Annotated in this window: 113 protein-coding genes and 5 pseudogenes (1 of these 118 only partly in view); 62 read left to right on the plus strand and 56 right to left on the minus strand. The window is 73.1% G+C overall.

The genetic code is table 11. The features are described 5' to 3' along the window. The 4 genes and pseudogenes from AB0H12_RS22670 to AB0H12_RS22685 form a co-directional block, all read left to right on the plus strand. A pseudogene (locus AB0H12_RS22670) lies at positions 1–147 on the plus strand (IS630 family transposase); the annotation flags it as partial. Positions 148–253: 106 nt separating this feature from the next. Then, the gene (locus tag AB0H12_RS22675) at positions 254–1,357 is read left to right on the plus strand and encodes an FAD-dependent monooxygenase (RefSeq protein ID WP_499624965.1); all 1,104 of its coding nucleotides are present in this window, start codon (positions 254–256) and stop codon (positions 1,355–1,357) included. Then, a complete protein-coding gene (locus tag AB0H12_RS22680) occupies positions 1,357–2,907 on the plus strand; it encodes a hypothetical protein (protein ID WP_499624967.1) in 1,551 nt (516 codons plus the stop codon). Before AB0H12_RS22675 ends, AB0H12_RS22680 begins: the two co-directional genes overlap by 1 nt. 4 nt (positions 2,908–2,911) lie before the next feature. Next, positions 2,912–3,538, plus strand: coding sequence for a TetR/AcrR family transcriptional regulator (locus AB0H12_RS22685; protein WP_499624969.1), 627 nt, complete (start codon positions 2,912–2,914; stop codon positions 3,536–3,538). Positions 3,539–3,541: 3 nt separating this feature from the next. On the opposite strand, the gene AB0H12_RS22690 is transcribed toward AB0H12_RS22685, so the two are convergent. Both AB0H12_RS22690 and AB0H12_RS22695 read right to left on the minus strand, forming a co-directional pair. Then, positions 3,542–4,465 (minus strand): GNAT family N-acetyltransferase, encoded by a 924-nt coding sequence (locus AB0H12_RS22690; protein WP_499624971.1) that lies wholly within the window; start codon positions 4,463–4,465, stop codon positions 3,542–3,544. Next, positions 4,462–5,619: a winged helix DNA-binding domain-containing protein gene (locus AB0H12_RS22695; RefSeq protein ID WP_499624973.1), complete on the minus strand. Its 1,158-nt coding sequence runs from the start codon at positions 5,617–5,619 to the stop codon at positions 4,462–4,464. Before AB0H12_RS22695 ends, AB0H12_RS22690 begins: the two co-directional genes overlap by 4 nt. Before the next feature lie 76 nt (positions 5,620–5,695). Between AB0H12_RS22695 and AB0H12_RS22700 the strand changes: the two genes are divergently transcribed. The 4 genes from AB0H12_RS22700 (at position 5,696) to AB0H12_RS22715 (ending at position 11,014) form a co-directional block, all read left to right on the plus strand. Beyond that, positions 5,696–6,277, plus strand: a complete 582-nt coding sequence (locus tag AB0H12_RS22700) for a PadR family transcriptional regulator (protein ID WP_499624974.1) — start codon at positions 5,696–5,698, stop codon at positions 6,275–6,277. A gap of 24 nt (positions 6,278–6,301) precedes the next feature. Beyond that, positions 6,302–8,989 carry an SCO1167/SCO6262 family helicase gene (locus AB0H12_RS22705; RefSeq protein ID WP_499624976.1) on the plus strand — a complete coding sequence of 896 codons (2,688 nt, stop codon included), beginning with the start codon at positions 6,302–6,304 and terminating at the stop codon, positions 8,987–8,989. Further along, positions 8,986–10,083, plus strand: coding sequence for an SWIM zinc finger family protein (locus tag AB0H12_RS22710; protein ID WP_499624978.1), 1,098 nt, complete (start codon positions 8,986–8,988; stop codon positions 10,081–10,083). The genes AB0H12_RS22705 and AB0H12_RS22710 overlap by 4 nt, the downstream gene beginning before the upstream one ends. Before the next feature lie 85 nt (positions 10,084–10,168). Then, complete coding sequence (locus AB0H12_RS22715) at positions 10,169–11,014, plus strand: class I SAM-dependent methyltransferase (RefSeq protein ID WP_499624980.1); 846 nt, start codon at positions 10,169–10,171, stop codon at positions 11,012–11,014. Between the two features lie 114 nt (positions 11,015–11,128). Here AB0H12_RS22715 and AB0H12_RS22720 read toward each other — a convergent pair whose 3' ends face one another. Continuing rightward, positions 11,129–11,341 (minus strand): DUF5703 family protein, encoded by a 213-nt coding sequence (locus tag AB0H12_RS22720; RefSeq protein WP_499625352.1) that lies wholly within the window; start codon positions 11,339–11,341, stop codon positions 11,129–11,131. Then, the gene (locus AB0H12_RS22725; protein ID WP_499624981.1) at positions 11,341–12,303 is read right to left on the minus strand and encodes a YncE family protein; all 963 of its coding nucleotides are present in this window, start codon (positions 12,301–12,303) and stop codon (positions 11,341–11,343) included. Before AB0H12_RS22725 ends, AB0H12_RS22720 begins: the two co-directional genes overlap by 1 nt. Before the next feature lie 171 nt (positions 12,304–12,474). Between AB0H12_RS22725 and AB0H12_RS22730 the strand changes: the two genes are divergently transcribed. Then, positions 12,475–13,566, plus strand: a complete 1,092-nt coding sequence (locus AB0H12_RS22730) for a M48 family metalloprotease (RefSeq protein WP_499624983.1) — start codon at positions 12,475–12,477, stop codon at positions 13,564–13,566. 93 nt (positions 13,567–13,659) lie between these two features. On the opposite strand, the gene AB0H12_RS22735 is transcribed toward AB0H12_RS22730, so the two are convergent. Then, positions 13,660–14,625: an aldo/keto reductase gene (locus tag AB0H12_RS22735; protein ID WP_499624985.1), complete on the minus strand. Its 966-nt coding sequence runs from the start codon at positions 14,623–14,625 to the stop codon at positions 13,660–13,662. 140 nt (positions 14,626–14,765) lie between these two features. On the opposite strand from AB0H12_RS22735, the gene AB0H12_RS22740 reads away from it, so the two are divergent. Genes AB0H12_RS22740 through AB0H12_RS22750 form a run of 3 tightly spaced genes read left to right on the plus strand, consistent with a single transcriptional unit; the run spans position 14,766 to position 17,341 of the window. Then, positions 14,766–15,815, plus strand: coding sequence for an LLM class F420-dependent oxidoreductase (locus AB0H12_RS22740; RefSeq protein WP_499624986.1), 1,050 nt, complete (start codon positions 14,766–14,768; stop codon positions 15,813–15,815). Beyond that, a complete protein-coding gene (locus tag AB0H12_RS22745; protein ID WP_499624988.1) occupies positions 15,812–16,636 on the plus strand; it encodes an undecaprenyl-diphosphate phosphatase in 825 nt (274 codons plus the stop codon). The genes AB0H12_RS22740 and AB0H12_RS22745 overlap by 4 nt, the downstream gene beginning before the upstream one ends. A 9-nt stretch (positions 16,637–16,645) precedes the next feature. Next, a complete protein-coding gene (locus tag AB0H12_RS22750) occupies positions 16,646–17,341 on the plus strand; it encodes a histidine phosphatase family protein (RefSeq protein WP_499624989.1) in 696 nt (231 codons plus the stop codon). Positions 17,342–17,684: 343 nt separating this feature from the next. On the opposite strand, the gene AB0H12_RS22755 is transcribed toward AB0H12_RS22750, so the two are convergent. After that, the gene (locus AB0H12_RS22755; protein WP_499624991.1) at positions 17,685–18,839 is read right to left on the minus strand and encodes a site-specific integrase; all 1,155 of its coding nucleotides are present in this window, start codon (positions 18,837–18,839) and stop codon (positions 17,685–17,687) included. 86 nt (positions 18,840–18,925) lie between these two features. Between AB0H12_RS22755 and AB0H12_RS22760 the strand changes: the two genes are divergently transcribed. After that, the gene (locus AB0H12_RS22760; RefSeq protein WP_499624993.1) at positions 18,926–19,234 is read left to right on the plus strand and encodes an ArsR/SmtB family transcription factor; all 309 of its coding nucleotides are present in this window, start codon (positions 18,926–18,928) and stop codon (positions 19,232–19,234) included. Between the two features lie 7 nt (positions 19,235–19,241). On the opposite strand, the gene AB0H12_RS22765 is transcribed toward AB0H12_RS22760, so the two are convergent. From AB0H12_RS22765 to AB0H12_RS22775, 3 genes are all read right to left on the minus strand, one after another. Further along, complete coding sequence (locus AB0H12_RS22765; protein WP_499624995.1) at positions 19,242–19,607, minus strand: VOC family protein; 366 nt, start codon at positions 19,605–19,607, stop codon at positions 19,242–19,244. Positions 19,608–19,724: 117 nt separating this feature from the next. Then, a complete protein-coding gene (locus tag AB0H12_RS22770; RefSeq protein ID WP_499624997.1) occupies positions 19,725–21,287 on the minus strand; it encodes a hypothetical protein in 1,563 nt (520 codons plus the stop codon). Positions 21,288–21,404: 117 nt separating this feature from the next. After that, positions 21,405–22,313: a glycosyltransferase family 2 protein gene (locus tag AB0H12_RS22775; RefSeq protein ID WP_499624998.1), complete on the minus strand. Its 909-nt coding sequence runs from the start codon at positions 22,311–22,313 to the stop codon at positions 21,405–21,407. 155 nt (positions 22,314–22,468) lie between these two features. On the opposite strand from AB0H12_RS22775, the gene AB0H12_RS22780 reads away from it, so the two are divergent. Continuing rightward, on the plus strand, positions 22,469–23,755 hold the full coding sequence (locus AB0H12_RS22780; RefSeq protein WP_499625000.1) for a hypothetical protein: 1,287 nt from the start codon (positions 22,469–22,471) through the stop codon (positions 23,753–23,755). A gap of 18 nt (positions 23,756–23,773) precedes the next feature. Here AB0H12_RS22780 and AB0H12_RS22785 read toward each other — a convergent pair whose 3' ends face one another. From AB0H12_RS22785 to pdxR, 3 genes are all read right to left on the minus strand, one after another. After that, complete coding sequence (locus AB0H12_RS22785) at positions 23,774–24,490, minus strand: MBL fold metallo-hydrolase (protein ID WP_499625002.1); 717 nt, start codon at positions 24,488–24,490, stop codon at positions 23,774–23,776. Positions 24,491–24,521: 31 nt separating this feature from the next. Continuing rightward, positions 24,522–25,496, minus strand: coding sequence for a hypothetical protein (locus tag AB0H12_RS22790; protein WP_499625004.1), 975 nt, complete (start codon positions 25,494–25,496; stop codon positions 24,522–24,524). A 172-nt stretch (positions 25,497–25,668) separates the two neighbouring features. After that, positions 25,669–27,027, minus strand: coding sequence for a MocR-like pyridoxine biosynthesis transcription factor PdxR (gene pdxR, locus AB0H12_RS22795; RefSeq protein ID WP_499625006.1), 1,359 nt, complete (start codon positions 27,025–27,027; stop codon positions 25,669–25,671). A 278-nt stretch (positions 27,028–27,305) separates the two neighbouring features. On the opposite strand from pdxR, the gene AB0H12_RS22800 reads away from it, so the two are divergent. Genes AB0H12_RS22800 through hrpA form a run of 3 tightly spaced genes read left to right on the plus strand, consistent with a single transcriptional unit; the run spans position 27,306 to position 32,831 of the window. Beyond that, positions 27,306–28,061: an isocitrate lyase/PEP mutase family protein gene (locus AB0H12_RS22800; RefSeq protein WP_499625008.1), complete on the plus strand. Its 756-nt coding sequence runs from the start codon at positions 27,306–27,308 to the stop codon at positions 28,059–28,061. Between the two features lie 34 nt (positions 28,062–28,095). Then, positions 28,096–28,887, plus strand: coding sequence for a thioesterase family protein (locus AB0H12_RS22805; RefSeq protein WP_499625010.1), 792 nt, complete (start codon positions 28,096–28,098; stop codon positions 28,885–28,887). A 41-nt stretch (positions 28,888–28,928) separates the two neighbouring features. Continuing rightward, entirely contained in the window at positions 28,929–32,831 is a 3,903-nt protein-coding gene (gene hrpA / locus AB0H12_RS22810) for an ATP-dependent RNA helicase HrpA (RefSeq protein WP_499625012.1), read from the plus strand. 52 nt (positions 32,832–32,883) lie between these two features. On the opposite strand, the gene AB0H12_RS22815 is transcribed toward hrpA, so the two are convergent. Continuing rightward, positions 32,884–33,369: a MarR family winged helix-turn-helix transcriptional regulator gene (locus AB0H12_RS22815; protein ID WP_499625013.1), complete on the minus strand. Its 486-nt coding sequence runs from the start codon at positions 33,367–33,369 to the stop codon at positions 32,884–32,886. Between the two features lie 194 nt (positions 33,370–33,563). Further along, the gene (locus AB0H12_RS22820) at positions 33,564–34,052 is read right to left on the minus strand and encodes a MarR family transcriptional regulator (protein WP_499625015.1); all 489 of its coding nucleotides are present in this window, start codon (positions 34,050–34,052) and stop codon (positions 33,564–33,566) included. 58 nt (positions 34,053–34,110) lie between these two features. Between AB0H12_RS22820 and AB0H12_RS22825 the strand changes: the two genes are divergently transcribed. From AB0H12_RS22825 to AB0H12_RS22835, 3 genes and pseudogenes are all read left to right on the plus strand, one after another. Continuing rightward, a complete protein-coding gene (locus AB0H12_RS22825) occupies positions 34,111–34,956 on the plus strand; it encodes an NmrA family NAD(P)-binding protein (RefSeq protein ID WP_499625017.1) in 846 nt (281 codons plus the stop codon). Further along, positions 34,953–35,153 (plus strand): annotated as a pseudogene (locus AB0H12_RS22830) (SDR family oxidoreductase); the annotation flags it as partial. The gene AB0H12_RS22825 and the pseudogene AB0H12_RS22830, both read left to right, overlap by 4 nt. 170 nt (positions 35,154–35,323) lie before the next feature. Then, the gene (locus AB0H12_RS22835) at positions 35,324–35,800 is read left to right on the plus strand and encodes a Rossmann-fold NAD(P)-binding domain-containing protein (RefSeq protein ID WP_499625018.1); all 477 of its coding nucleotides are present in this window, start codon (positions 35,324–35,326) and stop codon (positions 35,798–35,800) included. 73 nt (positions 35,801–35,873) lie between these two features. Here AB0H12_RS22835 and AB0H12_RS22840 read toward each other — a convergent pair whose 3' ends face one another. The 10 genes from AB0H12_RS22840 to AB0H12_RS22885 all read right to left on the minus strand — a co-directional run bounded on the left by AB0H12_RS22840 (position 35,874) and on the right by AB0H12_RS22885 (position 46,319). After that, the gene (locus tag AB0H12_RS22840; RefSeq protein ID WP_499625020.1) at positions 35,874–36,506 is read right to left on the minus strand and encodes an FHA domain-containing protein; all 633 of its coding nucleotides are present in this window, start codon (positions 36,504–36,506) and stop codon (positions 35,874–35,876) included. 4 nt (positions 36,507–36,510) lie between these two features. Beyond that, the gene (locus tag AB0H12_RS22845) at positions 36,511–37,791 is read right to left on the minus strand and encodes a vWA domain-containing protein (RefSeq protein WP_499625022.1); all 1,281 of its coding nucleotides are present in this window, start codon (positions 37,789–37,791) and stop codon (positions 36,511–36,513) included. Further along, on the minus strand, positions 37,781–38,749 hold the full coding sequence (locus AB0H12_RS22850; protein ID WP_499625024.1) for a PP2C family protein-serine/threonine phosphatase: 969 nt from the start codon (positions 38,747–38,749) through the stop codon (positions 37,781–37,783). Before AB0H12_RS22850 ends, AB0H12_RS22845 begins: the two co-directional genes overlap by 11 nt. 2 nt (positions 38,750–38,751) lie before the next feature. Beyond that, positions 38,752–41,205 (minus strand): serine/threonine-protein kinase, encoded by a 2,454-nt coding sequence (locus AB0H12_RS22855; protein WP_499625026.1) that lies wholly within the window; start codon positions 41,203–41,205, stop codon positions 38,752–38,754. Continuing rightward, positions 41,202–42,263 (minus strand): hypothetical protein, encoded by a 1,062-nt coding sequence (locus AB0H12_RS22860; protein ID WP_499625028.1) that lies wholly within the window; start codon positions 42,261–42,263, stop codon positions 41,202–41,204. Before AB0H12_RS22860 ends, AB0H12_RS22855 begins: the two co-directional genes overlap by 4 nt. A 1-nt stretch (position 42,264) precedes the next feature. Next, the gene (locus AB0H12_RS22865; RefSeq protein ID WP_499625030.1) at positions 42,265–43,224 is read right to left on the minus strand and encodes a glutamate ABC transporter substrate-binding protein; all 960 of its coding nucleotides are present in this window, start codon (positions 43,222–43,224) and stop codon (positions 42,265–42,267) included. Next, positions 43,221–44,504, minus strand: a complete 1,284-nt coding sequence (locus tag AB0H12_RS22870) for a GlnX family signal transduction membrane protein (RefSeq protein WP_499625032.1) — start codon at positions 44,502–44,504, stop codon at positions 43,221–43,223. The genes AB0H12_RS22865 and AB0H12_RS22870 overlap by 4 nt, the downstream gene beginning before the upstream one ends. Before the next feature lie 134 nt (positions 44,505–44,638). Beyond that, positions 44,639–45,142, minus strand: coding sequence for a riboflavin biosynthesis intermediates N-glycosidase (gene ybiA, locus AB0H12_RS22875; RefSeq protein ID WP_499625034.1), 504 nt, complete (start codon positions 45,140–45,142; stop codon positions 44,639–44,641). 63 nt (positions 45,143–45,205) lie between these two features. Further along, complete coding sequence (locus AB0H12_RS22880; RefSeq protein ID WP_499625036.1) at positions 45,206–45,781, minus strand: pyridoxamine 5'-phosphate oxidase family protein; 576 nt, start codon at positions 45,779–45,781, stop codon at positions 45,206–45,208. Beyond that, positions 45,765–46,319 carry a hypothetical protein gene (locus AB0H12_RS22885; protein ID WP_499625038.1) on the minus strand — a complete coding sequence of 185 codons (555 nt, stop codon included), beginning with the start codon at positions 46,317–46,319 and terminating at the stop codon, positions 45,765–45,767. The genes AB0H12_RS22880 and AB0H12_RS22885 overlap by 17 nt, the downstream gene beginning before the upstream one ends. 96 nt (positions 46,320–46,415) lie before the next feature. Between AB0H12_RS22885 and AB0H12_RS22890 the strand changes: the two genes are divergently transcribed. Continuing rightward, positions 46,416–47,459, plus strand: coding sequence for a threonine aldolase family protein (locus AB0H12_RS22890; protein ID WP_499625039.1), 1,044 nt, complete (start codon positions 46,416–46,418; stop codon positions 47,457–47,459). Here AB0H12_RS22890 and AB0H12_RS22895 read toward each other — a convergent pair. From AB0H12_RS22895 to AB0H12_RS22910, 4 genes are all read right to left on the minus strand, one after another. Beyond that, positions 47,416–48,663, minus strand: a complete 1,248-nt coding sequence (locus AB0H12_RS22895; RefSeq protein WP_499625041.1) for an RNA polymerase sigma factor — start codon at positions 48,661–48,663, stop codon at positions 47,416–47,418. The genes AB0H12_RS22890 and AB0H12_RS22895 overlap by 44 nt on opposite strands. A gap of 1 nt (position 48,664) precedes the next feature. Beyond that, entirely contained in the window at positions 48,665–49,021 is a 357-nt protein-coding gene (locus tag AB0H12_RS22900) for a YciI family protein (RefSeq protein ID WP_499625043.1), read from the minus strand. Between the two features lie 107 nt (positions 49,022–49,128). Beyond that, positions 49,129–50,091 (minus strand): zinc-binding dehydrogenase, encoded by a 963-nt coding sequence (locus tag AB0H12_RS22905; RefSeq protein WP_499625354.1) that lies wholly within the window; start codon positions 50,089–50,091, stop codon positions 49,129–49,131. 8 nt (positions 50,092–50,099) lie between these two features. Beyond that, positions 50,100–50,540, minus strand: a complete 441-nt coding sequence (locus tag AB0H12_RS22910; RefSeq protein WP_499625045.1) for a MarR family winged helix-turn-helix transcriptional regulator — start codon at positions 50,538–50,540, stop codon at positions 50,100–50,102. A 243-nt stretch (positions 50,541–50,783) separates the two neighbouring features. Between AB0H12_RS22910 and rox the strand changes: the two genes are divergently transcribed. Next, a complete protein-coding gene (gene rox / locus AB0H12_RS22915; RefSeq protein WP_499625047.1) occupies positions 50,784–52,208 on the plus strand; it encodes a rifampin monooxygenase in 1,425 nt (474 codons plus the stop codon). Between the two features lie 51 nt (positions 52,209–52,259). Here rox and AB0H12_RS22920 read toward each other — a convergent pair whose 3' ends face one another. The 3 genes from AB0H12_RS22920 to AB0H12_RS22930 are packed head-to-tail and all read right to left on the minus strand — an operon-like array spanning position 52,260 to position 54,921. Next, positions 52,260–53,348 carry a winged helix DNA-binding domain-containing protein gene (locus AB0H12_RS22920; RefSeq protein WP_499625048.1) on the minus strand — a complete coding sequence of 363 codons (1,089 nt, stop codon included), beginning with the start codon at positions 53,346–53,348 and terminating at the stop codon, positions 52,260–52,262. Then, positions 53,345–54,433 carry an epoxide hydrolase family protein gene (locus AB0H12_RS22925; RefSeq protein WP_499625050.1) on the minus strand — a complete coding sequence of 363 codons (1,089 nt, stop codon included), beginning with the start codon at positions 54,431–54,433 and terminating at the stop codon, positions 53,345–53,347. The genes AB0H12_RS22920 and AB0H12_RS22925 overlap by 4 nt, the downstream gene beginning before the upstream one ends. Positions 54,434–54,471: 38 nt before the next feature. Next, positions 54,472–54,921: a GNAT family N-acetyltransferase gene (locus tag AB0H12_RS22930; RefSeq protein ID WP_499625052.1), complete on the minus strand. Its 450-nt coding sequence runs from the start codon at positions 54,919–54,921 to the stop codon at positions 54,472–54,474. Between the two features lie 162 nt (positions 54,922–55,083). On the opposite strand from AB0H12_RS22930, the gene AB0H12_RS22935 reads away from it, so the two are divergent. From AB0H12_RS22935 to AB0H12_RS22975, 9 genes and pseudogenes are all read left to right on the plus strand, one after another. Then, a complete protein-coding gene (locus AB0H12_RS22935; protein WP_499625054.1) occupies positions 55,084–55,293 on the plus strand; it encodes a hypothetical protein in 210 nt (69 codons plus the stop codon). A 186-nt stretch (positions 55,294–55,479) separates the two neighbouring features. Beyond that, positions 55,480–55,956, plus strand: coding sequence for an SgcJ/EcaC family oxidoreductase (locus tag AB0H12_RS22940; RefSeq protein ID WP_499625055.1), 477 nt, complete (start codon positions 55,480–55,482; stop codon positions 55,954–55,956). A 36-nt stretch (positions 55,957–55,992) separates the two neighbouring features. Continuing rightward, on the plus strand, positions 55,993–56,475 hold the full coding sequence (locus AB0H12_RS22945) for an SgcJ/EcaC family oxidoreductase (RefSeq protein ID WP_499625056.1): 483 nt from the start codon (positions 55,993–55,995) through the stop codon (positions 56,473–56,475). 25 nt (positions 56,476–56,500) lie between these two features. Beyond that, positions 56,501–56,870, plus strand: a pseudogene (locus AB0H12_RS22950) (redoxin domain-containing protein). 373 nt (positions 56,871–57,243) lie between these two features. Next, entirely contained in the window at positions 57,244–58,056 is an 813-nt protein-coding gene (locus tag AB0H12_RS22955; protein WP_499625058.1) for an FAD-dependent monooxygenase family protein, read from the plus strand. Then, on the plus strand, positions 58,056–58,547 hold the full coding sequence (locus AB0H12_RS22960) for a hypothetical protein (RefSeq protein ID WP_499625060.1): 492 nt from the start codon (positions 58,056–58,058) through the stop codon (positions 58,545–58,547). Before AB0H12_RS22955 ends, AB0H12_RS22960 begins: the two co-directional genes overlap by 1 nt. Positions 58,548–58,673: 126 nt before the next feature. After that, positions 58,674–60,251 carry a GMC family oxidoreductase gene (locus AB0H12_RS22965; RefSeq protein WP_499625062.1) on the plus strand — a complete coding sequence of 526 codons (1,578 nt, stop codon included), beginning with the start codon at positions 58,674–58,676 and terminating at the stop codon, positions 60,249–60,251. Between the two features lie 34 nt (positions 60,252–60,285). Continuing rightward, positions 60,286–61,665, plus strand: coding sequence for an aminotransferase family protein (locus tag AB0H12_RS22970; protein WP_499625064.1), 1,380 nt, complete (start codon positions 60,286–60,288; stop codon positions 61,663–61,665). 139 nt (positions 61,666–61,804) lie between these two features. Further along, the gene (locus AB0H12_RS22975; protein WP_499625065.1) at positions 61,805–62,983 is read left to right on the plus strand and encodes a hypothetical protein; all 1,179 of its coding nucleotides are present in this window, start codon (positions 61,805–61,807) and stop codon (positions 62,981–62,983) included. A 6-nt stretch (positions 62,984–62,989) separates the two neighbouring features. Here AB0H12_RS22975 and AB0H12_RS22980 read toward each other — a convergent pair whose 3' ends face one another. The 6 genes and pseudogenes from AB0H12_RS22980 to AB0H12_RS23005 all read right to left on the minus strand — a co-directional run bounded on the left by AB0H12_RS22980 (position 62,990) and on the right by AB0H12_RS23005 (position 68,061). Continuing rightward, positions 62,990–63,460, minus strand: a complete 471-nt coding sequence (locus AB0H12_RS22980; RefSeq protein WP_499625067.1) for a hypothetical protein — start codon at positions 63,458–63,460, stop codon at positions 62,990–62,992. A 46-nt stretch (positions 63,461–63,506) separates the two neighbouring features. Further along, entirely contained in the window at positions 63,507–64,634 is a 1,128-nt protein-coding gene (locus AB0H12_RS22985) for an FAD-dependent monooxygenase (protein WP_499625069.1), read from the minus strand. After that, positions 64,631–65,152 (minus strand): TetR/AcrR family transcriptional regulator, encoded by a 522-nt coding sequence (locus AB0H12_RS22990; protein ID WP_499625070.1) that lies wholly within the window; start codon positions 65,150–65,152, stop codon positions 64,631–64,633. The genes AB0H12_RS22985 and AB0H12_RS22990 overlap by 4 nt, the downstream gene beginning before the upstream one ends. Before the next feature lie 30 nt (positions 65,153–65,182). Then, the gene (locus AB0H12_RS22995; RefSeq protein ID WP_499625071.1) at positions 65,183–66,238 is read right to left on the minus strand and encodes a winged helix DNA-binding domain-containing protein; all 1,056 of its coding nucleotides are present in this window, start codon (positions 66,236–66,238) and stop codon (positions 65,183–65,185) included. A 29-nt stretch (positions 66,239–66,267) separates the two neighbouring features. Beyond that, positions 66,268–66,642 (minus strand): annotated as a pseudogene (locus AB0H12_RS23000) (P-loop nucleotide/nucleoside kinase family protein); the annotation flags it as partial. 102 nt (positions 66,643–66,744) lie between these two features. After that, the gene (locus AB0H12_RS23005; RefSeq protein ID WP_499625073.1) at positions 66,745–68,061 is read right to left on the minus strand and encodes a DegT/DnrJ/EryC1/StrS family aminotransferase; all 1,317 of its coding nucleotides are present in this window, start codon (positions 68,059–68,061) and stop codon (positions 66,745–66,747) included. Positions 68,062–68,136: 75 nt separating this feature from the next. Between AB0H12_RS23005 and AB0H12_RS23010 the strand changes: the two genes are divergently transcribed. The 4 genes from AB0H12_RS23010 to AB0H12_RS23025 all read left to right on the plus strand — a co-directional run bounded on the left by AB0H12_RS23010 (position 68,137) and on the right by AB0H12_RS23025 (position 71,315). Next, positions 68,137–68,979: a helix-turn-helix domain-containing protein gene (locus AB0H12_RS23010; RefSeq protein ID WP_499625075.1), complete on the plus strand. Its 843-nt coding sequence runs from the start codon at positions 68,137–68,139 to the stop codon at positions 68,977–68,979. Positions 68,980–68,989: 10 nt separating this feature from the next. Next, a complete protein-coding gene (locus AB0H12_RS23015; protein ID WP_499625076.1) occupies positions 68,990–69,622 on the plus strand; it encodes an AAA family ATPase in 633 nt (210 codons plus the stop codon). Positions 69,623–69,774: 152 nt separating this feature from the next. Further along, entirely contained in the window at positions 69,775–70,767 is a 993-nt protein-coding gene (locus tag AB0H12_RS23020) for a trypsin-like serine peptidase (protein WP_499625078.1), read from the plus strand. A gap of 122 nt (positions 70,768–70,889) precedes the next feature. After that, positions 70,890–71,315 carry a MarR family winged helix-turn-helix transcriptional regulator gene (locus AB0H12_RS23025; protein ID WP_499625079.1) on the plus strand — a complete coding sequence of 142 codons (426 nt, stop codon included), beginning with the start codon at positions 70,890–70,892 and terminating at the stop codon, positions 71,313–71,315. Here the strand turns inward: AB0H12_RS23025 and AB0H12_RS23030 are convergent. Continuing rightward, complete coding sequence (locus tag AB0H12_RS23030) at positions 71,296–71,604, minus strand: hypothetical protein (RefSeq protein WP_499625081.1); 309 nt, start codon at positions 71,602–71,604, stop codon at positions 71,296–71,298. The genes AB0H12_RS23025 and AB0H12_RS23030 overlap by 20 nt on opposite strands. Before the next feature lie 328 nt (positions 71,605–71,932). On the opposite strand from AB0H12_RS23030, the gene AB0H12_RS23035 reads away from it, so the two are divergent. Then, entirely contained in the window at positions 71,933–72,085 is a 153-nt protein-coding gene (locus AB0H12_RS23035) for a hypothetical protein (RefSeq protein ID WP_499625083.1), read from the plus strand. Positions 72,086–72,092: 7 nt separating this feature from the next. On the opposite strand, the gene AB0H12_RS23040 is transcribed toward AB0H12_RS23035, so the two are convergent. Continuing rightward, positions 72,093–73,379 (minus strand): M20/M25/M40 family metallo-hydrolase, encoded by a 1,287-nt coding sequence (locus AB0H12_RS23040; RefSeq protein WP_499625085.1) that lies wholly within the window; start codon positions 73,377–73,379, stop codon positions 72,093–72,095. After that, the gene (locus AB0H12_RS23045; protein WP_499625087.1) at positions 73,372–74,199 is read right to left on the minus strand and encodes a M55 family metallopeptidase; all 828 of its coding nucleotides are present in this window, start codon (positions 74,197–74,199) and stop codon (positions 73,372–73,374) included. Before AB0H12_RS23045 ends, AB0H12_RS23040 begins: the two co-directional genes overlap by 8 nt. A gap of 136 nt (positions 74,200–74,335) precedes the next feature. Here AB0H12_RS23045 and AB0H12_RS23050 point away from each other — a divergent pair, with 136 nt between their 5' ends. From AB0H12_RS23050 to nikE, 4 genes are read left to right on the plus strand one after another with little or no spacing between them, the layout of a single operon-like run. Next, on the plus strand, positions 74,336–76,075 hold the full coding sequence (locus tag AB0H12_RS23050; protein WP_499625356.1) for an ABC transporter substrate-binding protein: 1,740 nt from the start codon (positions 74,336–74,338) through the stop codon (positions 76,073–76,075). Continuing rightward, a complete protein-coding gene (locus tag AB0H12_RS23055) occupies positions 76,072–77,028 on the plus strand; it encodes an ABC transporter permease (RefSeq protein ID WP_499625088.1) in 957 nt (318 codons plus the stop codon). The genes AB0H12_RS23050 and AB0H12_RS23055 overlap by 4 nt, the downstream gene beginning before the upstream one ends. Beyond that, positions 77,025–77,909 (plus strand): ABC transporter permease, encoded by an 885-nt coding sequence (locus tag AB0H12_RS23060; protein WP_499625090.1) that lies wholly within the window; start codon positions 77,025–77,027, stop codon positions 77,907–77,909. Before AB0H12_RS23055 ends, AB0H12_RS23060 begins: the two co-directional genes overlap by 4 nt. Beyond that, the gene (gene nikE, locus AB0H12_RS23065) at positions 77,906–79,495 is read left to right on the plus strand and encodes a nickel ABC transporter ATP-binding protein NikE (protein ID WP_499625092.1); all 1,590 of its coding nucleotides are present in this window, start codon (positions 77,906–77,908) and stop codon (positions 79,493–79,495) included. The genes AB0H12_RS23060 and nikE overlap by 4 nt, the downstream gene beginning before the upstream one ends. On the opposite strand, the gene AB0H12_RS23070 is transcribed toward nikE, so the two are convergent. The 5 genes from AB0H12_RS23070 to AB0H12_RS23090 all read right to left on the minus strand — a co-directional run bounded on the left by AB0H12_RS23070 (position 79,450) and on the right by AB0H12_RS23090 (position 83,966). Continuing rightward, positions 79,450–80,271 carry an SDR family NAD(P)-dependent oxidoreductase gene (locus tag AB0H12_RS23070; protein WP_499625094.1) on the minus strand — a complete coding sequence of 274 codons (822 nt, stop codon included), beginning with the start codon at positions 80,269–80,271 and terminating at the stop codon, positions 79,450–79,452. The two genes, nikE and AB0H12_RS23070, sit on opposite strands and share 46 nt — an antisense overlap. Before the next feature lie 424 nt (positions 80,272–80,695). Next, complete coding sequence (locus AB0H12_RS23075) at positions 80,696–81,106, minus strand: winged helix-turn-helix transcriptional regulator (RefSeq protein ID WP_499625096.1); 411 nt, start codon at positions 81,104–81,106, stop codon at positions 80,696–80,698. A 3-nt stretch (positions 81,107–81,109) separates the two neighbouring features. After that, a complete protein-coding gene (locus AB0H12_RS23080; RefSeq protein ID WP_499625097.1) occupies positions 81,110–82,321 on the minus strand; it encodes an acyl-CoA dehydrogenase family protein in 1,212 nt (403 codons plus the stop codon). After that, positions 82,321–83,328 (minus strand): phosphotransferase family protein, encoded by a 1,008-nt coding sequence (locus AB0H12_RS23085; protein WP_499625099.1) that lies wholly within the window; start codon positions 83,326–83,328, stop codon positions 82,321–82,323. Before AB0H12_RS23085 ends, AB0H12_RS23080 begins: the two co-directional genes overlap by 1 nt. After that, complete coding sequence (locus tag AB0H12_RS23090) at positions 83,325–83,966, minus strand: HAD family hydrolase (protein ID WP_499625101.1); 642 nt, start codon at positions 83,964–83,966, stop codon at positions 83,325–83,327. The genes AB0H12_RS23085 and AB0H12_RS23090 overlap by 4 nt, the downstream gene beginning before the upstream one ends. A gap of 210 nt (positions 83,967–84,176) precedes the next feature. On the opposite strand from AB0H12_RS23090, the gene AB0H12_RS23095 reads away from it, so the two are divergent. Continuing rightward, on the plus strand, positions 84,177–84,959 hold the full coding sequence (locus AB0H12_RS23095; protein ID WP_499625103.1) for an NmrA family NAD(P)-binding protein: 783 nt from the start codon (positions 84,177–84,179) through the stop codon (positions 84,957–84,959). A 138-nt stretch (positions 84,960–85,097) separates the two neighbouring features. Here the strand turns inward: AB0H12_RS23095 and AB0H12_RS23100 are convergent, their stop codons facing one another. Further along, entirely contained in the window at positions 85,098–85,622 is a 525-nt protein-coding gene (locus AB0H12_RS23100) for a DUF6886 family protein (RefSeq protein WP_499625105.1), read from the minus strand. A 209-nt stretch (positions 85,623–85,831) separates the two neighbouring features. Then, positions 85,832–86,266 carry an Hsp20/alpha crystallin family protein gene (locus AB0H12_RS23105; RefSeq protein ID WP_499625106.1) on the minus strand — a complete coding sequence of 145 codons (435 nt, stop codon included), beginning with the start codon at positions 86,264–86,266 and terminating at the stop codon, positions 85,832–85,834. Positions 86,267–86,378: 112 nt separating this feature from the next. On the opposite strand from AB0H12_RS23105, the gene AB0H12_RS23110 reads away from it, so the two are divergent. From AB0H12_RS23110 to AB0H12_RS23125, 4 genes and pseudogenes are all read left to right on the plus strand, one after another. After that, positions 86,379–86,948, plus strand: a complete 570-nt coding sequence (locus AB0H12_RS23110) for a hypothetical protein (protein ID WP_499625107.1) — start codon at positions 86,379–86,381, stop codon at positions 86,946–86,948. 1,352 nt (positions 86,949–88,300) lie between these two features. After that, the gene (locus tag AB0H12_RS23115; protein WP_499625108.1) at positions 88,301–88,738 is read left to right on the plus strand and encodes a hypothetical protein; all 438 of its coding nucleotides are present in this window, start codon (positions 88,301–88,303) and stop codon (positions 88,736–88,738) included. Between the two features lie 32 nt (positions 88,739–88,770). Then, positions 88,771–88,890: pseudogene (locus AB0H12_RS23120) on the plus strand (hypothetical protein); the annotation flags it as partial. A gap of 293 nt (positions 88,891–89,183) precedes the next feature. Then, positions 89,184–89,729, plus strand: a complete 546-nt coding sequence (locus AB0H12_RS23125) for an outer membrane protein assembly factor BamB family protein (protein WP_499625109.1) — start codon at positions 89,184–89,186, stop codon at positions 89,727–89,729. Positions 89,730–89,825: 96 nt separating this feature from the next. On the opposite strand, the gene AB0H12_RS23130 is transcribed toward AB0H12_RS23125, so the two are convergent. Both AB0H12_RS23130 and AB0H12_RS23135 read right to left on the minus strand, forming a co-directional pair. Next, complete coding sequence (locus AB0H12_RS23130; protein WP_499625110.1) at positions 89,826–90,716, minus strand: S66 peptidase family protein; 891 nt, start codon at positions 90,714–90,716, stop codon at positions 89,826–89,828. After that, positions 90,713–92,626 carry a dipeptidyl-peptidase 5 gene (locus AB0H12_RS23135; RefSeq protein WP_499625111.1) on the minus strand — a complete coding sequence of 638 codons (1,914 nt, stop codon included), beginning with the start codon at positions 92,624–92,626 and terminating at the stop codon, positions 90,713–90,715. The genes AB0H12_RS23130 and AB0H12_RS23135 overlap by 4 nt, the downstream gene beginning before the upstream one ends. Positions 92,627–92,754: 128 nt before the next feature. Here AB0H12_RS23135 and AB0H12_RS23140 point away from each other — a divergent pair, with 128 nt between their 5' ends. From AB0H12_RS23140 to AB0H12_RS23175, 8 genes are all read left to right on the plus strand, one after another. Further along, entirely contained in the window at positions 92,755–93,321 is a 567-nt protein-coding gene (locus AB0H12_RS23140) for a DUF3090 domain-containing protein (protein WP_230567929.1), read from the plus strand. An 8-nt stretch (positions 93,322–93,329) separates the two neighbouring features. Further along, the gene (locus AB0H12_RS23145) at positions 93,330–94,124 is read left to right on the plus strand and encodes an SCO1664 family protein (protein ID WP_230567930.1); all 795 of its coding nucleotides are present in this window, start codon (positions 93,330–93,332) and stop codon (positions 94,122–94,124) included. Positions 94,125–94,197: 73 nt separating this feature from the next. Continuing rightward, positions 94,198–94,671 carry a GNAT family N-acetyltransferase gene (locus AB0H12_RS23150; protein ID WP_499625112.1) on the plus strand — a complete coding sequence of 158 codons (474 nt, stop codon included), beginning with the start codon at positions 94,198–94,200 and terminating at the stop codon, positions 94,669–94,671. Beyond that, on the plus strand, positions 94,672–95,433 hold the full coding sequence (locus AB0H12_RS23155; RefSeq protein ID WP_499625114.1) for an aminoglycoside phosphotransferase family protein: 762 nt from the start codon (positions 94,672–94,674) through the stop codon (positions 95,431–95,433). Between the two features lie 11 nt (positions 95,434–95,444). Further along, the gene (locus AB0H12_RS23160; RefSeq protein WP_499625115.1) at positions 95,445–96,251 is read left to right on the plus strand and encodes a DUF3097 domain-containing protein; all 807 of its coding nucleotides are present in this window, start codon (positions 95,445–95,447) and stop codon (positions 96,249–96,251) included. Between the two features lie 40 nt (positions 96,252–96,291). Next, the gene (locus tag AB0H12_RS23165; protein ID WP_499625116.1) at positions 96,292–96,717 is read left to right on the plus strand and encodes an NfeD family protein; all 426 of its coding nucleotides are present in this window, start codon (positions 96,292–96,294) and stop codon (positions 96,715–96,717) included. 16 nt (positions 96,718–96,733) lie between these two features. Further along, a complete protein-coding gene (locus AB0H12_RS23170) occupies positions 96,734–97,945 on the plus strand; it encodes an SPFH domain-containing protein (RefSeq protein WP_499625118.1) in 1,212 nt (403 codons plus the stop codon). A gap of 145 nt (positions 97,946–98,090) precedes the next feature. Then, positions 98,091–99,056: a hypothetical protein gene (locus tag AB0H12_RS23175; RefSeq protein WP_499625120.1), complete on the plus strand. Its 966-nt coding sequence runs from the start codon at positions 98,091–98,093 to the stop codon at positions 99,054–99,056. 75 nt (positions 99,057–99,131) lie between these two features. Here the strand turns inward: AB0H12_RS23175 and AB0H12_RS23180 are convergent, their stop codons facing one another. Continuing rightward, a complete protein-coding gene (locus AB0H12_RS23180) occupies positions 99,132–100,511 on the minus strand; it encodes an amidase family protein (RefSeq protein ID WP_499625122.1) in 1,380 nt (459 codons plus the stop codon). Positions 100,512–100,547: 36 nt separating this feature from the next. Beyond that, a complete protein-coding gene (locus AB0H12_RS23185; RefSeq protein ID WP_499625123.1) occupies positions 100,548–100,922 on the minus strand; it encodes a DUF1707 SHOCT-like domain-containing protein in 375 nt (124 codons plus the stop codon). A 100-nt stretch (positions 100,923–101,022) separates the two neighbouring features. Here AB0H12_RS23185 and AB0H12_RS23190 point away from each other — a divergent pair, with 100 nt between their 5' ends. Continuing rightward, a complete protein-coding gene (locus AB0H12_RS23190) occupies positions 101,023–101,907 on the plus strand; it encodes a pentapeptide repeat-containing protein (RefSeq protein WP_499625125.1) in 885 nt (294 codons plus the stop codon). 15 nt (positions 101,908–101,922) lie between these two features. Here AB0H12_RS23190 and AB0H12_RS23195 read toward each other — a convergent pair whose 3' ends face one another. Then, a complete protein-coding gene (locus AB0H12_RS23195) occupies positions 101,923–102,435 on the minus strand; it encodes a CGNR zinc finger domain-containing protein (RefSeq protein ID WP_499625127.1) in 513 nt (170 codons plus the stop codon). A 198-nt stretch (positions 102,436–102,633) separates the two neighbouring features. On the opposite strand from AB0H12_RS23195, the gene AB0H12_RS23200 reads away from it, so the two are divergent. After that, positions 102,634–103,308, plus strand: a complete 675-nt coding sequence (locus tag AB0H12_RS23200) for a TetR/AcrR family transcriptional regulator (RefSeq protein WP_499625129.1) — start codon at positions 102,634–102,636, stop codon at positions 103,306–103,308. On the opposite strand, the gene AB0H12_RS23205 is transcribed toward AB0H12_RS23200, so the two are convergent. Then, the gene (locus AB0H12_RS23205) at positions 103,213–104,100 is read right to left on the minus strand and encodes a ferredoxin family protein (protein ID WP_499625131.1); all 888 of its coding nucleotides are present in this window, start codon (positions 104,098–104,100) and stop codon (positions 103,213–103,215) included. The genes AB0H12_RS23200 and AB0H12_RS23205 overlap by 96 nt on opposite strands. Before the next feature lie 143 nt (positions 104,101–104,243). Here AB0H12_RS23205 and AB0H12_RS23210 point away from each other — a divergent pair, with 143 nt between their 5' ends. From AB0H12_RS23210 to AB0H12_RS23225, 4 genes are read left to right on the plus strand one after another with little or no spacing between them, the layout of a single operon-like run. Then, complete coding sequence (locus AB0H12_RS23210) at positions 104,244–104,942, plus strand: alpha/beta fold hydrolase (protein WP_499625132.1); 699 nt, start codon at positions 104,244–104,246, stop codon at positions 104,940–104,942. Next, positions 104,930–105,643 (plus strand): SDR family oxidoreductase, encoded by a 714-nt coding sequence (locus AB0H12_RS23215; protein ID WP_499625134.1) that lies wholly within the window; start codon positions 104,930–104,932, stop codon positions 105,641–105,643. Before AB0H12_RS23210 ends, AB0H12_RS23215 begins: the two co-directional genes overlap by 13 nt. Before the next feature lie 53 nt (positions 105,644–105,696). Next, positions 105,697–105,879: a hypothetical protein gene (locus AB0H12_RS23220; protein WP_499625136.1), complete on the plus strand. Its 183-nt coding sequence runs from the start codon at positions 105,697–105,699 to the stop codon at positions 105,877–105,879. Then, a complete protein-coding gene (locus AB0H12_RS23225) occupies positions 105,876–106,496 on the plus strand; it encodes a class I SAM-dependent methyltransferase (RefSeq protein WP_499625138.1) in 621 nt (206 codons plus the stop codon). The genes AB0H12_RS23220 and AB0H12_RS23225 overlap by 4 nt, the downstream gene beginning before the upstream one ends. A gap of 111 nt (positions 106,497–106,607) precedes the next feature. Here AB0H12_RS23225 and AB0H12_RS23230 read toward each other — a convergent pair whose 3' ends face one another. Together AB0H12_RS23230 and pip are read right to left on the minus strand one after the other, a co-directional pair. Then, the gene (locus tag AB0H12_RS23230) at positions 106,608–107,084 is read right to left on the minus strand and encodes a hypothetical protein (protein ID WP_499625140.1); all 477 of its coding nucleotides are present in this window, start codon (positions 107,082–107,084) and stop codon (positions 106,608–106,610) included. A gap of 191 nt (positions 107,085–107,275) precedes the next feature. After that, positions 107,276–108,220: a prolyl aminopeptidase gene (pip, locus tag AB0H12_RS23235; protein WP_499625142.1), complete on the minus strand. Its 945-nt coding sequence runs from the start codon at positions 108,218–108,220 to the stop codon at positions 107,276–107,278. Positions 108,221–108,263: 43 nt separating this feature from the next. On the opposite strand from pip, the gene AB0H12_RS23240 reads away from it, so the two are divergent. Beyond that, entirely contained in the window at positions 108,264–108,746 is a 483-nt protein-coding gene (locus AB0H12_RS23240) for a MarR family winged helix-turn-helix transcriptional regulator (RefSeq protein ID WP_499625144.1), read from the plus strand. A 79-nt stretch (positions 108,747–108,825) separates the two neighbouring features. Here AB0H12_RS23240 and AB0H12_RS23245 read toward each other — a convergent pair whose 3' ends face one another. Next, positions 108,826–109,770 carry a helix-turn-helix transcriptional regulator gene (locus tag AB0H12_RS23245; RefSeq protein WP_499625147.1) on the minus strand — a complete coding sequence of 315 codons (945 nt, stop codon included), beginning with the start codon at positions 109,768–109,770 and terminating at the stop codon, positions 108,826–108,828. Between the two features lie 92 nt (positions 109,771–109,862). Here AB0H12_RS23245 and AB0H12_RS23250 point away from each other — a divergent pair, with 92 nt between their 5' ends. Together AB0H12_RS23250 and AB0H12_RS23255 are read left to right on the plus strand one after the other, a co-directional pair. Then, positions 109,863–110,276, plus strand: a complete 414-nt coding sequence (locus AB0H12_RS23250) for a VOC family protein (protein WP_499625148.1) — start codon at positions 109,863–109,865, stop codon at positions 110,274–110,276. A gap of 95 nt (positions 110,277–110,371) precedes the next feature. Next, positions 110,372–111,411: the 5' portion of a glycosyltransferase family 2 protein gene (locus AB0H12_RS23255; protein ID WP_499625150.1), read on the plus strand. The gene runs 172 nt beyond the window's last position; 1,040 of the gene's 1,212 nt are visible here — the first part of the coding sequence; it begins with the start codon at positions 110,372–110,374; its stop codon lies off the right edge, out of view.

The raw sequence follows: 111,411 nt of genomic DNA on the forward strand, positions 1-111,411 counted from the left end.
ACCGTTCTGGCCAGACGGCTCCAAGAACACCTGCGCTGGCGCAACGCCAACGCCCGCCACCCCGACATCCTCGACGCCCAACGCCGAGAACGAGCCCGCATCCGCAGCGAACGCCACCAACGCTGGGGCCGACCACGAGCAGCCTGACCAACCCGGCGAACCTATGTGGTCAACGCACTAGCCGACTGTTGAGCGAGTGCTCAAATCTGGCTACCCTCCGTTTTGAGCACTCGCTCAAAACAGGGGGTGGCCGGTGGTCGGGCGGACAGTGGTCGTGGTGGGCGGCGGTATCGGTGGTCTGGCGGCGGGGGTCGCGCTGCGCCGGGCCGGGTGGCGGGTCGTGGTGCTGGAACGCGCGGCCGGGTTCGGCGAGGTCGGCGCGGTCGAGGCGGCGGGCGGTGTCCGTGGTCGCTCCGGTCGGTGGCTGTCGCGGCTGGACAACGCCGAGATCGCGCGGCGCCACGGCGTGCCGCTGGTGGTGGTGCGGCGGGCGGACCTGGTCCGGACGTTGGTGGGGGCGTTGCCGCCGGAGTGCCTGCGGTCGGACAGCGAGGTGTCCGCGGTGCGGTCGGACGGTGACGCGGTGGTGGTCGAGCACCGGGGCGGGGTCGTGCGGGCGGATCTGGTGGTCGGCGCGGACGGTGTGCACAGCGCGGTGCGGCGGCAGTGGTGGCCCGACGCGGAGGCGCCGCGCTACGCGGGGCACACGGCGTGGCGCATGATCACCGAGCCGGTCGCCGACCCGCCGGCGGAGGGCGCGGTGATCTGGGGTCGCGGCGAGCGGTTCGGGTTCACCGCGCTGCCGGGCGGGCGGTTCTACTGCTTCGGGACGGCGACGGCGCCCGCCGGTGGTGTCGCCACCGCCGGTGAGCTCGCCGCCGTGCGCGACCGGTTCGGCGACTGGCCGGACCCGGTGCCCGCGCTGCTGGCAGCCGTGCCGGAGGGCGGTGTGGTCCGGCACGACGTGCACGTCCTGCCGCCGTTGGCGAGTTGTGCGCGGGGTCGGGTGGCGTTGACGGGTGACGCGGCGCATGCGATGGACCCGGCCTTGGGGCAGGGCGCGGGTCAGGCCCTGGAGGACGCGGTCGTGCTGGCCGACTGCCTGGTCTCGGAGGCGAGCGTGGGTTCGGCGCTGGTCCGCTACGACCGGGTGCGCGGGCCGCGGACGCGGACCGTGGTGCGGCGTTCGGCGCGGCTGGGCCGACTGGCGCAGTGGTCGTGGCCGCCCGCGGTCGCGGCACGTGATCTCGCCGCCAGGCTGACGCCGGCGGCCGTGACGCTGCGGGCCATGGCGCCGATCCTCGGCTGGACTCCACCCGACAGCGCGGACCACGTGCCGGCGAGCGTGGGGCGCTGATGCCCGACTGGACCTACCACCCGCTGCGCGGGATCGCCGCCGCGCTGCTGGGGACCGGTCGTTCGCGGCGGGCGGCGTTGCGGACGCTGGCCGCGGTCGGGTCGTGGCCCGGCGGCGGTCGGCTGGTGTCGTGGGGGTTCGGGCACCGTCATCCGCCGTCGCGGCTGGCCGGTGCGGTCGCCGGCGTCCCGGTGCGCACCCGGCTGGGCGCGGTGGTGCCGCCGGGTACGGCGCGGGACGCGGTGCGGGCGTTGCCGCTGCTGGGCGCGGGGGTGGTCGAGGTCGCGCCGGTCGGGCCCGCCGATGTCGACGTCGTGCGTGAGGCCGCCGCGGGCCGACGTGTGCCGGTGGTGGTGCGTGCGACGGAGCAGGCCGTGGTGGACGCGTTGTCGCCGCACGTCGACGCGGTCCGGGTCGGGCCCGATCCCGACGCGGTCCACCTGGCGTCGGCGTCCCCGGCGCGCGCCGTCGACCTCCTCGCCGACCCGGCCAAGGCGGTCCTGGTCACGCCCGAGGTGCTGGTGCGCGCCGGTCCGGGCTTCTTCGCGCGGGTGGCGGAGGCGGCGACGCCCACCGGTCCGGCGCCGTCGCCGCGTGACGTCGGCCGTGATCCCCGCCGGTGGCCGGCGTGGTGGTGGGGTGCGCTGGTCGGGCTGGGCATGGTCGTCGCGGGCCTGGGCGCCGCCGCGATCACGCTCGGTCCGGTGCTGCTGTGGTACGACCGCGGTTTCCTCGGCGCGGACGTGGCCGGGCTGCACGGGATCAACGACCACCTGGTGCACTTCCTCCAGCACGACCGGATCACCATGGCCGGCACGATGGTCGCGATCGGCGTGCTCTACGCGGGCCTGGCGGCGGGCGGCATGCGGACGGGCCGGCCGTGGGCCCGCGAGGCGCTCCTCGTCTCCGGGTGGGTCGGGTTCCCGACGGTGCTCTACTTCCTCGGGATCGGTTTCGTGGAGCCGCTGCACACCGCGGCGGCCGTGGTGCTGTTCCCGATGTTCCTGGCCGCCACCCGGCGTTGTCCGGACGACCCGCGGTGGACCGCGCGCCCGGACGGGCCCGAGCACGAGCGGCGGCGGGCGCTGGTGGGGCAGTTGCTCGTGGTGTGCACGGGGGTCGGCCTGTTCGTGGGTGGCGTGGTGGTGTCGGCGGTCGGCCTGTCGGACGTGTTCGTGCCCAGCGACCTGGAGTTCCTGCGGACCGGGCCGGACGCGTTGCGGGCGGCCAATCCCCGGCTGCCGGGGTTCATCGCGCACGACCGGGCGGGGTTCGGCGGGGCGCTGATGTCCGCCGCCGCAGCGATCACGCTGCTCGCCGCGTGGGGCTGGCGTCGGGGCGAGGCGTGGGTGTGGTGGTCGCTCGCGCTGGCCGCCGCCGCGGGGTTCCTGCCCGCGGTCGTGGTGCACGGCGTCATCGGCTACACCGACGCGGGCCACCTGGCGCCGGTGTTCGTCGGGATCGCCCTCACCGCGACCGCCCTGGTCCTCGCCCGGCCCTACCTGTGCGCACGCCCGGCGGAGGTCCGCACGGCCGCGCCCCTACCGTGATGGCATGGCCGACACCCGACAGCGACTGATCGACGGCGCGATCGAGACCATCCGGCGGCACGGCATCACCGGGACGTCCGCGCGCACGATCGCCGCCACCGCAGGCGTCAACCAGGCCTTGGTGTTCTACCACTTCGGCAGCGTGCACGAGCTGCTGGAAGCGGCGTGCCTGGCCGCGACCGAGGCGCGGGTGGCGCCGTTCGCGGCCCGGCTGGACGAGGTCGCCGACCTGCGGGGGCTGCTGGACCTCGGCCGGCGGCTGCACGCCGAGGAGCGCTCGTTGGGCAACGTCATGGTGCTCGCTCAGATGCTGGCCGGCGCGCAGGCGGACCCGGAGCTGGCCGAGGCGACGTCGGCGGCGCTGGGGTTGTGGATCCGGCCGATCGAGCGGGCGCTGGACCGGCTGCTGGCCGACTCGCCGGTGGCCGACCTGGTCGACACCGCCGGGCTGTCCCGCGCGGTGTGCGCGGGGTTCATCGGCCTGGAGCTGTTCGAGGGCGTCGATCCCGCCGGCGCGCACGCCGCGCTGGACGCCCTGGAGCGCCTCGCTGCCCTCGTCGACGTGGTCCAGGAGCTCGGCCCGGTCGCCCGCCGCGCGCTGCACGCCAAGCTGCGCAGGTCCGCGACGTGACGGTCAGGTCCCGACCACGCCGTCGCTGAGCTCCCGCGCGACGTCGAGGTGCCCGACGTGGCGCGCGTACTCCTGGAGCAGGTGGAACAGGATCCAGGCGAGCGTCGGGGGCGGCGCCTCGGGCCGGTTGCGGCGGACGGCCCGGTCGGTGAGGGCGGCCTCGGCGGCGATGTCGCGTGACCGGGCGCATTGTTCGAGGTAGAACGCCCGGACGCGGTCGGTGGTGTCGTCGTCCTCGATGACCCACTCGGCGCGGTCGACGTCGGGGTTGCCGTAGGGGTGGGCGATCTCCTCGCCGCGGAAGCACCAGCGCAGCCAGCGCAGTTCCACGTGGGCCAGGTGCTTGACCATCGCCAGCGGCGTCCAGCCGGTCGGCAGGCGGCTGGTGCGCAGCTCCTCCTCGGACATGCCGTCGATCTTGCGGAGCACGGCGTCGCGGTGGAAGTCGAGGTGGGCCAGGAGCAGGTCACCGGTGTCGGTGAGGTCGGGCGACGGTTCGGTGGGCACGGCGATGCGCGCGGAGACGCGGGCGCCGTCGATGTCGAGGGTGGCGCCTGCCTTGCGGAGGACGGAAATGGCGGCGATGTTGTCCGTCGTGGTGTCGGCGACGATCGTGGTGACGCCGCGTCGTGGCGCTTCCTCGACCACGCGGCGCAGCGCGGCGAGGCCGATGCCGGTGCCGCGGGCGCAGCGGGCCACCCAGATGCCGGCCTCGCCCTTGGCGCTGAGCCGGACCATGCCGACCGTGCGGTCGTCCTCCACGATCTCGTAGGCGTCGTCCTGGAAGCCGCGGTAGAACTCGCGGAACTCGTCGGGCCGGTCGACCGTCCAGCCGGGTGGCATCACATCGCCGGGATCGGTGTCGGCCACCGCCAGGCCCAGCAGCCGTTCGAGCGCGCAGTCGTCCACCTTCCGCAACAGGATCATGTCGCCAACTCCTTCTCCAACGGTGTCCGGAAGCGGGGGATCACGCGCACCCCGCCGAGCCAGGACGCCAACCGGTCCGCCTCCCGGGCGATCGCTGCCTCCGCGTCCGCGCCGACGTCCTCGAGGAGTTCCCACACCAGTCCGCCGTCGGCGCGTTGGGCCCACCCGCCGACGACCGCGCCGTTCCACCACACGGTCGGACCCACGTTGCCCGCGGTGTCGAACAGGCGTGGCCGGTGCCGGTCGGGGAGGTACCAGCCGCGAGCCTGCCACCCCATCGGCGTCGGATCCAGTGCCGGCAGCAGCGCGGCCCACGGCTCGGGGTCCTCGACCGGGTCGAGGTCGTCGGGCAGGGCGTAGCCGGGACCGGTGGACAGCTCGACCTCGACCGCGCCCGCCGCGGCGAGGGCCTTGCGGGTGTGCCCGAGGTTCCAGCCGGTCCACCACTTGAGGTCGGCCTCGGCGCCGGGCCCGTAGGAGGCGAGCCAGCGGCGGGTCAGTTCGGCGCGGGCGTCGGCGGGGTCGAGCTCGGGCCACGGTGTGGCGGGCTCCCAGCGGAACCGGGTGCTCAGCCACGTGCCGAGGGGACGGCCGCGGCGCATCCGGCCCTCGGCGGCCAGGACGCGGACGACGCGGCTGGACACGTTCTGCCGGGTCTCGTAGGGCTTGCCGGCCGCGACGACGACCTGTTCGAGCAGGTCCGGCACGTCGCGGGTGAGGTCGACGGTGGTCGCCGCGCCCCGCCGCCGCAGCGCCTCCAGCGTGGTCTCCTCGACCGCGGCGAGGCGGTCGGCGTCCCAGCCGACGCCCTCGGCCAGGTAGACGAGCAGCTTCTGCCGTTCCTTCGCGGCGACGGCGGCGCCCGCGGCGGCCTGCACCACGGGCGCGGTCCCCGCCGTGACGGCGAACATGGTGCGACGCATGGCCAGCAGCCGGACCAGCGAGTGCCGCTCGTAGAACGCGGCCTCCACCTCGGCCACCGAGGGCCGCTCCAGGCGGGCGCACGCGGACAGGAACGCGGTCGCCGGGTCGGTGGCGTGCAGGCCGACCACCGCGTCGACCACGTCCTCGACCGCGGCGGCACGGGTGGAGAGCAGGTGCCGGGCGCCGAGGCGGGCCCGCCGCCCGGCGTCGTCGATCTTGGCGAGGGTCACCTGTCCATCCTCGGCGCTCTACCCTGATCGGCGAAACCGGGATCGCGGAACCCGGATACCGCTGGACGAGGACGCGATGTCGGCAACACGGCTGCTGGTGCTCGGGGTGGTGCGCGGCTACGGGCGCGCCCACGGCTACCTGATCGGCAACGACCTGATGTCGTGGGGCGCGGGGGAGTGGGCCAACGTCAAGTGGGGCTCGATCTACCACGCGCTCAAGCAGCTCACCAAGGACGGCTGCCTGGCCGACCACTCCGTGCCGCCGGGCCGCACGGACTACGAGATCACCCCCAAGGGGGAGGCCGAGTACCGCGGGCTGCTGCGGGACGCGCTGCGCCGCCCGGAGACGCGGCCCGACCTGCTGGCCGCCGGCCTGGCGTTGCTGCCGTCGCTGTCGCGGGAGGAGGCCGTGGGTCTGCTCACCGAGCGGTTGGCCGCGTTGGAGGCGCGGCGTGACGCGGCGCGCAAGCAGGCGGGGGAGTGGGACGAGCCGCCGCACGTGAAGGAGCTGTTCGGGCTGTGGGAGCACACCGCGGCCGGCGGGGCGGAGTGGACGCGGGGCCTGGTCGAACGCCTCGAAGCGGGCGCCTACCCCATGGCGGGCGAGCCGGGATCGCCCGGCGCCCCCGGCAGCTGGGGTATACTCAAACTTGAGTAGCGAGGGGGAACGCTGAACACAGGGTTGGAGCGGTACGCGGCCGTCTTCGAGGCAGCCGACCCGCCACGCACGTCCACCGTCGCCTTCTACCCGGCCCAGGACCCCCCAGGGGCGGACGGCGCCCCTGGCTCCGACCTGCTCACCGTCGCCACCCCCGACGGCGCCGCGCGCGCCGTGCCCGCCCTGCGGCTGCCCGTGTCCGAGGCCGTGCCGCTGCTCAGCCGCGCGCGCCGCGCACCGCACGCCCACCCCGCCGCCGCGTTCTGGGGCGCGGCCGTCGTCGTGGCGTTGCAGCTCGTCGCCCGCGGTCGGGTGCGGCCCGCGGTCACCGACGGCGACTTCGACGCCTGGCTGCTCGGTCCGCTCGACGCCGCCGACCACGCCCGTGTGCGCGACCTGGCCGACGCGATGCCCGCGCACGCCCGGGCCGTTCCGCTGCCTGGCCGCGAGCCGCTCGAGCTGCCCGACGCCGAGCCGCTGCTGCGCGCGTTCCTCGACGCGGTTGCCGACACCATGCCGCGTGGCGCGGCGGCCGTGCACGCCGCCGGCGCGCCCGCGTTCGCCGCCACCGCGCCCCAGCGGGTGCCGCACCTGCGCGACTGGGCCGACCAGGGCGTGCGCATCTCGCTGCGGATCGAGGGCTTCGGCCCGTTCCGCGCCGTCGTTCAGGTCCACAGCCTCGCCGACCCCGCCCGCGTGGTCGACGCCGCCGAGCTCTGGGCGTCGGCCAACCAGCGGTCCCGGGCCGACGCCATGGTCGCCCTGCGGCGCGCCGCCCGCGCCTGGGCGCCGTTGGAACGGCTGCTCGACCAGCCCGTGCCCGACGAGGTCACCCTCCTCGACTCCGACGTGGAGCACCTGCTCGCCACCGGCGCAGTCCGGCTCGCCGCCGCGGGCGTGGACGTGCACTGGCCCAAGGACCTCGTGCGGGACCTGTCGGCCAAGGTCGTCATCGGCGAACGCCCCGCCGACCGGCCGGCGTTCTTCGGCCCCGACCAGCTCACCTCCGTGAACTGGCAGCTCGCCCTGGGCGACGACCCGCTCACCCCCGACGAGCTCGACCGGCTCGCCGAGGCCACCCGGCCGGTCGTGCGGCTGCGCGACCGCTGGACCCTGGTCGACCCCGAACTCGCCCGCCGCGCCCGTGAACGCGCCCTCAAACCCGTCACCGCGATCGACGCGCTCGGCGCGGCCCTGACCGGCACCACCCGAGTCGACGGCGTCGAGGTCGAGGTCGCCGCCACCGGCTGGCTGGACGAGCTGAAGTCCCGGCTCGCCGACCTCGACGACGAGCCCCTCGCCGCGCCGCCCGCGCTGCGCGCCACCCTGCGCGACTACCAGCTGCACGGCCTGCGCTGGCTGGACCGCATGACCTCGCTCGGCCTCGGCGCGTGCCTGGCCGACGACATGGGCCTGGGCAAGACGATCACCCTCATCGCGCTGCACCTGCACCGCGACCGGCGCGACCCCGGACCCACCCTCGTGGTCTGCCCCGCGTCGCTGATGGGCAACTGGCAGCGCGAGATCGAGCGCTTCGCGCCCGGCGTGCCCGTCCGCCGCTTCCACGGCCCCCGCCGCGACGTCGCGCACGAGGGCTTCGTGCTCACCACCTACGGCACCATGCGCCTGGACGCCGACCGGCTCGCCGACGTCGACTGGGGCATGGTCGTCGCCGACGAGGCGCAGCACGTGAAGAACCCCGCCTCCGACACCGCCAAGGCCCTGCGCCGCATCCCCGCCCGCGCCCGCGTCGCCCTCACCGGCACCCCCGTGGAGAACACGCTCTCGGAGCTGTGGGCGATCCTCGACTGGACCACCCCCGGCCTGCTCGGCACCATGGCCCAGTTCAAGGCACGCTGGGCCGGTCCCATCGAGGCCGACCACGACCAGGAGGCCGCGCAGCGGTTCGCCCGGCTCGTGCGGCCCTTCCTGCTGCGCCGCCGCAAGACCGACCCCGGCATCGCGCCCGAACTGCCGCCCAAGACCGAGACCGACCAGCCGGTCGCCCTCACCCGCGAGCAGGCCGCCCTCTACGAGGCCGTGGTGCGCGAACTCATGGCCGAGGTCCGCGAAGCCGACGGCATCGCCCGCCGCGGCCGGATCGTCAAGCTCCTCACCGGCCTCAAGCAGGTGTGCAACCACCCCGCCCAGTACCTCAAGGAGACCTCGCCGAAGCTCGCCGGCCGGTCGGGCAAGCTCGAACTGCTCGACGAACTGCTCGACACCATCCTCGCCGAGGGCGGCGCGGCGCTCGTGTTCACCCAGTACGTCGCCATGGCCCGCCTCATCGAACGCCACCTCGCCGGCCGCGGCATCCCCAGCCGGCTCCTGCACGGCGGCACACCCGTCCCCGCCCGCGAGGACATGGTGCGCCGCTTCCAGGACGGCGAGTGCCCGGTGTTCCTGCTCTCGCTCAAAGCCGCGGGCACCGGCCTCAACCTCACCCGCGCCGACCACGTCGTGCACTACGACCGGTGGTGGAACCCCGCCGTGGAGGACCAGGCCACCGACCGCGCGCACCGCATCGGCCAGACCCGGCCCGTGCAGGTGCACCGGCTCATCGCCGAAGGCACCATCGAGGACCGCATCGCCGCGATGCTGCGCGCCAAGCGCGACCTCGCCGACGCCGTCCTGGCCCGCGGCGACGCCGCGTTCACCGAACTGTCCGACGACGAACTGGGCAACCTGGTCGAACTCCGGAGCGGCACATGAGCGATCGCGTCAAAGGCTTCCCCGCGTTCGGCAAGGGCGTGCGCCGCGCCGGCTCCTGGTGGGGCAAGGCGTGGCTGCAGGCCCTGGAGGACACCTCGCTGGACCAGGCGCCGCTGCGCCAGGGCCGCAAGTACGCCCACGCCGGGCTCGTCGGCACCATCACCGTCAGCCCCGGCCGCATCGCCGCCACCGTCTACGACACCGAGGACACCTACCAGACCTCCGTCCACCTCACCCCGCTCACCGACGCCGAGTGGAACCGGTTCCTCGGCCAGATCGCCGCCAAGGCCGGGCACCTCGCCGCGCTGCTCGACCGCGAGATGCCCCGCGAACTCGCCGACGCCGCCGCCGACGCGGGCGTCCCGCTCCTGCCCGGCATCGGCGACCTCGACCCCGAGTGCACCTGCCCCGGCTGGGAACTGCCCTGCCGCCACGCCGCCGCCCTGTGCCACCAGGCGTCGTGGCTGCTCGACGCCGACCCGTGGGTCCTGCTGCTCCTGCGCGGACGAGACCAGGACGAAGTCGTCGCCGGCGCCCGACCCACCGCCGGCGTCCTCGCCACCACCGCCTACGCCCAGCCCGTCCCCGACCTGCCCGACGACCCGCCGCCCGCCGACCTCGGTCCCCTGCCCGAGTTCGAACCCGCGCCCGGCCTCGACGTCGAGGTGCTGCGGCTGCTCGTCGCCGACGCCGCCGCCAAGGCCCGCGAGGTGCTCGCCACCGGCCGGTGGCCCGCGCCCGACGACCGCCGCGACCACATCCGCATGGCCGCCACCCACCCCGCCCTGCGCGACCGCCTCGACGCCGACCCGCGCGCCGTCCGCGCCTGGCAACAAGGTGGCGCCGGCGCCCTCGACGTCCTCGAACAACCCTGGACACCCGGCAGGTCCGACACCGCCCGCGCCCGCGCCGCCTGGGAGAGCGGCGAACTGCCCGAGCCCACCGTGTGGCGCAACCGCTGGACCGTCCACGACCGACAACTCCGCTACGGCCGCGACGGCCGCTGGTACCCCTACCGGGCCACCGACGGCGACTGGTGGCCCACCGGCACACCGCACCGCGACCCCACCGCCGCACTCACCGACACCGACTGACCGGGTTCCGCGAAACGCCTCGTCCACCGGCCGTCACCCGACTAAGGTCCTGCGGCCGGGGAACGACGACGTGGGGGACAGGGTCATGAACGCGGTACCGGCGGTCCATCCGTCCAACGTGGACCAGCTGCGCGCCTGGAACGGCGACGACGGCGACTTCTGGGCGGCCCGCGCCGACCGCATCGACGAGGGCGTCGCCGGCTACCACGACCGGCTGCTGGACGCCGCGCGGATCGAGCCGACCTCGCACGTCCTCGACATCGGCTGCGGCGCCGGGCTCACCACCCGCGACGCCGCCCGCCGCGCCACCGAGGGCGCCGCGCTCGGCGTGGACCTGTCCTCGGCGATGCTCGAACTCGCCCGCCGCACAGCCGACCGCGAACACGTGCCCAACGCGCGGTTCCTGCACGCCGACGCCCAGATCCACCCGTTCCGCGAACGGCACTTCGACGTCGCCCTCAGCCGCCACGGCGCGATGTTCTTCGGCGACCCCCACGCAGCGTTCGCCAACATCGCCCGCGCGCTGCGCCCCGGCGCACGCCTGGCCCTGCTGTCCTGGCAGCCGTTCGAGCGCAACGCCTGGCTCACCGCCTTCCGCACCGCCCTGGCCGCCGGCCGCGACGACCTGCCCGCACCGCGGACCGCACCGGGCTCGCTCCGCGACCCCGACCAGGTGCGGCCCCTGCTGACCTCGGCCGGGTTCACCGACGTGCGCGTCCAGGGCCTCACCGAACCCATGTACTTCGGCCGCGACCCCGACGACGCCTGCCGGTTCGTCACCGGCCAGTTCTCCCGGCTGCTCGCCGGCCTCGACCCCGACGCGCGGAAGGGCGCCGTGGCCGACCTGCGCGCCGACCTGGCCGCCCACCACACCGACCGCGGCGTGCGCTACGACTCGGCGGCCTGGCTCATCGAAGCCCGCCGCCCCTGACCACGCCCACACCGTCCACAGCGGACGGAAGCAGGGGATCCGCAGTTCGAGCCCGCTCCACCACACCTGTGGTACCACAGGTGTGGTGGTCGACCGAACGGACCCGCGCCGGCCCTAGGTGATCACACCCGGCATCACGGCCGCCGACCGCTTGCGGCGCAGCCACACCTTGCGCGAACCGTCACCGAACAACAACGTCCGCGACAGCTCCCACCCGGCGAACTCCGCGTGGATCGCCAGCTGCGTCGTCGCCGTGCGACGGGAGACACCGGCCGGCAGCCGCAGCGGCCGGTACTCCCAGTCCCCGTCGACCACCCCATCGCCCATCATCCGATCACCTGCATCCCTGCGCCGTCCCCGGACGCGACGAACACGCGCCCGCTGCCTGGATCGACCGCCACCGAGTCCGGCTGGCGGACCGTGGCGAACCGGTGCCTCTCCACCGGCTCCGCGCCGGCCACGTCGAACGCCACGACCTCGTTGCGCTCGGTGAGCGTGATCCACACCAGGTCACGCGTCGCGTCGTAAGCCATCCCGTACGGCGCGCCCGGCACGGGGTAGCGCAACCGCATGATCAACGGAGCGGTGGAGAACGCCATCAGCTCGCCGCCGCGCGTGTCCACCACCAGCACCCGGCCGAACCGGTCGGCGACCGCGTTCGTCGCGCCCTCGCCCGCGCGCAACCCCGCGCCCGGGCCGTCGGCACCCGGGTCGAGGTCGAACACCGCGCTGCGCGGCCGGTCCAGCACCACCGCCGCGCCGTCCACCGCGACCAACCGGTCCGGGCTGGAGATGCCGCGCACCACGTGCCCGTCCACCGACACCTGCCGCAGGTCGCGCTGCGCCACCAACGTCCGGTCGCCTACCCGCGCCACGTCCACCGGGGCGCCGTCCACCGCGCGCTGCGACGTCGAGCCGTCGGGCCCGATCGTCACCACGACACCGGCCGGCACCACCGCCTCCACCGCGTCACCGACGGTCACCAGCCGTTCCGCCGGACCGGGCAACGGCACCACCACGGGATCACCGAGCGTGTCGGCGGGGTAGAGGGCCACCGACGGCGGATCGGCCAGCGCCACCGCCACCCGACCACCCGCGACGGCGACCGACGTCGCCCGCCCCAGCGGCACCACCCGGCCCTGCGGGACGCCTGCCTGCGCCGGCGACGCCGCAGGTCGCGCGGGTTCCAACGTCGCCGCGAGCTGCAACGGGTCGGCCGGGTTCTCCTCCGTCGCACAGCCCGAGACCAACGCGACCCCGGTGAGCACTACCGCCGCCAGTCGGCGCAACGTCGGACCTCCCAGTCGACCCCGTTCAGCCCTCCCAGCATCCATCACCGAACCACCATCGTCACGCAGGGGGCGGGTGTTGTCGTTGGTCTGGGTAGGTGATAGTCCCGCCGATCCCGTACCTCCGAGCCCTTCCCGGCGACTATCCCAGGTGAACGGGGAGGCGTCGCGATGACGGTCGAGGAGCTGCGGGATCGGCACGTGCAACTGCTGCGGGACCGGCGGGTGGCCGACCACCTCGACCCGCCGGCACACCCCGGCGGCGACACCGCCGCGCGCTACCACACGTGGACCCAGGTGGCCGCCGAGCCGCCGTCCGCCCTGCTCACGCGGCTGGTCGACGTGCGGGTCCGGCCCGCCGCCTACCGGCCCGCGCACCTGCGCGAACAGCAGCACACCCTCGACGCGCTGCAACCCGAGGTGCTGCACCTGGCCCGCGCCGCGGGCTGGGACACCGCCATCCCGGTGCTGGCGGGCGTGTTCCCCACCGGCACCCTCGACGCGCTCAGCGTCCCCGTGCCCGGCCGCGGCGTGCTCGTGCTGGTCAACACCTCGCTGCTGGACCTGCTCGGCACCGTGCTGAAGATCATGACCGGGGCGCTGCCGAACTACGGCGCCCCGCCCCTGCTGAGCACCGCCCAGGCGACCTACGCCCTGGCCGAGGCCGTCAACGCCCACCTGTACGGCAACGGCGCGGTCCAGGCGCGGCAGCTGCCCGAGCTGTCCGGGCAACGCGCCGCGCTGGTCTCGCTGATGGCGCGCCGCGGCACCCAGTTCACGCTGGCGCACGAGTTCGGGCACGTGCTGTCCGGGCACCTGCTGCACGCCCGCCGCCGCACCGACCCCCACACCCCGGTCGGCGCGCTCGACGCGCAGTCCGTCGGTTGGCCGCGCGAGCACGAGGCCGACCGCGTCGCCGCCACGATCATGCTGCGCACCCTGGACGGCCTCGGGCACCGCGAACTCGAAGCGCACGAGCCGTACGTGGTGGGCGCGGTGCTGCTGGTGCTGTTCCTGCACGAGGTCACCGACCGGCTCGCCGACCAGCTCGGCCTCACCGTCCCGTTCGCGGGCAACCACCCGCCGCCCGTGCGCCGCATCCAGACCCTCGTCGAACACCTCGCCGGGCACGTCCGCACACCCCGGGCCCTGGACCTCGCCGCCGACGTCGCCACCTGGCTCGAAGACCGGCTCGACGGGGTGCGCGAGTGGTTCCGGCTCGTGGACGACACGCTGCTCGGCGGCTCCACCTCAGGCGGGTGACGCACGGCGACGGACAGCCTCATCGGCACCACCGTCGAGCAGCACGACTTCTTCCACCACGGCTCCCCGGGCGTCCGACCGGAGGTCCGGGACTCAGCCGAGCGGTCGCTCGGGGTAGCCGAACTCCACCGCGCTCACGTCGTCCAACGCCGCCCGGATCGCCGGCGGCAACGTCAGCTCCTCCGCCGCCAACGACCCCAGCAACTGGGCCGTGTCCCGCGCGCCCACCACCGGCGCCACCACGCCCGGCCGGTCGCGGACCCACGCCAGCGCCACGCACAACGCGCTCGTGCCCAGCCCGTCCGCCGCCGTCGCCACCGCCTGCACGATCCGCGCCGCCCGCTCCGTGCGGTGCTGCTCCACGTACCCGGCGAAGTGCGCCGACGCGCCCCGCGAGTCCGACGGCGTGCCGTTGCGGTACTTGCCGGTCAGCACGCCCCGCCCCAACGGCGCCCACGGCAGCAGACCGACACCGTGGTGCTGCGCCGCCGGCGCCACCTCCCGCTCCACGCCCCGTTCCAGCAGCGAGTACTCCACCTGCGTCGACACCAGCGGCGTGTGCCCCGGCAGCGCCGCCGCCGTGCCCAGCTGCCAGCCCGAGTAGTTCGACACACCCGCGTAGCGGACCCGGCCCGACGCCACCGCAGCGTCCAGCGCCGAGAGCGTCTCCTCCAGCGGCACGTTCGGGTCCCACGCGTGCAGCTGCCACAGGTCGATGTGCTCCACGCCCAACCGGCGCAGCGACCCGTCCAACGCGTGCAGCAGGGCGCCGCGCGACGCGCCGCCGCCGAACGGGCCGTCGTTGCGCCGCGCCACCGCCTTCGTCGCGATCACCAGCTCGTCACGCGGCACGACCTCGCCCAGCAGGCCGCCCAGGATCCGCTCGCTCTCGCCCTCCACGTACACGTCGGCGGTGTCCACCAGCGTGCCGCCCGCCTCGGTGAAGGCGAGCAGCTGGGTGGCCGCCTCGTCCGCGTCCGTGTCCCGTCCCCAGGTCATCGTGCCCAGGGCCATCCGGGAGACCCGCAGTCCGCTGCGCCCGAGGTATCGCTGTTCCACGCGGGGGAGCCTAAAGGGTGATCGACATTCCGGCGGCCCGTGGCACGCGCCGGTCGAGGACGGGTCCCGTCACGATCGGGGACGCACGGGCCGGGGTGTCGCCTGGCCAACCAGGTTACCGACCGGTAGGGTCACGGTTCGTGCGACTGGGACTGAACCTCGGGTACTGGGGCGCGGGCAACGACGCCGCGAACCTCGAACTGGCCAGGGAAGCCGACCGGCTGGGCTACTCGGTGGTGTGGGCCGCCGAGGCCTACGGCTCCGACGCGCCCACGGTGCTGGCGTGGGTGGCCGCGCAGACCGAGCGCGTCGACGTGGGCAGCGCGATCCTGCAGATCCCCGCGCGGACGCCGGCGATGACCGCGATGACCGCCGCCACCCTGGACTCCCTGTCCGGCGGCCGGTTCCGGCTCGGCCTCGGCGTGTCCGGGCCGCAGGTGTCGGAGGGCTGGCACGGCGTGCGGTTCGACAAGCCCCTGGGCCGCACCCGCGAGTACGTCGACATCGTCAACACCGCCCTGCGCCGCGAGCGGCTCTCCTACGCCGGCGAGCACTACACGCTGCCGCTGCCCGACGGCCCCGGCAAGGCCATCAAGCTGACCGTGCACCCCGTGCGCGAGCACATCCCGGTCTACCTGGCCGCGGTCGGCCCGAAGAACGTCGAGCTGGCCGGCGAGATCGCCGACGGCTGGCTCGCGCTGTTCCTCTCGCCCGAGCACTCCGCCGACGCCCTGGCCTCGCTCAAGGCCGGTCGCGACAAGGCGGGCAAGACCCTCGACGGGTACGACATCGCCGCCACCGTGCCGATGGTCGTCGGCGAGGACTGGCGTGCCTGCGCCGACCGGATCCGGCCCTACGCGGCGCTCTACGTCGGCGGCATGGGCAGCAGGCAGAAGAACTTCTACAACGCCAACGCCGCGCGCATGGGCTTCGCCGCCGAGGCCGCCGAGGTCCAGGACCGCTACCTCGCCCGCGACTACGACGGCGCCATGGCCGCCCTGCCGCTCGGCTTCCTCGACGGCACCTCCCTGCTCGGCACCAAGGAGCGCATCGCCGACAAGATGCGCGCCTACGCCGAAGCGGGGGTCACCACGCTCACCCTTTCGCCCATGCTGCAAGATCTCGAGCAGGGGATCGCCGCGCTCCGCACGGCGACCGAAGCTCTGGATCTGGCAGGAGTGGGTAGTTGAGCTGGTTGCAGGCCCTCGTCCTAGGACTCGTCCAAGGACTCACGGAATTCCTGCCCATTTCCTCGTCGGCGCACGTCAGGATCGTCTCCACGCTGTTCTTCGGCAACGACGCGGGCGCGTCGTTCACCGCCGTGATCCAGCTGGGCACCGAAGTCGCGGTGCTGATCTACTTCGCCAAGGACATCGGCAACTTCATCGCGGCCTGGTTCCGCGGCCTGTTCAGCAAGGCCGCGCGCAAGACCGAGGACTACCGCATGGCCTGGTACGTGATCATCGGGTCCATCCCGATCAGCGTGCTGGGCTACCTGTTCAAGGACGAGATCCGCTCGTCGCTGCGCAACCTGTGGATCACCGCCACCGTGCTGGTGGTGTTCGGCCTGCTGCTCGGCCTCGCCGACCAGTTCGCCCAGCACCTGCGCACCAAGCTCCAGCTCAAGGACGCCGTCGGCATGGGCCTGGCCCAGGCGATGGCGTTGATCCCCGGCGTGTCCCGCTCCGGCGGGACCCTCACCGCGGGTCTGTTCCTCGGCCTGGACCGCGCCTCCGCCGCGCGCTACTCGTTCCTGCTGGCCCTGCCCGCCGTGTTCGGCGCCGGGCTGTTCAGCATCCCCGACGTGCTCGACCGCTCGGAGCCCAACGCCGCGTCCGTGCCGCAGATGATCGCGGCGACGATCGTCGCGTTCGTCGTCGGCTACGCCACGATCGCCTGGCTGCTGCGCTACGTCTCCAAGCACAGCTACTCGGCGTTCGTCTGGTACCGGCTGCTGCTGGGCATCGTCCTGATGGGGCTGCTGTCGATGGGGCTCATCAACCCGACATAGGGTGGCCACGTGGCTACCGTGATCCTGCTGCGACACGCCCGCTCCACCGCCAACGGAGCGGGCGTCCTCGCGGGCCGGCAACCCGGCGTGACGCTCTCGGACCGGGGCGTGGAGCAGGCCTCGGCGCTGGTCGACCGGCTCGCCGGCGTGCCCGTCGCCGCCGTGGTGACCTCGCCGCTGGAACGCTGCCGGCAGACCCTCGCGCCCCTGCTCGACCGGCTCGGCCTCGGCCCCGTCGTCGAACCCGACCTCGCCGAGGTCGACTACGGCCAGTGGACCGGGCGCGAGATCAAGGAGCTGTTCGCCGAACCCCTGTGGTCGGTCGTGCAGCAGCACCCGTCCGCCGCGGTGTTCCCCGACGGCGAAGGGCTCGCGGCCGTGCAGGCCCGGGCCGTGGCCGCGATCAGGGCGCACGACGCCCGCGTCACCGCCGAGCACGGACCCCGCGCGGTGTGGCTCGCGTGCAGCCACGGCGACGTCATCAAAGCCGTCCTCGCCGACGCGCTCGGCGTGCACCTCGACGGGTTCCAGCGCATCGTCGTGGACCCCGCGTCGGTGTCCGTCGTGCAGTACACCGAGACCCGGCCGTTCGTGCTGCGCGTCAACGACAACGGCGGCGACCTGTCCGTCCTGGCGCCACCGCCGGAGAAGACCGAGGAGCCGCCGTCCTCCGACGCCGTGGTGGGCGGCGCGACCGGCGCCTGACGCGGCGGTGCGAGCAGCGCGTGGCCCCCGGACAGTGCAGGGTAGTCCGGGGGCCACGGTGCGCTTGGCCGGGGCGGGCGGCCTCGTGGGGACGATCGTATTGGCGTCACCGGGCGGGTGAACGCCCTCCTGCGGGCTGGACGTCCGGCGGCGCTGCGTCGCCTGCGCTGGTCAGCACGCCCGCCCACGTCGATGAAGTGGCCAAAACCGCAGCTCAACGCACGTGGAAACACCGTGGAAACAAATGGCGCAAGCGGGCCGACGCCCTAACCGGTTAGCCCGTTCGGTTCCGCCCGGAAGAACCGGGCGTGTTAGAAGTTAACAACCCGCGGTGCGCCCTTGATCACAGTCCGAGGCGGGTGACCGCGTTGTCCTCCAACGGATTCGCGGTGCGGATGTAGCGGTGCACCGTGCGGGGGTTCGTCCAGCGGCCCTGCCGCATGATCTCCCGGTCGCTCGCGCCGCCCAGCGCCGCCTGCGTGGCGAACCCCGCCCGCAACGAGTGCCCGCCGAACAACGCCGGGTCCAGCCCGGCCCGCTCGGCGTACCGCTTCACCACGTCCGACACCGCCCGGTCCGACATCGACCGGCCGCCCAGCCGCCCGTGCCGGCTCACCGACGGGAACAACGGGCCCCGCAGCGGACCGGGCCGGTAGGAGTGGCAGCGGTGCGTCGACGACGGCTCACCCTCGTCCTCCAACAACGCCCGCGGTTGCGGCGCCGTCAGCACGTCCACCCAGTCCGCGTACGCGCACACCGGGCACGTCGGCCGGCGGGCGCCGCGGGGGAGCACCACGCGCTGCCGCTGTGCGCCGGTCTGATCGGTCTTCGTCACACCCAGCTCGACCAGCAGCAGCGGCTCGTGCGTGCGCGGGTCCACGTCCACCGTGACGTCCTGCAACGCCAACGCCGCCAGCTCGCTGCGCCGCAACGCGCCCGCGAACCCCACCAGCAGCAGCAGCGCGTCACGCCGCCGCGCCACGCCCGTCGGCCAGCCCGGCGGCGGCAGCTCCGCCAACAACGCCTCCAACGTGCCCAGCAGCACCGGCCGCTTGCGCCGCGGCTGCGCCTGCCGGGTGCGGCGGATGCCGCGCAGCGTCAACCGCACCACGTCCGACCGCGTGGGCGAGGGGAGCCCGCCGGCCGCGTGCACCGCCGCGATCGCCGCCGCCTTGCGCTCCAATGTGGACGGACCGAACGCGGGGGAGCCGTCGGGCTTCGCCGCGTTCGCCGCCACCGCCAGGTACACCGCCACGTCCACCGGGTCCGCGGGCAGCGCCACCCGCCCCTCGGCCTCGCACCACGCCGCCCAGCCCACCCAGTCCGAGCGGTAGGCCCGCAGGGTGTTCGCCGACTGCGCGGCTCGCAGGTAACCCGACAGCGCCTCGGCCTGCTCCTCGTCGAACCGGCGACGGACCTGCTCCAACGCGGCGAAGTCCACCAGCGGCGCGTGCCGCACGCGGTCGAGTTCCGCGCGCACCGGCTCCGGCAAGGTCACTCCGCCACCCTAACACCGTCGATAGCCTTAATATCTTCAGTGTGGATTAATAGACCACTTGACCGTGGTCGCTACTATGCGAAACCGTGCGCGCCCTACAACACCCGGACGTGGAAGACATGCGCCTCGCGACCGTGCTCAGCGCGCTCGCGGACCCGGTCCGACTGCGGATCGTGGCCGAGCTGGCCCGATCGGGCGGGATCGTGTGCGGCCAGTTCGACGTGCCCGTCAGCATGTCGACGCTGTCGCACCACCTGAAGGTGCTCCGCGAAGCCGGGGTGCTGCGCGTGACGCCCCAGGGCAGCTACCGCACCCACGAGCTGCGGCGAGCGGAGATGGAACACCGGTTCCCCGGCGTCCTGGACTCCATCACCCGGGCGATCGGACCGCCGTGATCCCGGCTCAGGCGTCCACGTACAGGCAGAACGGGTGGCCCACCGGGTCGAGGTAGACGCGCACGTTCTCCTGCGGTTGGTGCTCGGCGAGCGTGGCTCCCGTCGCGACCGCGTGCGCGCCGGCGGTTTCCAGGTCGTCCACCTCGATGTCCAGGTGCGCCATCATCCGCTGGTCGCCGTCGGCCGCGGGCCATGTGGGGCGGCGGTAGCGCGTTTCGGTCTGGAACGACAGCCCGGCGCCGCCGTCGGGCGGGCGGAGGGTGGCCCAGCCGGGTTCGTCGGCGTCGAGGGGCCAGCCGAGCAGGTCGCGGTAGAAGCGGGCGAGGGCTTGGGCGTCGGGTGCGTCGAGCACCGTCGCGGTCAGCTTCAGCACGGTCTTGATTTTCACCCCGCCGGGTGGCGTCCGCACGTCCGGCGGGCGCTCTTCGGCCAAGACAGCGGTGGGGGCGGCGGGATCACTCCCGACCGCCCCCACCGTCACGTGCGGTGATCAGCCGCCCGGGGGCGGGTGTGGCAGCTCGCCGCGCTTGGGTCCGAGTTCGGCCAGTTCGAGCAGCGTCTCGCCGAACCGGGGGTCGGTCGACTCGAAGCAGCCCCTGCCCAGGGTGTGCGCGTAGGCCGAGCAGCCGCCGTCGGGCTGCTTGATCAGGTGGGCGCTGGTGGCGAGGTAGCCGAGCGAGTTGTCCGTGCGCGGCATGTACCGGTCGCCGGTGGAGGAGCCCGCGGAGGCGATGAGCAGGAACAGCGCGGCGAGCACGCCGATGCCGGTCGACGGCGAGGTGATCGCGTCGCGGACGCGGGCGACGCCGTCGAAGCGGCGCACGGCGTAGTAGCCGGCGAAGCCGGTGAGCAGGAGCAGGCAGTAGAGCAGTTCGGCGGTGCTGCGCGGCCACAGCTGCACGGCGTCGGCGGCGTACATCTGGGAGCCGAAGTAGAAGCGCAGCAGCCAGGCGCCGGCGAACACCGAGGTGAGGACGATGACGACGGTGCGGCTGCGTGCCACGGCGATGGCGGCGGCGAGGCCGACGAGGGCGAGGATGGTGAACAGGCCGACGCCGCCGAGTTCGCCCGGTGGTGGCCAGGGTCCGGTGTTGCCGGGCAGGTCGCTGCGCCACATGGCGAGGTAGGTGGGTTCGGTCCAGGTGTCCCAGTAGAAGTAGCGGTCCTTGACCGAGCCGGAGGCCGTGAGCAGGCCGAAGAGGTGGCGGAAGGAGACGGCGACGAAGACGGCGCCGGTGATCGCGATCAGGGCGAGGCCCTTGAGCGGGCCGGTGCGCCAGGGGAACAGCAGGAGGGCCGAGATCAGCACGCCGGGCGCGGACCAGACGAACCAGCCGGAGTAGATGAGGAAGACCAGGCCGAGGGCGATGCCGACGCCGATGCCGTGGAGCACGATCCCGCGCCAGGGTGTGTCGCCGGCGCGGCGGAGCCTGCGCAGCAGGACGAGCAGGAGCGGGACCATCGCGACGAGCATGAGGTTGGTGTAGGGCTTGTACGGGTCGATGAGCACCATGGCGGGGACGACGCCGATGCCGAGTGCCCACACGGGTGGGAGCAGCAGTCGCCAGGACAGGTAGGCGACGGGTCCGAAGAGGGCGGTGCCGGCGATCTGCAGGACTTTGAGGCTGTACCCGGGTGGGGTGTCGGTGAGCTGGGAGTACCAGGCGAGGGCGTGTACCCAGCCGGGTGGGTAGTCGGCTTGCATGGTGCCGGTGTCGATGAGGGTCTGGGCCCAGCGGGTGAGGGCGCCGGAGTCGCCGCCGTTGGCGTTGAGGCCCCAGGAGGCGCCGCGGAGGGCGACGAGGACGGCGCCGGCGACGAGTCCGCCGTAGAGGCCGGCTGCGGCGGCGGCGGCGATCCTGCGGGCGAGTGGCGCGTGGGCGACCCAGCGGACGCGTGCGGTGACGACGGTGAGGGCCAGCAGCACGACGGCGATGAGGGCGAACCGGAGTTGGAGTGCGGCGAGGCCGCTGATCTGGCCGATCCGGTCGAGGGGGTTGACCTCGATGCCGCGGGCGAGGAGCACCATCAGCGCGGCGGCGGCCACGGACACGACGGCTTCGGTGGCGAAGAGCCATCCTCGGCGGGGTTGTGCGGTGTGGGGCGGCGGCGGGGTGTGCTCGGGGCTGGGCCGCGGCGGTTGTTCTGGCGCGGTCGACAGCACCGTCGATCACTTCCTCACGGGTTTGGTGGTTCCGAATGCGTGGCGGACGAGGAGCTTGGCGCTGGCGGTCTGCCTGGAGCTGACGGCTCCGGGGAGCATGAGCAGCGCGTGGAGGCGGGAGGAGAGGTGCAGGCGGGCGGCTTTGGCGGCGCGGTGCCAGCCGATGTCGTCCATGTGCTCGGCGACGTCGAGGAAGAAGTCGTGTTCTTCGGTGAAGCGCCCGCCGAGGGAGGCCAGGGAGGAGGACACGCTGGCGTCGTGGCGGCGGTACTGGAAGCAGAGGTCGGGTACGACGACGAGTTGTCCGCCGCGTTCGAGGAGGTCGAGCATGAGGGCGAGGTCGAGCACGACGCTGAGGCCGGGGCGGAAGCTGAGGTCTTTGAGGGCTTCGCGGCGCCAGCACAGGGAGGGGAAGTAGGTCCAGTTGCCGCGCAGGAGGCTGACGACGAGGTCTTCGCCGCCCATGACTTTGGGGGTGGTGGTGTCGGGGGCGTAGAGGTTGCGCTTGACGCGGTCGGTGAGGGGTCGGACGACCTGGCCGGCGCTGTCGATGACTTCGACGCCGGCTTGGACGACGTCGGCGTCGGGGTAGCGCTGGGTGGTGCGGCGGACGGTGCTGACGTAGTTGGGCAGCATGGCGTCGTCGGAGCCCATGACCACGAGGAAGTCGCGTTCGGCGAGGTCGAGGCACTTCTGGAAGTTGGCGTTGATGCCGATGTTGTGGTCGTTGCGCTGGTAGCGGACGCGGTCGTCGCGCAGCGAGTCGAACCACTCGGGGAGGTCGTTGTCGGTGACGCTGTCGTCGACGACGGTGAGGCGCCAGTTGCCGTCGTCCTGGGCGATGACGCTGCGCACGGCGGTCTTCAGGTACGAGATGTCCCCGTAGTGGGGGAGCATGATGTCGATGCCGTTCATGGTCACCTCGCACGACCGACGATCAGGCTGCGGTGCGGAACGCCCATCCCCTTGCCACGACCCTTCCCCTTGCGCGCTGCCCCTCGTGGTTCCACCCGAGCACCGGGGATACCGGCTGTCAGGAGGTGGCGACGAGGCAGCCTACTGTGTTGGCGGTGAGCGCAGACATCATGCCCCCGCGTCGGTTGAGCCCTGCTGTCGTCGTGGGGTTGGGCACGTTGGTTCTCGGTGCGTCGGGTTACGCGTTCGTGGCGATCGGGGGTCATTCGTTGTCGGCGTCGGACGCGGCGGCGGTGGCGGCGTTCTACCTGTTGGCGAACATCGTGGGTCCGGGGATCTTTTCGGCGTTGGAGCAGCAGGCGAGTCATGCGACGTCGCGGGCGTTGGCGAGGGGTGAACGGCCTGGTGGGGCGGTGCGTCGGGTGGGTCGTGAGGGTGTGGTGCTGACGTTGGGTGTGGTGGCGGTGCTGGTGGTGGTGTCGCCGGTGTTGGTGGAGCGGTCGTTGAAAGGGTCGTGGCCGCTGTTCGTGGCGGTGGTGGTGGCGGTGGTGACTTCGGCGGCTATTTACCTGGTGCGTGGTGTGTTGGGTGGAATGCAGCGGTTCTCGGGTTATGCGGCGACTTTGGCGGGTGAGGGATTCGCTCGGTTGTTCGGTGCGGTCGTGGTGGTGGCGGTGGGTGTGGCGGGTGCCGGTGTGTTCGGGTTGACGTTCGCGTTGGGGACGGTCGTGGGTGTGGTGGCGGGGTTGGTGTGGTTGCGGTCGCGGTCGGCGGTGGTGGTGGGTGGGGTGGTGGCTTCGGAGGGGCCGCGGGAGCGGGTGGAGGGTTTGGCGTTGTTGGTGTTGGCGGGGTTGTTGGTGCAGGCGGTGGCGAACGTGGCGCCGATCGTGGTGACGGCGCGGTTGCCGCAGGACGCGGCGTTGGCGTTGGCGTTCTCGTCGGCGTTCATCCTGGTGAGGGTGCCGTTGTTCGTGTTCTCGCCGGTGCAGGCGTTGTTGTTGCCGGGGTTGACGGAGGCGGCGACGCGCGGTGATCTGGGTGCGGTGCGGGCGGTGTTGCGGCGGATCACGGTGTGGGTGTTGGTGGTGGGTGTGGCGGGTGCGGTGGGGTCGGCGGTGTTGGGTCCGTGGGCGGTGCGGGTGTTCTTCGGGGCGGAGGCGGGGTTGTCGTGGGTGTTGATGGGTGCGTTGGGGGTGGGGACGATCTTGTTGATGGTGGCTCAGGTGTTGCAGCCGGCGTTGATCGCGTTGGGTGCGCGGTCGGCGATCACCGGGTCGTGGGTGGTTGGCACGGTGGTGTTGTTGGTGGTGTTGGTGTTGCCGGGGTCGCCGGTGGTGGTGGCGACGGTGGCGCAGTTGGTGGGTCCGTTGCTGGTGGCGGCGGGTATGGGGGTGGCGTTGGCGCGTCGGTTGGCGAGGGTGGGTGTGGTTCGGGAGGCGTGAGACTTCACTCGGCTGGGATCACCTGATCGTGAATGTTTCACCTGGTCGTGCGACGGCGGCGTGGGCGCGTTCGGCGGCTTGGACGGCGCCGACGGTGTGGCCGACGTGGGTGAGCAGGAGGCGTCGGGCTCGGCGGCCCGCCGCGGCGGCGTCCTCGGGGGAGCAGTGGTGCGGTCCGGCGCCGTCGGCTTCGCACAGGAACAGGCCGGCGCCGTCGGCGAGGTCGTCGAGGGCTTGGCAGGGGCCGGTGTCGCCGGAGTAGGCGAACACGGCGTCGCCGTGGGTGGCGCGCAGGCCGAAGGCGGGCAGGCCGTGGTCGACGGCGCGGCTGGCGAGGGTGAGGTCGCCGATCTCGGCGTGGTGGCCGTCGTGGAGTTCGTGCACGTCGAACGCGGCGGAGGCCGGGTTGGGCGACGCGCCGGCGAGGAAGGTCTCGAGCCGGTCGGCGAGTCCGGGTGGGCCGTAGAGGGGGATGGGCGCGTGTGGTTGTCGGTCGGCGAACAGCAGCGCGTAGTAGTAGGGGAGCAGGTCGGCGGCGTGGTCGGCGTGGGTGTGGGAGATCCAGACCGCGTCGAGGAGGTCGGGGCGGTGGTGGCGTTGCAGCTCGGCGAGGGTGCCGGGGCCGGCGTCGACCCACACGGCGGTGTGCTCGGTGCGCAGCAGGTAGCCGGAGCAGGGGTTGCCGGGGCGGGGGTAGGGCGTGGCGGTGCCCAGGACGGTGAGGCGGAAGGTCACGCGACAGTGTGACCCAAGGTGTGGTGGGTGGTCACGGGACCGTGTGGCGCAGCACGTGCACGCCGGCCGCCGTTTTGAGGTAGGCCCAGGTGGTGGCGCCGGCGGTGGCGAGGCCGACGTGGGAGGCGGAGGCGCGGGCGAGGTCGTCGGGCAGGGCCACGGCGGTCCAGCCGTCGCCGGTCCAGCGGTGGAAGGCGGGTCTGGTCTCGAAGGTGCCGCGGGTGGCGCGCACGCCCCAGGTCCAGCCGGCGGCGACGCCGTGGACGCTGAGCCGGCCGGTGTCCTCGGGTGCGGGGACGGTGTTCCACTGCTCGCCGTCCCACCGGTGCACGCGCAGTCCTTCGGTGTCGCGGACGTGGCCGAGCCACACGTCGTCGGGCGCGGTGGCGGCGAGGCGGGCGACGTGGCCGCGTTCGGTGCGCGGTCCGGCGACCTCGGTCCAGGCGGCGCCGTCCCAGCGGACGAGGAGGGGGTACTCGTAGGTGGCGGGTCCGGCGCCGGCGAGGCCGCCGCCGCCCGCCCACACGTGGCGTGGCCCGGCGGCGGCGATGGTCTGGAGGCTTTCGCGGGCCGAGGACACCGCGGCGCGCAGCCGCCAGGCGGTGCCGTCGTAGTGCAGGGCGTCGCGGCCGGTGCCGACGACGTGGACGTCGTCGTGGCGGACCGCGGTGACGGCTTTGGCCCAGGTGATGCGGGGTGTGCCGACGATCCGCCAGGCCGTGCCGTCGTAGTGCAGCACGAGCGGGCTCCCGGCGCTGTTGCCGACCGCCCAGACGTCGTCGGGCGCGGTGGCGGACACCCCGGACAGGCTCGCCGCGGCGGGCAGGCGGGGCAGCGGCTCCTCGCGCCAGGTCTCGCCGGTCCAGCTCAGCACCAGCGGCGCCGACGGTCGGCTGGTGAACACGCCGGTGGTGCCCGCGAGCCAGGCGTGGTGCTCGCCCGCGGTCGCCAGCTCGGCCAGTGCGGTGCTGGGCGGCAGCACGGGCACCGGCACGGGTAGGAACAAACCGACTCCCCCTCGATGGGCCGTCCCCCGACTCATCGCGTGGTCCAGCTCATCGGCCGGGGTGCCGCCGCGCCAGCCGCCGAACGGCGGGTTGTCGTTGGCGCAACAGCACGCCGGCTACCCCTGTCGGGCCTGTTCTACAGCGACGGCCGCTCCCTCACGGCCCTGGCCCTCACGCCGTGAGGGCCAGGGCCAGCGCGTCCAGCGCGGCGCGGTAGGCGTGCTCGGCCGGGGTCGCGTACCCCACGACCACGCCGTGCCGCGTCGCGTGGTCCGGGTCGTGCCAGTGGTGGCGCAGCCCCGACAACGCCAGCCCGTGCCCGGCGGCGCGGGTCAGCACGGCCGCCTCGTCCGGGTGCTCCACCAGCACGTGCAGTCCCGCCGACACGCCGTGCGCGGGCACGCCGAGGTCGTCCAGCCGCCGCACCAGCAGGTCGCGGCGCCGCCGGTAGCGCAACCGGCAGCCCCGGATGTGCCGGTCGTAGGCGTGGGTGCCGATCAGGTCGGCCAGCGCCAGCTGGCCCACGACCTCGGTGTGGTGGTCGGCGTGCAGCTTCGCGTCCACGATCGGGTCCACCCAGCGCGGCGGCAGCACCAGCCACCCCAACCGCACGCCCGGGCCCAACGTCTTCGACGCGCTGCCCGCGTACACCACGTGATCCGGCGCGGTGCCCTGCACCGCGCCCAACGGCTGCCGGTCGTAGCGGAACTCGCCGTCGTAGTCGTCCTCCAGCAGCACCCCGCCCGACTCGCGCGCCCACGCGGTCAGCGCGTGCCGCCGCGACGGGTGCAGCGGCACACCCGTCGGGTACTGGTGCGCCGGCGTCACCACGGCCGCCGCCGCGTCGACCGGTGTCGTCGCGCCCCGGTCGTCCACCGGCAACGGCGCCACCCGGCGCCCGGCGCGCGCCACCACGTCGCGGTGGAACGGCAGGCCGGGGTCCTCCATCGCCACCGGCCCGTCCACCACCGACGCCACCAGCGCCAACGCCTGGACGTACCCGGAGGTCACCACGATCCGCTCCGGCGTGGCCCGCACACCGCGCGTGCGGCCCAGGTACTCGGCCAACGCCGTGCGCAGTTCCACCCGGCCGCGCGGGTCGCCGTACCCGTGCGCGCTCGCCGGCGCCGCGGTCAACGCCCGGCGCGTCGCGCGCAACCAGGCCGCCGTCGGGAACGCCGACACGTCGGGGCTGCCCGGCGTCAGGTCGTGCCGCTGCCCCGGGCCGGCCGGCGCGGGGGCCGCGGCGGGCGGATCGGCCCGGGGCAGCGGCGCGACCCGCGTGCCCGCACCCCGGCGCGCGGTCAGGTAGCCCTCCGCCACCAGCTGGTCGTAGGCCGCGGCCACCGTGTTGCGGGCCAACCCGAGCTCGCCGGCCAACCTGCGGGTCGCGGGCAACCGGGCGCCCGGCGCCAACCGGCCGGCCCGGATCGCCTCCCGCAACGCGCGCTCCAACCCGCCGCGCCGCGACGACGCCGGATCGAGCTCCAGGTGCAGGTCCACGCCCGCGACGGCCCACTCGTTCGACACGGACCGGACCCTAACCACGGCCGAGGTCACCACCGGGCCCCGCCCGCACGGCCCGCCGCGTCGCGGATCCGGCGCGGCGGACAAACCTCGCACCACACCCGGAAACCGACGTCACGCGGCCTTCGCGAGGCCGCGGCGCAGCGGCGATCAGAGCAGCGGGCCGCGGTGTCCGAGCCGAGGGGAGCCGGCAGTATCGACACGGGTGATCACGGTGATCACCCGTGGAACGGGGTCGGGGTCGCCGCGCGGCCACGTCCCCCGTCGTGACGGGAGTCGATGTGACCAGGACCGATGTGACCGAGGCGACCAAGGCGCTGCGCGCGCTGCACGTGCCGGGCAAGCCGCTGGTGGTGCCCAACGCGTGGGACGTCTCCTCCGCGCGGGTCTTCGCCGAGGCGGGCCACCCGGTGGTGGCCACCACCAGTGCCGCCGTGTCCGCCGCCTTAGGTTTCAAGAACGGGGACATGCCCGCCGACGTGTCGTTCGACGCCGTGCGCCGGATGGCCACCGCCGTCGACGTGCCGGTGACCACCGACATCGAACGCGGCTACGACCTGCCGCCCGCGGAGATCGCCGAGCGCCTCGTCGAGGCGGGCGCGGCCGGCTGCAACCTGGAGGACTCCGATCCCCGCACCAAGACCATGATCGACATCGGCGAGCAGGCCGACTTCCTGGCCGCCGTGCGCGCCGCCGACGCCGACGTGGTGATCAACGCCCGGATCGACGAGCTCCTCCACGGCGAGAAGTCGTTCGACGACGCGGTGCGCCGCGCGCAGGCCTACTTCGAGGCGGGCGTGGACTGCGTCTACCCGATGCGGCTGCCCCGCGATCGGGTCGCCGAGTTCGTCGAGGCGGTGGGCGGTCGCCCGGTGAACATCGCGCACGAGCCCGGCTCGCCCACGCCGAACGACCTGGCCCCGCTGGGCGTGGCGCGGGTCAGCTTCGGCCCCGGCCTGCACAACGTGCTGATGATGAAGCAGCTCAAGAAGATGGCCACCGACATGCTCGACGGCGGCAGTCCGTACCGAGGCTGACCTACCCGCCGGTAACGCCCACTAGGGTGAGCCCATGCACGAGTGGGACACCGACACGCGGGTGGACGCGACGGGGGACGGACGGTTCGCCACGCACGTCACCGACCGGTGGGCGGGCGGCGGCGGGCGGCCCAACGGCGGCTACCTCGTCGCGTTCTGCCTGCGGGCGCTCGGCGAGGTGCTGCCGCACCCCGACCCGCTCGTCGTCGGCGCCCACTTCCTGCGCCCCGGTGTCGTCGGACCGGCCCGCGTCGACACCGAGGTCGTGCGCGCCGGCTGGCGGCTGTCCACCGGCGAGGCGCGCCTGAGCTGCGGCGACCGCGAAGTGCTCCGCGTCGTGGCCAGCTACGCCGACCTCGGCGGCGCCACCGGCCGCACGCACGTCCTCGACGAGGCCCCCGACCTGCCGCCGCCCGACGAGTGCGTCGACGCCTACGGCGGCCTGCGCCTGCCCGACGTCACCGTCACCGACCGCGTCGACGTGCGCGCGCCCGAACCGCAGGGCTGGGCCCGGGGCCGACCCACCGGCACGCCGCGCGCCGAGTTCTGGATCCGCTTCGCCGACGGCCGCCCCGCCGACACCGCGAGCCTGGCCACCCTGGTCGACACCGCCGCGCCCGCCGTCCTCGAACTCGGCGTCACCGAGGCCTCCACGATCGAGCTCACCGTCCACGTCCGCGCCCGGCCCGCGTCGGACTGGCTCGCCGCCCGCGTCTCCACCCGGCACCTCGCCGGCGGCTACCACGAGGAGGACGTCGACCTGTGGGACACGACCGGTCGGCTGGTCGCCCAGTCGCGCCAACTCGCCGTGTCGGCCACCCGATAATCGGCAGCCCCGCCGGCCCACCCTCGATATCCTTGACCCAAATGAACCAGATGTCGCACGCTGACCTGCGCCCACGCCTGTCCGAACTGATGTCGCGGGACCAGCGGAGGCTGGCACGCAGGCTCGAGGGCGCGCGCAAGGTCCGCGACGACTCCGCCCGCGCCGCCGTCCTCGCCGAGATCGAGGCCGAGCTGGAGGCCGCCGAGTTGCGAGTCGCCCTGCGCCGCGAGGCCGTGCCGAAGATCACCTACCCGGCCGAGCTGCCCGTCAGCGCCCGCAAGGACGACATCGCCGCGCTCATCCGCGACCACCAGGTCGTGATCGTCGCCGGCGAGACCGGCTCCGGCAAGACCACCCAGCTGCCCAAGATCTGCCTCGAGCTGGGCCGCGGCGTGCTCGGCCAGATCGGGCACACCCAGCCCCGTCGCCTCGCCGCGCGCACCGTCGCCGAACGCGTCGCGCAGGAGCTGGACACCCAGCTGGGCAGCGCCATCGGCTACAAGGTCCGCTTCACCGACCAGTCCGGCGAGGACACCCTGGTCAAGCTCATGACCGACGGCATCCTGCTCGCCGAGATCCAGACCGACCGGATGCTGTCGCGCTACGACACGATCATCATCGACGAGGCGCACGAACGCAGCCTCAACGTCGACTTCCTGCTCGGCTACCTCAAGCAGCTGCTGCCCAAGCGGCCCGACCTCAAGGTCGTCATCACCTCCGCGACCATCGACCCCGAGCGGTTCTCGCGGCACTTCGGCGACGCCCCCGTCATCGAGGTCTCCGGCCGCACCTACCCCGTCGAGGTCCGCTACCGCCCGGTCGTCGACCCCGAGGACCCCGACGCCGACCCGGACCGCGACCAGACCCAGGCCATCTGCGACGCCGTGCGCGAACTGCAGGCCGAAGGGCCCGGCGACGTGCTGGTGTTCCTGTCCGGCGAACGCGAGATCCGCGACACCGCCGACGCCCTCGCCGCCCTGGAGCTGCGCAACACCGAGATCCTGCCGCTGTACGCGCGGCTGTCGTTCGGCGAGCAGCACCGCGTCTTCCAGCCGCACACCGCCCGCCGCGTCGTGCTCGCCACCAACGTCGCCGAGACGTCGCTGACCGTGCCCGGCATCAAGTACGTCGTCGACCCCGGCACCGCCCGCATCTCCCGCTACAGCCACCGCCTCAAGGTGCAGCGGCTGCCCATCGAACCCGTCTCGCAGGCGTCGGCCAACCAGCGCAAGGGCCGCTGCGGCCGCGTCTCCGAAGGCATCTGCGTGCGCCTCTACAGCGAGGACGACTTCGACGCGCGCCCGGAGTTCACCGACCCGGAGATCCTGCGCACCAACCTCGCCTCGGTCATCCTGCAGATGACCTCCATCGGCCTGGGCGACATCGCCGCGTTCCCGTTCATCGACCCGCCCGAGGCGCGCAACATCGCCGACGGCGTGCAGCTGCTGCAGGAACTCGGCGCGATCCTGCCCGCCGAGCAGAAGCTCACCCCGCTGGGCCGCAAGCTCGCCCAGCTGCCCGTCGACCCCCGCCTGGCCCGCATGGTCATCGAGGCCGACCGCAACGGCTGCGTCCGCGAGGTCATGGTCATCGCCTCCGCGCTGTCCATCCAGGACCCCCGCGAACGCCCCTCGGACAAGCAACAGGCCGCCGACGAGTTCCACGCCCGCTTCAAAGACCCCGACTCGGACTTCACCGCGTTCCTCAACCTGTGGCAGCACGTGCGCGAGAAGCAGAAGGAGCTGTCGAGCAACCAGTTCCGCCGGCTGTGCCGCGCCGAGTTCCTCAACTACCTGCGCGTGCGCGAGTGGCAGGACATCTACCAGCAGCTGCGGCAGGTCGCGAAGACCCTCGGCGTGCACGTCAACGACCAGCCCGCCGACCCGCGCAACGTGCACGTCTCGCTGCTGTCCGGGCTGCTGTCCCACATCGGCGTCAAGGACGTCCCCAAACGGGATCCGGGCAAGCGCGCGGCCACCGAGTACCTCGGCGCCCGCAACGCGAAGTTCGCGATCTTCCCCGGCTCCTCCCTGTTCCGCAAACCGCCCCAGTGGGTGATGGCCGCCGAACTGGTGGAGACCTCGCGGCTGTGGGGCCGGACCGTGGCGAAGATCGAACCCGAGTGGGCCGAGAAGCTCGCCGAGCACCTGGTCAAGCGCACCTACAGCGAACCGCACTGGGAAGCCAGGCGCGGCTCCGTCGTCGCCCTGGAGAAGGTCACCCTCTACGGCGTGCCGATCGTCGCCTCGCGCAAGGTCGACTACGGGCGCATCGACCCCGGGCTGTCCCGCGAGCTGTTCATCCGGCACGCGCTCGTGCAGGGGGAGTGGACCACCCACCACAAGTTCTTCCAGCGCAACCGGGACCTGCTCGCCGAGGTCGAGGAGCTGGAGAACCGGGCCCGCCGCCGCGACATCGTCGTGGACGAGGAGACCGTCTACGACTTCTACGACCAGCGCGTGCCCGCCGACGTCGTGTCCGCCCGGCACTTCGACACCTGGTGGAAGAAGGCCCGCCACACCCAGCCCGACCTGCTCACCTTCGACAAGGCCATGCTCGTCAACGACCGCGCCGCGGTCACCCCCGACGCCTACCCCGACGAACTGCGCCGCGGCGGCCTGACCCTGCCGCTGACCTACCGGTTCGAACCCGGCGCGGCCGTCGACGGCGTCACCGTCAAGCTGCCCCTGCCCGCGCTGACCGCCCTGCCCGACGACTCGCTGTCCTGGCAGGTCCCCGGCCTGCGCACCGAACTCGTCGTCGCGCTCATCCGGTCGCTGCCCAAACCGCTGCGCCGCAACTTCGTGCCCGTGCCCGACGTCGCCGCCGCCGCCCTGACGGGCATCGACCCCGACGAACCCCTGCTGCCCGCCCTGGAACGGCAGCTGCGCACCCTCACCGGCGTCGTCGTGCCCCGCGAGGAGTGGCAGCTCGACCAGGTGCCCGAGCACCTCAAGCTCACCTTCGAGATCGTCGACGAGAACGACCGCGAACTCGCCCGGGGCAAGGACCTCGCCGCGCTCAAGGCCCGCCTGCGCGGACAGCTGCGCGAAACCCTCGCCGCCGCCGCGAGCAACCTCGCCCGCACCGGCCTGACCACCTGGGACGTCGGCGACCTGCCGCGCACCGTGCAGCGGCAGCGGTCCGGCATCGTCGTCACCGCCTACCCCGCCCTGGTCGACAAGGGCGACACCGTCGCGGTGGAGATCCTCGACACGCCCGGCCGCCAGCGGCAGGCCATGTGGCGCGGCACCCGCCGGCTGCTCCTGCTCACCACCCCGTCACCGGTCAAGTCCCTGCAGCGCGGTCTGAACAACGCCGAGAAGCTCGCGCTGACCCGCAACCCGCACGGCGGTGTCGCGCCGCTGCTGGCCGACTGCATCTCCGCCGCCGTCGACGAGCTCCTGCGCGACGCCGGCGGCCCGGTGTGGACCGAGGCCTCGTTCGCCAAGCTCGCCGACCACGTCCGCCGAGGCCTCGGCGAGACCACGTTCGACGTGGTGCACAAGGTCCGCCGCGTCCTGGAAGCCGCCCAGGACGTCGAACTGCGGATCAACGGCGTGCGCGGGCCCGTCTTCGAGGAGTCCCTGGCCGACGTGCGCGCCCAGTTCACCGGCCTGGTGCACGCCGGTTTCGTCACCGAGGCCGGCGCCGGCCGGCTCGGCGACGTGCACCGCTACCTGCAGGGCATCGCCCGCCGGCTGGAGAAGCTGCCCGAGAACGTCCGCCGCGACCAGGAGTGGATGGACCGCGTCCACGCCGTGCACGCCGAGTACCGCGAACTGCGCGCCGCCCTGCCCGCCGACGAACCGCACCCCGAGCTCGACGAGGTGCGCTGGATGATCGAGGAACTGCGGCTGAGCTACTTCGCCCAGACCATCGGCACCCGCTACACGGTCTCGGACAAGCGCATCTTCAAAGCCCTCGACGCCGTGCCCCGCTAGCAGGCGCCGGGTCCGGACGGGTCGACGCGGGTCGGCCCGCCCGGACCCGGCGCTACTCGCACTGCTCGAGCAACGCCCGCAACGCGTCGGCGACCACCGCTCTCGTGTCCTCGTCCAACGGCTCCAGCAGCCGCGCGTACTGCCGCATGTGCTCGGCCAGCATCCCGTCCACCAACCGGCCGCCGCGGTCGGTCAGCGTGATCCGCACCAGCCGCCGGTCCGTGGCGTCGGGCACGCGCTCCACCAGGCCCTTGGCCTCCATCCGGTCGATCCGGTTGGTGATCGCGCCCGCCGTCACCAGCGACGCGGACAGGAACGCGCCCGCCGTCATGCCCTGCGTCGAGCCCGCCCGCCGCAACGTGGTCAACACGTCGAACTCTCCCGGCTCCAGCTCGAACCGGCCGGTGAACTCCCGCAACTCGCGCTCCAGCAGCCGCGCCAGCCGCGTCACCCGCGTCAGCACCGCCATCGGCGAGGTGTCCACGTCCGGGCGCTGCACCGACCACTGCGCCAACACCTGGTCGACCGCGTCCGCCATCACCCCTCCTGCCCCCCTCGACCCCGTGCCGGACGACCCGCCGCCCGGCGCCGCACCGACCGCGGCCCCCTTCGATCCGCACCACCCCACCGTATTCGTGATCGACAACGCGTGCGGGCGTCCCGGCGAAAACCCGCGCGACGGCCCACCGGCGTCCGCGCGCCCGGCCCAGTCGCGGACTCCGCTCGTCCGAGCTAATCCTGCGCCAACTCCTCGGTCGCCGTTCGTCCCAACGCCGCGGTCCGCCGCAGGAAATCCGCCACCAACGCCAGCTCGGCCTCGCTGTAGCCGGCGAACAGGCCGTCCAGCGAGGCGTTCATCCCCGAGTACAGCCCGAACAGCTCCGGGTTGCGCTCCTTGAGCGCGCGCACCGTCACCGCACGCCGGTCCGCCGCGTCCGGGTCGCGTTCCCGCGTGATCCACCCCGCCCGCTGCAACCGGTCGAGGATCCCGGTCAACGTCGCCGGGTGCAGCCCCGCGAGCCGCGCGAGCTCGCCCGGCGTCATCGCCCCGTGCTTGTGCACCAGCTCCAGGCAGTCCAGGTCGACGTCCTTGAGCTCGAGCCGCCGGGAGACCTGGTGGTTGAGCAGCGACAACTGGTTGCGCAGCTCCCGCAGCGCCTCCTTGATCGCCGCGCCGGTCCGCCGCCGGTCACGCGCCGCACCAGAACTTATGGAACTCATATGATATGGTCTCCGTATCGTATCCGATCCGCACGAAGTCTATCCGGGGGAACCGCTCATGACCGTCCTGGTGACCGGGGCGACCGGCCTCGTCGGCCGCCACCTCGTCCGACTGCTGACCGGGCCCGTGCGCGCCGTCAGCCGCGACCCGCGGGCCCGCGCGGGCGCCGCCGACCACGTCACGTTCGTCGACGACGACGACGACGACCCCGACCACCTGGCGGGCGTCACCGCCCTGTTCGTCCACCCGCGCGCCGTCGCCGACCCGGTCGCCCTCGTCGCCCGGGCCCGCGCCGCCGGCGTCGGCAAGGTCGTCGCGCTCTCCGCCCTCAACGTCGACGACGACCCCGCCGACCAGCCCTCCCGCCACCGCGGCGACCGCAACGCCGAAGCCGAGGCCGCCGTCGCCGGCAGCGGCCTGCCGTGGGTCAGCGTGCGCGCGGGGTCGTTCGCCTCGAACACGGCCACCGCCTGGGCGCACCAGATCCGCGCGGGCGACGTCGTGCGCGGCCCCTACGCCGACTTCGCCGAGGCGCCGCTGGACGAACGCGACCTCGCCGAGGTCATCGCCCACGCCCTGACCACCGACATGCTCGACGGCCGCCGCGTCGAGGTCACCGGACCCGGCTCCCACACCCACGCCGAACTCGTCGCGATCATCGGCGGCGTGCTCGGCCGCCCGCTGCGCCACCAGGAGGTCCCGCCCGGGCCGGCCGCCGACGGCATGGTCCGGGCCGGCCTGCCGCCCGCGTTCGTCCACGCCCTGATGGCCCGTTACGCCAGGGGAGCGGGCCTGCCCGCCGGCGTCACCGGCGAGGTCGACAAGATCCTCCGCCGCCCCGCCCGCACCTTCACCGAGTGGGTCGCCGACCACACCCGCCTGTTCACCGGAGAGCCCGCATGACCATCCTCGTCACCGGCGCGACCGGCACCGTCGGCCGCCACCTCGTCACCCACCTGCTCGCCGCCCGCCACCAGGTCCGGGCGCTGAGCCGCCACCCCGAGAACGCCGGCCTGCCCGCCGACGTCGAGGTCGTGCGCGGCGACACCACCGACGTCGACAGCCTCGCCGCCGCGTTCGCCGGCGCCACCGCCGCCCACCTGATCAACTTCGGGCACGGCTACCGGCCGCTGGGCAACGGCGAGCAGGTCGCCGCCGCCGCGCCGGCGTCGGCCGCGTCACCCTCCCGGGCGGCTGGGCCGAAGGCACCCTCGAACCCGCCGTCCGCGCGAGCGGTCCGGAGTGGACGCAGCTGCGCCCGCTGGAGTTCATGGCCAACACGCTGCCCGACTGGGGACCGCCGCTGCGCGCCGACGGCGTCATCCGCGAACCGCACGGCGACCGGCGCAGCGCCTGCGTCCACGAAGCCGACATCGCCGCCGTCGCCGCCACCGCGCTGACCACCGACGGCCACGCCGGGCAGACCAACACCCTCACCGGCCCCGAAGCGCTCACCCCGCGCGACAAGGTGCGCCACCTCGCCGACGCCACCGGCCGCGACCTGCGGTTCGAGGAACACACCCCGCAACAGGCCCGAGCCCTGTGGACCGCCGAACCGCCGTCGCCGCAGATCTACCGCGTCGCACCCGGCGGACCGGCGGAGAAGGCCGACTTCGTCATCGGGCTCTACGCGAACGTCCCCGAATCCGGTGCCACCGTCACCGACGTGGTCGAACGCGTCACCGGCCGCCCCGCCCGCACCTACGCCCAGTGGGCCGTCGAGCACGCCGACGCGTTCCGGGGGTGAGCCCTCGCCGTCGCCGGCTGCGCGACCCGACCCCTCGTCCGGGTTCGGGCTGCTCGCCGCGGGCACGCTCGCGCTACACCTGTCCGCCGGCTGAGAGGTGCAGGGTGATCGTGGTCCACGCGCCGACGTGGACCCGGTCGCCCGGCTCCAACGGGTGCGGCCGGTGGGGCGTCAACGGGGTGTCGCCCTCGTTGACCGTGGTCCCGTTCGTCGAACCCAGGTCCACCACCGCCCACCCGTCACCCGACACCACCAGCACCGCGTGGTGGTGCGACACACCCGGGTCCTCCGGCGGACCCACCAGGTCGATCCCCGGGAAGATGCCCCGCGACCGGCTCCGCCGCCCGATCGACACCTCCGGCCCCGCCAACCCGAACCGGCGCGGCGGGCAGAACCGCGGGAACGCCATCGCACTCGCGTCCGGCCCGCCCACCGCCACCACCCGCTCGAAGTACGCCCGGTCCGCCTCCACCGTCACGTGCCACGACACCGGCGCCGGCGGCCGCGACGGCGCCACGACCGGGTTCAACGAGTCCTGCCCGCACTCCTCGCAGAACCGACCCACCCGCACCGCGCCGCACGCCGCGCACGTCTCCTCCACGACCCGCGCCGGCGCGGACGGCCCGGACCCGGACGGCACCGGCGCGCCGCACACGTCGCAGTAGTCGTCGGTCGCCGAGTCGTGGCCGGCCGGGCAGGTCGCCATCCGCCTAGCCCTTCCCGACCCGCTTGGTCACCGTCGACCGGGTGTCCAGCGTCATCTCGTCCGCGTCGGCCACCCGCGCGCGCAGCTTCACCGTCCCCGTCCGCGGATCCTCCACCTCCACCACCCTGGCCAGCAGCTTCGCCGTGTCGGTGTTGCCCGACTCGTGCGCCAGCCGCACCGCGCGGCCCAGCTTCGCCGTCGCCCGACCCACGTCACCGGACTTGCGCGCCTCCAAACCGTCCCGGATCGCCTCCGCCAACTCCGCCTGCCCCGTGTAGTGGGCCACCTCGGAGCTGATCCGCGTCGACAACGCCGAGTCCCCGGTCCACACCGCCAACACCCGCCCCTGCCCCAGCACGTCACCCGACGGGCCCACCAGGCTCACCCGCGACGCCAGCATCCGGTCGCCCACTGCCGCCGGCCGCACCCGCACCCGCAGGTGGTAGTCGCGGCTCTCCGCGCCGCCCCACGCGCCCGTCGGGTACTCGCCCGTGCGCGGCCCCGACTCCACCCGCCGCCCGGTCAGGTCCCGCAACCCCGGCGACACCTGCTTCAGCGACACCACCCGCGCGCCCTCCGGCGTCCACAACCGCAACGACACGTCCGCCACCGCCTTGCCCATCGCCGCCACCGCCATGGACCGGAAGTCCGCGGCCAACCCGTCCGGGTCGGCCACGATGTCCACCGTCCCCAGCATCGCCTCCGCGATCCGGCGCAGCTCCGCCACCTGCCAGTCCGTGCCCACACCGCGGCAGTCGCACGTGAAGCGGCCCGCCACCGCGTCGAGCACCTTCGTCAACTGGCGTGGCGACTCGTGCTGGTTCTCGCCGTCGGTCAACAGGATCGCGTGCCGCGGCCCGCCCGCCCAGCCGGCGAACAGCTCGTCGGCGAGCGCCAGCCACCGGCCCATCGCCGTGCCGCCGTCGGCCCGCAACCGCCGCACCGCCTGCTTCGCCTCGGCCCGCGTCCGCTGATCCGCCACCACCAGCTCCCGCACCCGCGGGTAGACCACGCGCGCCGTGTCCGTGCCCGCCACCACCGCGAACCACACCCCGTCGCGCAACGCGTCGATCGCCGCCGCCGTCGCCTGCTTCGCCGCGACCAGCTTCGACGGCGGGTAGGCCATCGACGCCGACGTGTCCACGATGACCACCTCGGCGGCGTCCGCCGACACCACCTGCGCCGCGGCGCCCGTCGCGGTCACCGTGACGATCGCGTCGACGTCCGCGGCGCCGTCGGGCAGGTACTCGTTCTGGAACACCTCGACCGCGAACTCAAGCGCCATGCCCACCCCGCAGTTGGACGACGACCACCGTGATGTTGTCGTGCCCGCCGGCCTTCAACGCCACCTCCACCAGCTCCCGCGCCACCTCGATCGGCGGCACACCGCGCGGCAGCACCTCCAGCAGGTCCTCCGGCTCCGGCACGTAGTTCCACAACCCGTCGCTGCACAGCACCAGCAGCCCCGGCGTCTCCACCTTGAACGTCACCGTCTGCGGCGCCTCGACCCCGGAGTCCGCGCCCAACCACCGCGACAGCACGTGCGCCCGCCGGTCGGTCAGCGCCTCCTCCTCGGTCAGCACGCCCTCCGCCACCAACTGCGCCGCCCACGTGTCGTCCGTGGTCAACCGCGCCGCGCCCGCCTCGGCCACCAGGTAGGCGCGGCTGTCGCCGACCCACCCCACCGTCGCCGAATCGTCGGTCACCACCGCCGACACGAACGTGCAGGACGGCGCCACCTCCGCCGCCTCCGGCCGCGCCAACCGGCCCACCGCCTCGTTCGCCGCCACCACCGAGTCCGTCGTCGACGACTCGGCGTCCATCCCCGCCTGCAACCCCGTCAACAGCACGTCCGCCGCCGTGTCCACCGCCGTCTGCGACGCCTGCTCGGCCCGCTCCGACGACGCCACCCCGTCGCACACCACCACCGCGACACCACGTCCGCGCACCCGCCCGAACGCCATCGAGTCCTCGTTGCGCTGCCGCCGCTTGCCCCGGTCGCTGACCCCGGCCACCCCCGGCAGCACGAACTCCACGCGGTCCCGCGCCGACGGCCGCGCCCGACCGCACTGCTCGCAGAACCCGTCCGCGTCGAACTCCTCACCACCGCACGCGCACATCGGCGGCCACTGCGACCCCGGACCGCCCACCGGTGTCCGCTGCAGCCGCAGGTTGCGCCCGCACGCCTCGCAGAAGCGGTCCTGCGACGCCACCGGCGACGAGCACTCGGGACAGGATTCCATGATCACACCAACGTCCTGGGCCGGACCGCGTTCGCGCGGTCGACGAGAGCGATGCGTTCCTCCGGGGTGTCGGCCAGCCGCGCCAACTGCCGGTAGCAGCGCTCCAGGCCCGACCGCAGCCCCGACTCGCTCACCTCGCAGTCCAGCAGCCTCCCGCCGGGCGCCGCGCCGGCGCCCGGCAACGACTCCAACGCCACACCCAACAACTCCACGGTCAACCCGGCCCGCCTCGCCACGTCCAACTCCAACCCCGACAGCCTCGCACCGGCCGCCATCACCTCCGCCAACGCCTCCGCCCCGTCACCGGCCGCGCACTCCCGCGCCGCGCCCAACTGTGCCCGCACCGCCGCCACCTGCGCCGCCACGTGGTGGACCGACGTGTCCGGCACCGAGTGCAGCACCCGCACCGCCGCCTCCCGCTCGCCCCGCGCCACCAGCACCCTGGCCAGCCCGAACGCCGCCGACACGTACGCGTGATCGGTGCGCCACACCACCTCGTACCCGGCCGCCGCCGCCTCGGCGTCGCCCGACGCCTCCGCGCACACCGCCACCGCCAGCTTCGGCGCCGCCTCGCCCGGCAACGCGTCGCGCACCCGCTCGAACGCCGCCCGCGCCCGATCACCCCCGCCGTCGACCAACGCGGCCACACCCCGGTACCAGCCCGGCCGCCAGTCGTCCGGCACGGGCGTCCACGGGTCGTCCGGGTCGAACGGCGAGGCCAACGCGTCCAACTCGCCGACCGCCTCACGCACCCGGCCCGCCTCGATCAACGCCCGCACCACCTGCAACCGCACCTCCACCGTCTGCACCGGCGCCGCGCGCAACGCCGCCACCACCTGGTCCGGGTCACCCGTCGTCGCCGCCGTCGCCAGGAAACCCGCCGCCGCGTCGGACGTGTCCACCTGCGGCACCGGCAGACCCGTCGCCGCCGCCCGCACGTCCAGCCCGCCCTCCGTGCCGAACGCCCGCCGCTCCGGCGTGAACTGCCGCGACACACCCGGCCGCGGCGTGCCGTCCTGCTGCGCCAACACCTCCCGCAGCACACCGGTCAACTGCTCGGCCATCTCCTCCGCCGACCCGAACCGCTGCTCCGGATCACGGTGCGCGGCCCGCAGCAGGAACCGGTGGAACGAGTCGTGCCGGCGCAGCAACGGCTGCTCCTCCGGCGACGGCAACGACTCCTTGTAGCGGCCTCGGAAGTCGAACTGGAAGCTCATCACCGCCAACGCCCGACCCACCGTGTACAGGTCGGAGGCCACCGACGGGCCGTCCGTGCCGATCTCCGGCGCCTGGTAGCCGATCGTGCCGTAGATGGGGGAGTGCCGGTCGTCGATGCGCCGCACCGCGCCCAGGTCGATCAGCTTCAACTGCTCCTCGGTCTGGATCACGTTGTCCGGCTTGAAATCGCAGTACAGCAGGCCGACGTCGTGCAGGTAGCCCAACGCGGGCAGCACCTCGAGCGCGTAGGCGATCGCCTGCGCCACCGGCAGCGACTCGGTGCCCGTGCCGTCCGCCCGCAACTGCTTGATCATGTCCTTGACCGACGTGCCGCCCACGTACTCCATCACGATGTAGTCCACGAGCTCGCCGCTGGCCCGGTCGGCGTGCCGCACGAAGTTGTGGATCTTGACGATGGTGGGGTGCTCCACCTCGGCCAGGAACCGGCGCTCCGCCATCGCCGCCGCCATCGCGTCCGCGTCACCGGAGTCCAACAGGCCCTTCAACACCACCCACCGGTCGCTGACCGCGTGGTCGGCGGCCAGGTAGATCCAGCCGAGACCGCCGTGCGCCAGGCACCCCAGCACCTCGTACTGGTCGTGCAACACCTCGCCGGGCGCCAGCTTCGGCGTGAACGAGTAGTGGTGACCGCAGTGCGCGCAGAACCCCTCGACCCGACCGGGCCTGCCGTCCCGACCGCGCCCGACCTCCTTGCCGCAGCTGGAGCAGAACCGCTTCGCCTCCGGCACCTCCGGGTCGGCCAGCACGGCGGTCTTCGGATCCCGGTAGGGCACCCGGGGCACCTCGACCAACCCCGCGCCCAACCGCCCGCGCCCGGACGACCGGGTGGACGCCGACGCCCGACGCGCCCGCGCCGCCGACGCCCCCGCGATCGACCACGGCGCCGTGCCCGGCCCCGTCGAGGGACCTGTCGCGCGGTACGCGCCCGTGGCGGGCCCGCTGTCGGTGCCGGGCGCGGGGTAGGCGCCGGTGGCCGGCCCGCTGTCCGCGCCGACCTCGGCCCTACCGCCGGCTCCCGACCCGCCACGCCGACCACCGGCCGCACCGCTACCCGCGCCGCCCGCCGGACCACCGCCGCCCGGACCGGCCGCGGGACCGCGCGCAGCGCCGGCGGCCGGCGCGGTGGACGCCGGCACCGGCGCTTCCAGGCCGCACACGTCGCAGAAACCGTCGTCGTCGACCGTCCCGCCGCAGCCGGCACGTGGACACGTCCTCATCGGGCCTCCGTCCTGGCCAGCACCGCACGCTGGTACCGCAGCACCGCCACCGTCCCCGCGTTCAAGTCGCACGGTGCGCCGGACAGCACGTCACGAGCCCGCCGGTGCAGCGCCAGCAGCTCCGCGTCCTCGGCGAACCCGCGCCCGGCCGCCTTCGCCCGGTAGGCGTCCAACCGGCCGCGCAGCTCCGCACGCCGGTCCAGCGACCCGGTCAGGTGCGCCTCCACCTCCCGCGCCCGCGCCACGGCCGCGCCCACCGCCGTCTCCACGGCCGCCACGTCCGATTCCGCCACGTCCGGGAAACGTCCCCGCAGCCCGTCGAGTGCCCCGGCCACGTCCTCGGCGGGCACCGGCGGGTGGCCGCCTGCGATCTTCGCCACGACCTCCACCCGCACCTCGGCCGCCCGCGCCCGCACCGACTCCACCTCCGCGACCAGTCGCGACAGGGCCGCCACACGGGACGAGAACGTCCGGTGCAGCGCGCTCACCTCCGCCACCCGCGCGACCAGGTCCGCCACCGCGGGATCGGGTGTCAACGGGTCGGCCACCGCACGGGCCCGCGCCCGCGCCACCTCCGCACGCAGCCCCTCCGCCGCCGGCGAGTCGATCCCCGCGACCTGCCCGGCCAACGGCTCCAGCACCGCCAACCGCCGACCCCACGCCTCGTGCGCCTCCGTCAGCACCGCCATGACCTGCGCGTACTCCGACTTCATCCGCTCCACCAGCGCGCGCAACGTCACCTGCCGCGCCACCGGCCCGGTCAACGTCCGCGCCGACGCCTCCGGCAGCGCGATCGCAGGGCCGCGCAGCAACCGCGCCAACTCCGCCGGGTCGCGCGCGTCCGACGCCTGCCGCAGCAACGCGCGGTAGGCGTCGAACCACTCCCACAGCCGCACCATCCCGGCGTTCGCCGCCTCCCACCGCCGCGCCGACCCGCCCGTCAGCACGGCGCCGCGCAGCAACCGGTGGCCCGGGTGGTCCTCCATCGCCAGCAGCGACTCGGCCACCCGGTCGCTCTCCCGCTGGAACGCCGCCAGCTCCTCGTCCAGGGAGCCCATGTCAGTCCCGGTACACCGCGACGGGCGGGGCCGGGGGATCGCCGAGCCACCGCTGGTGGATCCGCGCCCACGTGCCGTCCGCCCGCAGCCGCTCCAGCAGCGCGTTGACGAACCGCACGAAGTCCTCGTCGGCCTTCGGGAACGCCATCCCGTACGGCTCGGCGGCGAACTGCGGACCCACCACCTTCGTGTAGGGGTCCTGCGCGGCGAACCCGGCCAGGATCGTGTCGTCCGTGGAGATCGCGTCCACCTGGCCCTGCTGCAGCATCACCAGGCAGTCCGTCCAGTGCGTCACCGACACCGGCACCGGCCGCGACGCCGCGGCGGCCACGTTGGCCAGCGAGCTCGACCCCTTCGTCGCGCACACCCGCTTGCCGCCGAGCGACTCGATGCCCGTGGCGTCGGAGTTCGACGGCACCAGCACCCGCTGCCCCGCCTGCAGGTACACCGTCGAGAAGTTCACCTTCTGCCAACGCTCGCAGGTCGTCGTCATGGTCCGCACCACGATGTCGACCTCGTGCCGCTCCAACGTCGGTATCCGCTGCTCGGAGGTCAGCACCTTGAACTGGATCGCGCCCGGGTCGCCGAAGACCGCCCGCGCGACCTCGCGCGCGAGGTCGACGTCGAAGCCCTCCAGCTCGCCGGAGAAGGGGTTGCGGAACCCCATCAGGTACGTGTTCTGGTCCGCGCCGACGACCAGCCGGCCGCGCGCCTGGATGTCCGCCATGGTCGACCCGGCCGGCATCTGCCCCGGCGGCGGCAGCGGCCCGGTCGGGCGCAGGCTCGCCGTCGGGTCGCACGACGCCGGCGGCACGTCCGCCGTGCCGGGCGGCTCGGTCAGCTCCACCGCCTCCGCCGGACGTGGCGGCATCGGCGAACCACCGCCGATCGGCGGCGCGCCACTGGGCACCGGCGCGCACGCCGCCAGCACCACGACGAGCACCGCGAGCAGCCGTTTCATCGGTACTCCTTCAGCCGCTGCCACAACCCGAACACCGAGGCCGCCGCCGCCAGCAACGCCAGCACCACCACCGCGGGCACCACGCCGCCCAACGCGGCCCGCGCCCGTCCGATCGCGTCGGTCAACTCCGCCCGCGCCGCGCCGATCGCCTCCACCAGGTCCGAGTCCAACGCGTCGAACGCCGTGGCCGCGCCCTGCCCGTCCCGACCCAGCGCCAACGCCACCGCCGCCGTGTAGTCGCCGTCGTCGTCGGCCCGGCGGACCTCGCGGTGCGCGTCCCGCCACCGGGCGTGGTGCTCCGCCGCCTCGACCACCGGCGGCGTCGGGTTCATCACCCGCACCCGGCCCAGCAGGTCGTCCAGCACCTTGTCGGCCTCGACGTACTCCGCCTCGTAGGTCGTGCCGCTGCCGCGCGCCACCAGCGTCAACGTCTCGTCGCCGCGCGCGGTCAGCGTCGCGATCCGGGCCCGCGCGAGCAGGTCGACCACCGTGGCCTCGCTCTTGCTCGCCGAGGCGTTGTAGACCACCAGCAGGCTCGCCGCCAGCACCCACAGCAGCGAGACCGCGGTCAACGCGGTCGCCACCACCAGCCCCGGGTTGAGCACCCGGTTCGTCCGACGGGTCAGGTACCGCTGCGCGAACACCAGCACCACCAGCACGAGCACACCCAGCAGGAGCTCCGGCCACGGCAGCGACCCGGCGTCCTCCAGGTCGCGCACCACCTTGCCGGTCTCCACCCCGTACAGCTCACGCGCCGCGGGCAGCAGCCGCGTCTGCATCAACGCCGACGCCTCGCGCAGGTACGCCGCGCCCACCGGGTTGCCCTGCCGGTTGTGCGCGCGGGCCGTCTCGACCAGGCCCGTGTACACCGGCAGCTGGCCCGACAACGTCGACAGCGCCTCGGTGAGCTCGGGGGAGCGGGTGATCTCGCTGGTCGCCGCCGACAACGCCGCGGCGGCCTTCGCCACGTCCGCCTCGTACCGGCCGCGCAGCGTGGTCGACTCCACCCCGCCGGACAGGAACGCGCTCGACGCCGTGGCGTCCGCGTCGGCCATCGCCCGGTAGACCTCCTGGGCGGCGAACGCCAGCGGCTCGCTGCGGTCGGCCAACGCCTCCAGCGCGTCCGACCGGCGCTGCACCGACGTCGCGGTCAACGCCCCGACCAGCAGGCTCACCACCACCAGCAGCAGGGCCAGCAGGCTCAGCCTGCCCGGCGTGCTGCGCGCAAGACCCGTCACCCGGCGCAGGGCGCCGCGGTTCCGCTGAGCCTCGACCAGCACGACCGCCCCCTTCCCGAGGTGATCGGCGCCACTCGCCGCTCAGACAGCGTAGATCGAAATTCCACCAATCGGGACGCGAACGGACCCGACCGGCCGGCACGCGCCCACCGGTTCGAGCTCATCGGGTGACGCGATCACCCCCGACGGAGCCGGGCGCGCACCTCCATCAGGGCCTCGCCCAGCAGGTTCAGCCCCAGCCAGGACGCGGGGTCGGCCGCCCGCTCGTCGTCGGCGGCCAGGCCGATGCCCCACACCCGGTCCAGCGGGCTCGCCTCCACCAACACCCGGTCGCCGGTGGCCAGCAGGAACTCGCGCAGGTCGTCGTGCGCGCCGAACTTCGCCAGGTTGCCCCGCACCACGATGTCGAGCCGGTGCGCCACCCACCGGTCCTCGGCGAACCCGCGCACCCGGCGGCCCAGCGCCTTCGCCTCGGCGGGCGTGCGCGCCGCGAGCACCCGGTCCGCGGTGTCCTCGTCGCCGAACAGCAGCGCCTTGCCGCGCATCATGAAGTGCTCGGCGGTCCGGTAGGTGTGCCCGTCGACCGTGAACGGCGCCTCCCACCACTGGCTCAGGCACTGCTTGCCGACCGGTGCGCCCGGCCGCGCCTCGTGCCCCCAGAAGAACAGGTACTTGGTCACGGCGCAGACGGTGCCACAGCCTCCTCCGACGAGGGCATGATTTCCGGCGGCGGGCGACGGGGACTAGCGCGGCGGCAGGGGGAGGGGCAGCGCGGGCAGGCCGTCCATGCTGACCGCGTTGAAGTCCTTGCCCTCGCAGTACGCGGCGAACTCCTCGTCCGTCTTGCGGCCGAAGTACTCCTCGTGCAGCGTCCGCTCGCCCCGGTAGTCCATGAACGGCACGGCGAAGCCGCACGTGTCGCTGATCAGCTTCGCGGTCACCACGACAACCGCGCGCAACGCCGGCCCGTCAGCGTCACCGAACCCCGCCACCAGCTCCGCGAACCTCGGGTCGTCCCGGAACACCGGCTCACCCGTGCCGTGCACGCGCACGATGTTCGGCGGACCGTCGAACGCGCACCACATGAGGGTGATCCGCCCGTTCTCCCGCAGGTGGGCGATGGTCTCGGCGTGGCTGCCGCCGAAGTCCAGGTACGCCACCCGCCGCTCGTCGAGCACCCGCCACGTGCCGCGGCGGCCCTTCGGTGACAGGTTCACGTGTCCGTCGGCGGCCAGCGGCGCGGTCGCGGTGAAGAACACCGGCTGCGCCTCGATGAACTCGCGCAGGCGTCCTTCGATCCGTTCATAGGTCTTCCCCATGACCGCCAGTATCGCCGACGACCCGGTAGCGCCGGACGTCGCTGTGCTTCAGACCGGCGAACGAGTGCACCCGCCGCCAGGGCTCCGACACGCCCACCGACCCGTTGCCGCGGGCCATCGCGTCCTCGTGCGCCCGCGCCGTGGTCCACTCCGCGTAGTTCAGCACCCGCAGCCCGTCCAGGCTCACGTGGAAGTGCGCCGAGATCCCGCCCGGGTGCAGGTCCTCCTCGGCGGCCAACGCCGTGAACACCAGGTCGACCCACTCCTCGGCGACGCCGGGCCGGTCGAACCGCACCGACACCAGCACCACGCACCCGACCGTCCGGTCGTCCCCGGCCTCACGACCGGACCGGTACCGCCGGTAGGCGACCGCGTCGTCCACCTCCACCGCACCCGACCACTGCGAATAGGTCACCACACCGCCACCGTCCACCTGCTCCAGCCACCGGGCGTCCAGCAGACCGTCCGGCCGGGGCTCGAACGGCACGCGACGGCGGTGGACGAGGACGAGTTCGGCGTCGGGTCGAGTCAGCTCCATGCCGGCGACGCTAGGCGCGACGCGCCGACGCCCGAATCAGTCAGATGACCGGGAACGTTGTTGCACATGGCCGGCGACAACGCCCAGACTCCCGCCATGACCTCCGAGATCCGGCGTTCCCTGGTCCAGCACTCCCTGCTCCGCCAGGACCCGCACGCGGTGCTGCGCCGCGTGCTCGACCGCGTCGAGCCCGGTCTCGCCTTGGACGAGCCGACCACGCGGTTGGAACAACGGATCGCCGACCTGCTCGGCAAACCCGCCGCCCTGTTCTTCCCGACCGGCACCATGGCGCAGCAGACCGCGCTGCGCGTGCACGCCGAACGCACCGGCCGCCGCACGTTCGCCGCACACCCCCAGAGCCACCTCGCGGTCTGGGAGGAACAGGGGTACAGCGCGGTGCACGGCCTGCGCCACAAGGCCGTCGGCGACCGCGAGAACCTGATCACCCCGGACGACCTCGCCGAAGTCCGCGAACCGCTCGCCGCCCTGCTCCTCGAACTGCCCCAACGCGACCTCGGCGGCCTCCTGCCCACCTGGGACGACCTGGTCGCGCAGACGACGTGGGCACGCGACCGCGGCGCCGCGGCGCACATGGACGGCGCCCGGCTGTGGGAGGCGCAGACCTACTACGACCGGCCGTTCGCCGAGATCGCCGACCTGTTCGACACCGTCTACGTCTCCCTCTACAAGGGCCTCGAAGGCGTGCGCGGCGCGGTGCTGGCGGGCGACCGGGAGACCGTCGACGCCGCGTCGGTGTGGCGGCGCAGGCTCGGCGGCGCGACACCGGACTCGTGGCCGGCCGCCGTGACCGCCCTGATGGGGCTCGACGAGGTGCTGCCCAGGATGGCCGAGTTCCGCGACCACGCGGTGGCCGTCGCCGCCGCGATCAACGCCGACGGGTACGCGACCACCCGCCCGCTGGTGCCGCAGACGCCGATGTTCCACGTCCACCTCCCCGCGCCGAAGGACGCCGTCGCCGCCGCGGCCGAGCGGATCCTCGCCGAGAGCGGCGTCGAGCTGCCGCGGCGGCCCAGGTCCTCGTCCGACCCCTCGCGGTGCAGCATCGAGCTGACCGTCGGCGTCGTGTCGCTCGACTTCACCCCGCGGGAGGTGGCCGACCTGATCCGGCGACTGCGCTGAGCCGACGGCGCAGCAGGTCGCGCTCGGCGTCGTTGCCCGCCAGCTCCAACGCCCGCCGGTACGCCCGCGCCGCCTCCGGATCCCGACCGAGGCGGCGCAGCAGATCCGCGCGCACGGCGTGGAACAGGTGGTAGCCCGCCATCGACGAGCGACCCGACGCGCTGCCCGACGCCAGGCCGTCGACCAGCGCCAACGCCGCCTCCGGCCCGTCGACCTCGGCCACCGCGACGGCCCGGTTCAACGCCACCACGGGGCTCGGCGTCAACGCGAGCAGGTGGTCGTAGAGCAGCACGACCTGCCGCCAGTCCGTCGGCGGCGGGTCGCTGTGCACCGCGTTGATCGCCGCCTGCACCTGGTAGGGACCGGGCCGGTTGCGGCGCAGGCACCGCCGCACCAGCTCCCGCCCCTCGGCCACCATCGCCCGGTCCCAGCGCGAGCGGTCCTGGTCGGCCAACCGCACCAGGCGACCGTCCGGGCCGGCGCGCGCCGGGCTCCGGCCGTGCACCAGCAGCATCAACGCCAGCAGCCCGACGACCTCCGGCTCGTCGGGCATCAGCTCCGCCAGCACCCGCCCGAGCCGCACCGCCTCCGAGCACAGGTCCCCGCGCACCAGCTCCCCGCCCGAACTGGCCGAGTACCCCTCGTTGAACACCAGGTACACCACCGCCAGCACCGCACGCAGCCGGTCGGGCAGCTCCGCCTCGCCCGGCACCCGGTACGGGATCCGCGCGTCCCGGATCTTCGCCTTCGCGCGCACCAGCCGCTGCGCCATCGTCGGCTCCGGCACCAGGAACGCCCGCGCGATCTCCGCCGTGGACAGCCCGCCGAGCAGCCGCAACGTCAACGCCACCCGGGCCGCCTGGTTCAACGCCGGGTGACAGCACGTGAAGATCAACCGCAGGCGGTCGTCACCCACCGCGTCCACCTCCACGCGCTCGTCACGGGCGTGCAGCAACGCGGCCTGGGCCTGCCGGGAGTCCCGAGTGGACTCCCGGCGCAGCCTGTCGATCGCCCGGTTGCGGGCCGTGGTGATGATCCAGCCCGCCGGGCTCGGAGGCACACCGGTCTCCGGCCACCGCCGCACGGCCTCGGCGAACGCGTCCTGGACCGCCTCCTCGGCGACGTCGATGTCACCGAAGACGCGGACCAGGACCGCCACCGACCGGCCGTACTCCGCCCGGAAGACCCGCTCGACCGCCGTCACGTCAGCCGACGAAGTCCTGGAACGGCCGCACCTCGACCGGCAGCGTGCACGCCACGCTCATCCGCCGACCCCACTCCAGGGCCGCGTCCAGGTCCGGGACGTCGATGATGTTGAACCCGCCGATGTGCTCCTTGCTCTCGGTGAACGGCCCGTCGGTCACGACCAGCTCGCCGTTCGCGTCCGGCCGCAGCGTGGTCGCCGTCTCCGGGGCGTGCAGACCGCCCGCGAACACCCACACACCGGCCTCCCGCATGTCGGCGTCCACCGCCTGGACGTCCTTCATGATCCGCTCCAGGGCCTCCGGCTCGGGGATGTCGTAGCCGGCCGGCTCGATCACGCTGATCAGGTACTGGGTCATCTCGTGCTCCTCAGGTCGGGGTGTCTCCGCACCCCCTACACGAACGGCGGAGCACCACATCGACACGACGCGGGGGAATTCCCGAGGGGAAATCCCGGGAGGAATTCTCAGGGCAGCACGACGAGCTTGCCGACCCGGCGGCCGTGCTCCAGGTCGTCGTGCGCCTGCCGGATCTCCTCCAACCGGTAGACCGTGGTCGGGCCGAGCGACACCTCACCGCCCGCGACCTGGTCGAGGAACCGTTGCAGCACCTCCGCGGGCAGGTCCGAGCTCTCGCCGCCGTACGCGGTCAGCCGCACGCCCTTGGGCAGGTACCCGATCGGGTAGAAGTCCGGCACGACCCACTCGTTCGACAGCATCCCGGTGAAGCACACCGTGCCGTGCACCCTCGTCGCCGCCAGCGTGTCCGGCAACGTGGGCGTGCCGACCAGCTCCAACGCCGCGTCCACCCCGTCGGGGAACAGCTCGCGCACCCGGTCGGCCACCGTGCCGTCGTCCACCAGCGGGTGCGCCACGCCGTGCTCGCGCAGCACGTCGAGCCGCTCCGCGCGGCGGGTCGTGGCCAGCACCGTCGCGCCGATGTCGTTGGCCAGCGCGGTGGTGGCGAACCCGAGCGCCGACGTGCCGCCGCGGATCAGCAGCGACTGGCCCGCCCGCAGGTCCAGGCCCGTGGTCAGCGAGCCGTACGCGGTCTGCAACGTCTCCGGCACCGCGCCCAGCACCTCCCACGGCAGGTCCGAGGCGAACGGGATCAGCAGCTCGCGCGGCACGACGGTGTACTCGGCGTACCCGCCGTCGAACACCCGCCCCATGCCGCCCATCATCGCCGCCACCCGCTGCCCGGGCGGCAGGTCGCAGTCGCTGTCCACCACGCCCACCGCCTCGATGCCCGGCACGCGCGGGAACGTCACGCCCTCCGCCAGGCCCAACCGGGTGTGCAGCTCGGACCGGTTCAGCCCGAACGCGCCCACCTTCACCCGCACCCACCCCGGCGGCGGCTGCGGCACCGGCAGCTCCGCCACGGCCAGGTTCTCCACCGGACCGGGCCCGCTCAGCACGACCGCGCGCATCGACCCGGTCATCCCTGGTGCTCCAGGACCACGTTCAGCACCCGCACCAACTCCTCCCGCTCGGCCGCGGACAACGGCGCCAGCAGCGACTCCTGAGCCTGCCCCACCACGCGGTCCAGGTGACGCAGGTGGGCCACACCCGACGGGGTGATGGTCACGATGTTGCGCCGCTTGTCGTCCGGATCCGGGCGGCGCTCCACGACGCCCTTCTCCGCCAACTCGTTCACGGTGGCCACCACGTCGCTGCGGTCCAGCCCGCCCCGCCGCCCGAGCTCCGCCTGGCTGGCCGGGCCGAACTCGTCCAACGCGGCCAGCAGCGAGTAGTGGTAGCGCCGCGCGCCGACCGCGCCCAGCGCCTCCGACACGAGCCGCGCCGCGTGCGTCGTGGCCTGGCCGAGCAGCCAACTCGTCGTGCCGCGCAGCCGCCGGGGCGCGCCTGAGGTCTCCATGCGACCGCATCCTACCGACTTGTTGGCCCTGCCAACGATGAATGGTCGCGGACCCGCACATGGCGAAGGCGAGGAGTAAAACCACTCCTCGCCATTCTCAACTTATAGCGCACCGGGGGTCTTGCGGCAAGACCCGGGTCGTGCCGCACACTCTCCACTCGAAGGCGGGACCTGCGCAAACGCGGGGTTCGGCGGAAAAGCGGAATCGACCGAAATGCGATTCATGGTCAAACAGGGGGTTTCATGATCGACGTGATCGTCGTCGGCGGCGGACCGACCGGCCTGATGCTGGCCGGCGAACTGCGGCTGCACGACGTGCACGTGCTCGTGCTGGACAAGGAGACCGAGCCGACGACAGTCGTCCGGGCACTCGGCCTGCACGCCCGCAGCGTCGAGGTGATGGACCAGCGCGGCCTGCTGGAGCGGTTCCTCGCCCTCGGGCAGCGGCACCCGATCGGCGGGTTCTTCGCCGGCATCCCCAAGCCGCCGCCGCACGGGCTCGACACCGCGCACCCGTACGTCCTCGGCATCCCGCAGCCGACCACCGACCGCCTGCTCGCCGAACGCGCCACCGGACTCGGCGCCGAGCTCCGACGCGGCAGCGAGCTGGTCGGGCTGAGCCAGGACGACGACGGCGTGACCGTCGAGCTGGCCGACGGCGCCCGGCTGCGCGCCCGCTACCTCGTCGGCTGCGACGGCGGTCGCAGCACGGTGCGCAAGCTGCTCGGCGTGGACTTCCCCGGCGAGCCGAGCAGGACCGAGACGCTGCTGGGCGAGATGGAGGTGACCGCGCCACCGGAGACGGTGACCGCCGTGGTGGCCGAGGTCCGCAAGACGCAGACCCGGTTCGGCCTCATGCCCCTCGGGGACGGGGCGCACCGCGTCATCGTGCCCGCCGAAGGGGTGGCCGAGGACCGCACGGTGCCGCCGACCCTGGAGGAGTTCAAGCGGCAGCTGCGGGTGGTCGCGGGCACCGACTTCGGCGTGCGCTCGCCGCGCTGGCTCTCCCGCTTCGGCGACGCCACCCGGCAGGCCGAGCGCTACCGGACCGGCCGGGTCCTGCTGGCCGGCGACGCCGCGCACGTCCACCCGCCGGTCGGCGGGCAGGGGCTCAACCTCGGTGTCCAGGACGCGTTCAACCTGGGCTGGAAGCTGGCCGCCGAGGTCGACGGCTGGGCGCCGGAGGGACTGCTGGACAGCTACCACGCCGAACGGCACCCGGTGGCCGCCGCCGTGCTGGACAACACGCGGGCGCAGATGCAGCTGATGTCCCTCGAACCGGGAGCACAGGCGGTGCGCCGGTTGTTGTCGGAGCTGATGGACTTCGACGAGGTGAACCGCCACCTGACCGAGAAGATCACCGCGACCGCGATCCGCTACGACTTCGGCGAGGGGCACGAGTTGCTCGGCCGACGTCTGCGCGACGTGCAGCTCAAGCACGGGCGCCTCTACGGGCTGATGCACGACGGACGCGGCCTGCTGCTCGACCAGACCGGCCGGCTCTCCGTCGCGGGCTGGGCGGACCGCGTCGACCACGTCGTCGACGTCAGCGAGGAACTCGACGCGCCCGCCGTGCTGCTGCGACCGGACGGGCACGTGGCGTGGGTCGGCGAAGACCAGGACGACCTGGTCGGCCACCTGCCCACGTGGTTCGGCGCCGCCGCCTGACCACCCGGACGTCGGGCAGGCCCCTCGCGACGCGGCCTGCCCGACGTCCGATCAGGCGTGCCCGCCGACCGACACCGTGCCGACGGTCAGCTCCGGCCGTCCCTCCATGAACTCGCCGACCCACGCCACCTCCCGGTCCAGCTCGGCCGCGTGCGCCCGCGACAGCGGCGCGAACGGCTCCACCGTGACCACGATCCGCCGACCCGACCGCTTCTGGTGCCACACCCCGGCCACCACGCCGTCCACCAGCAGCACCGGGAAGTTCCCCGCCTGCCCGCCCGACAACGCCCGCTCGGCCGCCCGACCCGGGAACACCACCTCGCGCGGGTGGCTGCCCACCACGTACGCGTCGAAGTAGGGGAGCAGCCGCACCCCGGCCGGCGGCTCGTCCGGCCACGACGTGTCGCCGCGCACCACCCACCCGCCGTCCACCCGCTCCAGGTCGGCCCGCTCGAACACCCCGTCCACCCACCGTTTCGGCGCCGCCAGCCACTTCGCGAAGTGCGCCTGCGTCGCCGGCCCGTAGGACCGCAGGTAGGCGTGCAGCAGTTCGACCGCGCCGTCCGCGGCCGGCGCGAAACCCGGCAGCCACCGCTGCGGGCTCGTGTAGGCGGTCTTGCGGCCCTTGTTCGGCGCGAAGCACATCGCGCCGAGGTTCGACGCCACGCCCATCGCCTCCACCCACCGCGGCCACGGTGTCCCGCCGAACGCCTCCATCACCCGGTCGCCCGCCCACGCGCCGGTGCGCGCGACGACCGCCTCGGTCAACTCGTCACCGGTCAGCTCGTCGTCCCGCAACGCGTCCGCGATCGCCGCCACCACCTCGGCCGCCTGCTGCTCGGTCAGCAACCGCAGCTTCTGCGGCAACTGCGCCAACGCACCCGCCCACATCGGCAGGTCCGCCGCGGGCAGCAGGTGCACCGTGCCGCGCGGCCCGCGCGTCTTCACCAACGTCCGGTCCACCCACAACGCGTCCCGCACCTGCTGCCGGGTCAGGGTCGTGCGGACCCCGATCGACACCTCCGCCGCCGACATCACCTGGGCGTGCGCGCCGCACATCGCCCGCACCACCGCCGCCGGGTCGGCCGACGGGGCCAGCAACGAGTGCCGGCGCAACCGCCGACCGATCACCCGGTTCACCGCACCTTCCCGAAGAACGCGCGCACCTCGGCCGCGAACGCGCCGGGCACCTCCATCGCCACGAAGTGCCCGCCGGGCCTTTCCCCCGGCCAGTGCACGATGTCGTTGTGCCGGTCGGCCAGCCGCCGGATCGCGGGCGGACCGCTGTAGACGCCCGTCGGCACCAACTTCTGCCCTTCCGGCCACCCGAACCGCTCGTTGTCGTACATGAACCACGACGAGGACCCCGCCGTGCCGGTCAGCCAGTACAAGGTCGCGTTGACCAGCAGCAGGTCGCGGTCGATGGCCAGTTCCGGCGAGTCCACCGTGATCGTGAACTCCTGGAACTTCTGCATCAGCCACGCCAACCACGCCACCGGCGAGTCGTGCCACCCCAGCGCGAAAGTCTGCGGCGCGGCCCGCAGCAACGCGTGGTGGTCGACGCCCGCGCCGGCCCACTCCTGCATCTGGTCGTGGAACACCCGCTCATCCTCGGTCAGCTCGGGCAGGTCCGCCTCGGTCGGGAACCCCAGACCGCCGTTCACGAACACCCCGACCACGTGCTCCGGCGCGGCCTTCGCCACCTCCGGCGCGATGTAGGCGCCGAGGTCACCTCCCTGCACGCCGTACCGCCCGTACCCCAGCCGCGCCATCAGCCCGGCGAACAGCCGGCCCGCGCGGGCGACGTCGAACGGCCCGGTCGGCTTCCCGGAGAACCCGAAGCCCGGGATGCTCGGCACCACCACGTGGAAGTCCCGCAGGTGCTCCAGCGCGTCCACGAACTCGACGAACGTGTTCGGCCACCCGTGCACCAGCAGCAGCGGCAGCGCGTCGGCGTCGTCGCTGCGCACGTGCAGGAAGTGCACGTCCAGCCCGTCGACCTCCGTGGTGAACTGCGGGAAGGCGTTCAACCGCGCCTCGTGCGCCCGCCAGTCGAACCCCGTGCGCCAGTGCTCGGCCAGGTCGCGCAGGTAGTCCACCGGCACGCCGCGCTCCCACCCGTCGCCGGGCAGCGGCTCCACCCAGCGGGCACGGGCGAGGCGGTCGGCGAGGTCGTCCAGGTCGGCCTGCGGCACGGCGATGCGGAACTCTTCGATCTCGGTCACGACACCGACCCTAGGAGCCGGGTAGGACAGGATCCGTCCTAGATCGACCCCGGATGCCCGAACTGGGCGATCCGCAGCCCGCCCTCGACCACCACCGTGTCGACCAACCGGAAACCCAGCCCTTCGTACAACGCGATGGCGGGCGCGTTCGCCGCACCCGTCGACACGATCGCCGGCCCGCCCTCGGCCAGCACCTGCTCCACCAGCCGTCTGGCGAACCCGAGCCGGAAGTGGCTCGGCGCCACGCACAGCCGGTCGATGTCCAGCACGCCGTCGACCTTCGCGTAGCCGACGAACGCCACCAGGTCGTTGTCGACGTACCCGCCGAGCCACCGCAGCGGCAGTCTCCGGATGTCGTCCACCGACTCGTGCAACCCGGGTATCGTCGAGCTCCCGATCAACTCCGCCTCGACCGCGTACGACTGCGTCGCGATCCGGTGCACGGCCTTCGCCGTGGCGTCGTCGGTGAGGTCCAGGGGAACGATCATGCGGTCATCCTTTCCCACGAGGTGATCCGCCGGTTACCCGGTCCGATCGACCGCCGAACGCCGTGTTCGCCGGTCGGTGGCGTCGAACCACCGGGGCAGCGGGTCTGCTCCGGGATCACGCAAGCTGCGAGTAGACCCACTTCCGCGTCCCGAACTAGCTTCGTGCGACGAGCCGGCCGGAGGGGAAGAAATGGTCGAGATCACCGCATCCTCGACATCATCACGCTCTACCGGCTCACCGGGACAGGCGGCTCGTCCGCCCAGTTCCACTACGAGAGTTGCGACCGCGGCGGGAACTTCGCCGCGATGGAGGAACCCGACCTGTTCATCGGGGACGTGCGGGAATTCCGCCACAAGCTGAAGCTTGGTTGAGGTCTGCGCAAGCGTGGAGATGGCAGTCCACAAGTATGCGGAGATGATTGACAGGGCGGCTGCCGAACTGGCACGGACGGTCGTGAACCAGCGGCGTGTCGCGCTCTCCACCCCCATGGGCGGCAGGTCCCGCCCCAGCTCGGGACTCGTTCCTTCGGCCGCCCGCCCAGCAACAAGGAGTCACCGATGACCAGCACGGCATCGAATGTCGTCGATCGCGAGGCGATGCTGAAATCGTACTACGGTCCCTTCACCAGCGAGAAGGAGAAGGAAGTCCTCGGCCTTCCGCTGCGCCTCGTCGGCGCGTGGGCGAAGAACGACGCCGCGGGCGTGGCGAACACCTTCACCGAGGACGGCATTCTCATCCTGCCGGGCGACGTGTTGAAGAAGGGGCGCGAGGAAATCCGCGCTTTCATGCAGGAGGCCTACTCGGGCCCGTTCAAGGGCACCGGCGTCACCGGCAACCCGGTCGACGTCCGCTTCGTCTCCGACGACGTCGCGCTGCTGCGCACGCACGGCGGCATCCTGGCCCCCGGCGAGACCGAGGTCGCGCCCGAGTTCGCGGTGCGGTCGACGTGGGTGTGCGTGAAGCAGGATGGCGAGTGGCGGCTCGCGGGCTACCAGAACAGCCCTCGGGGCGACGGCGCGACCCTGCGCTGGTAACCAGCCGGTAGTCGGAGCGAACCAAGGAGTGCCAGAATGCCCACAGCGACCAACGGATGGGGCAACGCCTCACAGCTCCTCGCCGAGGCGGGGATCCGCGAGGACACGTCCTTCTACCGGGGCTTCACCGCCGAGGACGAGAAGGCGGTGCTGACCGTGCCGATGCGCCTCAGGGAAGCCTGGGAGCGCAACGACGCCGACATGTTCGCGGACACGTTCGCCGAGAACGGGAGCCTGCTGATGCAGGACACCCAGCTCACCAGTCGCGAGGAGATCCGCCAGCACATGGCGGAGGGCTTCCGCGGTGATCTCAAGGGAGCCCGGGTCCGCGGCGGCCCACTGGAGATCAAGTTCCTCAGCGACACCACCGCGATGGTGATCAGCGAGGGCGGCATCCAGCTCGCCGGCGAGTCGACGACCGCACCCGAGCGCGCCGTCCGCGTCACCTGGGTGATCGTCAAGCAGGCCGACGGCGGCCTGAAGCTGTTCTCCCACCAGGGCAGCCCCCTCAAGGGCTGACGACCCGCACGACGACAGGTGGCCCATGGCGGTCGAGGCCGGTTCGCCGACGCCGGATTCCACTGAGCGACCACAACCGCGAGGTGGCAACGGCGTCGGCGCTGTGGCGGGAGAAGAACGCGCTCCTGGTCTTCCACCCGTTCGCGTTCAGCACGATCTGCCAGGACGGGATGTGCTGAGCAGCAGCGGTACGACTTTCCCCGCTGTCGGACTTCTGGCCACACGGCGAGGTCGCCAGGAAGTACGGCGTCCTCGTCGAAGAAGCCGGGATCGCGATGCGGGGCACGTTCCTGCTGGACACCACGGGTGTCGTGCGCTTCGCGGAGATCAACGGCCCCCGCGAGGTGCGCGCGCAGGCCAAGTGGAAGAAGGCGGTGGCGGAACTGACCGCCTGATCCCACGTCCTCCATCCCGACGCGTCGCCGTTCACCGGAAGGTGGTCGGCGACGCGTTCTTGCGCGCCGCGGCACCACTCGAACCCCCGGGGCGGTCGACGAACCACCCCGTCCCGCCGCACCGCCACGTACGTGGAACGCATGACCCGCTCCGGCGGATCAGACGTACAGGGGCCCCGCGGCGACGTCGTCGTGCAGCCTGCGGTGTTCCTCGGACCAACGGGAGCGATTGCGCAGCACGGGGATGAGATCGGACGCATCTCTCGCATTGCCCAATTCCGGGGGCCCGGCCTCCGCAACGTCGAAGATGCGCAGGTCACGCCGCCGCTGTGAGCATGTTGTCGTCCCGCCCCCTGATGAGGAGCGATGTCCTTTGGGCAACTACATCGGCGGTCGCGCGGTCGTGCTGGGCGGAAGCATCGCGGGCATGCTCGCCGCGGGAGTCTTGTCCGACGCGTACGAGAACGTCGTGATCGTCGACCGGGACGAGCCTTCCGACGTACGGGACCCACGGCGCGGTGTGCCGCAGGGACGTCACGCCCACCGCCTCCTCTCCAGCGGCCAGGAAATCCTGGAGGAGCTGTTCCCCGTCCGACGGCCCTTCAACGGCTACCGCATCAAGACCGCGCCGACCGGCCCGCGGCTCGTCGGCATCACCCGCCCGGTGCTCGAGAACCACGTGCGTCAACGGGACCAGGCGATCCCGGGCGTCCCCTTCCGCGAAGGGCACGACGCCGTCGGGCTGGTCGCCGACGGCGGAGTCGTCCGCACGGCACGCGCGCAGAGCCGCCAAACCGGCGCCGAGGTCGAGGAGATCGACACCGACGTCGGCGTCGACACGACCGGCCGCGGCTCGCGCGGGCCGACGCGGCTGGAGCCCATGGGCTACCCGCGGGCGCCGGAGGACCGCGTGAAGGTCGGGCCGGCCCACACCAGCCGGAAGTACCGCCGGCACACCGACCCGGTGCGCGGCGACATGTCCATCAACCCGGCCGCCACCCTGAAGCACCCACGCGGCGCGTTCCCGCACGCCATCGACGGGAACCTCGGCCTGCTGTCGCTGACCGGCACCCTCGGCGACCACCCCCGACCGACCCGGCGGGGAAGCCCGCCTTCGCGAAGTCCCTGCCCGTGCCCGACACCCACGACGCGACCCGGGTCGCCGATCCCCTCGGTGACCCGGTGATGTTCCAGTTCCCGGCGAGCCGGCGCCTCCGCTACGAGCGGATGGAGTGCTTCCCCGAGGGCTTCCTCGTCCTCGGCGACGCGGTGCGCTCGTTCAACCCGGTCTACGGGCACGGCATGGCAGTGGCCGCGCCCCAGGCGCCGGTGCTCGCCGAGCACCGGTCGGCGGGTCGGGCGCCGAACCCGCTGAAGTACTTCGGCGACATCAAGTCCGTGGTCAGCGTGCCGCGGGAGATCGCCGCCGGCGGTGACCTCGCGTTCCCCGGAGTGGCGGGCAAGCGCACGCCGAAAGCCCGGATGAGCAACGCCTCCACGGCCAGCCTCCAAGTGGCCGCGACGCACGACGCCGGGCTCTCGGAGGCCTTCCTGCGCGTCGCGGGTCTGGTCGACCCACCGCAGGTGTTGATGAAACCCGCGATGGTGCTGCGCACACCACGCACCCCCACGCTCGACTCCGCTCCTTTTCAGTGGAGCGGTTGCGCCAGGACGTGACCGCGCAAGCAGGTACGTCGACGTCGGCCGTTCGGACGTGAGCCCGGCCCAACTCTTGAGGATCACCGCGCCTGGACGACCCTCGCATACCCAGAGCCGCCGTACGGCGGATGTCAGGAGGACCGGATGTACGATTACGTGATCATCGGAGCGGGCTCGGCGGGCTGCGTGCTCGCCGCCCGGTTGTCCGAAGACCCCGATGTCACCGTCTGCCTGATCGAGGCCGGTCCCACGGACGACCTGGAGGCCATCCACGTCCCCGTAGCCTTCGGCGACCTGTTCCGGACCTCAGTGGACTGGGACTACGACTCGCACGAGGAACCCCAGCTCAACCGGCGGCGGATCTTCCTGCCCCGCGGCAAGGTCCTGGGCGGCACCAGCTCGATCAACGCGATGCTGTACCTGCGCGGCAACAAGCTCGACTACGACGGCTGGGACCGGCCCGGCTGGAGCTACGACGAACTGCTGCCGTACTTCAAGCGCTCCGAGGACAACGAGCGCGGCGCGTCGTACTACCACGGCGCCGGCGGCCCGATGAGCGTGTCGGACGGGCGCAGCAAGAACACCCAGTCCGAGGCGTTCCTGGAGTCCGCGGCACAAGCCGGGTTCGCGTCGAACGACGACTTCAACGGCGAGTCGCAGGACGGCTTCGGCTACTTCCAGCTCACCCAGCGCAACGGCCGCCGGTGCTCGACCGCGGTCGCCTACCTGCACCCGGCCACGAGCCGGCCGAACCTGACCGTGCAGACGAACTTCCAGGTGCACCGCATCCTCATCGAGAACGGCCGCGCGGTGGGTGTCGCCGGCCGCCGGTTCGACGAGAACCTCACCGTCCACGCCAACCGCGAGGTGATCCTCTCGGCCGGCACGTACAACTCGCCGTTCCTGCTCATGCACTCCGGCATCGGGCCCGCCGACCACCTCGGATTGCTCGGCATCCCGGTCGTGCACGCCAACGACCAGGTCGGCGCCAACCTCCAGGACCACCCGCTGGTCCCGCTGATCTTCGCCCACGACGAGCCGGTCAGCACCCTGATCGCCGAGCAGCCGCAGTACGTCAAGCAGTTCGAGGAGGAGGGCACCGGGCCGATGACCTCCAACGGCCCCGAGGCGGGGGGCTACGTGCGCACGCGCTCCGGACTCGACGCTCCGGACGTGGTGTTCTTCTCCGGCCCCATGATGTTCGCCGACAGCGGTCTCGGCCTGCCCACCGGGCACGCCATCACCTACGGGCCGGTGCTGCTGACGCAACAGGCCCGGGGCGCGGTGACGCTGGACTCCAGCAACCCCACCACGAAACCCAAGATCCAGCACAACTACTACCAGACCGAGGACGACCTCGTCACGGCGGTGGCGGCGACGCGGATCGGCATGGAGATCGCGCGGCAGAAGGCCCTGGCCCGGTTCACCAAGGACTGGTACCACGCCCCGGAGTCGGACTCCGAAGCCGACGTGCGCGCGTACGTCCGCGGCTACACCCACTCCATCTTCCACGGCTCCGGCACCTGCGCCATCGGCAAGGTCGTCGACGCCGAGCTGAAGGTGATCGGCGTCGAGGGCCTCCGTGTGGCGGACGTGTCGGTCATGCCGACGGTCGGCCGCGGCGCCCCCAACGCGTCGGCCGTCGCGATCGGCGAGAAGGCCGCGGACCTCGTGCTGGGCAAGGCGCCGCTGACCGAGGGCCAGGCATTCTCCACGGCGTGAATCGGCATCCGCCGACCGGAGTTGAGGAGGAGTGTTGACCGCTACCCCCGAGGTCCCGACGTCGACCGACATGGCGACCGAACTGGAAGATCTCGACCGCAGGCACCTGTTCCGCTCCATGCAGCGGGGCGACATCACCGACCGGGTGGTGATCGTCCGCGGCCAGGGCTGCACCGTGTGGGACGCCAGGGGCACCGAGATGCTGGACGCCGCGGGCGGCGGCGTGTGGCACTCGCACCTCGGCCACGGGCGCCGTGAGCTCGGTGAGGTCGCCGCCCGGCAGATGGGCGAGATCGAGTACTTCACCAGCCTGCTGGAGTTCACCAACGACAAGGCGATCAGGCTCGCGTCCCGCATCGCGAACCTGGCGCCCGAGGGCCTCAACCGCGTGTTCTTCACCAGCGGCGGCTCGGAGGCGGTGGAGACGGCGATCAAGGCCGCACGGCTCTACCACCACCGGCGAGGCGACACGGACCGCACGTGGATCATCTCGCGCAACTACTCGTTCCACGGGACCGCCTACGGCAGCGGCACGGCCACCGGCTTCCCGCCCGTGCACGTGGGGGTGGGGCCGAACCTGCCCCACGTCGAACGGGTCTCGCCGCCCTACCCCTACCGGGCCGCGGACCTCTACGGCGGCCGGGACACCACCGACTTCCTGATCGACGAGCTGGAGCAGGTGATCCAGCGCCTCGGCCCGGGCAACGTGGCCGCGATGATCGGCGAGCCGGTGATGGCCGCCGGCGGCGTGCTCGAACCGCCCGCGGACTACTGGCCGCGGGTGCGGGAGCTGCTGACGCGGCACGGCATCCTGCTGATCGCCGACGAGGTGGTCACCGGGTACGGCCGCATCGGCTCGTGGTTCGACTCGCCGGGGCGGGGCATGCAGGCCGACATGATCACGTTGGCCAAGGGCATCGCCGGCGGGTACGTGCCGCTGGGTGCGACGGTCATGTCGGACGAGGTGTCGGAGACGCTGCTGAGCACCGGCGGCTTCTTCCACGGCTACACCTTCCAGGGCCACCCGGTGGCCTGCGCGGTGGGTCTGGCGACGATCGACATCATCGAGCGCGAGAACCTGCTGTCGAAGGCGGGCTTGATCGCCGACTGGGCCCGCACCGGCCTGGCGTCCGCGGTCGACCTGCCCGCGGTGGGCGACCTGCGGATCGTGGGCTCCCTGGGGGGTCTGGAGCTCGTCGCCGACCGCACCACCCGCGAGCCGATGGCGTGGGGACCGGTCGAGCAGGTGGCCTTCGAGATCCGCAAGCGGCACGGCGTCATCGCCCGCCCCTACGGCTCCATGCTGGTCCTGGCCCCGCCGTTGGTGATCAGCGAAGCCGAGATGGCCCGCGCCACCGCCGCGGTGGTCGACGTGGTGTCCAACCTCCGCCCGGACGGCGCCATCGCCGGGTGAACTGGGGTGGACGGTGACAACCGCCCGAATCCTGGCTTCCGATAAGGTTCACTTATCGGAAGCCAGGATTTCTCCACGTAATAGCGTTTCGTTGTATCCCATAACGTTCGCTCAAACGTAATAGTGCTACGCTATTGCTGTGACGACGACGGAGACCTCCGCGCTGACCTGCAACTACCCCGGCTGCGCACGACCGGTGTTCCGGGGCACTGGTCCGGGCCGGCCGGCCGAGTACTGCGACCTGCCGGAACACACCCGGTGGCGGGCGTGGCGAGAGCGGCAGCGGCTCGCCCAGACGGCGGAGGACGAGCAGGCGATCGTCACCGTGACGAAAGGCCCGCAGGGGATCACCACGGGCAAGATCAGGGCCGAGGAACTGCTGGAGCGGTTCCGGGTGCTGACCGAGCAGCTGTCGACGACGTTGACCGGGGCCGTGGCGGAGCTGTCCGCCATCGCCGACCCGAGCGTGGCTGAAAGCCAGGTGCAGGCGGTCGAGGCCGAGGCCGCACGGCGGGTCGCCGAGGCGGAGGCCGCCGTCGCGAAGGCGGAACGGCGGCGGCGCGACGCCGAACAGGCCCGACAGGCCGCCGAAGCGACCACCGAGGACGCCGTGCGCGCCGCCGAACGAGCCGAACAGGACGCCGAAGCCGCCTACGCCCAACGTGACGCCGCACGCGCCGAAGCCTCCGCCGCCGTCCAACGGGCCGAGGACGAGATCGCCACCATCCGCGTGGAAGCCGCGGCAGCCGTGGACGAGATCCGACGCGACGCCCAGACCCAGGTCGACCAGGCGAAGACCGACGCGGTCACCCACGCCGAACAGGCGCGGCGGCAAGCGGTGCGGGAAGTCGAGCAGGTCCGCGCGGACGCCCAAGCCCAGATCGACCAAGCCCGACACGACGCGCAGGCCCAGGTCGACCGCGTCCAAGCCGAAGCGCGAACCCAGGTCGAGCAGGCACGAGCGGACGCGCGAAGCCGCGTCGACCAAGCCGTCGCCGACGCCAAGGCGAGCGTCGAACAGGCCCAAGCCGCCGCACGCGCCGAAGCCGCCGCCGCGAACGAGGCACGGATCAAAGCCGAACGCGCCGAACAGTCCGCCGACGACGCCCGCACCGAACTGGACCGCGCACGCGCCGAGCTGACCGACCAGCGCGAAACCCACCGCGCTCAACTCGACCAGGCCGAACGCGCCGTCCGCGAGCGCCTCGCCGCCCTGGAGGAAGCCCGCACCCAGACGCTCGTCCGAGCCGAACGCGCGGAAACCCAGGTCGACCGACTGCAAGCCGAACTGGACGCGCTGCGAGCGGAACGACCCTGAGGCGGGTCAGTGGATGACGGCCCAGGTGCGGGTGGTCGGGTCCACGACCACCGGCCGCCCGGTCGCGGACGTCCGGGTGGCGGCGCAGGAGTAGTGGCCGCACCGGTGCTCGACGTCGAAGGTGGCGCCGTCCGGCAGCGGGATGCGCAGGACGATCTCGTAGATCACGTCATCGGCCCGCTCGACCCGTTCGGCTCGGACGACGTCCGCTCGGACGCGCGTCCCGGCCGCTTCCAGCGCGGCGGTCCGCTCGGCGTCGTGGGCGACGGACGCGGTCATGCCCACGACGACCGGAACCGCCAGCGCGCCGCACACGGCGATGATCACGGACAGCCACCAGGAGCCGCTCACCACGACCCCGTAGCCGACGAGGCCTGCCGTGGCCAGGGCGGACAGCAGGCCGACGACCTTCGCGGACGTCCCCGACCGGCGTCCGGTCCGGGTCACCTCGGGCGCGGTCTCCGGGATGTCGGTCATGTCGCGATCGTAGGGCGGTGTCGCGGTGTCGTCCCGGTCTTCCGGCTCAGCCGAGGGTGACCGGTTTGCCCACCAGGGTCGTCGCCACCACCCGGTCGACACCGGGTAGGCCGGACAGCCTCATCGCCACCCGACGGGCCCGCAGCCGCCACGTCGACGCGGGTAGGAACCAGCGCGCGCCCGACCGTGCCACCTGCTGCTTCGCCGCCACGACCGGCCGCCACGCGCGTTCGTACGCGGCGAGGTCGTCCAGGTGCTCGGACAGCACGTACGCCCCGCCGATCCCGAGCGACGCGCCCTGCCCGGCCAGCAACGACACCGCGCCGCACGCGTCACCCACCAGCACCACGCGCCCGGACGACCACCTCGGCAGCTCCACCTGGGCGACCTGGTCGTAGTAGAGGTCCGCCGGGCACCGGTCCAACGCCCGCGGCACGACCCACCCCAGCGACCCGTACACCCGGACGACCTCCGCGCGCGGGTCGGCGGGCAGGTCCGGTGCCGGCGTCCGGTGGACGGTGAACGCCGCCACCCGTCCGTCGCGCAACCCGTAGAACCCGACCTGGCGGCCCGCGGTGTCGGTGACGCAGAACCGCCCGGCGACCAGCTCGTGCACCGACGGGTCGTCGAACGTGAACGCCGCCGTGTGGAACCCCAGGTACCGCACGTGCCCGTCGCCGAACACGAGCCGTCGCACCGCCGAGTGCACGCCGTCCGCGCCGACCAGCAGGTCACCGGACGCGGTCGACCCGTCGGCGAGCCGCACGTCCACCCCGGTCGGGCCGTCCTCGACACCGATCACGCGGGCGCCGAACCGCAGCGTCACCCCGTCGGGCAGGTCCTCGCGGAACGCGCGCTCGACGTCCGGCCGCATGACGCTCACCAGTCGTCCGTTCACCGCCCGTGCCATCCGGTCGAACCGCAGCCCCGCCACCCGCCGCCCCCGCGCGTCGACGTACGCGGCCTCCTCCACCCGGTAGCCGAGGTCGAGCAGGCGCGGCAGCACGCCCATCCGCTCGGCCGCGTCGTAGCCCGGCCCGAAGAAGTCGATCATGTACCCGGACGTGCGGGGCCCGGCGGCCTGCTCCAGCACGACGACCTCGTGCCCGAGCGTCCCCAACCGGTGCGCGAGCGCCAGTCCGGCGATCCCGGCCCCGCTGATCAGGACCTTCATCGCAGCACCCTGCCCAGCACGGGCACGACGACCTCCGCCGACAGGTCCGGTGACAGGGCGCGGTGCAGCAGCACGCCGTCCACGGCCGCCGCCAGCACCGCGGCGGTGTCCGCCGGTGTCGGGACGTCGCGCGACTCCAGCCACGCGGCGAGCGTGCGGCGGAAGTCCACCAGCACCTCGGCGACGGCCTGTCGCAGTTGGTCGTTGCGGGTCGCGGCGAGGAACGTCTCGGTGAACAGCTCCTGCCCGCCGTGTCCGTCCAATGCCCCCAGCAGCAGCGCCAACGCGTCCGACGGTGTCGAAGCGCGTTCCAGCACCGACGCGAGGCCGTCCACGGCGGATCGCAGCGCGCCGACGGCGGCCTGCACCAGCACCGCCTGCGTGGAGTCGAAGTGGTAGTGCACGACGCCGGATCCGACGCCGGCGCGTTCGGCGAGCATCCGGGTGCTCACCGCACCCCAGCCCTTCTCGGCGATGAGTTCCGTGGCCGCGTGCAGCAGCCGTTCCCGAACCGTCATTGGACGATCGTACTGGACGATCGTCCAAACCTAGAGTCGGACGTCGCCGCTCACGCCCGCGAACGCCAGCAGCCGGGCGCCTTCGGCCTCCACGTCGGCCTTCTGCGCGCGGGTCAGCGGCCGGAACACCTCGATGTCGAGCCCGTCGGCGGCCTGCTTCCAGGTGCCGTGCACGAAGCCGTCCACCAGCAGGGTCGGCTTGCCGCCGATGACGATCCCGCGCCGGTAGTCCTCGTCGGAGATGACGCGGGTGCGGTCGTCGTGGCCCAGCAGCACGTTGTCGAACTCGGGGAGGAACCGCGCCGGCGCGGGCGTGTCGGGGTCGGGCAGGGGCGCGTCCGGCACGTCGTAGAGCGTCCGGCCGCGTTCGTCGGTGAAGACCCGCAGGTCCATCGCCTCGACCACGGGCTTGAGGCGGCTCATGCCGGCCCAGGTCTGCACGTCCTTCACCGAGGCCGGGCCGAACGCGACGAGGTAGCGGCGCACGAACTCCTCGATCGGCGCGGCGGGCCCGGCGGGTCCGAGCCACCGGGCCGCGGTCGTCCACTTCGCCGCCCCGGACCTGCCCCAGACCGCGCGTGGCGTGGCCTGCACGGTCGGCACCAGGAAGCTGCCCGCGTAGCCCAGGGCGTTGGCGTCGTGGTCGGTCCACCGCGCGCCGAGCAGGTCGCCGATCTCGCGCCGGGTGCGCGGCTCGTCGAGCAGCGCGGTGACGGCTTCGGCGAACTCCTCGAGGTCGAGCCCGTCGAGCACGAACCCGAACGGCGAGGACGCGAACCGACGGTGCAGGAACGGCCGCAGCAGCGGTTCGAACCGGCCGTGGTCGGCGGCGGTGACCAGGTGGATCGTGGCACGGTGCAGCGACGCCCGGACGACCCGTCGGTCGAGCAGCAGCGACGCCAGCTCATCGGCCTGGAACGACCGGATCCGCGACCACAGGCCGTAGTAGGGCGAGAACGGCTCCTGCGCCTGCATGCCGACCAGGTGCTCCACCACGTCGCACGCGGTCCGGTCCACCCGGTCCAGCAGCAGCTGCCGGTGCAGGGTCGCCCGGTTCAACGCCCGGGTCGTCAGCTTCTCGATCACGACACGACACTAGGCGCTATCGAGGACGATTACGGTCCTCGATAGCCGCGGTCGTAGAGGCGCATCTCCGCGTCGTCCGGCGACTGGAAGGCGCGGACCCACGTGTCGAGGTCGGACCGCGTGATCGGTGGGTCCTCCGCACCCCGGGCCCGGATGCGTCGCCGCAGCTCATCGGGCGGCAGCTCGAGGTGCACCAGTTCCGCCGACGCCCCCGGCTTCCGTGCTTGCACCCGCAGGGCGTCGCGTTCGTCGCGGCCCCACGTCCCCCACTCGATGATGGCGGTCGCGCCGACCCGCAGGAGGTCCTGGGCCGTCGTCCACTGGAGCGCTTCCACGCGCTCGCGCATCGCGGCGTCCCGGAGGTCGACGCCCAGCGCGGCCATCCACTCGTCGGGTGTGAGCCGGACGCCGTGCCGCGGCCGGCCGCCGCGCGTGGGTGGTCTTTCCGCTGCCGGGAAGCCCGCAGACGATGACGAGGCAGCCGGATCGACGGGCGGCCTGGCCGGTCATGTGGACCGGTTGACCTCACGGCGCAGCGCGATGGCGTCCGACCGGATCCGCTCGGGTGCCTCGCGGTCGATCAGGGCGCGGCGCATCAGGGCGGCGATGGCGGGCTGGTGTTCGGGGGTGAAGCCGCGGCGGGTGATCTCCTGGGTGCCGATGCGCAGGCCGCGCAGCCCTTCGTCGATGCGCTGCCACGGCAGGCTGATGCCGCTGAGGTAGACGCCGGCCGCGCCGAGCAGCACGGCCGCCGCGTCACCGCCGCCGAGGGTGAGGGCGTCGATCGCGAGGTGGTGGGAGCGGGTGTGGACGCCGTCGTGGCGGGCGACGTCGAAGCCGTTGTCGGCCAGCGCCGCGCCGAGCGCTTGGGCGTTGGCGATGCACGCGCGCGCGTAGTCCGGGCCGTGTTCGGCCAGTTCGGCGGCGGTGACGGCGAGCGCGCCGAGGCGTCCGGCGTCGTAGTTGGCGAGCATGCCGGGGTAGGCGACGTTCGAGACGCGTTCGGCGAGCTCGGGGTCGCGGGTGACGACGCAGCCGCCGGACGGTCCGCCGAACGACTTGTAGGTGGAGAACGTCATCAGGTGCGCGCCCTCGTGCAGGGGCCGCTGGAACTGCTTGCCCGCGACGAGCCCGGCCATGTGGGAGGCGTCGTAGACGAGGATCGCGCCGACCTCGTCGGCCGCCGCCCGGACCGCGGCGACGTCGTGCGGGAACAGCATCAGGCTCGCGCCGATCACCACGATCCGCGGCCGGTGGACCCGGAGGAACCCGGGCAGCGTCGCGTAGTCGAGGTCGAGCTCGTCGGGCAGGTAGGGCAGGTCGACGACGGTGAGGCCGCGGATCGCCGGCACGCCCTGCGCGTGGTGGCTGGCGTGACCGCCGGCGAACTCGGGCAGCACCGCGATCTTGTCGCCGGCGCGGGCGAACGCGGTGTAGACGGCGAGGTTGGCCAGGGTGGCGCTCTGCAGCCGGACCTCGGCGAACCGGCCTTCCATGAGGGACGCGACGAGCATCGGCGCGAGGACTTCGAGGGTGTCCAGGTGGTCGAGGCCGACCTGGTACTTCTCGCCGGGCCAGCCCATGCTGGGCCGGCTGGAGACGGTGGCCCGCACGGCCGCCGCGGCGGTGGGGCTGAGCACGTTGGTGCCCGCGTAGAGCACGATCCCGTCGTCGTCGACCTGCGTGGCGTGCGCTTCGAGGGCCTTGCGGACGGCGTCCGCGACGCCGGCGGCGGTCAGGTCGGTGGAGACGGCGGCCTCGACCTCGGCGAGCCTGCGTTGCGCCTGCGGTGAGGCCCAGGGTGCGATCCTGCTGTTCGTCACGATCGATCACGCTAGGGCGTGGGCGTCGGGTGGGGCGACCGTCCGGGGACTGGAGTTGTTCCTACAGTTGTCGGAATGCAGGAGCTGCTGGACGAGCTGTCCCGGGTGCTGGGACGCGGGGTGTCGGTGGACGACGTGGCGGGCCGGGTGGTCGCGCACAGCGCCCAGACCGACGACGTGGACCAGGCGCGGGTGCGGGCGATCCTGGCCCGGCGGGTGCCCGCGGACGTCGCGGCGTGGCAGGAGCAGCACGGCGTGGCGACCGCGACGGGGCCGGTGCGGGTGCCGGGGAACGCGGCGTTGGGGTTCGGGCAGCGGGTGGGTTTCCCGTTGCGGCACAACGGGGTGCTGGTCGGCTACCTGTGGGTGCTCGGCGACGTGCCGGAGCTGGACCTGGGTGAGCGGTTGGCGGCGTTGGCGGCGCAGGTCCCGGCCGGTGAGCGGACGCCGGTGCGGGTGGTGGTGGCGTTGGAGCCGCGGGTGGTGCGCACGGTGCCGGCCGCCGAGGCGCTGCCGGACCTGCCGGGGCACGTCGGGGTGAGCGACCCGCACCCGCCCGATCGGACCGCCGCGGCCTACCAGCAGGCGTTGGCGGCGGCGGAGCTGGCGCGGCTGGACCCGGCGCTGCCGGACCGGGTGCGGTGGTCCGAACTCGGCGCGTACCGGCTGCTGCTGGGCGCGTCGCCGGACGAGGTGGTGGCGGGGTTGTCGGACGTGCTGCTGCGGACGCTGGAGGTGTACCTGGACTGCGGTTGCGAGGTGCGTGCCGCGGCGGAACGCCTGCACCTGCACCGCACCAGCCTGTACTACCGGCTGGGTCGGATCGCCGAGCTGACCGGCCGTGACCTGGCCGACGGCGGCGCCCGGCTGGAGCTGCACCTGGCGCTCAAGCTCGTCCGGTTGGCGCGGCGTCCGTAAGGTCGGTGTCGTGCTCCTGTGGATCAACGGGCCGTTCGGCGGCGGCAAGACCCAGACCGCGCACGAGATCCGGCGGCGGCTGCCGGGCAGCTTCCTCAGCGATCCCGAGCACGTCGGGTTCGCGCTGCACCGGATGACGCCGCGGCCGTTGCGCGGTGACTTCCAGGACCTGGCGTCGTGGCGGCGGGGCGTGGTCGAGGTGCTGGACCGGGCGGCGAGCGGGCACGACGGGGTGATCGTGGTGCCGATGACGGTCGTGGAGCCCGCGTACTTCCGCGAGGTCGTGGGTGGGTTGCGCGACCGGGGCCACGACGTGCGGCACTTCGCGTTGTTGGCCGAGCGGGAGACGGTGGTGCGGCGGCTGTCGGAACGCGTCTTCGGGCGCGCGGCGCGGGTCGTGCTCGGCCGGGAGGCGTCGCTGCGGCGGGAGAGCTTCGCGCTGCGGGTGTTGGACCGCTGCCTGGAACGGCTGCGCGAGCCGGAGTTCGCCGAGCACGTGTGGACCGATCACCTCACGGTGGAGCAGGTGGCGGACCGCGTCGCCGCGTCGGCCGGGCTCACGTTGGCGCCGAACACCGACGGCAGGCTGCGCGGCCGGGTGCGGCGCACGTGGACTTCGGTGAAGCACATCCGGTTCGACTAGGTGTGTGCGGAGCGTCGCGGTCGGTGGCTGCGGTGTGCCCGCAGTCGGGGAGGGCATCACTCGTTCGTGTCATTTTATGTCGTCGCTGATACACGTCCGGTGACCGCGACGAGTTCATCTACATCCGCAATGACGCGAGAGGGAGCACCGAGATGAACGAGCCGCAGCGAGGATCACCCGAGTACCCGGAGCGCTGGGAGGACCTCGTCCGCCGGCCCCGCCTGCGGGCGAATGCCCGGCCGCCGGACGAGTTCCGCGAGCTGTTCGAGGGCCCACCGCGGCACACCCGGGAGGTCCGCCGCGTCGACCGGACGCAGGAGTCGTGGACCCGGATCGGCACGGACCCGGTGGAGTCCTACCGCCCGGACTGGGTCGAGGCGGCGGGCAAACCGCGACAGGCCAAGCTGCCGCCGCCACCGCGGGTGCGCCACCGCGGCGGGGCCGAGCTGGAGCCGCTGGTCATCTGGCACCCGGACGACCGCAGGACCTACAACGACCACGCCTTCCCGTGGGGCTGCGTCTGCCTCATCACGACCGCCTTCGGCTCCCGGGGTTCCGGGGTCGTCATCGGTCCCCGCCACGTCCTCACCGCCAGCCACGTGGTCGAGTGGTCCACCGACCAGGCCGAGACCATCGAGGTCCACCGCCACGGGAACGGCTTCCGCGCCCGCACCCACGCGACGTTCGCGATGGCGTTCACGCAGATCGGTGACGTGGGCGCGACCACGCTCGACGAGGACTACGCGGTGCTGGTGACCGAGCAGCGCCTCGGCGACGCGTTCGGCTTCCTGGGCACGAGGGAGTACGACAGCGGCTGGGACGACGATCACCTGTGGGACACGATGGGCTACGCGACCGACATCCCGCAGGGCGCCGGTCAGGGCCTGATCCCCACGTTCCAGCAGCGGGTGGCGCTGGACGAGGACGAGTTCGACCTCGGCTCGGGGCGGGCCATGACCACCACCGCCGATGCCATGAAGCGGCAGTCGGGCTCGCCGATGTTCGGCACGTGGGGAGACCAGACGCAGGTCGTCGCCGTCATCTCCGCGACGGGTGAGGTGTTCCTGTCCGGCACCGAGAACTGGTGCTCGGGTGGCTCCGACCTCAACCGGCTCGTCCGCAAGGCGCGCACCGACTTCCCGTGACCGCCTGACCGCCACCGCGTGCGGTGTCGGCGGACGTCGCGCTGAAGACCGTCGACCGGCACCGCGCGGCGGGCACGACACGATAGGGTGATCAACTTCTCTGACCGATGTCAAGGAGTGACGTGCCCGACCTCGGCTTGTTGCTGTACTTACCGCACCGCGAGCTCGAGAACCGGGTGTTCGCCGCCCTGGCGGAGGCGGGGTTCGACGACGTGACGCCCGCGCAGGCGCGGGTGTTCCACCGGATCGCCCGGGACGGTTCGCGGCTGACGGAGCTCGCGGAGGCCGCCCGGATCACCAAGCAGACCGCCGGTTTCCTGGTCGACCAGCTCGAACGCGCTGGCTACGTGGAGCGCGGCCCGGATCCGACCGACGCGCGGGCCCGGTTGATCCGGGTGGCCGAACGCGGGCGCGCGGCGATCCCGGTCTGCCTGGCCGCGATCGCCGAGGTGCAGCGGGAGTGGACCGCGCACCTGGGCCGGCCGCGGATGGTGGCGCTGCTCGACGCGCTGGCCAGGTTGCGCGAGATCACCGACCCGGACCTGTAGCGCGCGGGCAGCCCGGCGGGTGTGCCTGCTCGCCGTGGCCCAGCTCGACGCGGATGTCGTCGTTGTCGGCCAGTACGACCACGGTGCCGCGGTCACGGGTCCAGCCGTCGGAGACCAGGAAGTACTTGGCACCGACCTTGGCGAACTGGCGCAGGCGGCTCGCGTACAGCGACAACAGGATCCCGCCGCCGACCGCGAGCGGGAACGCGTAGAAGCTGGTGATCGGGAACAGCAGCCCGAGCGCCACGGTCAGGGCGGGCAGGATCAGCCAGGCCGGCGACAGCACCACCGACAGCACCACCGACAGCGCCCGCCGCGCGGACGCGGGGTTCCAGCCACCGGCAGACCAGGGCGATCCCCACGACGACCGCCAGCAGCAGGAACACCGGGCCGACGCTGCACAGCACGTGGTCCGTGGTGGTCATGCCCAGCACGGAGCTGTCGATGCCCAGTTCACGGGCCTGCACGTCGCTGCGCCGCCAGCCGAAGTACACCAGCAGGCCGGTGAGGACGGTGACGTTGGCCAGCGCCTCGCCGACGCGGTGCACCGCGTCGGGCTGGTCGGAGCCCTTGCCGGGCGCGTCCCGGTCGGCCGGCGTGGTCATGACGTCGTGGTCGTGGGGGTGGTCGTCGTGCGGGTGGTGGTCCCGCCGCCGGAGCCGGTGCCGGCGGGTCGGGTGGTCGTCGTCCGGTCGGTCGTGGTGTCGCCGCCGGGTCGGTCGAACACCCCGCTCTGGCACGAGGTGACGCCGATGCACCCGATCGCGTGAAGGGGCGTTACGAGGACAGGAACCGGTCGAGGACGCGGGCGCCGAAGCGGAGCCCTTCCACCGGCACGCGCTCGTCCACGCCGTGCGGCATGGCGCGGTAGTCGTAGCCGGGCGGCAGCGACAGCGGGGCGAAGCCGTAGCAGTCGATGCCCAGCCGGCTGAACGCCTTGGCGTCCGTGCCGCCGCCCATGCAGTAGGGCACGACCACGGCCTCGGGGTCCTCCGCGCGCAGCGCCGCGGCCATCGCGTCGAACCACGGCGAGTCGATCGGCGCCTGCACGGGCGGTTCGTCGGCGATGAACTCGCGCCGCACGTCCGGGCCGAGTGCGACGTCGATCGAGGCCAGCAGCTCGTCGACGGCGCCGGGCAGGGTGCGCACGTCGAGTTCGGCGGTGGCGCTGCCGGGGATGACGTTCACCTTGTACCCGGCTCGCAGCACGGTGGGCGTGACGCTGTTGCGGACGGTGTTCTCGACCAGCTTCGCGGCGGCGCCGAACCGGGCGATGGTGGCGTCGACGTCGGACAGGTCCACCGGCACGTCGAGCGCGGCGCCGACCCGTTCGACGAACGCCCGCACGGTGGGCGTGAGCCGCACGGGGTGCCGGATGGCGGCGACGCGGGTGAGCGCGGCGAGGAGCGTGGCCACGGCGTTGTCGTCGTTGCGGCGTGAGCCGTGCCCGGCGCGCCCGGTGGCGGTGAGCCGCAGGTGGGAGGTGCCGCGCTCGGCCGTGCCGATGGGGTAGACGCGCCGGCCTCCGACGGGGTGGGCGTAGCCGCCGGACTCGCCGATCGCGGTGGCGCAGCCGGCGAAGAAGTCGGCGTGGTGGTCGACCAGCCAGTGCGCGCCGAACTCGCCGCGGTCCTCCTCGTCCGCGACGAACGCGAGCACGATGTCGCGGCGCGGCCGCCGCCCTTCGCGGGACCAGGCGCCCAGCACGGCCAGCACCATGGCGATCATGTCCTTCATGTCGACCGCGCCGCGGCCCCACAGGTAGCCGTCGCGCTGGATCCCGGCGAACGGCGGCACGCTCCACTCGGCCGGGTCGGCGGGCACCACGTCCAGGTGCGCCTGCACGAGCAGCGCGGGCAGGTCGGGTTCGGCGCCGGGCACGCGGGCCAGCACGTTGGCGCGGCGTGGCGCGGGTTCGAGCACGGTGGCCCGCACGCCGACGGCGTCCAGGTGGGCGGCGACGAACTCGGCGGCGTCCCGTTCGCCGGCGGACTCGCCGCCGCCGTGGTTGGTGGTGTCGAAGCGCAGCAGCGCGGCGCACAGGTCGACGACGTCCTCAGCCATAAATCCCCTCCGACGCCCCCGCCGCGATCGCGGTGACGACCTTGAACGCCTGCATCGCCAGGGTCATGGACGCGGCGTCGAACCCGACCCGGAGTGCTCCGACCTGCTCCACCGTAGGGATCACCGCCGCGGCGGCGGCCAGGTGGGTGGCGTCGAACTCCACTTCGACCCGGTGCGGCGCGACCGCGCCCGGTCCCCGTCCGGCGCGACCCATGGCCGCGCGGGCGGCCTCGGTGATCAGCTCGGAGGTCACCTGCGGGGGTGAGCAGACGGCGGCGTAGCGGCTGACGCACTCCTTGACGGCGACGAGTCCGGCGCCGGGCGCGTAGTCGCGGGCGTCGTCGCACGCCTTGTCGTCACCGGTCACGAGCAGCACGGGGACGCCGTGCTCGGCGGCCAGCGCGGCGTTGAGCCTGCCCTCGCTCGCGGGCACGCCGTCCAGCCACACGCCGGTGATGGAGTTCTCCAGGTAGGTGTGCGCGAGGACGCCCTCCTGGCCGGCGCCCGCGTGGTAGCCGAGGAACACCACGCCGTCCACGCCGGAGTCGACGCCCTGCATCATCGACAGCGGCTTGTGCCGCCCGGTGAGCAGCCGTGCCCGGGTGTCGAGGTCCTCCAGCAGGAGGTTGCGCTGGGAGGAGTGGGCCTCGTTGACGAGCACGTCGGTCGCGCCGCCCGCGTGGACGCCCGCGACGCAGGCGTTGACGTCGCCGGTGAACAGCCGGCGGAACCGCTGCCACTGCTCGGTCTGCGGGACGACGTCGGCGGTCCAGGTGACCCCCGTCGCCCCTTCCATGTCGGCCGAGATCAAGATCCGCATGCGTTCACCGTACCGAGCCGATGTCGGTTCTTGACGTATGCCACGACAGAGTGGTTACTTCTTGACTTCCACTCACGGGCAGGAGGTGGTCACTGTGGGTATCCGACGGTTCGGCGCGGTCACGGCGGCGATGACGATGGTGGCGGTGCTCGCGCCGACACCGGCACAGGCGCAACAGGCGGTGACGTTGAGGGTGGCGATCACCCAGCAGGTGGATTCGCTCAACCCGTTCCTGTCGGTCTTCCAGGCGGGCACCGAGGTCGGCAGGCTGATGTACGACTACCTGACCGCCTACGACGTGAAGGACCAGCGCCCGGTGGAGGGCCTGGCCGACCGCTGGGAGTCCTCGGAGGACCGGCTGACGTGGACGTTCCACGTGCCCGAGGGCAAGAAGTGGTCCGACGGGCAGCCGATCACCGCCCGGGACGCGGCGTTCACCTACGACCTGATGATGCGCGACGAGACCGCCGCCACGGCCAACGGCAGCTTCACCGCCGACTTCGAGTCCGTCACCGCGACCGACGACCGCACGCTGGTGATCAAGACCAGGCAGCCGCAGGCGACGATGCTGGCGCTGGACGTGCCGATCGTGCCCGAGCACGTGTGGTCGAAGGTCACCGACGTCGGCGAGTACCGCAACGACCAGACCCCCGTGGTGGGCAGCGGGCCGTTCATCCTGACCGAGTACCGGGCCAACGAGTTCATCAAGTTCAAGGCGAACAAGGACTACTGGCGCGGCGCGCCCAAGTACGACGAGCTGACCTTCACCTACTACAAGACCTCCGACGCCGCGGTGCAGGCGTTGGGCAAGGGCGAGGTCGACCTGGTCAACCGGATGGGGCCGGCGCAGTTCGACTCGCTCAAGGACAAGGACGGGATCACGCGCAACCAGGCGCAGGGCCGCCGCTTCAACGAGATCGTGATCAACTCGGGTGCGGCGACGCGCACCGGTGAGCCGATCGGCGACGGCCACCCGGCGCTGAAGGACGTCGTGGTGCGCCGGGCGATCGCCAAGTCGCTGGACCTGGACGGGATCATCGCCAAGGTCAACGGCGGCTACGCGCAGCGCGGCACGGGCCCGATCCCGCCGGTGTTCGGCGACTACCACTTCACCCCGGAACAGGCGCGCCCCTACGACCCGGCCGCGGCCAACGCAGACCTGGACCGGGCGGGCTACGCGCGTGGCGCGGACGGCATCCGCGTCTCACCGGAGGGCAGGCGGCTGGAGCTGCGGCTGCTCGGGCACGCGAGCCGCGCCTACGACGAGCAGACCGGCGAGTTCGTCAAGCGGTCGCTGGCCGACCTGGGCATCGTGGTCGACGTGCAGATCGTGTCGGACAACCAGCTCAACGAGTCCAGCACGGCGGGGACGTTCGACCTGGTGTTCTCCGGGTGGGGCACCAACCCGGACCCGGACTTCATCCTGTCGCTGCACACGTGCGGCCAGCGGCCCAACGCCGACGGCAAGGGCGGCACCACCGACACGTTCTTCTGCGACCCGGAGTACGACGCCCTCTACGCGCGGCAGCGCGCCGAGTTCGACCCGGCCAAGCGGCGCGAGCTGGTGCTGACGATGCAGCAGCGGTTCTACGACCAGGTGCCGGCCGTGGTCCTGGGCTACGACAACGCGCTGGAGGCCTACCGCAGCGACAAGTTCGCCTCGTTCCCCGTGCAGCCCGACCCGGGCGGCGTGATCATGGCCCAGAACGGGGTGTGGGGCTACTACGGGGCGACACCGGTCGCGTCGGCGGGCGGGGACACGGGCTCGAACACCGGCCTGGTGCTCGGCGTGGTCGGCGGCGCGCTGATCGTGCTCGTCGGCGGCGCGTGGCTGATCGGCCGGCGGCGCGGGTTGCGCGCGGAGGACCGCGAGTGATCCGGCACCTGGCGGGCAAGGTCGGCGGCGCGCTGGTCAGCCTGCTGTTCGTGGTGGCGCTGGGGTTCCTGCTGTTCCGGGTGATCCCCGGCGACCCGGTGGTCGCGATGACGCGCGGCCGGCCGGTGACCGGCGACCAGCTGGCCGAGCTGCGCGCGCGGCTGGGCGTGGACAAGCCGTTGGACGAGCAGTTCGTCGACTACCTGACCGCGGCGCTGCGCGGCGACTTCGGCACGTCCTACGTCTACAGCAGGCCGGTGCTGGAGCTGATCGGCGAACGGCTGTGGCCGACCGTGCTGCTCACGGGCACGTCGACCGTGCTGGCCGTGGCGATCGGGCTGTGGCTGGGGATCCGGGGCGCGTGGCGGCGCGGGTCGCGGTCGGACCGGATCTCCACCGGGCTGGCGCTGGCGCAGTGGGCGATGCCGACGTTCTGGCTGGGCATGCTGCTGTCGCTGGCGACCGGCGACCTGTTCCCCAGCGGCGGCATGCGCTACCCGGACACGCCGCCGGACTTCCTGTCGCAGGCGGTGGACGTGGCGCACCACATGGTGCTGCCGTGCCTGACCATGATCGCCGTGGTCTACGCGCAGTACCTGCTGGTGATGCGGTCGTCGTTGCTGGAGGAGATGCACGCCGACTACCTGACCACGGCGCGGGCGAAGGGGCTGCGCGACGACCTGGTGCGGCGGCGGCACGCGGTGCCCAACGCGCTGCTGCCGACCGTGACGCTGGTGTTCCTGCACCTGGGGCTGGTGGTGTCGGGCGCGATCACGGTGGAGACGGTGTTCTCCTGGCCCGGCCTGGGCCTGTTGACCTACGAGGCGCTGACCGGGCCGGACCTGCCGCTGCTGCAGGGCACGTTCGTGGTGCTGGCGGGAGCGGTGATCACCATGAACGTGTTCGCGGACCTGCTGTACCGGGTCCTGGACCCGCGGGTGCGTGCGTCGTGACGGCGATCGCGTGGCAACGGCGGCGGGTCGCGGCGGGGGCGACGTGGCGGGAGTTCGCCTCCCAGCGCGGCGGCCTGGTCGGGCTGATCGGGTTGGCCGTGATCGCGGTGCTGGCGGTGCTGGCGCCGGTGGTGACCGACGCGTCGGGGTTGGACGTGACGCGGGTGACCGCGCGGCCGTGGCAGCCGCCGTCGGCCGAGCACTGGCTGGGCACGGACCACAACGGGCGTTCGGTGCTGCTGCTGACGTGGTGGGGCACGCGGATCTCGCTGGTCGTCGGGCTCGCGGCCACGGTGTTGTCGGTGCTGATCGGCACGGTGGTCGGGATCGCGGCGGCGCACTTCGGCGGGTGGGTGTCGGCGGTGTTGATGCGGTTCACCGACTTCTTCCTGGTGCTGCCGTCGCTGGTGCTGGCGATCGCGCTGTCGACCGTGCTGCCGCGCGGGCTCGGCACGATCGTGCTGGCGATCGGGGTGACGTCGTGGCCGGCGACGGCGCGGCTGGTGCGGGCGCAGACGCTGGCGGTGGAGGCGCGTCCGTTCATCGAGCGGTCGCGCGCGCTGGGCGGCGGGCACGGTCACGTGATCGGCCGGCACGTGCTGCCCGCCGTGCTGCCGCTGGTGTTCGTGAACACGACGTTGACGGTGGCCAGCGCGATCGTGGCGGAGTCGACCCTGTCGTTCCTGGGGTTGGGCGACCCGACGCGGGTGTCGTGGGGGTCGCTGCTGCACGCGGCGAACATGCACGGCGCCGTGTCGCAGCGGGCGTGGTGGTTCCTGGTGCCGCCGGGGCTGGGAGTGGTGTGCGTGGTGCTGGCGTTCACGCTGTGCGGGCGGGCCCTGGAGACGGTGCTCAACCCGCGGCTGAAGGGGGAGCGGTGAGCAGCCTGCTGGAGTTGCGCGACCTGAGCGTGCACTACCGGACCGCGCGTGGCGAGGCGACCGCGGTGCGGTCGGTGTCGCTGGCGTTGGAGGCGGGGCGGACGCTGGGGTTGGCGGGGGAGTCGGGGTGCGGGAAGTCGACCGTGGCGATGTCGGTGCTGCGGTTGCTGCCGCGCAACGCCCGCGTCGAGGGCCAGGTGCTGCTCGACGGCGAGGACGTGCAGGGCATGTCGTGGGGCCGGCTGCGGGCGGTGCGGTGGGCGGCGGCGTCGGTGGTGTTCCAGGGCGCGATGCACGCGTTGAACCCGGTGCACCGGGTCGGCGAGCAGATCGCCGAGCCGATGCGGCTGCACGGCGTGACCGGGTCGGTGTCGGCGCTGCTGGACCAGGTGGAGTTGCCGGCGCGGGCGGCGCGGGCCTACCCGCACGAGCTGTCGGGCGGGCAGAAGCAGCGGGTGATGATCGCGATGGCGTTGGCGTGCGAGCCGCGCCTGGTCATCGCGGACGAGCCGACCACGGCGCTGGACGTGGTGGTGCAGGCGCAGGTGCTCGACGTGCTCAAGCGGCTGGTGGCCGAGCGCGGGATCGGGCTGGTGATGATCAGCCACGACCTGTCCGTGCTGGCCTCCACGTGCGACCGGCTGGCCGTGATGCGGCACGGGCAGGTGGTGGAGGAAGGGCCGGCGCGGCAGGTGATCGCGGCGCCCACCCACCCGCACACGCAGGCGTTGGCCGCGGCGTTCCCGACCGTGGGCGATCCGGCGTCGCGGCACGTGACGCCGTCCGAGGTCGCGCCGGACGGGCCGGTGCTGCTGCGGGCGGAGGGCGTGCGGGTGTCGTTCGGCGCGACGGAGGCCGTCGCCGGGGTGGACCTGGAGGTGCGGGCCGGGGAGATCGTCGCGCTGGTCGGCCAGTCCGGCTCGGGCAAGACCACGTTGGCCCGCACGTTGCTGGGACTGCGGAAGCCGACCGCGGGCCGGGTGCTGTTCGAGGGCGTCGAACTCCCCCGGTCGGCGGCGGGTCTGCGCGCGTACCGGCGGCAGGTGCAGCTGGTGCTGCAGGACCCGACGAGCGCGCTGAACCCGCGGCACTCGGTGTACGAGGCGGTCGCGGAGGGCCTGCGCATCCACCGGGTGCCCGGCGACGAGTCCGCGCGGGTGGCCGAGGCGTTGTCGCAGGCCGAACTGCGTCCGCCGGAGCTGTTCTTCCCGTCGTTGCCGCACGAGCTGTCCGGCGGCCAGCGCCAACGCGTGGTGATCGCGGGCGCGTTGGCGCTGGGTCCCCGGCTGCTGGTCGCCGACGAGCCGGTGGCGTCGCTGGACGCCTCCGTACGCGGGGAGATCCTGGCGCTGCTGCTGCGGCTGCGCCGCGAGCTGGGCCTGGCCGCGCTGGTGATCACCCACGACCTCGGTCTGGCGTGGACGATCGCCGACCGGGTCGCCGTGATGTACCAGGGGGAGCTGGTGGAGCAGGGCACGGTGGAGGAGGTGCTGCTGTCACCGCGGCACGACTACACGCGCACCCTGCTCGCGGCCGTGCCTCACGACCAGCGCAACACCCGGCCGAACTGGACCAGCTCGCCGTAGTGCTCCGGGCGGCGCGCCCCGAGCGCCAGGTCGAGCACCGGCTTCGCCGCCTCGGCCGGACTGGCCGCGCCGCTCATGTCGGAGAACCACGGGCGGGAGGCGTCGGTGTCGACCAGGCCCGGGCAGACGGCGGCGATCAGCGTGCCGGTGGCGGCGTCGGCGTCGCGGCGTCCGGCCGCGACCGCGCGCACGGCGGCGACCTGGCCGACCTTGGACGGGATGTTGATCCAGTCCGGCCAGCCCTGGTCGGTCGCGGTGCCGTCGAGCACGGCGTCGCGCCAGGCGAGCATCGTGGCGTCGACGTCGTCCAGCGATCGCGCGGCGAAGTGCTCGTGCAGGTGGTGGGGCAGTTGGCGCACGGTGCCGAAGGAGCTGGCCACGACCAGCAGCGCGCCGCCGGGGCGCAGCAGCGGGGTGAACGCGCGCAGCACGTGGGTGGTGCCGAGGTTGTTGGTGGCGACGAAGGGGCCGACCTGGTCGCTCCACGGCGCGCCGGGGGTGAGCCGCGCGGCGGCGTTGGAGAGCACCACGTCCACCCCGCCGTGCCGTTCGCGCAGGTCGTCGGCGAAGGAGGCGACGGAGTCCGCGTCGCTGACGTCCAGGACGTGGGTGCGGATGGCGTCGTGGTCGATGCGGGCGGCGGCGTCGGCGACCCGGCCGGCGTCGCGGCCGGTGAGGTAGACGACGTCGGACGGGGCGGCGCGGTGCGCGAGGCCTTCGGCGAGGGCGAAACCCAGGCCCTGGTTGGCGCCGGTGACGACGGAGATACGGGTCATGTCGGCCATGATCGCGCAGCTGCAGGAACCGATCGGTTCCTCCACCATCGCTCTGACCTGCGGTTTCCTGACGGCCGTGTTCACGAACGGGTGATCCTGCTCGCGGCTTCCAAAGAATACGGCGTTATCATTGAACTGGAACGTCGGTTGAAACAACGAGGCCGGCAACCAACCCATGGCCCGCCACCCCACCGGAGGCCACCCCACCGGAGGCCACCCCGGGACAGCCGCCCCAGGACTCCCTGAGGACCTCCGCCCCGGAACGTCAGGCCGTCCGCCGCCTGACCTACCCGCCAACCCTGCCGACCGTGCGCCCGCCCTCGTGCCCGTCGATCCGCCGCGGTTCGCGCCGCCGGCCCGCGTGCGGACCTACCCGGCGGCGCTCGACCGCGTCACGTGCCACCTCGTGCTGCCGCAACGCGCGCTACCCCACCGCGTGCCGCCGGATGTCGAGCGGTTCGTCCCGCGGCTCGGTCTGGCGTCCGGCGTGGAGCACGTCGGCGTCCGCATCGGCGCCCCGCCGGGCGTCGAGCAGTTCGCCGGTGTGCTCCTCGGCCCACGCGGCGAGCGCGCGGACGGGCGTGAGCAGCGACCGGCCGAGGTCGGTCAGTTCGTGCCACCCGTCCACGCTCGTCAGCAGGCCGTTGCCCCGCAGCCGGGCCAGGGTCTGGGTGAGCATCTTGTTGCTGATGCCGCCGATCCGGTCCAGCAGCTCCCCGTACCGCAGCGGCCCGTCGCCGAGGGCCACGACGACCACCACCGACCAGGTGTGCCCGACGACCTCCAGGGTCGTGCGGGCGGGGCAGTCGGCGAGGAACACGTCGAAGTCGCTCACCAGTCACAAATACCGCTTGAGCTCCCGCTTCGCCAACGACATCCGGTGCACCTCGTCGGGGCCGTCGGCCAGGCGCAGGGTCCGCGCCGCCGCCCACAGCTCGGCCAGCGGGAAGTCCTGGCTCACGCCGCCCGCGCCGTGCGCCTGGATGGCCTTGTCCAACACCCACTCGGCCATGAGCGGGGTGCCGATCTTGATGGCCTGGATCTCGGTGTGCGCGCCCTTGTTCCCGACGGTGTCCATCAGCCACGCCGTCTTGAGCACCAGCAGCCTGGCCTGCTCGATCCGCACCCGCGACTCGGCGATCCACTCCTGCACGACACCCTGGCGCGCGATCGGCTGCCCGAACGCGACGCGCGAGATCGCGCGCCGGCACATGAGTTCCAGCGCGCGCTCGGCGATGCCGATCAGTCGCATGCAGTGGTGGATCCGGCCGGGGCCGAGGCGGGCCTGGGCGATCGCGAAGCCCTCGCCCTCGCCGGCGATCAGGTTGTCGGCGGGCACGCGCACGTTGTCGAAGACGATCTCGGCGTGCCCGCCGTGGGAGGCGTCGGTGTAGCCGAACACGTGCATGCCGCGCTTGACGTGCACGCCCGGCGTGTCGCGCGGCACCAGGATCATCGCCTGCTGGCGGTGCCGTTCGGCGTCGGGGTCGGTCTTGCCCATCACGATGAAGATCGCGCAGTTGGGGTTCATCGCGCCCGACGACCACCACTTGCGGCCGTTGACGACGTACTCGTCGCCGTCGCGGGTGATGCTGGTGGCGATGTTGGTGGCGTCGGAGGACGCGACGTCCGGCTCGGTCATGCAGAACGCCGACCGGATCTCGCCGTCCAACAGGGGGCGCAGCCACTGCTTCTTCTGCTGCTCGGTGCCGAACATCGCCAGCACCTCCATGTTCCCGGTGTCCGGCGCGGCGCAGTTGAGCGCCTCGGGCGCCAGGTGCGGGCTGCGGCCGGTGATCTCGGCCAGCGGCGCGTACTGCAGGTTCGTCAGGCCGCCGCCGTGCTCGGGGTCGGGCAGGAACAGGTTCCACAGACCCTGCCGGCGCGCCTCGGCCTTCAGCTCCTCCACCACCGCCGGGCGCGCCCAGGGGTCCTCCGCGTCGGCCAGCTGCTGTTCGGCGACCGGCTCGGCGGGATAGACGAACTCGTCCATGAACCGCAGCAGCCGGTCGCGCAGGTTCTCGGTCTTGGCGTCGTAGGCGAAGTCCATCAGTGCTCCCCTGAGCTCGCGGCGAGGCCCTGCCGCACCAGCGGCAGGGTGAGTTGGCCGATCTGGTCGAACCCCGCTCCCACGGTCTTGCCGTGGGTGAAGCGGAAGTGGATGCCTTCGAGGATCACGGCGAGCTTGAAGTAGGCGAACGCCGTGTACCAGGCCAGGCCGCCGGTGTCGGCGCCGCTGCGCTCGGCGTAGCGGCGCACCAGCTCGTCGGTGCCCGCGAACCCGGGCAACGTCGGCACGGTGCCGGTGATCGGGTCGTCGTCGCGCGCGCCGACGCCGTTCCAGTACACGCACAGCAGGCCGACGTCGGCGAGCGGGTCGCCCAGTGTGGCCATCTCCCAGTCCAGCACGGCGCTGATGTCCAGCGGGTCCTCGGTGACCAGGACGTTGTCCAGCCGGTAGTCGCCGTGCACGATCGTGGCGCGGGCGGAGTCGGGGACGCTGTCGGCGAGCCGGTCGCGCAGCTCGTCGATGCCGGGCAGCTCACGGCTGCGGGAGGCGTCGAGCTGCTTGCCCCAGCGGGCGACCTGGCGCTTGAGGAAGCCGTCCGGTCGGCCGAAGTCGGTCAGGCCGACCTCCTCCGGGTCGACGGCGTGCAGGTCGGCGAGCACGTCGACCAGCCGTTCGGACAGGGCGCGGGCCTTGTCCGGGGTGAGCCACGGGCACTGGTCGCGATGCCGCAGCGCTACGCCGGGCACCTCTTCCATCAGGTAGAACGGCGCGCCGATGACGTCGGTGTCCTCGCACAGCAGCTCGACCCGCGGGACCGGCACGGCGGTGTCGGCCAGGGCCTTGATCACGCGGTGCTCGCGGGCCATGTCGTGCGCGGTGGCCAGCACGTGGCCCAGCGGCGGTCGGCGCAGGACCCAGCGTTGTCCGCCGTCGGTGACCCGGTAGGTCAGGTTGGATCGCCCGCCGGGGATCAGTTCGCCGGTCAACGGGCCCGCGCCGAGGTGCGCGGCGAGCCGGTCGAGGTCCAGGCCGGGTAGTTCGGTCATGCCGCGACCTCCCTGAGCTGGGCGATCACCGCGCGGGTCGTGTCGGCGTCGGTGTGCCGGTGGGCGTGCAGGCCGACCGCCTGCGCCGCTTCGACGTTGACCGGCGCGTCGTCGAAGAACACGCACCGGTGGGCGGGCAGGCCGATCTGGTCGAGGGTGTGCTGGAAGATGCGCGGGTCGGGCTTGCGCAGGCCGACCCGACCGCTGATCACGATCGTGTCGAACAGCTCGAGCAGCAGCTCCTCGGGGTAGCCCTCGCCCCAGCTGTTGGACAGCAGCACGGTCCGCAGGCCGTCGGCGCGCAGTTCGCGAACCAGGTCGACCATCTTCGGGTCGGGGTGCGCGCTGCCGAACATGCGGCGCAGCAGGCCCTTCGACGCCACCTCCCGTCCGTCGAGGGTGACCAGCTCGGCGGCCAGCAGCGCTTCGAACTCGTCGGTTCCGAGTTCACCGGTCTCCAGGCGGGCCACCGGGTTGTCGGGGACCGCGTCGCGGCCCATCCAGGTCCGCATGGTCCGGCCGTAGTGGTCCCGGTCGATGTTCTCCGAAGTCAGCCAGTCCTCGATGAAGGCGGGCACGGAGACCGTGAGCACGCCACCCCAGTCCAACACCACCGCGTCGATGCGCCGTTCGTCCACGTCGCGAGGGTACCGACCGGTCGGTATGTCAGCAAGCCCGGTCGTCGTCGACGATTTCCGGAAAACGTGAACGGCGCGTGTTCGCGTTTGACAATTCGGCATTTGTCTCGGCATTTGTCTCGACATTGTCCGGTCGGCGATCGATCCGTGCTCCTCGTGGCCTCACCAGGGCTTAGGAGTCGTGGCTTCTTGTCCTTACCGGAGGAAGCGATGCCGATTCTGGTCACCGGTGCGACCGGCACCGTCGGACGATGTGTGGTGCGTCGACTGCTCGACGCGGGGCGTTCGGTCCGGGCGTTGACCCGTGATCCGGCGGTGGCCCGGCTGCCCGCCGGGGTCGAGGTGGTGGCCGGGGACTTCACCGACCCGGCGTCGCTGTCGTTGGCGTCGCGCGGGGTGGAACGGGTGCACCTGGTGTCGGTGGAGGGCGACGGTCCGGCCATCGTGGACGCGCTGGTGGGCGCCGGGGTGCGACGGGTGACGCATCTCGGGCACAACGACCTGAGCCGTTCCGACGACGACCCGCTGGAGTCGTGGCACCGGGTGTTCCACCGGGCGATCGAGTCGTCCGGGATGGAGTCGACACACCTGTTCCCGGGCGAGTTCATGGCGAACACGCGGGAGTGGGCGCCGACGATCCGCGCGGCGGGCGTGGTGCGGGCGCCGTTCGGTGACTGGAACAGCGCGATGGTGCACGAGGACGACATCGCGGCGATCGCGGTGACGGCGCTGGTGCGGGACGGGCACGAGGGTCGGACCTACCAGCCGACCGGTCCGGCCCCGGTGCGCCGGCGGGACGCGGTGCGAATGATCGGTGAGGCGATCGGCCGGGACGTGGGGTTCGTGGAGCTGACCCCCGACCAGGCCCGTGAGCTGTGGTGTGACGTCTACCCGGCCGAGGTGGTCGAGTGGTTCCTGGAGATGGGTCGTCACCCCGAGGTCAACAGTGGGGTGTCGCCGGACGTCGAGCGGGTGCTCGGCCGCCTGGTCTGACGTTCGACCGGTGGGCACGCGACCACGCCGCCGACTTCCGCTGAACCCCGGCAGGCCTGCCCCGGCAGTCCTACCCCGGTAGCCGTGCCGGCGGCAGTCCGACCCGCACCCGGCCCGGTGGTGGCGGCCGTGCGTTCGTCAGGCCGGTTCGGGCAGGGCGCTGCGCAGCCGGATCCCGCTGAACCCGAGCGTGCTCGCGACCACCCGTCGCCAGAACGGCCACAGGTTGGCCATTAGCCGCAGCTCGATGCCCGCGTACTCGTGCAACGCCAGCAGGTCGCCGACCGCTTCGGGCGCGCCGAGTGGTTCGACCGGTCTGGTGGCCACGTGGGCGTTGGTCGGTTCGCCGAACGGTCGGAACGCCCGCGCGTCGAACCGGTAGCCGTACAGGCGCGCGGTCTGCATCCGGCGCAACCAGCCGAACTCGATCGCGTGAACCCGTTCGACACCCAGCCACGCCCGGTCCTGGGCGCTGGTGGTGGGCTCGACCCACGTCAGCGCGCGGGGGCACTGGCGCGGGAACCAGTAGTCGGGCGACCGTGCGTGGTCCACGGCCCACACGTACGCCTCGGGTTGCCGGGCGGTGGCGGCGACGTGCGGCTCGAACCGGGTGATCGTGGGGTCTTCGGAGAAGTGCAGGACTTCCCCCTGCGCCGGTCGCATGGTCGACGATCCTGTCGGATGCCGGCCGGCGCGATCCACCGATTTCCACTCCTGCCGCGCCGGTGACCAACCGTGTCCCGCCGCACGGCGTCGACGGAATCGTCGTCGGCGTGGCGGAGCGGCGTCGCAGTCGTGGTCGGTGGACGATGTGCACCGGGCCTACCTGCCGTAGACCCGGTGCACATCCGGTATCCGACGGCGTCGATGTGTCAGGCGTTGATCTCCTTCGGGGTGTCGTCGGTGTGGCCGATGGCGATCTTGCGCGGCTTCGCCTTCTCCGCGATCGGGATGCGCAGCGTCAGCACGCCGGAGTCGTAGTCGGCCTTGATCCGCTCGACGTCGAGCGAGTCACCGAGGAACAGCTGGCGCGAGAACACGCCCAGAGGTCGCTCCGACAGCTGCATCTCGACGTCGTCGGTGCGGTTGGGTCGACGCTCGGCCTTGACGGTGAGCACGTTGCGCTCGACATCGAGATCGATGGCGTCCGGCGTGACACCGGGCAGGTCGAACTCCACCACGAACTGGTCCCCGGCGCGGTATGCGTCCATCGGCATGGGCGTGGGCCGCGACCAGGTGCCCGGTCCGCTGAAGAACTGCTGCGCCAGCCGGTCCAGCTCCCGGAACGGGTCCGTGCGCATCAACATCGGGAACACCTCCTGGTCTGTGTGGTCAATGCGCTGGTGATTGCGCTGCGATTCAGTTGTACCACGTCGTCATGTGGTTGACAAGACCGGATGTCATCGGTAAGTTGACGCCATGGCGATCGGGGATTACGAGACCGTCCGAGCGGCGGCAACCGGGGAAGACCTCAGTGCGGGGCAGGTGCTGTCCGCACTGGTCCTCCTGCGGCGCTTGCGCGACGAGCTGGCCGGATGGGAACCACAGCTGATCGCCGCGGCACGCGAGTTGGGCACGAGCTGGGCCGAGCTGGCGCCCGCGCTCGGAGTGGCCAGCAGACAGGCGGCGGAGCGCCGGTACCTCCGGCTGCGCCCGTCGGACCTGGGAGCGACGGCCGAGGGGCGGGTGCGTGCCGAACGGGACAGGCGGGCGGCCGACCGCGCGGTGTCGCAGTGGGCGCGCGACAACGCCGCGTCACTGCGCAGCCTGGCCGGCCAGGTCGGCCGGATGGACGTCGTGGTGCGCGAGGCGCTGGCGACGGACGACGCCGTGGCGCTGCTGGAGCCGTTGATGGCGGCGCTGGGCAGGATGCGGGCCAGTCACCCGGAGTTGGCCGAGGAGATCCAGGCCGTCGGCGACCGGGCGGAGGAGGTGCGACGCGACACGCAGACACTGCGGGACAACCAGATGCTCCGAGACAACCACTGACCACCACCCAGCCACCACCCAGCCACGTGGCAACCACCGGCCATCACCTGTTGTCAGCGGAGGTTCCTGACGTCCGCTGACGTCCGCTGACGACCTGCCGCACCTGTGTAGTGCTCGCGCCGCCCGCTCGACGCCGTGACAGGTACGCGCACGCCGTGGCAGGTCAGGCGACCTTTTGGCGACACCGTCACAGCGGCCTCTCGGACGACTCCGCCGGGCACACCGGAACCTCGCGGGTAGTACCCCTCGCCGAGCGACCTGGTCGACCGTCGGGGCCGGCGGCAAGGTCAGCGGCAACGGCGGTCGGAGCTGTCGGTCCGACGGTGGACCAGGTCGCCAGGTCGTGGGCGGTGCGGTCGCCGAAGAGGGTCCGGCTCCGGGCTGGTGGAGTCGGAGTCCGTCGCCGTGGTGCGCCAGCGGGACGCGGGCGCGGTTGTAGCCCAGCCGTGTTCGCCCTGTCGCCGGGCAGACGTCCCTGGGGTCGGTGGTGGTGCGGCGGTGCGGGCCGGGCCGGTACTCCGAGAGGAGTGGAGTGGTCCGGGGTGTGGCAGGCTCGCCTGTGCCGTGAGGAGACGGCCGCGCGCCCGGTGCGCGCGTTGCTCGACCACCAGCTCGGCCGCGTCGGACCGTCCCCGCCGCGCTGCTCCTGGCCCTCCTCGCCGTTGCCCCTGCAGAACGACCGCGTCCTGATCGGCTCGGACCACCCGGACGCTTTTCAAGCCTGTGACCAGGCGTGATCTCGTCGGCTCGATCCGCTTCCACGGCGGGTTCGACAGGTGGGCACCACCTCCGCCGCAACCGTCGGCGGCACCGGCACGCTGGGTTCTCGTCGCCGGGACGGGCACCGGACGTCGTCGCGTTCGCGGCGGTGCGGCCCACGCGGCGGAACCTGCACCGCTTCGCAGCTGGTGCGCGGGTCGTGCCGCCGGGCCTCGCGGGGTCCAAGGGGCGCGAGCTCCCTGGTACCGCGCAGGCTTGCGCCGCAAGCTCCGCTCCGCGCGACGGCGCGTGTCGAGCGGAGCGCCGCCCCAGGCGTTGTGCGAGCGGCACGACGCGGCGGTGTTCGGCGGTCCGGAGGCTGTCGCGGCCGTTCGTGCCCTTCGTGCCGCGGCGACCTCGGCCGTGTACGAACAGAATGCCGTGAACGGGCCATGCCTCGCGGAAGTTGTCCGTAGACCTGGCTCGTAGTAGCGGTGGGGCAGCGACCTGCGACGTTGACGACTGACCTAGCACCAAACCAGGCCACCAGCCACGCGGACGGAATGTCACTTCCTGCAATTTGCCCGCGGCTCGGTGACCTGCCGGTCGAGACTGTCGATGCACCTTCTTCATCGAGGCCCCTGGAGGGCACCATGCGCACCCTTCTACGTCGCGCGGCGGCAACCGCCGCTGTCACAGCCGGTATCGCTGCCGGCGGAGCCGTCGTCCCTGCGGCAGCAACCGTGCAATACGCGGTGGACAGCTTCCGCACCTGCTTGGATTGGGACACTGCGGGCGGCTGCGTGATCAGGGCCGAAGGCACCGTCACGTGGCACAACCGGACAGCAACCATCACGGGCAACGTGATCAATGGACTCGGCCAGTCCGCGACGGCCTTCTTCAGGGCTTACGCCGGATCGACCAAGATCGACCAGACCACTCGCACCGCTAGCGGTGTGTCGACCACGCCCTTCAGTTTCGTCATCGGCGACCCCAACCTCGTAGGCGGCATCAACAAGATCACGATCTCCATCCAGCACTACGCCGACCTGGCGATCGGCGGAGAAACGGAGACCGAGCTCCGAGACTGAGCGATCAGGATCGGTCGGTGTCGGGCGGGCGGGTGTGCTTCGGTGACATCCGGGGCTTCGTCTACTCGCTGGACCAGGCGACGGGTCGGGTGGTGTGGGCCGAGCAGGTCGACGCGCACCCGGCGGCGACGGTGACCAGTTCACCGATCGTGCACGACGGGAAGGTGTACGACGGCACGTCGAGCGGTGAGAACGCGGCCACCAGCCCGGACGGAACCGACGACCCGGACTACCCGTGCTGCACGCCGGTGGTCGACCCGCGCAGCGGCACGGTGTACGTCGGCACCGGCCAGAACTGCACCGGCAGCGCGGGCGACTTCGACACCCCGGAGGGCTACTGCCCCGGTCTGGAGGACGGTTCGGCGCTGGACTACGACATCGGCGCGACGCCGAACCTGTTCACCGTCGGGGGCGCCGGCTGGTCGGCGTCGGGCAGAAGATGGGCGTGTACCACGTGTTCGACGCGACGACCGGCGAGGTGGTGTGGCGTCGGCAGCTGGGTGTGCCGCTGCCCAGCGGCGGCATCTCGGGCATCCAGTGGGGCACGAGCTACGACGGGCACCGGCTCTACATCGCCACGTACTTCGCCGAGCCGGGCACGGTGTTCGCGGTGGACCCGGCCACGGGACGCGTGCTGTGGGAGACGCCCAACCCGGCGGACGGCTGCACGACCGGCGGGGCCGCTGCCCACCCGGAGATCTGCTCGCTGGGCCACGGCCCGGCGGTGACGAGCAGCCCGGGCCTGGTGTGGGAGGGCGGCAACGACGGCACGATGCGGGCGTACTCGGCGCGTGACGGCCGGGTGCTGTGGACCTACGACACGATCCGGGACTTCGCCGGCGTCAACGGCCTGCCGGGTCGCGGCGGCACGATCTCCGGCGGCGGCGGTGGCGCGGTCGTGGCTGACGGGATGGTGTACGTGCAGGCGGGCTACTCGCCGGAGTACCCCAACCAGGACGGCGGTGACGTGCTGCTCGCGTTCGGCCTGTGACCGTCGGGCCTGCGGTGACGGAATCGGCGGTGGAGGCCGGATCCGGTGACCGGCGGACCGGTGACCGGATGTCCAGCGACGGCGGCGCCGGGGTGGTCACGTCACGACGGTGACCACCCCGGCGCCGCCGTCGACTTCGACCGGCACGCCGAGGGGCACGGTGAGCTGGCCCTCGCAGTGCCCGAACCCGGCGTCGGCGACGATCGGCACACCGAGCCCGCCCAGCCGGTCGGCGAGCACGGCGGACGGGTCGCCGCACCCCGTCCACGAGCCGAGCACGAGCCCGGCGACCTGGTCGAACCACCCGGACCGCAGCAGGTCGGTGAGCATCCGGTCGAGTCGGTAGGGCTCTTCGTTGACGTCTTCGAGCAGCACGACCGCGCCGGGGGGCGGCGGCGCGTCGAGGAGGCTGAGGTTGCCGCCGACGGCGATCCCCCGGGCGACACCGGGCGCCGTGCCGACGCCCCGGTAGGACGTCACGCCGCTGAACAGGGCGGCGCGGAGCCGTTCGCGGGCGTCGGTGTCCTCGACGAACGCCCTGGTGCCGATCATCGGCCCGAACCACGTGGGCACGCCGTGCGCCCAGAACCGCTCGTGCAGCACGGTGGTGTCGCTGGAGCCGACGAACACCTTGCGACGCCCACCCGCCGCCGCCACCACAGCGGCCCAGTCGACCAGGTCGACCATGCGCAGGCTGCCGTAGCCGCCCCGGGCGCACAGCACCCCGGCCACCTCCGGGTCCAGCCAGGCCCGTTCGAACGAGCGGGCGCGGTCGGCGTCGTGGCCGGCGAGGTAGTCCAGCGTCGGGTGCGTGTCCAGGGCGTGGGCGTCGATCCGCACGTCCAGGCCCCACTTGCGCAGCCACGCGGCGCCGGCGTCGAGGAGCTCGGCCGAGCACGGTCCGGCCGGGCTGACCACGACGACCCGGTCGCCCGGCCGCAGCAGCGCGGGTCCGGAGGCGGCGACCCCGGCCGCGTCGGAGGTCACCGGCGCAGCTCCAGGACCGCGATCCCCTCGGGCGTGAAGCCGAACACCTGCCCGTAGAACGACAGCTCGGCCTCGAGCGCCGCGACGATCGTCTCGGCCTTGCGGAACCCGTGCTGCTCGCCCTCGAACGTGAGGTAGGCGTGCGGGATGCCGGTGCCGTCCAGCGCGGAGGCGAACCGGTCGGCCTGGTCGGGCGGGCAGATCTCGTCCTCCAGGCCCTGCAGCAGCAGCACGGGCCCGGCGAGCCGTTCGACGCGGTGGGACGGCGACCGTTCGGCGTACCGGTCGGCCGCCGCGGGCCAGGGCCCGACCAGGCCCTCGACGTAACGGGACTCGAAGTCGTGGGTCTCGCCGCCCTCGCCGGTCCAGCCGGCCAGGTCGAGGATGGGGAACGCGACCATGCCGCACCGGTAGGTCTTCACCGAGGTCAGCGACGCGGCCGAGGTCCAGCCGCCCGCGCTGCCGCCGCGGATGGCGAGCCGGTCGCCGTCGGCGGCGCCGGAGTCGGCCAGGGCCTGGGCGACGGCGGCGCAGTCCTGCACGTCGACCACGCCCCACTGCTCGCGCAGCCGTTCGCGGAACGCCCGCCCGTAGCCGGTGGAGCCGCCGTAGTTGACCGCGACCACGCCGATGCCGCGGCTGGTCAGGTAGGCCAGCTCGGCGTCGAGCACGGGCGCGGAACGGCCGGTGGGCCCACCGTGGACGTGCACGACGTAGGGCGGTTTCTCGCCCTCGGGCCCGGTGAAGTCGGGGTTGCGCGGCGGGTAGACGTAGGCGGGGACGTCGCCGTCCGGGCCGCTGAACACGCGTTCCTCGGGCACGGGCAGGTAGTCGACCGGCAACGCCGACTCGCCGGAGGTGTGCTCGGTGAGGGCGCCGGTGGACAGGTCCAGCGACACCACGGCGGACTCGGCGAGCGGTCCGGCGGCGCCGCTGACGAGGACGCCGTCGTGCACGGCGAGGTGCGCGTGCCAGACGGGCTGGTCCACGTCGACGTCGGTGACGGTGCCGCTGCGCTCGTCGAGCACGGCCAGCGCGCCGGAGCGCAGCACGGCGTAGCGGCCGGGGCCGATGGCGGCGAACCAGCGGTTGCCCAGCCGCCACATCGGCCCGCCCAGTTCCGCGGCGCACGGCGCGAGGTTCTTGCGGGCGCCGTCCAGGCCGATGCGGAACAGGTTCCACCAGCCGTCGGGGTCGGTCAGCGCCAGCAGCGAGTCGCCTTCCCACTCGACCTGGCACACGGCCTCGGTCTCGCCGCCGGCCAGCACGCGGTGCTGTGAGGAGCCGACCTCGGCGACGCACAGCTCGGTGCCGTCCCACGGCATGCGGGGGTGGTCCCAGCCGATCCAGGCGTAGTGGCGGCCGTCGGGCGAGAGCCGGGGTCCGGTCATGAAGTGGTGGCTGGCGGCGAGCACGCGGGGCGGGGAGCCGTCCAGCGGCAGGGCGACCAGGTCGCGGCGCACGTCGGTGCGGGCGTCGCCGGTCACGGTCTCGCGCACGCACCACACCTCGGCGTGGTCGGGTCCGGCGGTGAGGTCGGCGTAGCGGTGGCCGTGGCGGCGCGCGGGCTCGGGGCTGAGCGGGACGGGCCGCGGGTCGTCGGGGTCGAACAGGTAGACGCGCTGGTCGTCCCAGTTGGTGAACGCCACGCGCGTCCCCTCGGGGGTGTCCAGCACGACCCACGGCCGGCCGCCGTACTCGTGGACGCGGTTGCGCACGTTCCACGGCGGTGGCAGCAGGTCCTGTCCGTCGCGCACCAGCGCGACCCGGCCACCCTCGGCGGGTCGTCCCTCGGCCCACCAGGGACGACCGTCGTGCAGGTCGACCCACTGCAGGCCCCCGCCGGCCGCGGCGGCGTCGGCCGCGTCGATGGGCGATGTCCACGTTCCGTACGGTGCGATCTTCACCACGCGGCGACCTTATCCGGGTGCGTGCCGGCCGGTCAGCGCCGACCGACGGCGAGCCGTGTTCGCCGGTCGTGGAAAAGCAAGGGGCAGGGCTGCCGATCTTGCTCGCGTGGCCTAGGGTCGTCGTTGTCATGGCACGCGTCATCCACGTATTCCGCCAGCCCGACCGGTTCGTCGCCGGCACAGTCGGGCAGCCTGGCGAGCGCACGTTCTACCTGCAGGCCTCCGAGGAGGCCCGGCTGGTCAGCGTGGCGCTGGAGAAGCAACAGGTCGCCGTACTCGCCGAGCGCATCGGCTCGCTGCTGGAGGAGGTGCACCGGCGGTTCGGCGCCGACGTCCCCGACGCGGTCCCCGAGGACCTCCGGGACACCGAACCGCTGGCGGTGCCGGTCGAGGAGGAGTTCAAGGTCGGCACGATGGGGCTGGGCTGGGACGCCGAGTCCCGCGCGGTGGTCATCGAACTGCTCGCGATCACCGAGGAGGAGGTCGACGAGGCGGTGGTGCTCGACGACACCGAGGAGGGTCCGGACGCGGTGCGGGTGTTCCTGAGCCCGGTGGAGGCGCGGGCGTTCGCCGAACGCGCGGACCGGGTGGTGCGGGCGGGCCGCAAGCCGTGTCCGCTGTGCGCCGAGCCGCTGGACCCCGAGGGGCACGTCTGCCCGCGGCAGAACGGCTACCGCCGGTCGGACGAGGGCTGAGCGCGGCGGTGGGTCCGGCTGACGACGGGGTGCTCGACTTGCTGCGGCGTGGGCGCATCGACGTCGAGGGCCGGCTGGTGGACGCGTCGAACGCGACGTTGTTCTGCGCGATCAGCCTCGACGGCGTGACCGCGAAGTGCGTGTACAAGCCGGTGCGCGGCGAGCGGCCGTTGTGGGACTTCCCCGACGGCACGCTGGCGGGCCGCGAGGTGGCCACGTACCTGGTGTCGGAGGCGGCGGGGGTGCACGTGGTGCCGCCGACGGTGCTGCGGGAGGGTCCGTTCGGGTCGGGCATGGTCCAGTTGTGGGTGGAGACCCGCGAGGACGACGACCTGGTGGACATCGTGCCGGTGGACGAGGTGCGGCCGGGGTGGCGTTCGGTGTTGCGGGCGCACGACCGGTACGGGGAGCCGGCGGTGCTGGTGCACGCCGACCACCCGCGGGTGCGGTTGATGGCGGCGTTCGACGTGGTGGTGAACAACGCCGACCGCAAGGGCGGTCACGTGCTGCACGCGCTCGACGGCGCGGTGTACGGGGTGGACCACGGGATCTGCCTGCACGGCGACGACAAGCTGCGCACGGTGCTGTGGGGGTGGTTGGGCGAGGAGCTGCCCGGGGAGGCGGTGGAGTCGCTGCGGCGGCTGCGGTCGTGCCTGGACGGGGAGCTGTCGGAGCGGCTGCACGAGCACCTGACGCGCGCGGAGGTGCGGGCGCTGGCCGAGCGGGTGGACAAGCTGCTGGCGGCGGGGGTGTTCCCGGAGCCGTCCAACGACTGGCCGGCGATCCCCTGGCCGGCGTTCTGATCGGGCGCGACACCGGGGGCGGGTCCGCGCGGGGATCTTCTGACGCCGCGGGTGCGTGTTGTCTACTTGCCGCGTGGGCGTCGAACTGCGCGAGGTGACCGCTGCCGACGTGTTGGTGTTCTTCGAGCACCAGCGCGATCCGGAGGCGGTCCGGATGGCCGCGTTCACCCCGTCGGACCCGTCGGACCGGGCGGCGTTCCTGGTGCGGTGGGCGCGGATCCTGGCCGACGACTCGGTGGCGGCGCGCACGGTGGTGTTCGACGGCGACGTGGTGGGCCACGTGGGGCGGTTCAGCCAGTTCGGTGAGCCGGAGGTGATGTGCTGGATCGACCGGGAGCACTGGGGCAAGGGGCTGGCGACGGCGGCGTTGCAGCTGTTCCTGCGGGAGGAGCCGCTGCGCCCGCTCTACGCGCGGGCCGCGGTGGACAACCTGGGGTCGCTGCGGGTGTTGGAGAAGTGCGGGTTCGTGCCGGTGGGCGAGGACGTGGGGTTCGCCGAGGGGCGTGGCGAGGACGTGGAGGAGTTCATCTTGAGGTTGGACGGCTGAATGGCGTCGTTGCAGGACCGCATGACGCGGCGCTTCGGTCCGGGGGTGCGGTCGTGGCTGGACGGGGTGGACGCGCTGGTGGCGGGGTTGTGCCGGGACTGGGGCCTGGAGGTGGTGCGGCCGTTGTCCGGGGGCACCTCGCACGCCCTGATGTGCACGCGCGGAGGTGAGCCGGTGGTGTTGAAGGTGACGCCGGAGCCGGCGATCTCGGTGCAGGAGCACGCGGCGCTGCGGGCGTGGGAGCCGTCGCCGCGGATGGTGCGGGTGCTGCGGGCGGATCCGGCGCGGGGCGCGTTGCTGCTGGAGGGCCTGGTGCCGGGCACGCCCGCCGCGGACGGTCCGGGGCTGGCCGACGTGCTGCGCGCGCTGCACGTCGCGCCGCCGGAGGGGTTCCCGCCGTTGCACGAGCGGGTGGACTTCGTCTTCGACGTGCTGCGCAGGCGGCACCCCGGTGACCACGACGCGGCGCACGCGAAGGCGGCGGCGCTGGCCCGCGACCGGGTGGCGGCGACGTTGCTGCACGGCGACCTGCACTTCGGCAACGTCCTGGACGCGGGCGAGCGCGGGTTGGTGGCGATCGACCCGCGGCCGTGCGTGGGCGACCCGGCGTCGGACGCGGTGGACTTCGCCTACGCCTCGCCCGACCTGTGCGACGGGATCGAGCGCTGGTCGGCGGTGGTGGACGGGGACCGGTTGGCGGCGTGGTGCGAGGTGTTCGCCGGGTTCTTCCCCGACCACCCGTCGGTGGCCGGGGGCCGGTAACGTCGCCGGCCGTGCGATCACACGACTACGGCCGCGACGTGCTGTCGGGCCGCAAGCGCAGGACGGTGCCCGAGGTGGTGGCCGAGGTCGGGCTGGTGGCGGAGGACCCGGCGTCGGGGTTCTGCGGCGCGGTGGTGCGGTTCGAGCACGGTCAGGTGGTGCTGGAGGACCGGCGGGGCAGGCAGCGGTTGTTCCCGCTGCGCCCGGCGGGGTTCCTGGTGGACGGGACGCCGGTGACGCTGGTGCGGCCCGCGCCGGCGGCGGCGAAGCCCGCGCGGACGGCGTCGGGGTCGGTGAAGGTCGAGGGGCTGCGGGCCCGCACGGCCCGGGACAGCCGGATCTGGGTGGAGGGTCTGCACGACGCGGAGCTGGTGGAGCGGGTGTGGGGGCACGACCTGCGCGTGGAGGGTGTGGTGGTCGAGCCGTTGGACGGGGTGGACGAGCTGGCCGACCGGATCGCGGAGTTCGGCACGGGGCCGGGCAGGCGGCTGGGTGTGCTGGTGGACCACCTGGTGGCGGGCAGCAAGGAGTCGCGGCTGGTCTCGGCGATCTCCGACGAGGACGTCCTGGTCACCGGTCATCCGTACGTGGACGTGTGGCAGGCGGTGAAGCCGGCGTCGGTGGGGATCGCGGCGTGGCCGGTGGTGCCGCGGGGCGTGCCGTGGAAGGAGGGGGTGTGCGCCGCGCTGGGCTGGGGTGAGCCGTACGAGGGGTGGCGTCGGGTGTTGGCGGGGGTGTCGGGGTTCCGGGACCTGGAGACGCCGTTGATCGGCGCGGTGGAGCGGCTGATCGACTTCGTGACGGAGCCGGCGGCCTGAAACCCGCCCCCGGTGGCCGCGGAAGTGCGAGGATGGGTGGGTGGCCGCGCTGATCTGGTTGATCCTCGGTGTCGTCCTGGTGGCGGCCGAGATCTTGTCGGGCGACTTCGTGCTGGTCATGCTGGGCCTGGCGGCGTTCGGCGCGGCGGGCGCGTCGGCGTTGGGCGCGGACGTGGTGATCAGCGGGATCGTGTTCGGCCTGGTGTCGTTGGGGCTGGTGGTGGGCGCGCGGCCCGCGATCAAGCGCCGGATGGCGCTGGGTTCGGGGCACAAGTCGGGCGTGGAGGCCCTGGTGGGCGCCACGGCCGTCGTCGTGTCCACTGTGGACGGCCACGGCGGTAGGGTGCGGATCGGCGGCGAGGTGTGGTCGGCGCGGTCGTTGGACCGCGAGGTCATCGAGCCCGGCGCCGAAGTCACTGTTGTCGAGATCTCGGGCGCGACCGCAGTGGTGCTGTCCGGGGCCTGAGTGGAGGCGGGGAGAGTTGACCACCACGCTGATCGTCATAGCGGTCCTGGTGCTGTTCGTGCTGATAGTGACGGTGAAGTCGGTGCTGGTGATCCCGCAGGCCACGGCCGCGGTGATCGAGCGGCTGGGCCGCTACCGCACGACCGCCGCGCCGGGGTTGAACATCCTGGTGCCGTTCTTCGACCGGGTGCGGGCGCGGATCGACCTGCGCGAGCAGGTGGTGTCGTTCCCGCCGCAGCCGGTGATCACCCGGGACAACCTGACGGTGTCGATCGACACGGTCGTCTACTTCCAGGTGACCGATCCGCGGGCGGCGGTGTACGAGATCTCGAACTACATCGTGGGTGTGGAGCAGTTGGCGACCACGACGCTGCGCAACCTGGTGGGCGGGATGAGCCTGGAGGAGACGCTGACCTCCCGTGACCAGATCAACAACCAGTTGCGCGGTGTGCTGGACGAGGCGACGGGCCGGTGGGGCATCCGGGTGGCGCGGGTGGAGTTGAAGGCGGTCGACCCGCCGCCCTCGATCCGGGACTCGATGGAGAAGCAGATGCGCGCGGACCGGGAGAAGCGCGCGATGATCCTCAACGCGGAGGGCCAGCGGGAGGCGGCGATCAAGTCCGCGGAGGGGCAGAAGCAGGCGCAGATCCTGTCGGCGGAGGGCGCGAAGCAGGCGGCGATCCTGACGGCGGAGGCGGAGCGGCAGTCGGCGATCCTGCGGGCGCAGGGCGAGCGGGCGGCCCGGTACCTGCAGGCGCAGGGTCAGGCGAAGGCGATCGAGAAGGTGTTCGCGGCGATCAAGGCGGGCAAGCCGACGCCGGAGGTGCTGGCCTACCAGTACCTGCAGACGTTGCCGCAGATGGCGCAGGGCGACGCGAACAAGGTGTGGCTGGTGCCGTCGGACTACGGCAAGGCGCTGGAGGGTTTCGCGAAGATGCTGGGCGCGCCGGGCGAGGACGGCGTGTTCCGCTACGAGCCGCCGGTCTACGAGAAGCCGGAGACGTCGTCGCCGGAGCAGGACGACGCGTCGGTGGCGGAGTGGTTCGACACGGCGCCGGACCCGGCGGTGGCGGAGGCGGTGCGCGCGGCGGAGGCGGTGGCGCGCAAGGAGGTGCCCGGTCCGTTGGAGCAGGCGTCGGTGGAGCGCGGGCCGGAGCGCGGCACGTTGGGGTCGTCGCCGGCGGCGCGTGAGGTGGGGGCAGGGGAGCCGCGTCCGCCGCACGGGTGATTCGCCGTCCGTGATCTTGGACGCAGTGGTGGGGCGTCGGCGGTGGTCGCCGGCGCCCCTTTCGCGTGGTCGGGGCGGGTCTGGCGGACGGGTGGGCGTCCGTGTGGGTCTCGTGGGGCCGGTCGGTGTGCGGTTGGATGTCGCGGTGGATGCTTTACCTGGTCGTGCGGCGGCCGTGCTGGCCCGTGTCGACGTCCCGTGGTCGGTGCGGTGGGACGAGTTGGCGGCGGTGGTGGCGGAGCTGTCGGCCTTGGTGCGGGGCGGGCCGGGCGCGCGGGTGGTGGCGCGGGAGTTGGCCGAGGTGTTGGTGCGGGCCGCTCAGGGCAGCGAGCAGCGGGTGGCGTTGGCCGGGTTGGTGGACCGGGTGCTGGACCTGCACGCGGTGGCGTGCGCGGCCGGGCCGTCGGTGGACGGTCGGGAGTTGGCGGCGTGGTTGTTGTGGTTGCAGACGAACTTCGCCGAGCCGCCGGAGGTGCGGTTGGCGGCGTACGCGTCGGCGTTGGGCGAGGACGGGCTGGCGTTCTACCGGGCGGAGGCGGTGGCGCGGTTCGAGCGGTTGCCGGTGATCGGGTTCGGGGAGACCGGGCGGTACGACCGGGAGCGGTGGGCGTTGCTGCGGGTGATGGAGGAGCTGGCCGAGCACACCGGTGACGTGGACCTGCAGGTGTTGGTGTTGTCGCGGGACCTGTCGTCGGGCTGGCACTACCTGCGGGTGGCGACGGTGCTGCGGGACGCGGGCCGGTCGGCGGAGGCGGTGGCGTGGGTGGAGCGGGGTCTGGCGGCGACGGGTGGGCGTGGCGCGGCGACCCGGTTGGTGGACCTGGGTGTGGACGAGTGCCTGCGCGCGGGGTGGGTGGAGCGGGCGGTGGACCTGCGGCGGCGGGCGTTCCTGGCGCATCCGGTGTGGGAGTCCTACGTGCGGCTGCGGGCGGTGGCGTCGTCGTCGGGTGACTGGCCCGCGGTGCGCGAGGAGGTGCTGGGGCGGGTGGCCGAGGGTGCGGACGACGTGCTGCGGCACGTGGTGGAGGGCGAGTTGGCGGCGGTGTCGGGTGGTGTGGTGCCGGAGTGGTTGCAGCGGTGGCGGTCGGAGCTGGCGCGGCGGGAGCGGTAGCCGGGTGTCCCGAGCGTTCGACTCGGGTGTCCTGAACGTGGGACACGCGCGGTGCGGGCGTAGGGCTCCCGCGGGTCAGGGGTAGGCGGGCGGGCGGCGGTCGGTCCAGGGGCGGGCGCGTTCGAGTTGGCCGGCGGCGGTGAGGATGGTGCGTTCGTCGTCGGTGGTGGCGACGAGCTGCACGGCCAGGGGCAGGCCGGTGCGGGTGTGGCCTGCGGGGACGGACGCGGCCGGGTTGCCGGTGATGTTCCACAGGGGCAGGAACGTGGTCATGCGGGCGGCGGCGAGCAGCGCGGCGAGGGCGGGTCGGCGGTTCCACTCGCCCACGCGCAGGGGCGGCCGGGTGAGCACGGGGGTGAGCAGCAGGTCGTGGTGGTCGAAGAGCCGGTTGGCGTGGTCGGTGAGCTTCGCGGTCCGGGCGAGGGCGGCGCGCACGGCGGGCGCGGGCAGGGAGCGGCCGAGGGCGGCGACGGCGCGGGTGCGGGCGTCGAGCCGGTCGGGTCGGTCCAGGGCCTGTTCGGTGGTGGCGGCGCTGTGCAGGTAGCGGGCGGCGAGCACGGCGGGTCCGGCGACGTCGTGCAGGTTGTCGGGGTCCACGCGGGTGACGTCGTGGCCGAGGTCGGCGAGCAGGCCGGCGGTGTCGAGGACGGCGTCGCGGACCTCGGGGTCGACGGGGATGCCGCGGCCCCAGGTGCGCAGGGACACGGCGACGCGCAGGGTCCGGGTGGCGGTGACGGCGGCGGCGTGGTCGCCGCCGGGCGCGAGGACGTCCAGGAGCAGGGCGGCGTCGGCGACGTGGCGGGTGATGGGTCCGGCGGCGACCAGGCCGCCCCAGACGTCGCGGTCGGGGGTCAGCGGCACGTGGCCGCGTTGCGGTTTGAGGCCGAACAGGCCGCTGCAGGCCGAGGGGATGCGGATGGAGCCCGCGCCGTCGGTGCCGACGGCGGCGCCGACGAGGCCGGCGGCGACGGCGGCGGCCGATCCGCCGCTGGACCCGCCGGGCGAGTGGTCGGGCGACCAGGGGTTGCGGGTGGCGCCGGCCCAGGTGGACTCGGTGTAGGGCCACAGGCCGAGTTCGGGCATGCGCGTGCGGCCGACGATCACGGCGCCGGCGTCGCGCAGGCGGCGGACGATCTCGGAGTCGGCGGGCGCGGCGGTGTCGACGGCGGCGGTGCCCTTGGTGGTGGGCAGTCCGGCGATGGCGAGGTCTTCCTTGACCGCGACGGGCACGCCGAGCAGGGGCGCGTCCTCGCCGCGGGCGAGGCGGGCGTCGGCGTGGTCGGCGTCGGCGAGGGCGCGGTCGGTGAACACGAGCCGGAACGCGTTGAGGCTCCGGTCGTGCCGGTCGATGCGGCGCAGGCATTCGGCGACGAGGGCGCGTGAGGTGAGCGCGCCGGATCGCAGCAGCTCGGCCTGTCGGGCGGCGCCCGCGAAGCACGCGTCGGTCAGGTCCATGGGGCGGACTCTAGGGCAGGAGCGGGCCCGGGTGGATCAGGCCGCCGGGGTGATCGGGTCGTGCCGCCGTCGGTGTCGCAGGCCGCGGTGCACGAGCAGGGCGATGAGCAGCAGCGGCCACGGGAACGGCAGGGGTGAGGCGATCCAGGCGACGGCGAGGACGAACAGGGCGATCGGCAGCAGGGGCGGCCGGTGTCGTGCGGGCGGGGTGGGAGGTGGTGGCGGCGCGGGCAGGTCGGCGGTGAGGGCGGCGAGCTCGTGGTGGTGGACGGCGGCGTAGGCGGCGGCGATGCGTTCGTCGGCTTCGGCGAGGGTGAGGCGGCCTTCGCCGACGGCGTCGCGCAGCCGGGCGGCGGTGTGGTCGCGGTCGGCGTCGGAGGCGCGCGGGGCCGGGGTGCGGGTCGGTTCCATGCCGTCGATGCTCCGCTCGGGCGCGTGTCGCGGCGTCGGGCACGAAGCGGTGACGGGAAGTACGTCCGTGGACGTACGCGGGACGGGCATGATCGGGGGTATGTCGTCGTGGCTGATGCCGTTGGCGGTGGCCGTGGTCATCGTCTGGATTGGCGTGCGTCATGCGCGCGCGTCGCGTTCGGAGACGTTGTTGGACGAGCACGCGCGGCGGCGGGTGGGGCCGGACGCGGGCGCGGCGCCGGCTCCGGTGTCGGTGTGGCGTGAGGCGAACCGGTTGTTCCGGGCCGGTGAGGAGGAGGGGTTGTTGCTGTTGGCCGAGATCGGCCGGCAGGTGCCTCGGCGGCGGCAGGCGGTGGTGACGTCGTGGTTGGCGGCGTTGCGCGGCGGGGTGAGTCTGGGGTTGGACGCGCCGTGGCGCACGGCGGTGCAGCGGGAACTGGTGTCGCACCTGCGGCCGGGCGCGGATTTCTGGCCGGGGATGGACGTGGTGGCGCCGGGGGCGATCCTGGTGGACTTCGACCTGTCGGGGTGTCGGGTGAACCGGGTGGACCTGACGGGCGCGGTGTTCCTGGGTGACGCGCGGTTCGAGGCGATGACGGTGACGGGTGACGCGAACTTCGCGGGCGCCCGGTTCCTGCGGCACGCGGTGTTCACCGAGGCGTTGTTCGCGCGGTCGGCGTCGTTCGGGTTGGCGGTGTTCGCGGGGAACGTGTCGTTGCGGTCGGCGCAGGTGGCCGACCAGTTGGTGTTCGCGCGGGCGAAGGTGTCGGGTCGGGCGGACCTGCGGCGGGCCGAGGTGTCGGGTCGGGCGGACTTCCGGCACGTGCGGTTCGGCGGTCGGGCGTTGTTCGGCGACGTGGTGTTCCACCAGGACGCGTGGTTCCGGCACGCGTGGTTCCGGGGGCGCACGGACGTGGGGTCGGCGTTGATCGGCGAGGCGGCGGAGTTCGGCAACGCCCGCTTCGGCCGCCGCGTCATGCACTGACCGCGCTGCCCGGGGTCAGGCGGTGCGGGTGCGGTGGTCGGCGACGTGGACGCGGTTGGCGCAGCGGGTGGTGCAGAAGCGGCGGCGCCCGTTGCGGGAGGTGTCGACGTAGACGGTGTGGCAGCCGGGTCGTGCGCAGCGGCCGAGGCGGCCGGGGTCGTCGCAGACGACGTGGGCGAGGCCGGCGGCGGTGAAGGCGCGCAGCCGTTGGGGTGTGGGCGCGTGCTCGGGTGCGAAGTGCAGGTGGGGTCGCCGTCCGTCGTGGGTGGAGATGTAGGGCTTGGCGGCGGCTTCGGCGAGCAGGTCGTTGACGAGGGCGATCTGGTCGGGGGTGTGGTCGAAGACGGGTGAGAGGCGGGCGGCCCAGGCGGTGAGTTCGCGGGCCTGGTGGTCGTCGAGGGCGCCGAGGGGTTTGTAGCCGTGCTCGCGCAGCAGGTCGAGCAGCTGGTCGGCGGTGCTGCGGGGGTCGGCGTTGACGAGGGCGGCGGCGAGTTCGGCCGCCGCCCCGCCGTAAGGGTTGAAATGCACTGAACCATGACACCACGCTGGTGGGGTGAACACCAGTTGTCCTTGTTGCGGGTGGCCCAGTGCCGAGCGTGTGTATCCGGTGTCGTCGCACGGCGCGGTGGACTACGTGCGCTGCGTGTGCGGGGTGTGGTTGGTGCTGGAGGCGGGACGGGTGGTGGCGACGGCGGGCCGGCCTCGATCGACTAGTGTCCCGTCACCGTGACGAGCCGTCGGGACCTGTTGTGCGACTGTGCGATCTCGGTGCTGGCGGCGGAGGGCGGCCGGGGCCTGACGCACCGGGCCGTGGACCGGGCGGCGGGTGTGCCGGAGGGCACGACGAAGAACTACTTCCCGTCGCGGGACGCGCTGCTGGGCGCGGCGGCGGCGCGGATGACGGCGTTGCACGCGGCGGCCGTGCGGCGGTTGCGGGAGACGACGCCGGAGGGGATCACGCCGGCGGAGGTGGCGGAGCTGTACCCGGCGTTGCTGCGGCGCGCGGTGGTGGAGGACCCGACGCAACTGCTCGCGATGGCGGAGCTGTACCTGGAGGCGGTGCGCCGGCCGGGCGTGCGCGCGGCGTTGGGGCGGATGGCTGTGTCGAACGCGCAGGCGGGCGCGGGGTTGCACGCGGCGGCGGGTCTGCCGAGCACGGCGCGGGACGCGGGCCTGCTGGACGCGTACTTCCTGGGTGTGGCGGTGTCGTTGTTGGCGTTGCCGGCGGAGGCGTTGGGCGCGGTGGGCCTCGACGACGCGCGCGCGGTGGGGCTGGGTCTGTTCCGCGCGGCGGTGCCGGGACGCTCAGGCGGCGGGGACGAGCCGTCGCACGGCGGTGGCGACGAGCCCGGTGGCCGGGGTGGGGGCCGCGCCGCAGCTGGCGGGCCGGGTGGCCGGTAGGTCGCGGCTGTCGACGGTGACGTGCCAGGCGCTGCCGTCGGCGTGGTGGACGGTGTCCCCGTGCACGGTGAGCACGTCGCGGTGTTCGCCGGTGAGGTCGCGGACGGCGAGTTCGGCGACCTGGCCGTGCGGCGGGTGGGTGGAGCGGCCCCGGCACCGCTCGGTGACGACGTGGCCGCGGGCGGCGTGCTCGAGCAGCCGTGCGGCGAAGTCGGTGTCGAGGCGGCCGTAGGTGTAGCCGGTGGGCAGCAGCACGCCGGTGGGCGCGAAGCGGTGCCCGCCGGTGTGGGTGCACTCCCAGACGGTGTCGGGTCGTGCGGCGGCGAGGGCCTCGGCGAGGGGCCGGCCGCGCAGGGCGCAGCACACGTCGCGGCGGCTGTTGGCGCACACGAGCAGCAGCGGACCGGTCACGGGTGTGCCCAGCCCCGTGGGATCGCCCGCGGCCAGGGCGGCGAAGTCGAGGTCGAGCAGGGCCGCGGGGTCGGCGAGGTCGGCCCGCTCCAGCCGCGGCCGGCCGGGGGTGGTGGCGGCGAGGTAGACGCGGCGCGGCGCGGCGTGGTGGGTGTCGGCGTGGCGGCCGGGGCGGCGGATGAGCAGGACGCGGACGCCGGTGTCGGCGGCGCGGCGGGCCAGTTCGGCGCCGAGCGCGGGGTCGAGGCGGCTCTGGGTGAGCGCGTCGCGTCCCCAGGGTCCGGGTTGTTCGAGGCAGATCCAGGCGGCGGCGGTCGCGGCGGTGCCCGCCTGGGGTTCCTCGAGGTCCGCGGAGATCGCGGCGCAACGCGGCTCGGTCACGCCCTCAGGGTGCCCTGGCCCGGCCGTTCGAGTGACACCGGGGTACGGGTTCACGCATTCGGGCGGCACGTGGTTGCTGAGGGTACGCCGTGTTCGCGAGGGGTGGACGCCGTCCGGGCCGGTCGCGCCGTAGGTTCGGGGTCATGGTGATCACGGGTGAGGCGGCGGGCGTGCGGTTCGTGGCGACGCCGCCGGCGCGGGGCGGTCGGCGGTTGGTGGTCGTGTGGCACCTGTTGGGCGAGCCGGGCACGCCGGAGGCGATGGCCGAGGCGATGCCGCTGACGGGGGTGGACGCCTGGCGGCTGTACGCGGCGCTGCCGGCGTGGGGCGAGGGCCCGGACCAGGTGGTCGACGGGTACGCGGCGATGGTGGAGTCGGGGGTGGCCGCGATGCCCGCGCTGGTCGCAGCGGCGCGGGCGGAGTTCGGCTGCGACGACGGGCCGGTGGACCTGGTCGGCGGTTCCGCGGGCGGGCACATCGCGTTGACGACGGCGCTGCGGCGCGTGGCGCCGGTGCGGCGGGTGGCGGTGGTGAACCCGGCGGTGCGGGTGCAGGCCGTGGTGGAGGCGTCGATCGAGGTGGGCGCCCTGGACTCCTACACCTGGACGGACGCCTCGCGTGCGGCGGTGGAGCCGTTGGACGTGCTCGCGCGCGCGAGCGGGCTGGACGTCGCGCTGCTGGTGGTGCGGGGCGAGCAGGAGTACCCGGCGTTCCGGCCGGTGCAGGCGCAGTTGTGCGCGGCCGTGCCGGGCGCGCGCCTGGTGGACGTGCCCGGGTTGGCGCACATGCTGGTCACCGCGCAGGACGTGGTGGACGCGGAGGTGACGGCGTGGCTGGCCTGATCGTGGTGACGGGCGGGAGCCGCGGCATCGGCGCGGCGGTGGTGCGGCGGGTGGCCGCCGACGGGCACCGGGTGGTGATCGGCTACCGGGCCGCGACGGCGCAGGCCGAGGCGTTGGCCCGGGAGGTCGGCGGCGTCGCGGTGCGGGCGGAGGTGTCCGACGAGGCGGACGTGGACGCCCTGTTCGACGCCGCCGCGGCGCTGGGGCAGGTGACGGGCGTGGTCGTCAACGCCGGGATCACCAGCCCGGTGGGTCCGCTGGCACAGCTGCGGACCGAGGACCTGCGCCGGGTGGTCGACGTCAACGTGGTGGGCGCGCTGTTGTGCGCGCGGCGGGCCGCGCGGGACCTGGTGTCGGGCGGGTCGATCGTGTCGCTGTCCTCGGCCGCGGCCACGGTGGGCTCGCCGGGCGAGTACGTGCACTACGCGGCGAGCAAGGCGGCGGTGGACGCGATGACGGTCGGGTTGGCCAAGGAGCTGGGTCCGCGGGGGATCCGGGTGAACGCGGTGGCGGCGGGCACGGTCCGCACGGGGATCCACGAGCTGTCCGGGGTGCCGGACCGGCCCGACCGGGTGGCGTCGGCGATCCCGCTGGGGCGGCCCGGCGAGCCGGAGGAGATCGCGGAGGCGGTGGCCTGGCTGTTGAGCGGCGCGGCGTCGTTCACGACCGGCGCGGTGCTGCGGGTCGCCGGAGGGCTGTGAGCACGCGGACCGCCGCCGACCGGGTGACCCGCACGCGGCCCTACCATCACGGCATGGTGCGACGGCCGCTCAGCCAGTCCGACCGCGGTGGACGCCTCGGCGAGCCGCCGCGCCGGGCACGCGGCCGGGCGCCGACACCGGCGTTCGTCACCGTGGCCGCGTCACGCGAGCCGGTCGGGCCGTCGACGGACGCCCCGTCCCGGGCCTCGGCGCCGCGAAGGGCGTCGGCCCGGTGATCACCGGGCCGGTGGAGGACTTCGTCCGCTCGGTGACGAGCGCACGACCGGTGCCGTTGACCCCGGGCATCGTGCTGCGCACCGCGGACGACGTGATCGCGCTGTGGGAACGCACCGGCTCGCCCGAGCCGCCGTTCTGGGCGTTCCCGTGGGCGGGAGGCCAGGCGCTGGCCCGCCACGTGCTCGACCACCCGGAGCTGGTGGCGGGCCGGCGGGTGCTGGACCTGGCGTCGGGCTCCGGGCTGGTGGCGGTCGCGGCGGCCCGCGCGGGCGGCCTGGTCACGGCCAACGACATCGACCCGGTCGCGGTGGCGGCGATCGGCCTCAACGCCCGCGCCAACGACGTGACCGTCACGATCGCCGCCGGCGACCTGCTCGACACCGAGCCCGAGGTCGACGTGCTGCTGGCCGGCGACGTCTTCTACGACCGGGACATGGCCGCCCGGGTCGAGCCGTTCCTGCTGGCCGCGCACCGCCGCGGCGCCCTGGTGCTGGTGGGCGACCCGCAGCGGTCGTTCCTGCCGCGCGGCTGGACGCTGGTCGACGCCTTCCCGGTGCCGGTGCCACCGGACCTGGAAGGCGTCGCGGTCAGGACGACCAGCGTCTGGCGCCTCTAACGGGCCTTGCCGACGAACGCCACCAGGTCCACCGTGACCAGGTCGGGCGTCCGCACGCCCGCGCAGTGGCCGCCGCGGTCGAACTCCGACCAGTGACCGGGCGCGAGAGGACTACCGGGACACCCCGCCCGTCAACGGGTCGGCGACCAGGCGGAACAGGTCGCGCGTCGGGTGCACGTCCACCGGGATGCCCGTCCCGACCTCGACGACCTGCTCCCCGGCGACGAGGTGGGTCGTGGTGAACGGCAGCCGGCCCGGCACGGTGACCAGCATCCGGACCCTCGTGCAGCGGTCGTCCTCACCGCACCACACGTGCTGTGCGGACGTCACCTCGCCCACGACGCGCACCCCGGCCGCGTCCAGGGCACGCCACACGCGCTGGTCCCGCACGGTCCCGACGACGGCCACGACCAGGACCACCACGGTGAGAGGGGTCCAGACGAGACCGGTCACGACGACGGCCGTCCTGTCCTCCTCGGGGACGTACCCGCCGACGCCGGCCAGCAGGATCAGGGGGCCGGCACACACGACCAAGAGCCCGAGCAGGGTCCACAGCGGCTGCTCCAACCAGCCCGTCGGACGGTTCACCGGACCCTCGGCCTCGGGTAGTCCACCGCTCGTCACCGCGCGGCCCGGGGGAGAGGGTCCGGAATACCTCGCGAACGTCCTGGCACAGCCGGAATATAACGGACTTGATCCAGTCGTCACGGGCAATCGGCAGGCCGGCGTCACGCGCGGCGACACCGGCCCCGCGCACAACGGACATCGAGGACAGGCGCTCAGCGCCGGGCGAACCGGTCCGTCGCGGCCAGCACCGCGTCCGCCATCCCCGGGTCCGACACCGCGTGCGAGGCGCCCTGCACCACCACCAGCTCCGCGTCCGGCCACGTCCGGGCCAGCTCCCACGCCGTCCACAGCGGGCCCTGCAGGTCCAGCCGACCGTGCACCAGGATCGCCGGGATGCCGTGCAACCGCTCCACGTCCCGCAGCACCTCCCCGTCCGCCAACCACACCCTGTGGCTGAAGTAGTGCGCGCACAGCCGCGCGAACGCCATCCGCCACGCCGGGTCGGCCATCCGCGGCCCCGGCCGGTGATCCGGCTCCAGCGACACGATCGAGGACTCCCAGTCCGTCCAGTCCGTCGCCGCCTTCTCCCGCACCGCCGGATCCGGGTCGTTCAGCAACGCGTGGTACGCCGCCACCAGGTCCGTGGCGCCCCCGCCCGCGCCGTCCCGGAACCTCGACCACTGCTCCGGGAACAGCATGCCCAGCCCGTGGTAGAGCCAGTCCAGCTCGGCGTACCGGCCCGACGTGATCGCGACCAGCACGATGTCCGTCACCCGGTGCGGGAACAGCTGCGCGTACCGCAGGCCGAGCGTCGAACCCCACGACCCGCCGAACACCATCCACCGCTCGATGCCCAGGTGCTCGCGCAGCCGCTCGATGTCGGCCACCAGGTGCGCCGTCGTGTTCACCGACAGGTCCGCCGCGTACTCGCTCGCGTGCGGCCGGCTGCGGCCACTGCCGCGCTGGTCCAGCAGCACGATCCGGTACGCCTCCGGGTCGAACTGCCGACGCATGCCGGGGGAGCAGCCCGTGCCCGGCCCGCCGTGCAGGCACACCACCGGCTTGCCCTCCGGGTTGCCGCACACCTCCCAGTACACGAGGTTGCCGTCGCCGACGTCCAACATCCCGTGCTCGTACGGCTCGATCTCCGGGTACATCCACCCCTCCTCACAAACACAACAGTGCTGTTACATTAGGGGAGTGGACCACGCACCCGCCGGCGAATACCTCGGCACCCGCCTCCGCCACCTGCTCGACCTCCTCGAAGGCGACGTCGCCCGCGTCTACACCGACCTCGGCCTACCGGGATTCCGCCCCCGCTACACCCCGGTCATCCGCCTGGTCCACACCCGAGGACCGCTGTCCATCCGCGACCTCGCCGACACCATCGGCGTCACCCACTCCGCCGCCAGCCAGACCGTCAACCAGATGCGCCGCGACGGCCTCGTCGACCTCCACCCCGGCGACGACGCCCGCAGGCGCATCGTCCACCTCACCGACCACGCCCGCGCCATCCTCCCCACCCTCGACGCCGAGTGGAACGCCACCGCCGCCGCCGCCCGCGACCTCGACGCCGACCTGCCCCACCCCCTCACCGACCTCGTCGACGCCGCCCTGCGGGCACTGGGCGAGAAGTCCATGAAGGACCGCATCCACGACCGGATGCGACAACCCCACACATGATCACCCGCGCCGGCCGCCGCACCACCGAAACCCACCTCGTCCTCGAAGCCCGACCCCGAAACCAACCGGGGGAGCGGCCTCACCGCACCGCGTTCCCCGCCACCAACTCCGCACCCAACCGCGCCAACTCCGCCCGCACCTCCTCCGACTCCACCACCTCCACCAACGCACCCCACCCCGCCAACACCTGCGCGATCATCAGCGGAGCAGTGGCCGACAACCGCAACCGCGCCCGACCACCCACCTCCTCCAACACCTCGCAATGCCTCCCGAACTGATCACCCAACACGTGCGCGAACCGCGACTCCACCGACACCACCGCCGACACCGACGACCGCCGCCGCTCCACCTCCGACACCACCCGCCCCCACGCCACCGACAAGTCGAACCCCTCGGGCCGCACGAACACCTCATCCGTCACCCGCGCCGACACCACCCGATCCACCCGGAACGTCCGCTCACCCGCCGCCGTACCCGCCACCAAGTACCAAACCTCGTCCTTGTCCACCAACCCCCACGGCTCCACCACCCGCTCCGACCGCACCCGCCCACGCCCCTCGTACACCAACACCACCCGCCGACGCCCCACCACCGCCTCCTGCAACACACCCACCAACCCCGGCCGCTCCCGACCGACACCACCCCACCCCGCCACATCCACCACCACCGCGTCCGCCGCCGCCCGGGCACCCTCCCGGAACGTCTCCGGCAACGCCCGCACCAACTTCCGCAACGCCGCCCGCACCTCAGGCGACCCCGACGCCGCAGGCCCCACCAACAAGAACAACGCCCGCGCCTCCGACGACGTCAACCCACTCAGATCCGTCCGCGCACGCCCCACCAACCGCCAACCACCACCACGCCCCGGCTGCGGGTACACCGGCACACCCGCCGACGACAACGCCTCCAGATCCCGACGCGCCGTCGCCACCGACACCTCCAGCTCACCGGCCAACTCCGCCGCCGTCACCCGACCCCGCGCCTGCATCAACAACAGGACAGCCACCAACCGGTCCGCACGCATGAACCCAGTCTCGCCCGAAAAGTGCTCACTCGGTGAGCACTTTGACCGCCAAAGTACGGGGACAAGCGACACCGACCGGAAGAGGAACCACCATGCTCCGCGGACTCACCACCACCAGCTTCTTCGCCGACGACCTCGACGCCGCCGCCACCTGGTACACCGAGTTCTTCGGCATCGAGCCCTACTTCACCGTCCCCGGCGGCTACATCGAATTCCGCATCGGCGACTACGAACACGAGTTCGGCATCGTCAAGAGCGACTACGCACCCCACGACACCCACACCGCCCCCGCCGGCTCCATCACCTACTGGGCCGTCGACGACCTCCACGCCACCCTCGACCGCCTCACCGAACTCGGCGCCACACCCCACGACGACCCCAAGGTCCGCGGCGAGGGCTACGTCACCGCCAGCGTCCTCGACCCCTTCGGCAACGTCCTCGGCATCATGGCCAACGCCCACTACCACGACATCCTCGACCGCCTGACCCCCACCCGAACCACCTGAAGGACACCGAAGCGCAGGGGCTGTATCGGTTCCGCGAACCCGATACAGTCCGCTCCTTCCCAGCGCCCGCACCACCAGCGCCCCAAGGAGCCCGGATGCCGCCGCGGATCTCCGTCGTGATCCCCACCTACAACCGCGCCGAACTCCTCCGCCGCACCCTCGACAGCCTCACCGACCAAACCCTCCCACCCGACGACTACGAGATCATCGTCTGCGACGACGGCTCGAACGACCACACCGCCGACGTCGTCAAGACCTTCCACGACCGCCTCCACCTGCACTACCACCACCAACCCGACCTCGGCCGCCGCGTCGCACACGCCCGCAACGCCGGCGCCCGCCACGCCACCGCGCCCGTCCTCGCCTTCCTCGACTGCGGCACCCTCGCCGGACCCGACCTCACCCGCGCACACGCCGACGCCCACACCGCACACCCCACCCTCAACCTCGGCTACGTCCACGGCTACCGCCCCTGGGACCCCACACCCGGCCTCGCCGAAGCCATCACCACCGGAACCCCGAAGCAGGTCCACCAGGACTTCAAGGACCACCCCGGCTTCCGCGACATCCGCCACGAACCCCTCGCCGCCGTCGACTTCCAGCCCGACCGGCTCGCCTTCCCCTGGCTCTTCGCCTGGGGCATGAACCTCTCCGTGCGCGCCACCGACTTCGACGCCGTCGGCGGCTTCGACGAACGCTTCGTCACCTGGGGCACCGAAGACATCGAACTCGGCTACCGCCTGCACCGACACGGCCTCGCCACCCACTTCGACCTCACCGCCTGGGCCGTCGAACCACCGCACGAACGCGACACGGGGGAGATGCTCGCCAGCGCCAAGCGCACCATGCGGCAATTTCTCGACAAGACCCACGAACCCGGCGTCGAACTCGTCTGGGCCTCCCTGGAGCGCGACGACCCGCTCATCGCCGAAGCCGAACACCGCACCCTGACCACGTGGACCGACCAGGCCCGCGACCTCGACGTTCGAACGGAGATCGAACAGCACACCGCCGACGCCGGGGGACCGGTGTGCGTCGTCGGCTGCGGCGACGACATCCCGGACACCCTGCCCGAGGGCAGCGTCCTGATCGACTTCGACGCCGAGCTCCTGGCGAAGGCCGGCGGCACGCACGC

It is taken from the genome of Actinosynnema sp. NPDC023794, assembly GCF_040639675.1.
Classification (GTDB): domain Bacteria; phylum Actinomycetota; class Actinomycetes; order Mycobacteriales; family Pseudonocardiaceae; genus Actinosynnema; species Actinosynnema luteola.

Coding starts and splice junctions, on each gene's coding strand:
- AB0H12_RS22680 (WP_499624967.1), top strand. CDS start 1,357: ATGCCCGACTGGACCTACCACCCGCTGCGCGGGATCGCCGCCGCGCTG.
- AB0H12_RS22685 (WP_499624969.1), top strand. CDS start 2,912: ATGGCCGACACCCGACAGCGACTGATCGACGGCGCGATCGAGACCATC.
- AB0H12_RS22690 (WP_499624971.1), bottom strand. CDS start 4,465: ATGATCCTGTTGCGGAAGGTGGACGACTGCGCGCTCGAACGGCTGCTG.
- AB0H12_RS22700 (WP_499624974.1), top strand. CDS start 5,696: ATGTCGGCAACACGGCTGCTGGTGCTCGGGGTGGTGCGCGGCTACGGG.
- AB0H12_RS22710 (WP_499624978.1), top strand. CDS start 8,986: ATGAGCGATCGCGTCAAAGGCTTCCCCGCGTTCGGCAAGGGCGTGCGC.
- AB0H12_RS22715 (WP_499624980.1), top strand. CDS start 10,169: ATGAACGCGGTACCGGCGGTCCATCCGTCCAACGTGGACCAGCTGCGC.
- AB0H12_RS22720 (WP_499625352.1), bottom strand. CDS start 11,341: ATGGGCGATGGGGTGGTCGACGGGGACTGGGAGTACCGGCCGCTGCGG.
- AB0H12_RS22730 (WP_499624983.1), top strand. CDS start 12,475: ATGACGGTCGAGGAGCTGCGGGATCGGCACGTGCAACTGCTGCGGGAC.
- AB0H12_RS22775 (WP_499624998.1), bottom strand. CDS start 22,313: ATGAACGGCATCGACATCATGCTCCCCCACTACGGGGACATCTCGTAC.
- AB0H12_RS22805 (WP_499625010.1), top strand. CDS start 28,096: ATGCACGAGTGGGACACCGACACGCGGGTGGACGCGACGGGGGACGGA.
- hrpA (WP_499625012.1), top strand. CDS start 28,929: ATGAACCAGATGTCGCACGCTGACCTGCGCCCACGCCTGTCCGAACTG.
- AB0H12_RS22815 (WP_499625013.1), bottom strand. CDS start 33,369: ATGGCGGACGCGGTCGACCAGGTGTTGGCGCAGTGGTCGGTGCAGCGC.
- AB0H12_RS22820 (WP_499625015.1), bottom strand. CDS start 34,052: ATGAGTTCCATAAGTTCTGGTGCGGCGCGTGACCGGCGGCGGACCGGC.
- AB0H12_RS22825 (WP_499625017.1), top strand. CDS start 34,111: ATGACCGTCCTGGTGACCGGGGCGACCGGCCTCGTCGGCCGCCACCTC.
- AB0H12_RS22835 (WP_499625018.1), top strand. CDS start 35,324: ATGGCCAACACGCTGCCCGACTGGGGACCGCCGCTGCGCGCCGACGGC.
- AB0H12_RS22840 (WP_499625020.1), bottom strand. CDS start 36,506: ATGGCGACCTGCCCGGCCGGCCACGACTCGGCGACCGACGACTACTGC.
- AB0H12_RS22845 (WP_499625022.1), bottom strand. CDS start 37,791: ATGGCGCTTGAGTTCGCGGTCGAGGTGTTCCAGAACGAGTACCTGCCC.
- AB0H12_RS22850 (WP_499625024.1), bottom strand. CDS start 38,749: ATGGAATCCTGTCCCGAGTGCTCGTCGCCGGTGGCGTCGCAGGACCGC.
- AB0H12_RS22855 (WP_499625026.1), bottom strand. CDS start 41,205: ATGAGGACGTGTCCACGTGCCGGCTGCGGCGGGACGGTCGACGACGAC.
- AB0H12_RS22860 (WP_499625028.1), bottom strand. CDS start 42,263: ATGGGCTCCCTGGACGAGGAGCTGGCGGCGTTCCAGCGGGAGAGCGAC.
- AB0H12_RS22865 (WP_499625030.1), bottom strand. CDS start 43,224: ATGAAACGGCTGCTCGCGGTGCTCGTCGTGGTGCTGGCGGCGTGCGCG.
- AB0H12_RS22880 (WP_499625036.1), bottom strand. CDS start 45,781: ATGGGGAAGACCTATGAACGGATCGAAGGACGCCTGCGCGAGTTCATC.
- AB0H12_RS22885 (WP_499625038.1), bottom strand. CDS start 46,319: ATGGAGCTGACTCGACCCGACGCCGAACTCGTCCTCGTCCACCGCCGT.
- AB0H12_RS22890 (WP_499625039.1), top strand. CDS start 46,416: ATGACCTCCGAGATCCGGCGTTCCCTGGTCCAGCACTCCCTGCTCCGC.
- AB0H12_RS22900 (WP_499625043.1), bottom strand. CDS start 49,021: ATGACCCAGTACCTGATCAGCGTGATCGAGCCGGCCGGCTACGACATC.
- AB0H12_RS22905 (WP_499625354.1), bottom strand. CDS start 50,091: ATGCGCGCGGTCGTGCTGAGCGGGCCCGGTCCGGTGGAGAACCTGGCC.
- AB0H12_RS22910 (WP_499625045.1), bottom strand. CDS start 50,540: ATGGAGACCTCAGGCGCGCCCCGGCGGCTGCGCGGCACGACGAGTTGG.
- rox (WP_499625047.1), top strand. CDS start 50,784: ATGATCGACGTGATCGTCGTCGGCGGCGGACCGACCGGCCTGATGCTG.
- AB0H12_RS22930 (WP_499625052.1), bottom strand. CDS start 54,921: ATGATCGTTCCCCTGGACCTCACCGACGACGCCACGGCGAAGGCCGTG.
- AB0H12_RS22940 (WP_499625055.1), top strand. CDS start 55,480: ATGACCAGCACGGCATCGAATGTCGTCGATCGCGAGGCGATGCTGAAA.
- AB0H12_RS22945 (WP_499625056.1), top strand. CDS start 55,993: ATGCCCACAGCGACCAACGGATGGGGCAACGCCTCACAGCTCCTCGCC.
- AB0H12_RS22960 (WP_499625060.1), top strand. CDS start 58,056: ATGTTCCAGTTCCCGGCGAGCCGGCGCCTCCGCTACGAGCGGATGGAG.
- AB0H12_RS22965 (WP_499625062.1), top strand. CDS start 58,674: ATGTACGATTACGTGATCATCGGAGCGGGCTCGGCGGGCTGCGTGCTC.
- AB0H12_RS22980 (WP_499625067.1), bottom strand. CDS start 63,460: ATGACCGACATCCCGGAGACCGCGCCCGAGGTGACCCGGACCGGACGC.
- AB0H12_RS22985 (WP_499625069.1), bottom strand. CDS start 64,634: ATGAAGGTCCTGATCAGCGGGGCCGGGATCGCCGGACTGGCGCTCGCG.
- AB0H12_RS22990 (WP_499625070.1), bottom strand. CDS start 65,152: ATGACGGTTCGGGAACGGCTGCTGCACGCGGCCACGGAACTCATCGCC.
- AB0H12_RS23010 (WP_499625075.1), top strand. CDS start 68,137: ATGCAGGAGCTGCTGGACGAGCTGTCCCGGGTGCTGGGACGCGGGGTG.
- AB0H12_RS23020 (WP_499625078.1), top strand. CDS start 69,775: ATGAACGAGCCGCAGCGAGGATCACCCGAGTACCCGGAGCGCTGGGAG.
- AB0H12_RS23040 (WP_499625085.1), bottom strand. CDS start 73,379: ATGGCTGAGGACGTCGTCGACCTGTGCGCCGCGCTGCTGCGCTTCGAC.
- AB0H12_RS23045 (WP_499625087.1), bottom strand. CDS start 74,199: ATGCGGATCTTGATCTCGGCCGACATGGAAGGGGCGACGGGGGTCACC.
- AB0H12_RS23050 (WP_499625356.1), top strand. CDS start 74,336: ATGGTGGCGGTGCTCGCGCCGACACCGGCACAGGCGCAACAGGCGGTG.
- AB0H12_RS23070 (WP_499625094.1), bottom strand. CDS start 80,271: ATGACCCGTATCTCCGTCGTCACCGGCGCCAACCAGGGCCTGGGTTTC.
- AB0H12_RS23080 (WP_499625097.1), bottom strand. CDS start 82,321: ATGGACTTCGCCTACGACGCCAAGACCGAGAACCTGCGCGACCGGCTG.
- AB0H12_RS23085 (WP_499625099.1), bottom strand. CDS start 83,328: ATGACCGAACTACCCGGCCTGGACCTCGACCGGCTCGCCGCGCACCTC.
- AB0H12_RS23095 (WP_499625103.1), top strand. CDS start 84,177: ATGCCGATTCTGGTCACCGGTGCGACCGGCACCGTCGGACGATGTGTG.
- AB0H12_RS23100 (WP_499625105.1), bottom strand. CDS start 85,622: ATGCGACCGGCGCAGGGGGAAGTCCTGCACTTCTCCGAAGACCCCACG.
- AB0H12_RS23105 (WP_499625106.1), bottom strand. CDS start 86,266: ATGTTGATGCGCACGGACCCGTTCCGGGAGCTGGACCGGCTGGCGCAG.
- AB0H12_RS23110 (WP_499625107.1), top strand. CDS start 86,379: ATGGCGATCGGGGATTACGAGACCGTCCGAGCGGCGGCAACCGGGGAA.
- AB0H12_RS23115 (WP_499625108.1), top strand. CDS start 88,301: ATGCGCACCCTTCTACGTCGCGCGGCGGCAACCGCCGCTGTCACAGCC.
- AB0H12_RS23140 (WP_230567929.1), top strand. CDS start 92,755: ATGGCACGCGTCATCCACGTATTCCGCCAGCCCGACCGGTTCGTCGCC.
- AB0H12_RS23155 (WP_499625114.1), top strand. CDS start 94,672: ATGGCGTCGTTGCAGGACCGCATGACGCGGCGCTTCGGTCCGGGGGTG.
- AB0H12_RS23180 (WP_499625122.1), bottom strand. CDS start 100,511: ATGGACCTGACCGACGCGTGCTTCGCGGGCGCCGCCCGACAGGCCGAG.
- AB0H12_RS23185 (WP_499625123.1), bottom strand. CDS start 100,922: ATGGAACCGACCCGCACCCCGGCCCCGCGCGCCTCCGACGCCGACCGC.
- AB0H12_RS23190 (WP_499625125.1), top strand. CDS start 101,023: ATGTCGTCGTGGCTGATGCCGTTGGCGGTGGCCGTGGTCATCGTCTGG.
- AB0H12_RS23210 (WP_499625132.1), top strand. CDS start 104,244: ATGGTGATCACGGGTGAGGCGGCGGGCGTGCGGTTCGTGGCGACGCCG.
- AB0H12_RS23220 (WP_499625136.1), top strand. CDS start 105,697: ATGGTGCGACGGCCGCTCAGCCAGTCCGACCGCGGTGGACGCCTCGGC.
- pip (WP_499625142.1), bottom strand. CDS start 108,220: ATGTACCCGGAGATCGAGCCGTACGAGCACGGGATGTTGGACGTCGGC.
- AB0H12_RS23245 (WP_499625147.1), bottom strand. CDS start 109,770: ATGCGTGCGGACCGGTTGGTGGCTGTCCTGTTGTTGATGCAGGCGCGG.
- AB0H12_RS23250 (WP_499625148.1), top strand. CDS start 109,863: ATGCTCCGCGGACTCACCACCACCAGCTTCTTCGCCGACGACCTCGAC.